The sequence below is a fragment of the Xylanibacter ruminicola genome (assembly GCF_900142525.1).
Classification (GTDB): Bacteria; Bacteroidota; Bacteroidia; order Bacteroidales; family Bacteroidaceae; genus Prevotella; species Prevotella ruminicola_A.
The window spans coordinates 1-115343 of the sequence record NZ_FRBD01000014.1; the positions used below are offsets into that span (position 1 = coordinate 1).

General features: G+C 47.5%; 84 protein-coding genes and 1 pseudogene (1 of these 85 running past the window's edge). 48 read left to right on the plus strand and 37 right to left on the minus strand.

The window, feature by feature from the left end; all coding sequences use genetic code 11:
• Both BUB86_RS09785 and BUB86_RS09790 read left to right on the plus strand, forming a co-directional pair.
• A pseudogene (locus BUB86_RS09785) lies at nt 1–254 on the plus strand (hypothetical protein); the annotation flags it as partial.
• A gap of 87 nt (nt 255–341) precedes the next feature.
• Nucleotides 342–1094: an exodeoxyribonuclease III gene (locus BUB86_RS09790; protein ID WP_073209091.1), complete on the plus strand. Its 753-nt coding sequence runs from the start codon at nt 342–344 to the stop codon at nt 1092–1094.
• Nucleotides 1095–1109: 15 nt separating this feature from the next.
• On the opposite strand, the gene BUB86_RS09795 is transcribed toward BUB86_RS09790, so the two are convergent.
• The gene (locus BUB86_RS09795) at nt 1110–1703 is read right to left on the minus strand and encodes a hypothetical protein (protein ID WP_139261545.1); all 594 of its coding nucleotides are present in this window, start codon (nt 1701–1703) and stop codon (nt 1110–1112) included.
• Between the two features lie 162 nt (nt 1704–1865).
• Between BUB86_RS09795 and BUB86_RS09800 the strand changes: the two genes are divergently transcribed.
• A complete protein-coding gene (locus BUB86_RS09800; RefSeq protein WP_073209093.1) occupies nt 1866–3563 on the plus strand; it encodes a SulP family inorganic anion transporter in 1698 nt (565 codons plus the stop codon).
• A gap of 50 nt (nt 3564–3613) precedes the next feature.
• On the opposite strand, the gene BUB86_RS09805 is transcribed toward BUB86_RS09800, so the two are convergent.
• Genes BUB86_RS09805 through BUB86_RS09815 form a run of 3 tightly spaced genes read right to left on the minus strand, consistent with a single transcriptional unit; the run spans nt 3614 to nt 5723 of the window.
• Nucleotides 3614–4261 (minus strand): MBL fold metallo-hydrolase, encoded by a 648-nt coding sequence (locus tag BUB86_RS09805; RefSeq protein ID WP_073208922.1) that lies wholly within the window; start codon nt 4259–4261, stop codon nt 3614–3616.
• Nucleotides 4261–4917, minus strand: a complete 657-nt coding sequence (gene rsmG / locus BUB86_RS09810; protein ID WP_073208925.1) for a 16S rRNA (guanine(527)-N(7))-methyltransferase RsmG — start codon at nt 4915–4917, stop codon at nt 4261–4263. The genes BUB86_RS09805 and rsmG overlap by 1 nt, the downstream gene beginning before the upstream one ends.
• On the minus strand, nt 4914–5723 hold the full coding sequence (locus BUB86_RS09815; protein WP_073208928.1) for an RsiV family protein: 810 nt from the start codon (nt 5721–5723) through the stop codon (nt 4914–4916). The genes rsmG and BUB86_RS09815 overlap by 4 nt, the downstream gene beginning before the upstream one ends.
• A gap of 112 nt (nt 5724–5835) precedes the next feature.
• On the opposite strand from BUB86_RS09815, the gene BUB86_RS09820 reads away from it, so the two are divergent.
• Both BUB86_RS09820 and BUB86_RS09825 read left to right on the plus strand, forming a co-directional pair.
• A complete protein-coding gene (locus tag BUB86_RS09820; protein ID WP_073208930.1) occupies nt 5836–7011 on the plus strand; it encodes an MFS transporter in 1176 nt (391 codons plus the stop codon).
• 6 nt (nt 7012–7017) lie between these two features.
• Entirely contained in the window at nt 7018–7800 is a 783-nt protein-coding gene (locus BUB86_RS09825; RefSeq protein ID WP_073208932.1) for an ion transporter, read from the plus strand.
• On the opposite strand, the gene BUB86_RS09830 is transcribed toward BUB86_RS09825, so the two are convergent.
• From BUB86_RS09830 to BUB86_RS09875, 10 genes are all read right to left on the minus strand, one after another.
• Nucleotides 7783–10416, minus strand: a complete 2634-nt coding sequence (locus BUB86_RS09830) for a PD-(D/E)XK nuclease family protein (RefSeq protein WP_073208934.1) — start codon at nt 10414–10416, stop codon at nt 7783–7785. The genes BUB86_RS09825 and BUB86_RS09830 overlap by 18 nt on opposite strands.
• The gene (locus BUB86_RS09835; protein WP_073208936.1) at nt 10413–13673 is read right to left on the minus strand and encodes a UvrD-helicase domain-containing protein; all 3261 of its coding nucleotides are present in this window, start codon (nt 13671–13673) and stop codon (nt 10413–10415) included. Before BUB86_RS09835 ends, BUB86_RS09830 begins: the two co-directional genes overlap by 4 nt.
• The gene (locus tag BUB86_RS09840; RefSeq protein ID WP_175549474.1) at nt 13667–15643 is read right to left on the minus strand and encodes a DUF5686 family protein; all 1977 of its coding nucleotides are present in this window, start codon (nt 15641–15643) and stop codon (nt 13667–13669) included. Before BUB86_RS09840 ends, BUB86_RS09835 begins: the two co-directional genes overlap by 7 nt.
• A 62-nt stretch (nt 15644–15705) precedes the next feature.
• Nucleotides 15706–18525 carry an excinuclease ABC subunit UvrA gene (gene uvrA, locus BUB86_RS09845; RefSeq protein WP_073208940.1) on the minus strand — a complete coding sequence of 940 codons (2820 nt, stop codon included), beginning with the start codon at nt 18523–18525 and terminating at the stop codon, nt 15706–15708.
• Nucleotides 18526–18528: 3 nt separating this feature from the next.
• A complete protein-coding gene (locus tag BUB86_RS09850) occupies nt 18529–19968 on the minus strand; it encodes a tagaturonate reductase (RefSeq protein ID WP_073208941.1) in 1440 nt (479 codons plus the stop codon).
• 122 nt (nt 19969–20090) lie between these two features.
• Nucleotides 20091–20684, minus strand: coding sequence for a response regulator transcription factor (locus BUB86_RS09855; RefSeq protein WP_073208942.1), 594 nt, complete (start codon nt 20682–20684; stop codon nt 20091–20093).
• Nucleotides 20681–21838 carry a sodium ion-translocating decarboxylase subunit beta gene (locus BUB86_RS09860; RefSeq protein WP_073208943.1) on the minus strand — a complete coding sequence of 386 codons (1158 nt, stop codon included), beginning with the start codon at nt 21836–21838 and terminating at the stop codon, nt 20681–20683. Before BUB86_RS09860 ends, BUB86_RS09855 begins: the two co-directional genes overlap by 4 nt.
• 30 nt (nt 21839–21868) lie before the next feature.
• The gene (locus BUB86_RS09865; protein WP_073208944.1) at nt 21869–22321 is read right to left on the minus strand and encodes a biotin/lipoyl-containing protein; all 453 of its coding nucleotides are present in this window, start codon (nt 22319–22321) and stop codon (nt 21869–21871) included.
• 17 nt (nt 22322–22338) lie between these two features.
• Nucleotides 22339–23364 (minus strand): OadG family protein, encoded by a 1026-nt coding sequence (locus BUB86_RS09870; RefSeq protein WP_073208945.1) that lies wholly within the window; start codon nt 23362–23364, stop codon nt 22339–22341.
• A 63-nt stretch (nt 23365–23427) separates the two neighbouring features.
• Nucleotides 23428–25119 (minus strand): putative transporter, encoded by a 1692-nt coding sequence (locus BUB86_RS09875; protein WP_073208946.1) that lies wholly within the window; start codon nt 25117–25119, stop codon nt 23428–23430.
• 228 nt (nt 25120–25347) lie between these two features.
• Here BUB86_RS09875 and mutA point away from each other — a divergent pair, with 228 nt between their 5' ends.
• Genes mutA through BUB86_RS09890 form a run of 3 tightly spaced genes read left to right on the plus strand, consistent with a single transcriptional unit; the run spans nt 25348 to nt 30429 of the window.
• Nucleotides 25348–27210 carry a methylmalonyl-CoA mutase small subunit gene (mutA, locus tag BUB86_RS09880; protein ID WP_073208947.1) on the plus strand — a complete coding sequence of 621 codons (1863 nt, stop codon included), beginning with the start codon at nt 25348–25350 and terminating at the stop codon, nt 27208–27210.
• Between the two features lie 19 nt (nt 27211–27229).
• Nucleotides 27230–29395: a methylmalonyl-CoA mutase gene (scpA, locus tag BUB86_RS09885; RefSeq protein ID WP_073208949.1), complete on the plus strand. Its 2166-nt coding sequence runs from the start codon at nt 27230–27232 to the stop codon at nt 29393–29395.
• Between the two features lie 2 nt (nt 29396–29397).
• A complete protein-coding gene (locus BUB86_RS09890) occupies nt 29398–30429 on the plus strand; it encodes an NAD(P)/FAD-dependent oxidoreductase (protein WP_073208951.1) in 1032 nt (343 codons plus the stop codon).
• A 59-nt stretch (nt 30430–30488) separates the two neighbouring features.
• Here the strand turns inward: BUB86_RS09890 and BUB86_RS09895 are convergent, their stop codons facing one another.
• From BUB86_RS09895 to BUB86_RS09920, 6 genes are all read right to left on the minus strand, one after another.
• Nucleotides 30489–30731, minus strand: coding sequence for a hypothetical protein (locus BUB86_RS09895; protein WP_139261549.1), 243 nt, complete (start codon nt 30729–30731; stop codon nt 30489–30491).
• Nucleotides 30732–30892: 161 nt separating this feature from the next.
• A complete protein-coding gene (locus BUB86_RS09900; RefSeq protein WP_073208955.1) occupies nt 30893–33379 on the minus strand; it encodes a BT4734/BF3469 family protein in 2487 nt (828 codons plus the stop codon).
• A 179-nt stretch (nt 33380–33558) separates the two neighbouring features.
• A complete protein-coding gene (locus BUB86_RS09905; RefSeq protein WP_073208957.1) occupies nt 33559–34215 on the minus strand; it encodes a hypothetical protein in 657 nt (218 codons plus the stop codon).
• Nucleotides 34216–34223: 8 nt separating this feature from the next.
• Nucleotides 34224–34868 (minus strand): hypothetical protein, encoded by a 645-nt coding sequence (locus tag BUB86_RS09910; RefSeq protein ID WP_073208959.1) that lies wholly within the window; start codon nt 34866–34868, stop codon nt 34224–34226.
• A gap of 411 nt (nt 34869–35279) precedes the next feature.
• A complete protein-coding gene (locus BUB86_RS09915) occupies nt 35280–35690 on the minus strand; it encodes a CopG family transcriptional regulator (RefSeq protein ID WP_073208961.1) in 411 nt (136 codons plus the stop codon).
• A gap of 10 nt (nt 35691–35700) precedes the next feature.
• Entirely contained in the window at nt 35701–35895 is a 195-nt protein-coding gene (locus BUB86_RS09920) for a type II toxin-antitoxin system HicA family toxin (RefSeq protein ID WP_073208963.1), read from the minus strand.
• A 367-nt stretch (nt 35896–36262) separates the two neighbouring features.
• Between BUB86_RS09920 and BUB86_RS09925 the strand changes: the two genes are divergently transcribed.
• The 5 genes from BUB86_RS09925 to BUB86_RS09945 all read left to right on the plus strand — a co-directional run bounded on the left by BUB86_RS09925 (nt 36263) and on the right by BUB86_RS09945 (nt 41453).
• Nucleotides 36263–37564, plus strand: coding sequence for a WG repeat-containing protein (locus tag BUB86_RS09925; RefSeq protein WP_081373195.1), 1302 nt, complete (start codon nt 36263–36265; stop codon nt 37562–37564).
• A gap of 17 nt (nt 37565–37581) precedes the next feature.
• Nucleotides 37582–40194, plus strand: coding sequence for a hypothetical protein (locus BUB86_RS09930; protein WP_073208967.1), 2613 nt, complete (start codon nt 37582–37584; stop codon nt 40192–40194).
• A 183-nt stretch (nt 40195–40377) separates the two neighbouring features.
• Nucleotides 40378–40680, plus strand: coding sequence for a DUF4160 domain-containing protein (locus tag BUB86_RS09935; protein WP_073208969.1), 303 nt, complete (start codon nt 40378–40380; stop codon nt 40678–40680).
• Between the two features lie 20 nt (nt 40681–40700).
• Nucleotides 40701–40952 (plus strand): DUF2442 domain-containing protein, encoded by a 252-nt coding sequence (locus BUB86_RS09940; RefSeq protein ID WP_073208971.1) that lies wholly within the window; start codon nt 40701–40703, stop codon nt 40950–40952.
• Between the two features lie 159 nt (nt 40953–41111).
• Nucleotides 41112–41453, plus strand: coding sequence for a type II toxin-antitoxin system HicB family antitoxin (locus tag BUB86_RS09945; protein WP_073208973.1), 342 nt, complete (start codon nt 41112–41114; stop codon nt 41451–41453).
• Nucleotides 41454–41559: 106 nt separating this feature from the next.
• Here the strand turns inward: BUB86_RS09945 and BUB86_RS09950 are convergent, their stop codons facing one another.
• The 3 genes from BUB86_RS09950 to BUB86_RS09960 form a co-directional block, all read right to left on the minus strand.
• The gene (locus tag BUB86_RS09950; protein ID WP_073208975.1) at nt 41560–42039 is read right to left on the minus strand and encodes a hypothetical protein; all 480 of its coding nucleotides are present in this window, start codon (nt 42037–42039) and stop codon (nt 41560–41562) included.
• 171 nt (nt 42040–42210) lie between these two features.
• On the minus strand, nt 42211–42708 hold the full coding sequence (locus tag BUB86_RS09955; protein WP_073208978.1) for a hypothetical protein: 498 nt from the start codon (nt 42706–42708) through the stop codon (nt 42211–42213).
• A gap of 30 nt (nt 42709–42738) precedes the next feature.
• Nucleotides 42739–44064, minus strand: a complete 1326-nt coding sequence (locus BUB86_RS09960) for a caspase family protein (protein ID WP_081373196.1) — start codon at nt 44062–44064, stop codon at nt 42739–42741.
• A gap of 223 nt (nt 44065–44287) precedes the next feature.
• Between BUB86_RS09960 and BUB86_RS17025 the strand changes: the two genes are divergently transcribed.
• On the plus strand, nt 44288–46342 hold the full coding sequence (locus BUB86_RS17025; protein WP_254795146.1) for a PP2C family protein-serine/threonine phosphatase: 2055 nt from the start codon (nt 44288–44290) through the stop codon (nt 46340–46342).
• Between the two features lie 51 nt (nt 46343–46393).
• Here BUB86_RS17025 and BUB86_RS09970 read toward each other — a convergent pair whose 3' ends face one another.
• Nucleotides 46394–47665, minus strand: a complete 1272-nt coding sequence (locus tag BUB86_RS09970) for a phosphoglycerate kinase (protein WP_073208982.1) — start codon at nt 47663–47665, stop codon at nt 46394–46396.
• A 159-nt stretch (nt 47666–47824) separates the two neighbouring features.
• Nucleotides 47825–49228 (minus strand): DNA repair protein RadA, encoded by a 1404-nt coding sequence (gene radA, locus BUB86_RS09975; RefSeq protein WP_073208984.1) that lies wholly within the window; start codon nt 49226–49228, stop codon nt 47825–47827.
• A 214-nt stretch (nt 49229–49442) separates the two neighbouring features.
• Between radA and BUB86_RS09980 the strand changes: the two genes are divergently transcribed.
• Nucleotides 49443–50360 carry an ABC transporter substrate-binding protein gene (locus BUB86_RS09980; protein WP_073208986.1) on the plus strand — a complete coding sequence of 306 codons (918 nt, stop codon included), beginning with the start codon at nt 49443–49445 and terminating at the stop codon, nt 50358–50360.
• Nucleotides 50361–50363: 3 nt separating this feature from the next.
• Nucleotides 50364–52514 carry a tetratricopeptide repeat protein gene (locus tag BUB86_RS09985; protein ID WP_073208988.1) on the plus strand — a complete coding sequence of 717 codons (2151 nt, stop codon included), beginning with the start codon at nt 50364–50366 and terminating at the stop codon, nt 52512–52514.
• Here the strand turns inward: BUB86_RS09985 and BUB86_RS09990 are convergent.
• The 6 genes from BUB86_RS09990 to BUB86_RS10015 all read right to left on the minus strand — a co-directional run bounded on the left by BUB86_RS09990 (nt 52483) and on the right by BUB86_RS10015 (nt 62823).
• Nucleotides 52483–53613: an acyltransferase family protein gene (locus BUB86_RS09990; protein WP_073208990.1), complete on the minus strand. Its 1131-nt coding sequence runs from the start codon at nt 53611–53613 to the stop codon at nt 52483–52485. The genes BUB86_RS09985 and BUB86_RS09990 overlap by 32 nt on opposite strands.
• Nucleotides 53614–53622: 9 nt before the next feature.
• Nucleotides 53623–54858 (minus strand): cardiolipin synthase, encoded by a 1236-nt coding sequence (gene cls / locus BUB86_RS09995; RefSeq protein ID WP_073208992.1) that lies wholly within the window; start codon nt 54856–54858, stop codon nt 53623–53625.
• Nucleotides 54855–58637, minus strand: coding sequence for a two-component regulator propeller domain-containing protein (locus BUB86_RS10000; protein WP_217653239.1), 3783 nt, complete (start codon nt 58635–58637; stop codon nt 54855–54857). Before BUB86_RS10000 ends, cls begins: the two co-directional genes overlap by 4 nt.
• Nucleotides 58637–59584, minus strand: coding sequence for an SIS domain-containing protein (locus BUB86_RS10005; protein WP_175549475.1), 948 nt, complete (start codon nt 59582–59584; stop codon nt 58637–58639). The genes BUB86_RS10000 and BUB86_RS10005 overlap by 1 nt, the downstream gene beginning before the upstream one ends.
• Nucleotides 59585–59586: 2 nt before the next feature.
• The gene (kdsA, locus tag BUB86_RS10010; protein WP_073208998.1) at nt 59587–60345 is read right to left on the minus strand and encodes a 3-deoxy-8-phosphooctulonate synthase; all 759 of its coding nucleotides are present in this window, start codon (nt 60343–60345) and stop codon (nt 59587–59589) included.
• Between the two features lie 144 nt (nt 60346–60489).
• Nucleotides 60490–62823, minus strand: a complete 2334-nt coding sequence (locus BUB86_RS10015) for a mechanosensitive ion channel family protein (RefSeq protein WP_073209000.1) — start codon at nt 62821–62823, stop codon at nt 60490–60492.
• A 142-nt stretch (nt 62824–62965) separates the two neighbouring features.
• Here BUB86_RS10015 and BUB86_RS10020 point away from each other — a divergent pair, with 142 nt between their 5' ends.
• Both BUB86_RS10020 and BUB86_RS10025 read left to right on the plus strand, forming a co-directional pair.
• Nucleotides 62966–63811 (plus strand): hypothetical protein, encoded by an 846-nt coding sequence (locus tag BUB86_RS10020; RefSeq protein ID WP_073209002.1) that lies wholly within the window; start codon nt 62966–62968, stop codon nt 63809–63811.
• Between the two features lie 106 nt (nt 63812–63917).
• Entirely contained in the window at nt 63918–64787 is an 870-nt protein-coding gene (locus BUB86_RS10025; RefSeq protein ID WP_073209004.1) for a hypothetical protein, read from the plus strand.
• Nucleotides 64788–64863: 76 nt separating this feature from the next.
• On the opposite strand, the gene BUB86_RS10030 is transcribed toward BUB86_RS10025, so the two are convergent.
• Nucleotides 64864–65337: a hypothetical protein gene (locus tag BUB86_RS10030; RefSeq protein ID WP_073209007.1), complete on the minus strand. Its 474-nt coding sequence runs from the start codon at nt 65335–65337 to the stop codon at nt 64864–64866.
• An 822-nt stretch (nt 65338–66159) separates the two neighbouring features.
• Here BUB86_RS10030 and BUB86_RS10035 point away from each other — a divergent pair.
• From BUB86_RS10035 to BUB86_RS10115, 17 genes are all read left to right on the plus strand, one after another.
• Nucleotides 66160–67464: a glycoside hydrolase 5 family protein gene (locus BUB86_RS10035; RefSeq protein ID WP_073209009.1), complete on the plus strand. Its 1305-nt coding sequence runs from the start codon at nt 66160–66162 to the stop codon at nt 67462–67464.
• An 89-nt stretch (nt 67465–67553) separates the two neighbouring features.
• On the plus strand, nt 67554–68837 hold the full coding sequence (locus tag BUB86_RS10040) for an acetylxylan esterase (protein WP_073209011.1): 1284 nt from the start codon (nt 67554–67556) through the stop codon (nt 68835–68837).
• Nucleotides 68838–68884: 47 nt separating this feature from the next.
• The gene (locus tag BUB86_RS10045) at nt 68885–70003 is read left to right on the plus strand and encodes a glycoside hydrolase family 26 protein (protein ID WP_073209013.1); all 1119 of its coding nucleotides are present in this window, start codon (nt 68885–68887) and stop codon (nt 70001–70003) included.
• Between the two features lie 65 nt (nt 70004–70068).
• Nucleotides 70069–71232 carry a glycosidase gene (locus BUB86_RS10050; protein WP_073209016.1) on the plus strand — a complete coding sequence of 388 codons (1164 nt, stop codon included), beginning with the start codon at nt 70069–70071 and terminating at the stop codon, nt 71230–71232.
• Nucleotides 71233–71257: 25 nt separating this feature from the next.
• Nucleotides 71258–72601, plus strand: coding sequence for an MFS transporter (locus BUB86_RS10055; RefSeq protein WP_073209018.1), 1344 nt, complete (start codon nt 71258–71260; stop codon nt 72599–72601).
• A complete protein-coding gene (locus BUB86_RS10060; protein WP_175549476.1) occupies nt 72598–73887 on the plus strand; it encodes an AGE family epimerase/isomerase in 1290 nt (429 codons plus the stop codon). Before BUB86_RS10055 ends, BUB86_RS10060 begins: the two co-directional genes overlap by 4 nt.
• A gap of 105 nt (nt 73888–73992) precedes the next feature.
• Nucleotides 73993–75501 (plus strand): alkaline phosphatase family protein, encoded by a 1509-nt coding sequence (locus BUB86_RS10065; protein WP_073209020.1) that lies wholly within the window; start codon nt 73993–73995, stop codon nt 75499–75501.
• A 31-nt stretch (nt 75502–75532) separates the two neighbouring features.
• Nucleotides 75533–75883: an NADH-quinone oxidoreductase subunit A gene (locus BUB86_RS10070; RefSeq protein ID WP_073209023.1), complete on the plus strand. Its 351-nt coding sequence runs from the start codon at nt 75533–75535 to the stop codon at nt 75881–75883.
• Nucleotides 75874–76608 (plus strand): NADH-quinone oxidoreductase subunit B, encoded by a 735-nt coding sequence (locus BUB86_RS10075; protein ID WP_073209025.1) that lies wholly within the window; start codon nt 75874–75876, stop codon nt 76606–76608. The genes BUB86_RS10070 and BUB86_RS10075 overlap by 10 nt, the downstream gene beginning before the upstream one ends.
• Nucleotides 76605–78218, plus strand: coding sequence for an NADH-quinone oxidoreductase subunit C (locus BUB86_RS10080; protein ID WP_073209028.1), 1614 nt, complete (start codon nt 76605–76607; stop codon nt 78216–78218). The genes BUB86_RS10075 and BUB86_RS10080 overlap by 4 nt, the downstream gene beginning before the upstream one ends.
• A 12-nt stretch (nt 78219–78230) precedes the next feature.
• Nucleotides 78231–79319, plus strand: a complete 1089-nt coding sequence (nuoH, locus tag BUB86_RS10085; protein WP_073209030.1) for an NADH-quinone oxidoreductase subunit NuoH — start codon at nt 78231–78233, stop codon at nt 79317–79319.
• Between the two features lie 9 nt (nt 79320–79328).
• On the plus strand, nt 79329–79874 hold the full coding sequence (locus tag BUB86_RS10090; RefSeq protein ID WP_073209032.1) for a 4Fe-4S dicluster domain-containing protein: 546 nt from the start codon (nt 79329–79331) through the stop codon (nt 79872–79874).
• Between the two features lie 6 nt (nt 79875–79880).
• Complete coding sequence (locus tag BUB86_RS10095) at nt 79881–80396, plus strand: NADH-quinone oxidoreductase subunit J (protein WP_073209034.1); 516 nt, start codon at nt 79881–79883, stop codon at nt 80394–80396.
• Nucleotides 80393–80701: an NADH-quinone oxidoreductase subunit NuoK gene (gene nuoK / locus BUB86_RS10100; RefSeq protein ID WP_073209036.1), complete on the plus strand. Its 309-nt coding sequence runs from the start codon at nt 80393–80395 to the stop codon at nt 80699–80701. The genes BUB86_RS10095 and nuoK overlap by 4 nt, the downstream gene beginning before the upstream one ends.
• A gap of 15 nt (nt 80702–80716) precedes the next feature.
• The gene (gene nuoL / locus BUB86_RS10105; protein WP_073209038.1) at nt 80717–82702 is read left to right on the plus strand and encodes an NADH-quinone oxidoreductase subunit L; all 1986 of its coding nucleotides are present in this window, start codon (nt 80717–80719) and stop codon (nt 82700–82702) included.
• Between the two features lie 4 nt (nt 82703–82706).
• On the plus strand, nt 82707–84227 hold the full coding sequence (locus BUB86_RS10110) for a NuoM family protein (RefSeq protein ID WP_073209040.1): 1521 nt from the start codon (nt 82707–82709) through the stop codon (nt 84225–84227).
• 18 nt (nt 84228–84245) lie between these two features.
• Complete coding sequence (locus BUB86_RS10115) at nt 84246–85670, plus strand: NADH-quinone oxidoreductase subunit N (protein ID WP_073209042.1); 1425 nt, start codon at nt 84246–84248, stop codon at nt 85668–85670.
• Nucleotides 85671–85802: 132 nt separating this feature from the next.
• Here BUB86_RS10115 and BUB86_RS10120 read toward each other — a convergent pair whose 3' ends face one another.
• The 3 genes from BUB86_RS10120 to BUB86_RS10130 are packed head-to-tail and all read right to left on the minus strand — an operon-like array spanning nt 85803 to nt 91785.
• Nucleotides 85803–88238, minus strand: coding sequence for a glycosyl hydrolase (locus tag BUB86_RS10120; protein ID WP_073209044.1), 2436 nt, complete (start codon nt 88236–88238; stop codon nt 85803–85805).
• A complete protein-coding gene (locus BUB86_RS10125) occupies nt 88238–89401 on the minus strand; it encodes a glycoside hydrolase family 105 protein (protein ID WP_073209046.1) in 1164 nt (387 codons plus the stop codon). Before BUB86_RS10125 ends, BUB86_RS10120 begins: the two co-directional genes overlap by 1 nt.
• 11 nt (nt 89402–89412) lie before the next feature.
• Nucleotides 89413–91785: a glycoside hydrolase family 2 TIM barrel-domain containing protein gene (locus BUB86_RS10130; protein WP_081373198.1), complete on the minus strand. Its 2373-nt coding sequence runs from the start codon at nt 91783–91785 to the stop codon at nt 89413–89415.
• A 174-nt stretch (nt 91786–91959) separates the two neighbouring features.
• On the opposite strand from BUB86_RS10130, the gene BUB86_RS10135 reads away from it, so the two are divergent.
• The 3 genes from BUB86_RS10135 (at nt 91960) to BUB86_RS10145 (ending at nt 98475) form a co-directional block, all read left to right on the plus strand.
• Nucleotides 91960–93138, plus strand: a complete 1179-nt coding sequence (locus BUB86_RS10135) for a rhamnogalacturonan acetylesterase (RefSeq protein WP_073209048.1) — start codon at nt 91960–91962, stop codon at nt 93136–93138.
• 126 nt (nt 93139–93264) lie between these two features.
• Nucleotides 93265–96393, plus strand: coding sequence for a SusC/RagA family TonB-linked outer membrane protein (locus BUB86_RS10140; RefSeq protein ID WP_073209051.1), 3129 nt, complete (start codon nt 93265–93267; stop codon nt 96391–96393).
• Between the two features lie 15 nt (nt 96394–96408).
• Nucleotides 96409–98475 (plus strand): RagB/SusD family nutrient uptake outer membrane protein, encoded by a 2067-nt coding sequence (locus BUB86_RS10145; protein WP_073209053.1) that lies wholly within the window; start codon nt 96409–96411, stop codon nt 98473–98475.
• A 66-nt stretch (nt 98476–98541) separates the two neighbouring features.
• On the opposite strand, the gene BUB86_RS10150 is transcribed toward BUB86_RS10145, so the two are convergent.
• Entirely contained in the window at nt 98542–102741 is a 4200-nt protein-coding gene (locus BUB86_RS10150) for a hybrid sensor histidine kinase/response regulator transcription factor (protein WP_073209055.1), read from the minus strand.
• Between the two features lie 148 nt (nt 102742–102889).
• On the opposite strand from BUB86_RS10150, the gene BUB86_RS10155 reads away from it, so the two are divergent.
• Together BUB86_RS10155 and BUB86_RS10160 are read left to right on the plus strand one after the other, a co-directional pair.
• Nucleotides 102890–104812, plus strand: a complete 1923-nt coding sequence (locus BUB86_RS10155) for a rhamnogalacturonan lyase (protein WP_073209057.1) — start codon at nt 102890–102892, stop codon at nt 104810–104812.
• 116 nt (nt 104813–104928) lie between these two features.
• Nucleotides 104929–105741, plus strand: coding sequence for a hypothetical protein (locus tag BUB86_RS10160; RefSeq protein ID WP_073209059.1), 813 nt, complete (start codon nt 104929–104931; stop codon nt 105739–105741).
• Nucleotides 105742–105892: 151 nt separating this feature from the next.
• On the opposite strand, the gene BUB86_RS17660 is transcribed toward BUB86_RS10160, so the two are convergent.
• Nucleotides 105893–105994 (minus strand): smalltalk protein, encoded by a 102-nt coding sequence (locus BUB86_RS17660; RefSeq protein ID WP_175549477.1) that lies wholly within the window; start codon nt 105992–105994, stop codon nt 105893–105895.
• Nucleotides 105995–106449: 455 nt separating this feature from the next.
• Between BUB86_RS17660 and BUB86_RS10165 the strand changes: the two genes are divergently transcribed.
• The 8 genes from BUB86_RS10165 to BUB86_RS10200 form a co-directional block, all read left to right on the plus strand.
• Nucleotides 106450–107049 carry a UpxY family transcription antiterminator gene (locus tag BUB86_RS10165; protein WP_175549478.1) on the plus strand — a complete coding sequence of 200 codons (600 nt, stop codon included), beginning with the start codon at nt 106450–106452 and terminating at the stop codon, nt 107047–107049.
• 133 nt (nt 107050–107182) lie between these two features.
• Entirely contained in the window at nt 107183–109513 is a 2331-nt protein-coding gene (locus BUB86_RS10170; RefSeq protein ID WP_081373200.1) for an SLBB domain-containing protein, read from the plus strand.
• Nucleotides 109514–109533: 20 nt separating this feature from the next.
• Nucleotides 109534–110589, plus strand: a complete 1056-nt coding sequence (locus BUB86_RS10175; RefSeq protein WP_073209064.1) for a hypothetical protein — start codon at nt 109534–109536, stop codon at nt 110587–110589.
• A gap of 11 nt (nt 110590–110600) precedes the next feature.
• The gene (locus tag BUB86_RS10180; protein WP_073209066.1) at nt 110601–111887 is read left to right on the plus strand and encodes an O-antigen polymerase; all 1287 of its coding nucleotides are present in this window, start codon (nt 110601–110603) and stop codon (nt 111885–111887) included.
• Between the two features lie 37 nt (nt 111888–111924).
• Nucleotides 111925–113403 carry an oligosaccharide flippase family protein gene (locus tag BUB86_RS10185; RefSeq protein ID WP_081373201.1) on the plus strand — a complete coding sequence of 493 codons (1479 nt, stop codon included), beginning with the start codon at nt 111925–111927 and terminating at the stop codon, nt 113401–113403.
• 1 nt (nt 113404) lies between these two features.
• A complete protein-coding gene (locus BUB86_RS10190) occupies nt 113405–113968 on the plus strand; it encodes an acyltransferase (protein WP_073209071.1) in 564 nt (187 codons plus the stop codon).
• Between the two features lie 13 nt (nt 113969–113981).
• The gene (locus tag BUB86_RS10195) at nt 113982–115127 is read left to right on the plus strand and encodes a glycoside hydrolase family 99-like domain-containing protein (protein WP_073209073.1); all 1146 of its coding nucleotides are present in this window, start codon (nt 113982–113984) and stop codon (nt 115125–115127) included.
• Between the two features lie 23 nt (nt 115128–115150).
• Nucleotides 115151–115343 carry the 5' portion of a glycosyltransferase gene (locus BUB86_RS10200; protein ID WP_073209075.1) on the plus strand. The gene runs 842 nt beyond the window's last position, so only the first 193 of its 1035 coding nucleotides appear in the window; it begins with the start codon at nt 115151–115153; its stop codon lies beyond the right edge, outside the window.

A 115343-nucleotide genomic window follows, 5' to 3' on the forward strand; every position in this document is an offset into this window, starting at 1 on the left:
GGAATGCGAATAGCAATCACATGACGGGCTGCGCGTGTGATATAAGAGTGAGTGGCATGGAACAGGCGCTGAGATATGCAGTGATCTTGCTGGATTATGCTGATGAAAGCAAGCAGGAGTTTGACGAACTGCTGATAGAGCGTCGCTCGGCTTCGCCGCTTGGCTCGTCCAAGAATCGCTACGGTGCCATCTGGCTGCACTTTGCGGTGCGTCCTTCTAATAACAGAAGGAAAATAAGCTTTATAAATGCGTGAAATAATGTTTAATCCTTGCCTGCAAAGAATAAAATTCTTATCTTTGCAGGCAATTAGATAACCACAAACATGATGATAAGACCTGTTATGAAACTGATAAGTTGGAACGTGAATGGCCTGAGGGCTTGTGAGGGAAAGGGATTTAGTGAGGTGTTTCGCGAGTTGGATGCCGACTTCTTCTGTCTGCAGGAGACAAAGATGCAGGCGGGGCAGCTGGACCTGCAGTTCGAGGGCTACGAGAGCTACTGGAACTACGCCGAGAAGAAGGGCTACAGCGGCACGGCCATCTACACCAAGCACAAGCCGCTGAGCGTGACGTACGGCATTGGCATAGACGAGCACGACCACGAGGGGCGCGTGATAACACTGGAGATGGAGGCGTTCTATCTGGTGTGCTGCTACACGCCGAACTCGCAGGACGGGCTGAAGCGACTGGACTACCGAATGACGTGGGAGGACGACTTCCGTGCCTATCTGAAGGCGCTAGACCAGAAGAAACCCGTGATACTGTGTGGCGACCTGAACGTGGCCCACGAGGAGATTGACCTGAAGAACCCGAAGACCAACCGCATGAATGCCGGATTTACCGACCAGGAGCGCGAGAAGTTCAGTACACTGCTGGCTTCAGGGTTTACCGACTCGTTCCGCTATAAGTATCCTGAGCAAGTGACGTACTCGTGGTGGAGCTACCGATTCCAGGCCCGACAGAAGAATGCAGGGTGGCGTATTGACTACTTTGTGATTAGCAACCGGCTGCGCGAGCAGATGGATGATGCCCGTATACATACAGAAATACTGGGCAGCGATCACTGCCCAGTAGAGATAACTTTAAATTTTTAATAGAAAATTTAAATGTTAGAGGCCGAGGCCTTTCTTCAGCTTGTCGGCACCAGCATCGATGGCATCGTTGGCCTTCTTCTTGGCATCGTCTTGAGCAGCCTTAGCGGCATCCTCGGCAGCCTTCTTGGTATCGTCGACCACCTTGTTGGCAGCCTTCTTGGTGCTATCGATAGCAGCCTGGCCGGCATCCTGAATACCACCTACAGCAGCGCTTACTGTGCTGACAAATGTCTCGGCAGGAGTCTCGGTGATGGCTGAAACAGCAGCCGAAACGGCAGCGTTATCGCCAGCAAAGGCCTTGATCTTGTCGGAATTCTCTTTCAGGAAATCCTGCACCTTGGTTACATACTCCTTGGCAAGCTCGGGGTTGGTGGTGAGGAACTCCTGAACCTTCTGCTGAACGGTGGCCAGAACCTCCTGGAGCTTGCTGGCATCCTTGGCCTCGATCTGCTCAGAGAGTGCGGCGGTGATAGCACCTACTGCCTCGTCGACATTCTGATCGTCGACTGATACGCTGTCGGCAACTTCGGCTGGAGCCTGAGTCTTGTTACCACAAGATGCGAAACCAATGGCTAAGCAGGCCATTACTGCGAAAAGAACTTTTTTCATAATGCTTTGATTTTTAAGTAAAACAATAAAAAATGACTTGATATGTGGCAACAAAAGTACACTAATTTAGAATATGTAAGCGCAAAGTTTGCTACTTTTTTATTTTTTTTATACTTTTGCACCCGTTTTTCAAGGTAACAACAAGGTATTTATAGAATAATGATGACAACATTAGCATTCAAGCCGAAGCTTTTGTCGACACTTCGGCACTACAACAAACAACAATTTACCACCGACCTGCTGGCCGGTATCATCGTGGGTATCGTGGCGCTGCCTCTGGCCATTGCTTTCGGTATCGCATCGGGCGTAACCCCTGAGAAGGGTATTATTACAGCTATTGTAGCAGGACTCATCGTATCGCTGCTGGGCGGTTCGAAGGTGCAGATAGGCGGTCCTACAGGTGCATTTATCATCATCATCTACGGCATTATCCAGCAGTACGGATTCGAGGGACTGACCATTGCCACGCTGATGGCGGGTGTGTTTCTGATACTGTTTGGCGTGCTGCATCTGGGCACTATCATCAAGTATATTCCTTACCCCATTGTGGTAGGTTTTACCAGTGGTATCGCCCTCACCATCTTTACCACTCAGATCAAAGATCTGTTCGGACTCACCATGGAGAGCGTGCCAAGCGACTTTATCGAGAAGTGGATAGCCTACATCAGCGACTTTGGAACCATCGACTGGTGGAGCGCCGCCGTGGGTATAGGCTCGGTAGCCGTGATTGCTACGTGGCCCATGATTGCTAAATATAATAATGTGCTGAAGAAGTTGCCCGGAAGTCTGATTGCCATTATCGTGATGACCGTGGTAGTGCTGCTGCTGAAGCAGTATGCAGGTGTGGACAGCGTGGAGACCATCGGTGACCGATTCTCAATATCGAACCAGTTGCCCGATGCCGAGATGCCTTCGCTTTCGTGGAATGTTATAAAGGGTTTGGTTTCGCCAGCTATCACTATCGCCATTCTTGGTGCTATAGAATCTTTGCTTTCGGCCACGGTGGCCGATGGTGTGATTGGCGACCGCCACGACTCTAATACCGAGCTGATAGCTCAGGGTGTGGCCAACCTGGCTAGCCCCATATTCGGCGGTATCCCCGCTACAGGTGCCATCGCACGTACTATGACTAATATCAACAACGGCGGTCGTACCCCAGTGGCTGGTATCGTGCATGCGGCTGTATTGCTGCTCATCTTCCTGTTCCTCATGCCGCTGGCCCAGTACATACCAATGGCCTGCTTGGCTGGTGTGCTGGTTATCGTGAGCTACAACATGAGCGGATGGCGCTCGTTTGCTTCGATCATGAAGAACCCCAAGAGCGATATCATCGTGCTGTGCGTGACCTTCCTGCTCACCGTGATCTTCGACCTCACCATCGCCATCGAGGTAGGATTGATTTGCGCTTGCTTGCTGTTTATGCGTCGTATGGCCGAGACTACCGACGTGAAGGTGATTAGCGACGAGATTGACCCCGAGGAGGAGCAGAGCGACTTCCAGATGGGTAACCTGGAGCACCTGACAATACCCGAGGGCGTAGAGGTGTACGAGATTAACGGTCCTTACTTCTTTGGTGCCGGTAACAAGTTTGAAGACCTGATGGCCACCATGGGGCATAAGCGTCCGAAGGTAAGAATCATCCGCATGCGTAAGGTGCCATTTGTTGACTCAACAGGTATCCACAACCTGACTAACCTCTGCCTGATGAGTCAGAAGGAGGGTATACAGGTGGTGCTGTCGGGTGTAAATGCTAAGGTGCAGGATGTGCTGCACAAGGCTGGATTCGACCAGATGCTGGGCGAGGAGAATATCTGCTCGCACATCAATATTGCCTTAGAACGAGCCAGACAGCTCGTTTAAGGGAAGTTATCGCGATCTGCGATCGCTTGGAATTTAAAAGGACCTTCCCTTTAATTCCTCATATATGGGTTATATGCCATTTCGTCGCTGATGGTGGTTTTTGGACCATGGCCGCAGTAAACGGTGGTATCAGCGGGGAGTTGAGCTAATGTTTTGTTCAGACTGTTCAGTATGTCTTCATAGCTACCGCGCTCAAAATCGGTGCGGCCAATGCTCATGCGGAATAGTGTGTCGCCAGTAAAGGCCACTTTCTCTTCCTCGCAATAAAAGGTAACGCCACCAGGCGTATGGCCTGGAGTGCGAAGTATCTGCAGCTGGTGGGTGCCAAAGCGGATGACCTCGTCGGGGGCGAAGAAATGATCGGGTTTGGGATACTGACATCGTAGCTTGATGCCTGCCATGGCGTAGAACTGACCGGGGAGGTCGGAAATGAGCCACTCATCTTCTGCTGCTATCTCCGGTTTCAATCCCCATGTATCATAGACGGTGTTCATGCCGAAGTTATGGTCGAAATGACCATGGGTACACAGCAGGTGTACAGGCTTGAGATTGTTGGTGCTGATATAGTTGACAAGTGCCTCGCGCTCGGCATCGTAATAGGCGCCGCAGTCGATGATGACACACTCGAGGGTATCATCGCTTACCACATAGGTATTCTCCTGAAGGAGATTGAAACAGAATGTCTGGATGTTAAGCATTACAATGGGAGATAGATGACGTACTTTTCTTTAAACCACTCCTCCTTGAAGAATCGCGAAATATCGGTGGTTTCTACTATCTTGTGATAGGGCTGCAGTTCGGCCTGCAGATTGCCGCCCTTGAGGCAGAGAACGCCATTGGGAAGGGCATTCTTGACAGAGCCAAGCGGCGAAGCCGAGCGTTGCGAGGTCTTCGAGATGTTCTTGCGCATCAGCTTTACAAGGTCGGGCAGGGGCATCACGGCACGGCTCACAATGAAGTCGTACTTATCCTTCTCGTCCTCGCCTCGCAGGTGGGTAGGGGCACAGTTTTTGAGTCCGATGGCATTGCACACCTCCTGAGCCACACGAATCTTCTTACCAGTGCCGTCGATGAGTTTGAACTGGCACTCGGGAAAGAGGATAGAGAGAGGCACACCAGGGAAACCGCCACCAGTACCGAAATCGAGGATGCGGGTGCCTGGACGGAAGTTGATGATCTTGGCGATGGCCAGCGAGTGGAGCACGTGGTGCTGGTAGAGCTGGTCGATATCCTTGCGCGAAATAACATTGATCTTAGTATTCCAGTCGCGATACAGCTCGCCAAGCGCGGCAAACTGCTGGAGCTGGATGTCGGTAAGATTCGGAAAATATTTGTAGACAATCTCTGCGTTCATTGTAATGATTTTAAAAATTTGGGTTTGATAATGTTTCCCATCTGAGCATAGGTGAGAACCAGCTCGATGGTACCTAATTCGAGTGAAGCAATCTCAGAGGGATTGAAAATAAACGTGATGGTACTTTCGCCCACAATATAGTTCTGGGGCACGTACATATCTACCGTCTGTAGGTAGCCCTTGGCCTTGAGCGCATTGAGGTTGTTAACCTCTTCTTTCTCCATCAGCGCTTTTAGCAGAATCGGGGTGAGTTTAATCTCGTAGCCACTTACAAAAATATCGGAAGTCTTGATGTAATTGCCCGTAGTAGAGTAGAAGTTGATGGGCTGTAGCTCGTGTACGCTGTTGGCGTAGCCCTCGCTATAGTCGATGGTTGCCAGATAAGCCAGCGTGTTGCGCGATGTCTGCTCGGTAGTAGAGTTGATGATATAGTGAAACTCGTACCACGAGCGCTTAGTAGAGTCGGCTCGGTCTTCATTATAAAGCGGCAACATGTGTGAGCGATAGGTGAGGCAGTACTGCTCTACATACTGATCCATGGCGCCCTGCATGCTAACCCCCTCCTGATTGAAAAGGCGATAAACCACCTCGGCATTTATCTTCTGTCCTACCTCGCCGCTCTCTTTGGTGGCACAAGCCATATTAAGGCTCACACTGCAAGAAGGCGACTGGGCTTCGTTGGATAATTTGACGGATTTTTCGGCCTTGATTTTATCGAACATCAGCTTGCCTTCGTTATCGTTGCGACAACCCGTGAGAATTGCCATCAGCACCATGAGAAGAGTAAATTTAAGTCTATTTGACATACTATTTGCACATATTTTTGCGCAAAATTACACTAAAATCCCGAAAATAGCAAATATCTCGCAAAAAAATACTAATTTTGCACCCGAATTAATGTCAAACTATTAAAATTGGATGAATTCTCAGAGTACGCCCGTACATATTAGATTATGGCATAAGGACTTCTGGCTGATGGCAATAGCCAACTTTCTGCTTACCATGACGGTATATATGCTGGTGCCAACGATGCCCCAATGGCTGGTAGAAAAACAGCAGTTGGGTATGGTTGATGCCGGTATAGCCATGGGTGCCTTTGGCGTGGGCCTGTTTGCATTAGGCGCATTCATATCTTATCTGGTTCAGCACTACCGCCGCAATCTGGTGTGTATCTATGCGGTGCTGGCCGAAGCACTACTGTTAGGCGCGTTGTATTATGTCGACGGCCTGAACATGCGTGTGAATGATCCTATGATTATTATCATACACCGATTGTTGCAGGGAGCTGTTTTCGGATTGGCGCAGATGGTGCTTACAAGTACGCTGATTATAGACACCAGCGAGTCGTTTCAGCGCACCGAGGCCAACCACTCGGCAGCGTGGTTCTCGAGGTTTGCCCTGTCGATGGGCCCTATGGCTGGACTGCTGATAGGACGTATAGCCGGATTCCACTATGTGCTGCTATCTACCATTGTGTGTGCCATAGCTGTAGCTGTGTTGGTGCTGACAGTGAACTTCCCCTTCCGTGCGCCTCAGGACGATATCCCGACAGTGAGTCTGGATCGCTTCTTCCTGCCTCACGGTTTCCCGTTGTTTGTTAATCTGCAGCTCATTACGCTGGCAGTAGGTATCATCCTTTCAGTGGTGCTCGACGAGCACTTCTACTCGATGATGATGATGGGATTTGCCGCAGCCATATTGGCACAGAGGTTTGTGTTTAAGGATGCCGAACTGAAAAGTGAGGTGGTGACAGGACTGATACTGATGGGTGCCGCACTACTGATGATGTTAACCCGCAACCTGCCAATAGTGATGATAGCTGCACCGCTGTTTATCGGTATGGGTACCGGACTGATTGGATCGCGATTCCTGCTGTTCTTTATCAAGCTGAGCCGCCATTGTCAGCGAGGTACATCGCAAAGCACATTCCTGCTGGGATGGGAGAGCGGTATAGCTTGGGGTGTAGGCATAGGATTGGCTGTGTTCCAAGGCGACACTACTTCGGCACTCGTTGCCGCATTGATACTTACGATAGTGGCATTGGCTATGTATCACTTTACGCACGTATGGTTTACTAATAACAAAAACAGATAAAAAACTATGGAAACAAATTGGCGCAAGTTTATTCATGATATGGTGAAAACACCAAAGGTTAGCATAGGTTCTCGCATATATGGCGGCATAATGCTGTTTGCCATTATTTTTGGCGTGTTACCGCTGATGTTCCGTCACTACAACAAATGGTTCTGGTGGATGGACCTGATATCGAGTCTGCTCTTTATCATAGACTACATATTCAGATGGTGTACCGCCGATTTCGAATCGAAATACAAGGACTGGCGTGCGTATGCGGTTTATCCGTTCACACCCATGGCTATTATCGACTTGCTGTCAATTCTGCCTGTATTCAACATGATTTCGCCAACGTTCAAGGTGGTTCGTGTGTCGCGTCTGTTGAAATTGTTGCGTATATTCAAGGTGATAAGATATTTTGAGCCGTTGATGATTATTGTGGCCGTGATACGCCGTCAGGGAAAGATACTCTGGACGGTGGCATCGCTGTCGCTATTCTATATTTTTATTACCGCCCTCATCATGTTTAATGCCGAGGAGGATATTAATCCGGTTACGGGACAATTGCTGTTCCGCGACTTCTTTGATGCATTCTATTGGGCTGCATGTACGCTTACCACTGTGGGATATGGCGATTTGTATCCCATCTCTAATACCGGGCGTGTAATCAGTATCCTTTCGTCTATCGTAGGTATCGCCATCATCGCCTTGCCGTCGGGTATTATTACGGCAGGCTATATGGACGAGTTGAAGCAACGCAAGGAGCTAAAGGAGCGCGAAGAGAAAGCTCCCTTAGCCTCGGCAGAGTGATGCAAAGGGGCACGTCTCGCAGCGTCGGCGATCATCGGTAGGCGTGAACGACAACTGAGGATTGAACATCTCGGCCAGCAGATCCTGGAACATGTTGATGAACTCACCGGAGTACGTAGCTATATCGGTTACGGGCTCTTTGCCTATGGCTAGCGTTGGGTCGTAGTCCTGTCCACCTGCATGCTGGATGAACAACAAGCATGGTGCCACTTGGTTGGTGGTTCGGGTACGCACGATGTGGGCATAGAGAAAAGTCTGTAGGAAATAATCGCTATGGTCTTTGATGGCCTCTGGCGAGAATATCGTTGCTATATCTGGCAGAGGCTTGATATTTCGCGAACCTGTTTTATAATCGAGAACACGAATCTGGTCTTCGCCCGTTTTGGGATTATGGATGCTATCCAGGCGGTCGATGATGCCGCCTACCTTCAGGTTGCCAATCTGTATGTCAACCCACTTTTCGAGTCCAAGAATCCTGAATGGCGTATGGCGACGATCAACCTCGAGCAGTTGGCGGATGTACTTAATGATAACTTCGCGATTGATGAGTTGTAATCCATCGAGCGGTGGTAACGGGCGCGAAGGGTCGTCAATCTTAAAGAACTCCTGCTTGATGGCTTCGTCGACGGCACGCTCTATCGATACTTCTTCTTTCAGCAGGTCGTCAATCATCATAGAGCTGATGGTATTCTTGCCGAATCGCTCGTAGATGAGTTGTGCAGCCTTGTGGAAGATGTTTCCAAACAAACGGTTGTCAATCATATCTTCATCGGTATTATCGGGCTCGTTGATGCCACAAATATAGCGGTAGAAGAATCGGAGTTGGCAGCGCAGATAGTTGTTGATGGCCGTAGGGCTAATGCCGCCCTCTTCCTTAGAAAAGCGCTTCTGCATCTGGGCGATGACTTCTGGCGTTTTCTCGATAGGCTTGGGGGCATGAATCTGTGGCATTTGTCCGGCTTTGAGCGTTTGGAACGTGATGGGAATCTTATTCTCTACCATCAGTTGCAGCATGAAGCGCGACATCTCGGCCGTCTTACCATCGCTGGTAGCGTTGTTGTAGAGTATCGTCACATCAGATGCACGTTGCAACAAACGATGGAAATAATGCTGATAGATGGCCACTTTATAGTCGACGGTAGTCAGCCCGTAGGCCTTACGAAGTGCATAGGGGATAAACGAAGTGTCGTTAACACCACGTGGCATATTGCCCTCGTTGCACGAAAGGAGCAACACGTGGTCGAAGTCGAGGTTACGTGTTTCGAGTACGCCCATCACCTGTATACCCTCAGCAGGTTCGCCGTGGAAGGGGATAGAGGTGGTTGTTATCAGCTGACTGATAAGGCGTTGAAGCGTGATGACGTCTACCATCAGGATGCCGCTATCAACCAATCCGCTTAATCTATTAAGTAAGGTGTACATGCGGAACAGACTCTCGGTATCGAGTGGTGAGTCGATAATGGGGCTCTTAGATACAGCGATGGTCTGGGTGATGCTGATGAGCCAATGTAGCAGGGGCTGTATCTCAGTGTATCGGGTATCGGCAAAATCCTGAGACATGATGCTGGCGTACGGATGGCGCTTGATGCTCTCAACCCATCGGCGTGTAAACTTCTGCTTGCGGAGCGAATAGCCGTGAACCTGCATATTAATCAAGGTGTTGATGAGCGAGGCTATCGACGTTTGGCTAAGCGGGTAGCCGGTGGTGATATTAATCTTCTCTACGTTTTCAGGCAGACAATGAATCACTGTTTGCAGCAATCCCTCGTTACAAAGTACGATGGCAGTACGGCGACCATCTTTGATACGGTCGGCGTTAAGCCACTCGCTGATGTAGCGTGCCTGGATGTTTTCAGTAGGGGCCGAGATGTAGTTGATGTGCTGAGGCGGAACCTCGTCGGTATCTTGATAGAAAATGGCCTTGCCTTGTTGCTCAAGTCGGCGGAAGAGTGTTTGCTCTACCTGTTGCAAGAGGTTGAAACCAATAAACACATAGGTATCGTATTCGAACTCTATGCTCTCATCTGTTGCCACCTGGCGATAGAGAGCGCCTTCGTAGGCGAGCTGCTTCTCGGCCAATTGGGCGTTGAACTGGTGATAGATTTCGCCAATATGACTCCACAATCGCAGGAATCGCTCCTTGAGTTCGGTGTTGTGCTCATCGCTGAAATTGCTGAAGAAACGCTTGATCATCTCACGTTGTTCGGGTGTGAGATACGAGGTGTCGTCGAGCTCATGGATGTCGCGCAGATTGGCAAGCACCTTATCGGCAGGAGCCATATTCTTATCTAAATCATCGAAATCGGAGAGCAGAAGTTGGCCCCATCCGTAAAAATGGTCGAGCGTCTCGTCAATACCCGTGCAAGCTGTAAATACCTGATGGAGTTCGCATACCAGCAGGATGGGGTCGGCCACTTGTAATGATGAGTGACTACGAAACAAATCGCTGATGGTGATATAGGCAGGACTCCAAATAGGTTTGCCAGCCAATCGGGCTAAGTGCTCATTGAGAAACAATGATGCACGCTTGTTGGGGAACACCACCGCTACACGTGAGAGGTTGGTGCCATATCTTGAAAGCAGGTCTTCTGCTACATGTTCTAGAAAACTCTTCATACTTCTTCAATTTTGTTACTGTAAACATACCAAAGGTAGCCCTTGATATTCTGGTGCCCCATTGACGAGAGCAAATCCATATAGCGGCGCACCTGAGTGTGGTACTCTGGATCGGGATGACCAAACTTAAAGTCGACCACTATCCATTCGTTACCATCTGTCATGACGCGGTCGGGGCGTTGCTCCTTCACTTCGCCATCCTCGACGGATAGGATGGTACACTCATTAAAAAGTGTCCATTTGGGCGAGAACCACGAGGCTACACGCGGGTCGGAGAGGCGTTTGCGGAGCATAGTGGTGATGCGGTCGGCGGTCATTTCCTCATCGTAGAGAATACCTTCGAACTGCAATCGTTGTAAGGCTTCCGGGATATCTTTTTCTGTTTGGATGGTAGAGAATATCTCGTGCAGCACGCTACCTATCTGGATATATCGGCGCTGCTGGTCGATATCCTCGCCTTCGATAAAATCGCGGCTGCGGTTACTCTGACGGAAGTTTACCTTGCTATCGTATGTGCGGATAGATACCGTGATGGCCTCTGATTTCTGCAAGAAGGGGTTAAGACTGTTTTTACTAGTATCACTAGCATCACTAGCATGGCTAGCCTGGCTAGTTATGCTAGATTGGCTAGAACAGCTAGTATCGCTAGCCCCAAACTCAAAGCAAATAGCTGCTTGGTCATCTTCCATTCCTTCTAATTGGGCCTCTGGCATAGATTTGGCTACTAATGGTAGGCACTGTTCTATTAGGGCCGAGCGGGTGGCCTTGGCGCCACGTTTACCTATAACATATAGGCTCTTAGCCGCACGGGTAAAGGCTACATAAAGCAGGTTGAGATTATCAACCGTGTTTTGTAGGTGCTCGTGCAGATAATCCTTCTCGTAAATGCTACCCATCATCTTAGGACCAAAGTCTACAGGTGCTATCGGCAGATCGTTGAATGGCGCCTCGTTGGGTTGGCACCAGATGATATTATCGCTTGTCTTCTCTAAAATCCAATCGCAGTAGGGTACGAATACGTGGTCGAACTCAAGACCCTTTGACTTGTGGATGGAGATGATGCGAATGCCATTAGTCTCATCGCTCTGGATGGTCTTCTTGCAAAGTGTCTCTTCCCATTCGGCAAGGAACGACTGGATATCAGTGGTGTTCTCGTTGACATAGTTGGCCAATTGGTCGTAGAATGCACATAGATAAGCACCTTGCCCCTCAAGGCGGTGCAGCTCAAAGATAGAGTAAATCTTCTCAGCCAGCTCGTAAAGAGGTAGGGTTAACAACTCATCGAGGTGGGCGATATATGCCTCGGGGAGATACTCGTCGAGGTTGGTGCCGGCAATCATGTAATCGTTATCAGCCAAGTCCTTACCTTGAACTGTACACAGCCATGTTTTTACGATAGCAGCTTTGGTTAGTTGGTCGTCGGGGTGGAGCAGCAACTGAAGCGCTTGAATCATGAGGCAAACAGCACTTGAAGCATCAAGGCGGAAGGCCTCGTCGCTCACAATGCTAACCTCAGGCAGGTGTTCGAGGAAGTATTGAGCGATAAGTGGAATATGGAAATTGTATCGCACAAGTATGGCGATATCTTTCTGGCTTACTCCTGTATCGATTAACCCTCTTACTCCTTCTACAACATGCGCTAAAACGGCTTCCTGATAATCGTCGTTAGGAAGTAGCTCTATAGTTACCTGACCTTCGTTTCCCTTGCTGTCGGGAACCTGCTGCTCTACGTCGGCATAGGCTTTCTCGAGCTGCTCGCGTTCGTCGCATTCAAGCTCCTCAAGGGCTTGGTATTCCAGTTTGGCGGCGTGACGGAAGAAAGTGTTGTTGAAGTTGATGACATTGCGGGTGGAGCGGTAGTTGATAGAGAGCGATTTAATATCCATGAGCATGGAGTTAAATTGATTCTCTATGCCGTTAAGCAATCGCCAATCGCCCGAACGCCAGCGATAGATGCTCTGTTTGACATCGCCCACAATAAGATTGCTACCATCCTCGTGACTCATAGTCTCGGAGAGTAGTACCTTGAAGTTCTGCCACTGGATGGTAGAGGTATCTTGAAACTCGTCGATCATGACGTGTTTCAGTTGGGTACCGATTTTCTCGAAGATGAATGGTGAGTCGCTACCATCGATAAGCGAGTGGAGCAACTGTTGGGTGTCGCTTAACAGAAAACGGTTCTCGGTCTCGTTAAGCTCGCGCACCTTTTTCTCAATGCTGCTAAGCAGTCGGAGTTGATTGAGGTGGCGGAGAGTGAGATGGGCCGATTGGTAAATCTTCCATTGCTTCTTACGCTCATCAACAGCATAGCGTAGCATCTCTAAGAGTACGCTTTCTACCAATTCTTGTATGTCTGCGCGTTGGAGGTGACTCTTGGCAAACCAGTTTTTCGAGTCCTCAAGACATTTTGCAACCGTCTGATTCTCGATCGATGGGTCGAAAACACCATTGGTAAGTTTTAGGAAGAAGCTAGCTATGCCTCGCCTTTTCTGTGCAAAATCGTCTATGGTGAAACCTTCGGCCTCTATTGTCTCAAAGAAACTCTCGCCAATAGTCTTCATGCGTTCCTCGGCAGCTTGGCGTAAGTCGCGTAGACATGTGGTATAGTTCTCAAAGAATCCCGCCTCGCCCATTTTCTGCTCAAGCGTGATACTTACCTCCTTATAATAGTCCTTGAAAATGTTCTGACCGAACTTCTTGATCTGTGCAATGACATTCCACGATTTATCGTCGGAGATATTCTCCATGATGTACTTCAGAATCCATTGGAGCATCACATCGGTAGTAGTCAGATCTTCAATAAGCTGATCAACCGCCAACTCCTCAACCTGATAGTCATTAAGTCCGATACGGAGGTTGGAGGTAAGGTCAAGCTCGCGCGCCATATTCCGAAGAACACTTTGGAAGAACGTGTCGATGGTTTCTACGCGGAAGTAATTATAATTATGCGTGAGATTGTTGAGTGCTATACCTGCACGCTCACTTATTACACTGGGCTCGAGACCTGTTTTCTCTTGAATTTTTGCCAGATAATTATCTGAATCAGGCAATTGTTTCCAGATGCCATACAACTGACTGAGAATTCGCATCTTCATCTCCTCTGTTGCCTTGTTGGTAAAGGTAACGGCAAGGATGTTGCGATAGCTCTGAGGATTCTCAACAAGCAATCTGATATACTCCGTGGCAAGTGTGAAAGTCTTTCCGCTTCCAGCACTGGCCTTATATACGGTGAGGGGTTTTATAGATTCGTTTACCATCTTCTGAAAAGTTCAAATTCAACTTCTATACCAAATCTGTCGAAATGGGTGCTCTGAAAACTTGCAAAGGCGCCAACTGAGATATATCTGTTGGTGAAACCATAGCCAAGTTCAAAGTAAGGTCGAGAGCGTTCGAGCAACACATTACTTAGGTAGAAACGCTCTTTTTCAATGTATTTCCCCAAATATGGTATCCATGTAGCCACCAGCATTGGTGACTCGTAGGAAATATTGCCTCGCAAGTAATAATCCGATTCGTTGTAAGTGCGGCTACCCAGCAATTGGAAATTGCCGCTCCAGTCGTCATCCCATCCTTCAGGAAGATTCTCATCGCGGAAATTGGCATAATCTACAAACAGATTATCTTTTTTGTTCGTATAGAATCCGCATCCAGCTCTTAGATTCAGAAGCCTCAAACCTGGAATCTTCTTTTTCCACTGTGCATCGAACTCCCAACGTTCATACTCTAGGTTCGAGTTGATGATGCCCTTGATGCCACGTTCGTAGTTGATAGAAAAGAGTGGTCCGCGATTAAACCAAGGCGATAATTTTAAACCAATAACTGGGGAAAAACTATTGTATTCTGTAGGCATACCATACTGACTCATCAAATCTTTGTTGACTGCTGAACGGTGATGGTATATAAAACCTGTTTCAATGTCGAACCAATCGAACAACATGATATTGTTTTTCAGACTAAGATGTTCGTCTTTGAATAAATCCATGTTGGTGTTCTCAAAGTTAATGGTGTCTTGGTTTTCGGCATTGATAACATCCATAACACTGGAATTGCTGATACGATTACCATTTTCAAATAGCAATTCTACATATCCATTACGTTTGGGGTTATACGTCATACGTAATGGGGCAGAGAAATAGAATTGTCGTTCTTTGAACCCATATCCGAATGTAGGATTAAGTGTTAAGTATCTATTGGGCGAGAATGTGTAGCGTGAACGGAAATTCATCTTATATCTGATACCACGGCTCTGGCTATAGCTAATGTATAGCGGATTGATGATGGGGGATAATGTGATATAAGCGTCTTCCGATTCTGCACTTAGGGGTGTTACCAGATTATCGCCTATAGTGTCCCAGAAAATCTTTTTCCACAGGCGTTGTTTCTTTGGAGTTGTATCTTGTGCAGTAGTATCTTTCTGGTGTTGCAGATCGTATGTCTCATAAATCTGTTTGTCGGTTTCTGATAGCGGTAAAGGGCGTATCTGATCCATCAGTTCGCGACTAGAAGTTTCATTAATGCTGTCGGGTAGGGCATATTTGCAGTTGTAATTAGCATCGAAGAGTGCAGATATTCTATTACCCATAAACTTGAAAGTTGCCGCAGTAGTACATCTGGATGGCATCAGCGACCATCCACCTTCCTCGCCCTGGGTTATTTCTGTGCGAAATCTTAGCATGTCAAACTCACCATTCAGCAGTGCTCGAATGATTCGCCCTGATTGAGTATCTACAATTGCATAACCGTTAAGTAATTGCGTGTTATAAATTTTTGGACGGAATTCTAATCTTGTTGTCCCATCAGCCTGTACTTTTTGTGTAAAACGATAGAATCTGCGATTTGTCTTGTTGAAAGGCGAGAGTATGTGTCCATCGTAAAGCGCTATGTCATAGATGTTGGGAGTCATATAATCCAACAGGGTTGGCATAGTTCTACGATTGCCCCTTATAGTGCCCGAAAGAACTTGGCTCGAGATGTTGTAGTTGTGGGCATTCTTAAAAAGAACCTTGCTATACGACTCACGGATGTAATCTCTTGGATCCTTAGCCATTACGTACATCGATGGGATGAGCCAAAGTACGGCATTGCGCTTGTCAACATGATATCGGAACTTGGCATACACCTGATCTTCGAGACTGTCGATAGACGAGGTGTGTGCTTGTTGATAATCGTAGATGCGACCTAATATCAGCGAGTCTCTTCTGTTGGCTGCTGATACACTGATTGTCATGCCGAGAAGCATGAAGGTCAGTAGTGATTTAATGAATAGTTGGTCGTATCTCAAGTTCTCTTTTATTCCAGTTTCTCTTTCAGGTATTTACCTGTTAGACTCTGTTTGCATGCCGCTACCTCTTCAGGTGTTCCCGCTATGACTAGTTGGCCGCCCTTGTCGCCTCCGTCTGGACCTAGGTCTATCACGTGGTCGGCACATTTTATCACCTCCATATTATGCTCGATAATAAGGATGGTGTGTCCTCGTGATATCAGCGCATCAAAGGCTTTAAGCAACCTCTGTATATCGTGGAAGTGCAGACCTGTGGTAGGCTCGTCGAAGATGAAGAGTGTGGGCTCTTGTTTCTCCTGACCGATGAAGTATGCCAATTTTACACGCTGGTTCTCACCACCAGAAAGCGATGAGGAGTTCTGGCCTAGTTTGATGTATCCCAAGCCAACGTCCTCAAGTGTCTTCAGACGTTTTACGATGGTTGTTTCGCCATGCTCTTTGAAGAATTCAACTGCCTCCGTGATGGTCATATTCAGGATGTCGTCAACATTCTTGCCGTGATAGTTTACATCCAGAATCTCTTTCTTGAATCTGTGACCATGACAAGCTTCACACTCCAAAACCAAGTCGGCCATAAACTGCATCTCAACAGTAATGACACCAGCACCTTTACACTCCTCGCATCGTCCGCCATCGGCATTAAATGAGAAGTATTGTGGAGTGAATCCCATCTGTTTAGAGAGTGGCTGTTCGGCATAGAGTTCGCGAATGGCATCGTAAGCCTTCACGTAGGTGGCAGGGTTAGAGCGAGTGCTCTTACCGATAGGATTCTGGTCGACAAACTCTATATGCTTGATGGCATCCATATCGCCTTCGAGTCCTAGGTATTCGCCTGGAGCATCGCAAGCCTCACCAATGCGGCGACGCATGGCGGGGTAGAGGATGCCCTTAATCAAACTTGATTTTCCTGAGCCTGAAACACCTGTGACTACAGTCATCACATTCAGAGGTATCTTTACATCGATACCTTTCAGGTTGTTCATACGTGCACCTTTGATATCGATGAATCTGTTCCAAGGTCTGCGTGACGTTGGTACAGGAATCTCTTCTTGATGGAGCAGATATTTTACGGTATAGCTCTTGGGCCACTTCTTCAGCGAAGCCTTGTTCACCTCCTTGGCATCGCCATCGAATACCACCTCACCACCAAGTCGTCCTGCATCAGGACCAATATCTATCAGATGGTCGGCTGCACGCATGATTTCTTCGTCGTGCTCAACCACCACCACTGTGTTTCCTAATGATTGGAGTTCCTTCAACACATGAATCAGTCTGTCTGTATCTCTTGAATGCAGACCAATGCTGGGCTCATCGAGGATATACAACGAACCAACCAATGAGCTACCTAATGAGGTACAGAGATTAATACGCTGACTCTCACCTCCTGAAAGTGTGTTAGAAAGACGGTTTAGAGTCAGATAGCCAAGACCTACATCAAGCAGGAACTGGAGGCGGCTTTTGATTTCGGTAAGCAGTCTCTTGCCTATTTCTGCATCGTGCGCGTCAAGCTCTAGTTTTTCGAACCATTCTTTAACCTTAATAATAGGCATCTGAACAAGGTCTGTGATGCTTCTGCCACCTATCTTTACATAGTCGGCTTCTGGTTTCAAGCGAGTGCCATGACACTTGGGACAATTAGTCTTACCCCTGTAGCGAGCCAGCATCACACGATATTGAATCTTGTACTGGTTCTCACGCACCATATCGAAGAAGGCATCGATACAAGGTCTTTCCTTCTTTCCCTTGTCTGAGGGGAGTCCGTGCCACAACCAATCCTTATGTTTCTGACTCAGACTCATGTAGGGTTCGAAGATGGGGAAGTCGTCTTTGGCTGCATTACGGCAGAACCAATCCTTCCACTCCTTCATTCTTTCGCCGTGCCAGCAAACCACACATCCATCGTAAACGGATAGTGTAGTGTTAGGAATTACCAACTTCTCGTCGATGCCGATAATGCGTCCGAAACCCTGGCACTCTGGACAGGCTCCTGCTGGCGAGTTGAATGAGAACATTTGGTCTGTTGGCTCCTCGAATGTCATACCATCGGCCTCGAACTTCATCGAGAAGTCGTAGAAGATGGTGGGGGGGAAGAGCAGGCGCAATTCGCCATGCCCCTCGTAGAAAGCTGTCTCGGCTGAGTCTACAAGGCGAGCAATGACATCCTTGGTGTCATCGACTGAGAGGCGGTCGATGACTAGATAGATGCTAGGAGAACTAGTATTACTAGCATTGCTAGTATCGCTAGATAGGCTAGCCAGATAATCATCAATTCTCTGGAAATCGTTATTTACGTAGATGCGGGCGTAGCCTTCGAGCTGGTAGGTTTTGAGCTGTTGCTCCATGGTGCGGCCCTCGTGCAGATGGATTGGGGCCATCACCACAAAACGGGTTCCTTTCGAGAACTCGAGCATCTTCTGCACCACATCCTCTGTGGAGTGCTTCTTTACTTCGCATCCGCTGATAGGCGAATAGGTATGACCTATGCGGGCAAAAAGCAATCGGTGATACTCGTAAATCTCCGTGCTGGTGCCAACGGTGCTTCGTGGATTGCGTGATATCACCTTCTGCTCGATGGCAATGGCAGGCGGTATGCCGCGAATGAAATCGCACTCGGGTTTGTTCATCCTACCAAGGAACTGGCGGGCGTAACTCGACAAACTCTCTACATAACGGCGTTGGCCTTCGGCATACAGAGTGTCGAAGGCCAAAGAAGATTTGCCGGAGCCACTGACTCCGGCAATTACTACGAATTGGTTACGGGGAATCTTGACATCAATGTTCTTTAGATTATTGACTCTTGCCCCTTTTATCTCTATTGAATCATTCATTCATTATAAAATACTCTTGACGGCCTCGAGCATGCCTACGCTCTTGATGAGGTCGAGATCCTGCTTCACCATAGCGTTCAGACCAGGAATCTTATTCAGGTCCTCCTGCCAGATGAACTCGGCTCCCAGTACGCCATCGGCCACCTTCTGTGTATCGCCAGTAGCCCAGAGCTCCTTCAGCAGATCCATTATCTTCTGGTCGTCGTTAGGTACAATCTCTACGCCATCCTCGCGCTTACCACCCTTATAATAGGTGATGATAGCAGCCAGACCGAATACCAAGCCCTTAGGCAACTCGCCCTTGCGCTCCAGGTAGGTCTTTACTCCAGGAAGGTCGCGAGCCTGGAACTTGGGGAATGAGTTCAGCATGATGCTGGTTACCTGGTGGTCAACGTATGGGTTGTCGAAACGCTCCAGCACGTCGCCAGCAAACTTCTCCAGCTCGTCCATTGGCAGGTCGAGTGTCTGCATCAGCTCCTCAAACTGAACCTTGTGGATATACTTGCCGATAACCTCGTGGTTGCAGGCATCGCGAACGATGTTAACACCACTCAGGAATGCTACTGGACTCAGTACGGTGTGAGGGCCATTCAGCAGGGTAACCTTACGCTTGTGGTATGGTTCCTCTGATGGTACGAAGAGTACGTGCAGACCAGCCTTGTCGGCAGGGAACTCCTGAGCCACCTCTTTTGGTGCCTCGATAACCCACAGGTGGAAGTTCTCAGCCTGTACTACCAGATTGTCGCGATAAGAAATCTTCTCCTGGATCTCAGCAATCTCCTTGCGTGGGAATCCTGGAACGATACGGTCTACGAGGGTAGCATATACGCCACAAGCCTCTTCGAACCACTTCTTGAAGTCGTCGCCAAGGTTCCACAGCTCGATATATTTGTAAATACAATCTTTCAAAACGTGACCGTTCAGGAAAATCAACTCACATGGGAAGATGATGAGTCCCTTGGTCTTGTCGCCATTAAAAGTCTGATAGCGACGATACAACAGCTGAACCAACTTGCCTGGGTAGCTGCTTGCAGGTGCATCCTCCAGTTTGCATGTAGGATCGAATGCGATACCAGCCTCAGTAGTGTTAGAGATAACGAAACGAATCTCTGGCTGATCAGCCAGTGCCATAAAGGCTGCATTCTGTGTATAAGGATTCAGCGCACGGCTGATAACATCAATACGCTCGAGGGTGTTAACGGGCTTACCGTTTTCACGGCCCTGCAGGTTTACATGGTACAGACAATCCTGAGCATTCAACCAGTCTGCCATACCTTTCTCGATAGGCTGTACAACAACTACCGAACCATTGAAGTCTGTCTTCTGGTCCATGTTCCAGATAATCCAATCAACAAATGCGCGGAGGAAGTTTCCCTCGCCAAACTGAATCACCTTCTCAGGCATAACGCTCTTAGGAGCAAATTGTTTGTTTAGAGGTTTCATTTTTAATATTGTTTTAATTGTTACTATTGATTTCTAAATTGCGATTGCAAAGATAGACCATTTTTGCGAAACATCCAAATTTATAGAAACTAAAAACGTAAAAAACCACGGAAACCTTTACGCTATATTTTGTTGATATCCACGTACCCATGCATCACGGCATAGATGGTCAGGGCCGATACACTTTTCATGCCCAATTTGTCCATGATGTTCTTGCGATGGGTAATCACTGTAGCCAGACCGATATTGAGTTTATCGGCTATTTCCTTATTAATATATCCTTGAACAATGAGCGACATCACCTCGATTTCTCTATCGGAGAGAATTTTCCTGTTCAGAATCTCTGGCATGGGGGGCAGATTTTCTCCTTTACCATGAGCATGCTGTACAAGTATGAGTAGTGATCGGACTAACTCTTTTTCTGGAACGTTTACACAGAGACTCTTAAAATCTGCAAGCTGCGACATCGTGTCGAGCGAAAGCGTTAGGACTATTGTCTTACGTTTGTGCTCTGTGAAGAATGGCATGTCTTCCAGTACAACAGCCATTGCAGTGAAATAGTGATAATAACTATTCGGATCGTTGGCTTGTAGCTCCGATAACGATCCGAAAGTGTCGACCGTCAAAATAGGCATGACGTTCTGAAGGATAGCCTTCAACCCCAATGCCGAGAGGGTATTGGGGTCGATAATGGCTATCTTGGGTCTCATGTTCATGATAGGAATCCTAATAATGCTCCTGCAGCTACAGCCGATCCGATGACACCAGCCACGTTAGGACCCATAGCGTGCATCAGCAGGAAGTTATGGCGGTCGTATTCCAGACCTAAATTATTTGATATACGTGCTGCCATAGGTACAGCGCTCACTCCGGCATTACCGATGAGTGGGTTCAGTTTCTTACCTTCAGGCAGGAAGAGGTTCATCAGCTTAACAAAGCAAACACCCGATGCAGTGGCAATCATAAATGCCATAGCGCCAAGGGCGAAAATCTTGATGGTGTTGAATGTCAGGAACTCGCTGGCCTGGGTAGAACAACCTACGGTGAGACCAAGCAGCATCACAACGATGTCATTCAGGGCGGCACCAGCGGTCTTGGCCAAGCGGGTGGTCTTACCGCTCTCCTTCAGCAGGTTACCAAAGAACAGCATACCCAGTAGGGGCAGACCAGATGGTACGATGAAGGTAGTAAGCAGCAAGCCGATGATGGGGAACAGAATGCGCTCAGTCTGCGATACCTCGCGACCTGGCTTCATCTTGATAACACGTTCCTTCTTGGTGGTGAGCAGTCGCATGATGAATGGCTGGATAACAGGTACCAGCGCCATATACGAGTAGGCACATACGGCGATAGCTCCCATCAGGTTTGGAGATAGCTTTGAGCTCAGGAAGATAGCTGTAGGACCATCGGCACCACCGATGATGGCGATACCAGCAGCCTGCGAGGGCTCAAAGCCCATAGCCAGAGCCACCATATAAGCTCCAAAGATACCAAACTGAGCCGAAGCTCCAATCAGCATCAGCTTGGGGTTAGCCAGCAGAGCAGTAAAGTCTGTCATAGCACCAATGCCCAGGAAGATGAGCGGTGGATACCAACCCTGGCGCACACCTTGATAGAAGATGTTAAGCACCGAGTTGTCTTCGTAAAGACCAATCTCTAATCCTGCATCAGCACGGAAGGGGATATTACCTAGAATGATGCCCAGTCCGATGGGGACGAGCAACAATGGTTCGAAGTCTTTCTTGATGGCGAGCCAGATAAAGAAGGCTCCCACCGCAATCATGATCAGATTTCCTACCGTAGCATTGGCAAAGGCCGTATAGGTAAGGAACTCCTGAAAGTTCTGTATGATAAACTGTCCTAAATCCATAATTGTCAATTATCAATTTTCAATTATCAATTAACCTATGGTCATGAGGACAGTGCCTTCCATCACGCTTTCGCCAGGCTTAACGGTGATAGAGGTAACGGTGCCTGCGTATTCCGACTCGATGTTGTTCTGCATCTTCATAGCCTCGAGCACCAGAACCACGTCGCCTTGCTTAACAGTGTCACCAACATTCACCTTCAGGTCGATGATGGTTCCAGGCAGAGGAGCCTTAATGGGCGAACCTGTTCCAGCAGCCATTGGCTTATTAGCAGCAGGTGCTGCAGCTGGAGCAACTGTGGGACGAGCCACAGTCTTTGGAGCCTCTACGTGAACCTTCTTCAGTGTACTTGTGGGGTTGATGGGCTGTTTCAACTCAACATCGAAACGCACACCATTAACGACAACTTTTGCTACGTTGCCTTCCACTTCTTCTATCTCTACGTCGTAATCTACGCCTTGTACTTTATATTGATACTTATTCATAGTCTATAATATTGAAATTAACGAATCTCTGGTGTTGTTGGTATCCTTGGTGCATTGTGCGAGGTTGGGATGACGGGCTTGGAGAAGTGCGTCATCTGGTTCGATTCATCTGCCCAGCCTGTATCTTTCGATTTGATGGTGATGATACCAGATTCTACATCGTGCACATCGTCTTGGTACTGCTTGAGTGCCATAGAGATAACAGCTATGTAAACCTCCTTGTCGATACCTTTAGTCTTCAGACCGTCTTGCAGGATGTTTCCTGTTGCGTGAGCCAAGTCGTGAGTCACCTCAACAGTCTTGGTGATAGGCTTGATAGGCTGGGTGTTAACCACCTTCTTAGCCGTCTCAATGTTGCGCATAATGAGTCCGAATACCCAGAAGAAAATGAATAGTACTGCCAGACAGAAGAATACGATACCCATGGCCAGCAGAGTGATGCCGAATCCGTGTGGATCCTCACGCTTCAGCTTGGCATCCTTGGTCTCATCGGTCTTGATGAAGTTCTCGATACCAGGCGTAACGTTTTCTGCTGATTTTACAACCCATTTGTTGGTGGCCTGACGTGCATAACTCTGGTCGGCTGCCAATGCAGGGATGGTTACTGAGTCGATTAATTCAGTGGCGTTACCATTGAAGAATCCCAGCCAAAGTGGCTCCGACATGGGGACGTTGAGAGACAGATGCAACTTACTCTGTGCAGGGTTAGAGTTGCAAAAGAAGATCAGGTGCTGGCGCCCGCCTATCTGTGTACGAGGGTCACCGCTGGGGATAACGCTCATACGCTTGATACGTTCAGGCACGCTCATCTTTGGATCGAGAACGGACTTGTCTGTAGTAAAATACATACCACGCACGTTATAAGTTGTGAACGAGGTGTTCTCTAACTCAATCCATGCGTGGTTCTGTCCGTAATCATCCTGAATGCTGGCGGTGTTGTTGGTCAGCACCTCGTTAATGCGAATGTTTTTGGCTCCTTGTGCCATCATCGCCGAGGTGCTAACCAGCAGCAGTCCGCTGAGCAGGATTTTGGTTCTTTTCATTTGTTGGTGTATTATTATAAATTCTAGTATTTCTAGTTCTGCTAGTTCTGCTAGTATCTCTAGTTACCCACAGAAGAACAACACAACTATCTGAGCTGTAAAGATTCTGAGGAACATAGCCAGAGGATAAACCGTTGAGTATCCCAGAGCAGGAGCCTCCTTCGAGCAGATGCTGTTAGCATAGGCCAGTGCGGGGGGATCGGTATAGGTACCAGCTATCATACCAGCCAAGGTGAAGTAGTTGAATCCGAACTTCCAGCGTGCAAGTGGACCAACAATCAGAATGGGGATGATGGTGATGAGGAAACCTGTGAGCACATAGAGCAGTCCGTCGCCCTGAACCACAGTTTCAAAGAATCCAGCTCCGGCCTTGATACCTACTGATGCCAGGAAGAGTACCAATCCTATTTCGCGGAGCATCATATTGGCTGATGTGGTGGTGTAGGTTACCAGATGAATCTTATAACCGTAACGACCAATCAGGATAGCTATAATCAGCGGACCACCAGCCAAACCAAGCTTAACTGGAACAGGCATGCCAGGAATAGCTACTGGGAACATACCGAAGATGAGTCCGATGAAGATACCAACGAAGATAGTTGCGATGTTTGGTGCATCCAGACGGCGGATAGAGTTACCCATCTTGCCAGCCACGTTGTCTACTGCATCCTCAGGACCAACCACCATGATGCGGTCGCCCACCTGCAGAGGCAGGGTAGGAGAGGCGAAGATGTCCATGCCATGACGTGTTACGCGGGTTACGTTAACACCATAAACGCTCGAGAAGTGGAGCGATGCCAGGGTCTTACCGTTAACCTTAGGATTGGTAATGACGATACGCTTTGAAACCATTGGCTGATCCTGCTGCTCGAAGTCGATGTCGAGCTTAGGTCCGATAAAGGCGGTGATAGCCTCCTGGTCGGCCTCGGCACATACTATCAGCATCTGGTCGCCCAGGTGGAAGATGGTGTCGCGGTTAGGGATAAACAGCTCGCCCTCGTGAACCAGACGCGATACAACGAAGTCGCGGTTCATGAAGTCGTGCACCTGCAGCAGGGTCTTTCCCTCCAGGTATTTGTTGGTTACCTCAAGGTGCATCTTGTAAGGCTTCTTGTTGGCGTTGGTCTCGTCGAGTGCCTCCAGCATTTTCTCTTCGTGGTCGAGCTTTACCTTACAGATATACCTTACTAATATAATAGCGCCGATGATGCCGAGCACACCAAGTGGGTAGGCACAGGCATAGGCCGATGCAATCTGTGGAGCGTTGCTGCCGAATACGGTAGAAAGTGCCTCGTTGGCAGCACCAAGTCCTGGGGTGTTAGTTACGGCACCATAGAGTGTACCAACCATCATAGGCAGATTGGCTACGTTGCTGGTGTCGAAGAAGATGTAGTAGCAAGCAAACATCACCAGAATGTTCAGCAGGATGGCGCTGGCGGCCATAGCGTTCAGCTTGATACCCTGTGTGCCAAAACTCTCAAAGAATCCAGGACCCACCTGCAGACCAATCATGAATACGAAGAGGATCAGTCCGAAGTCCTGTACGAATGTTAGAATGGGGGTGGGAGCGGTAAATCCGATGTGTCCAGCCAGAATACCTGCAAAAAGAACGAAGGTAACACCCAATGATACCCCAAAAAACTTAATTTTTCCTAAATAAACACCAATCGCTATCACAATAGCGTAGAGTAGCGTGATATGCGCTACTGAGTCAGTTGTCGTAAAAAGGTCTCTTAACCACTGAAATGATTCCATAAAATACTCTTAATAATACCTGTTCTTTATAATATCTCAAATTTCGAGTGCAAAGTTAGCTAAAAATTGCCCATTTCTGTTATTTTTGTGCATCAAATTTTGAATAAATAGTGATTTTTTATTTCTTTCACACTTCAAAACACCATTTTGACTAAAAATGTTGTATCTTTGCTCACTGTTAGTATAAACTTAAAACATAACTTATATAATATTAAACGTAACAAATCTATGGCAAACAAAGAGAAACTCTTTACCGAGTTCACAGCGCCTACCAAACAAGAATGGTTGGACAAGATTGAGGTCGACCTGAAAGGTGCCGACTTCCAGAAACGCTTGGTATGGAGAACAAACGAAGGTTTTAATGTACAGCCCTTCTATCGCCGTGAAGATCTGGCGAACCTGAAGACGCCCGATGCGCTCCCAGGTGAGTTCCCATTTGTACGTGGAAACAAGAAGGACTCTAACGAGTGGTATGTACGCCAAAACATTGTGGTCGAAGATCCTAAGGCTGCTAACGCCAAGGCTCTCGACATCCTGAACAAGGGTATCGACTCCATTGGTTTCAAGGTGCCAGGTAAGCTGGTTTCGATGGATACTATCGAGACACTGCTCGAGGGTATTTACTGCGATATCATCGAGGTGAACTTCATGACCTGTCAGCGCCATTCGCTCGAGTTGGCTGAGATTCTGAAGAGTTACTGGCAGAAGAAGGGCTACGACAAGGAGAAGATAGTAGGCTCTATCGAGTGGGACCCTATGAAGAAGATGGTGCTCAAGGGCAAGGATGTATCGCCTGTATTGGCCTTTGGACCTAAGTTGGCCGAGTCGCTCAAGGAGTATCCAAACTTCCGTGGTATCGTGGTTCATAGCGATGCGCTCAACAATGCTGGTGCTTACATCGTTCAGGAGCTGGGCTATGCGCTGGCTTGGGGTAACGAATACCTGCAGCAGTTGACAGATGCTGGTGTCGATGTGGATTTGGCTGCTAAGAGCATCAAGTTCAACATGGGTGTGAGCGAGAACTACTTCATGGAGATTGCCAAGTTCCGTGCAGCACGCCTGTTGTGGGCTCAGATTGTGAAGCAGTACGAGCCAAAGTGCGATTGCGCTTGCAAGATGATAATCAATGCTACCACCTCTACATATAATCAGACACTGTTTGATAGCTATGTGAATCTGCTGCGTTCGCAGACTGAGGCTATGAGTGCTGCTCTGGGTAGTGTTCACTCGATGGTGGTTACTCCGTTCGATGCGCCTTACGAGGAGGCTACTGATTTCTCTGAGCGTATCGCTCGCAACCAGCAGCTGCTGATTAAGGAGGAGAGTCACTTCGACCGTATCGTCGACCCATCAGCTGGTTCTTACTACATCGAGCACCTGACTGATGCTTTGGCTCAGGAGGCTTGGAAGATATTCCTGAAGGTAGAGGACGAGGGCGGATTCCTGGCTGCTATCAAGGCTGGAACCATTCAGGACGATATTAATGCCACCAACGTGAAGCGTCATGGCGATGCTGCCAAGCGCAAGGAGTTCCTGCTGGGCACCAACCAGTTCCCTAACTTCACAGAGAAGAGCGAGGGCAAGCGTGCTTACAAGCAGAACTGCGGTTGTGGTGGTGTTCATCATCAGGGCGAGGAGGCTGTGGCATTCAAGGCTATCGAGACAACCCGCTTGGCTGCCGACTTCGAGGATCTCCGCATCCATACTGAAGAGAAGAAGGTGCCTGTGGCATTCATGTTGACTATTGGTAATCTGGCTATGCGTCAGGCGCGTGCACAGTTCTCGTGCAACTTCCTGGCTTGCGCTGGCTATAAGGTGATTGATAACCTGGGATTCAAGACCGTTGAGGAGGGTGTTGATGCTGCACTCGAGGCTAAGGCCGACATCGTAGTGATCTGCTCTAGCGACGATGAGTATGCTGAGTATGCTATCCCTGCATTTAAGTACTTGGATGGTCGCGCCATGTTCGTGGTGGCTGGTGCTCCTGCTTGCATGGAGGACTTGAAGGCTGCCGGCATCGAGAACTTTGTTCACGTAAAGTGCAACGTGCTCGAGACTTTGAAAGAATATAATCAGAAACTTGGTATTTAAAGAATAGGAGACTTGAATTATGCGTAAACAATTTAAAGATATTGATATCTATGCAGGCATCAAGGCTCAAGATGGTGCCAAGTGGATTGCCGATAATAAGATTGAGGCTAACTGGAAGACCCCAGAGCACATTGAGGTACGCCCAGTTTATACAAAGGAAGACCTCGAAGGTATGGAGCACCTCGACTTTACAGCTGGTATTCCTCCTTATCTGCGTGGTCCTTACTCAATGATGTACCCCTTCAAGCCTTGGACCATCCGTCAGTATGCCGGTTTTTCAACTGCTGAAGAGTCGAACGCTTTCTATCGCCGTAACCTGGCTTCTGGTCAGAAGGGACTTTCTGTAGCCTTCGACCTGCCTACTCATCGTGGTTACGACCCTGATAACGCTCGTGTTGTGGGCGATGTGGGTAAGGCTGGTGTAAGTATCTGTAACGAGGAGAACATGAAGGTGCTCTTCTCTGGTATCCCCTTGAACAAGATGTCTGTATCAATGACCATGAACGGTGCCGTACTGCCTATCCTGGCATTCTACATCGTAGCAGGTCTGGAGCAGGGCGCTCAGCTCGAGGAGATGGCAGGTACTATCCAGAACGATATCCTGAAGGAGTTCATGGTGCGAAATACCTATATCTACCCACCTGCATTCTCCATGAAGATCATCGCCGATATCTTCGAGTACACCTCTCAGAAGATGCCTAAGTTCAACAGCATCTCTATCTCTGGTTATCACATGCAGGAGGCTGGAGCTACCGCTGATATCGAGTTGGCTTACACCTTGGCCGATGGTATGGACTACCTGCGTACTGGTGTGAATGCTGGTATCGATGTGGATGCCTTCGCTCCACGACTCTCGTTCTTCTGGGCTATCGGTATGAACCACTTCATGGAGATAGCCAAAATGCGTGCTGGAAGACTGTTGTGGGCTAAGATTGTGAAGAGCTTTGGCGCTAAGAATCCTAAGTCGTTGGCGCTGCGTACACACTCTCAGACCTCAGGTTGGAGTCTCACAGAGCAGGATCCATTCAACAACGTAGGTCGTACCTGTATCGAGGCTATGGCTGCCGTATTGGGGCACACTCAGTCGCTGCACACTAACGCGCTCGATGAGGCTATCGCCCTGCCTACCGACTTCTCGGCTCGTATCGCTCGTAACACCCAGATCTACATTCAGAATGAGACCAAGGTGTGCAAGCAGATTGACCCATGGGCTGGTTCTTACTATGTTGAGACATTGACCAACGAGCTGGTTCACAAGGCTTGGGAGCACATTCAGGAGATTGAGAAGCTGGGCGGTATGGCTAAGGCCATCGAGACTGGTCTGCCAAAGATGCGTATTGAGGAGGCAGCAGCCCGCACTCAGGCTCGTATCGACTCAGGCGTTCAGACCATCGTGGGTACCAACAAGTATCGCCTTGAGCACGAGGATCCTATCGATATCCTTGAGGTTGATAACACCGCTGTACGCAAGCAGCAGGAGGAAAGCTTGAAGGAGGTTCGTGGCAAGCGCGATGAGGCTGCATGCCAGGCCGCTCTGAAGGCCATTACCGAGTGCGTGCGCGACTTCCAGGAGGGCCGTAAGAGCGAGAACAACCTGCTGGATCTGGCTGTCAAGGCCGCTCAGCTGCGTTGTACTCTGGGTGAGATTTCAGATGCCTGCGAAGAGATCGTGGGCCGTTATAAGGCAGTAATCAGAACAATTTCAGGCGTGTATAGTTCAGAATCAAAGAACGATAGCGACTTCGAGTTGGCTTGCAAGCTGACCGATGAGTTCGCAGAGAAGGAAGGTCGCCGTCCTCGTATCTTCATCGCCAAGATGGGTCAGGATGGTCACGACCGTGGTGCAAAGGTAGTAGCAACGGGTTATGCCGATTGTGGATTCGACGTGGATATGGGACCGCTGTTCCAGACGCCTGCCGAGGCCGCTCGCGAGGCTGTAGAGAACGACGTGCATTGCGTTGGTGCCTCTTCGCTCGCAGCTGGACACAAGACGCTTATTCCACAGCTTATCGAGGAACTCAAGAAACTGGGCCGCGAGGACATTATGGTCATCGCAGGTGGTGTAATCCCCGCTCAGGACTACGACTTCCTCTACAAGGCTGGCGTGGCTGCCATCTTCGGCCCAGGTACTTCAGTAGCGAAGGCCGCCGTCGAGATGATGAAGATTCTGTTAGACAAAGAATAAAAATGAAAACAGTAGATGTAGTGATAATCGGAGCCGGTCCTGCCGGCTCCGTTTGTGGATACCTCCTTCAGAAGGCGGGCAAGGATTGTCTGCTGATTGACCATGCTTCGTTTCCGCGCGATAAGATATGTGGTGGCGGATTAACGCCAAAGGCTTGGCAACTGCTCGACCAGATATACCCTGGTCTCGAGTATGCCTACAATCCCATCACCCGTGTTCGCACGTTTATCGACGATGAGTTTCGTTGTGAGTTCTCTATCAACAGCCCTAAGCGATACATCCGCATTGTGAAGCGTCGCGATTTCGACCATTTGCTTTTGCAGCGCTACGTGGGCGAGGGTGGGGCGTTTCTGAAGGGCAGCTTTGCGCGATTCGATGAGGTGGGGGGCGATTACCCTGTGGTGGTAACGCTCCGTTCTGGGCAGCAGATAGCCTGTAAGTATCTGGTGGGCGCCGATGGTGCAACCAGTAGGGTACGCCAGCAGATAGCCCCCGATAGCCCTCACGGCATGTTGAGTTTCGAGCAGTATCAAAGCCGCAGTGAGGCTGCTGGAGATACCATCACCATCGCTATGTCGCGCGATTATGTTCACGGCTACTTCTACCATTTCCCTAATCAGAAGGAAGATGTGGTGGGCTTCTGCGATCTGGTGGCCACCAAGCAGAAAACCTCGGATGTATGTGCCACCATTGGCTATCCGCTTCACGACCATGAGCGCCTGCATGGAGCCTATATCCCTCGCAATTCGGTGGTGTCGCCTTTTAAACGGGTGATGCTGGTGGGCGATGCGGGCGGATTCCCCAATCGTGTGTCGTACGAGGGACTTTACTATGCCTTTGCCACAGGTAAGAATGCTGCTGAGGCCATCATCAGTGGTCGCGATTTCCGCCAGGTTAACAGGGTGATGTATCGCAAAAAGCGCAAGGAGGATTTCCTTGACCGCGTGGTTTATAGTGGTGGCGGACTGGCTGTGCTGAAGGCGCTGATGCACTTTCCGCGTGTGGTTCAGTATCTGTTTAATGTCTTTGTGTAGATAAAAAAAAGTAAAAGCTCCCAGCTTTTGGGAGCTTTTTACATTTCCGTTTGTAGGGTCTACATCAACGAGTCGCGCTCGTCAATCTTGTACGCCTTGTTATCCCTTTTCAAGTAGATTTGCAAATCGCTGAAGTAACCAGTTTTTTGGATTTCAGCCAGATTAATCTGTGCGTCCTCTTCTTGCAGATACTCTTGGGCGTTGGCAAGGTGGCTTGAAAATTCAAGAATCTTCTTGTCTGTGTCCAGAACCGATATCCACTCATCCTTCAAACGGTTTCCGATAACAAATTTTCTACCCATTCTTTTACCTATTATTATATCGAAACGTAGTTTGTTGTTAGCTTGATAGCTGTTTATCTGATGCAAAGATACACACTTTCTGCCAACAATGTATCACTACGCCTTGAAAAACTTATGTAAACGTTTGAGTAATTCACATTTCACACTTCACATTTCACGTTTTATATTGACGACTGATTAATCTTACGCCACGTCTTTGTGCCCTTAATCTTTTCTGCCAGCTTGTCCTTAATCAGTAGCGAAATGCGCTGTCGGGCGGCATCGTCATTATCTTTGTCGTAATGATAACAATGCTTCACGTTGTCCTTATTAAATATTTCGGGCAATTCATTATAGGCATCAACCGTCTTCTTTCGACGTACCTTCATGGCTGCATCAGTACGTAACTGGTCATCGAAGTACTTCTCGGCCATAGCACCAAAATAGTACTGCTGACAGATGAACTGCATGTTTACTATCAGCAAGGCCAGCTTCTCGTCGACCTCGTCAGTATGGAACTCGCCACACCAGTATTCGCCCTTCTGGTGTAGTTCGTCCCAATGGCGAATCATGATGAAAGGTGCCGACATATTGATGCCATGATAAGCACACCGCTTAACAAGCATCTCCTCAGCCTTTGAGTTGTTCTCCTCGGCATCGGCCATACGGCGTGCTGTCCAGTCATAAAGAACGTCTATTATCTTGTCGACATTCAACTCGCCCTTAGTCTTGTCCAGCATTTCAGCCCAATAGCGCAGGCTCTTGTCATCATCTGATTTCGTATAGCGCTCACGCTCCATCATCTGGAAGTGTGTGTTAGGCAGGGGCACAACGGTGAGTCGGGTGGCCTGACCTGAGCCGAAGTTGGCTTCGTTAATCTTCTTCTTCAGTGCCAGGGGGGTACCTGTGTAGATGTAGTTCCATGTCACTTTGAAGTTCTGCATCACAGAGTCGTTGTTGCTATAAGCCTGACCATCAATCTCGTTGTGGAAAGCCTTAAGCTCCAGGTTCTGTTTGTCAATCCAGCTTCCCCCCTTCTGTACTGATAGGGTATTATCCAACTCAGTGTCGAAGGTGAGCATGTGTAACTGCATTTCTTCGCCATCGATTATCTCAACCGAATTCACCATATCCTGTATGAACTGGGCGTTCGAGGTGCGTGCAGGGTGGTCGCGAACTATTACCTTAGGCTTCTTGGGTTTCTCTTTGTTAGCGCCCTTACTCCTCATTTCTTCGCGATAGCGATTAATAGCTTCGAGTCCAGCCTTATCGGCCTTGATGATAGGAGCTGCCAGAATCTCGTAGAGACGTGTGGCAAAACTCTTACCTGATGCAGGATCGCCTACTATAAGTGTAGAACTGTTAAGACGTCGCTTTTCCTCAGGACGATGGTAGAAGCGGTATGTGCAACGAGTCATCAGAGTCATCATCAGTGCACTTGCTACCGCTAGTGCTGCAGGATACTGATTGCGCTTAAGTCCCTTGCAGATGTCCTTTAGAATGGGGTATGCTTCGAACAACTCTTCTATTTGCGCTCCCCACTCCCAAAGCTTTCGCTCAATATCTGTTTCGCTATCGTCAGTGGTGATGGAGAAAGCTGAGGGCTGGAGCCCTATTAGCTCCTTATATTCCTTACCCGTTACTTCCTTGATAGCCTTCTGCATGGCTTTAGAAGGCATCTGATTCAGGTACTTCTTTTCTCGTTCTGTCATACGGTCGGCAGCACTCTCTACTGTCTGTGCAACGTTCTCGTTGCGCTCGTTGATAATCTCCTGAACCCATGATTGACGCTCCAAAACCATCTGAACCGTACGTTTGTCGCCATCAAGCATTATCAGCAAGTCTGACGCCAATTTGAGGCTTTCGTTGTGACGATTACTATCGGTCTTACAAGGCAGTTTTTCTTTATAGCGCTTGTCTATGAGTAGCTGTACGTCGTAATCCTTCCACAATACCACCTCCAGCTCACCTTGTTCAGTCGAATTTGCCGCTCGGCTTTGCCGCTTGGCTTGTCCGAGAATTCGACTGGAGATAACATCAGCATTTGCAATGCTGAGAGGGCTGCCATTCATTGTTGCCTGCGAGTGCCCTTCGCGATAAAGCTGGTTGTATTTCTCAGCAAACTCCTTGTTCTCATAAGTAAACAATTCCTTGTTCATATACAAAATGTCTTCCTCTTTACAAATGAAACTCATCCTGCTGGCGTCCTTGCAGCTTTCGTCTACAATTACGTCAAGGATTTCAGCCATAAAGTGCTGATTGTCAATTAGGTTGCCCTTTTTGGTGTCGGCCTTGAACACTATTTTCAGGCCTTTGCCACTGGGGGTGATATAGACCAGCAGGATACCAAGCTTTGCAAGATCCATCGATGTCCACTTCTCGAACACCGCCTTGGGATTCTCTATATGGTCTATGTCCATTACCACCAGTCCTGTCAGCTGGGTTGCACTCTGCTTGCGCCAACGGCCCGGCTTGCCCGACTTCGATATGGTTTCATCGAAGGTGGCCTGGAATATGAATGCAGGCAGCTTGCGTTTCAGTGATGCATCGCCAGTAAGACGGAACTGATCAATATACTCGTTCCACTTTGTTGCACGTACAAGTGCGTAGAACTGCTGTTCATTAATAACAGATGTAGGATAGCTAAAATTTGTCTGAATACTAAGCATAAAAATTAAAATTTGGTTACAACTCTTGTTAATTCTGCCTTCTCGAGATTGGCGGTGCAAATATTCTAAATAACAATCTTGGAAACCAAATTTTTGGAGTACCTGATAAAAAACGCGCAAATGGCTAAAAATCAACCATTTGCGCGATATTCTTGGATAACTTGAAAACTCTAGAAAAGTTATTCAGGGTTATTCTGGGTCTTGTAACGTTTCGAAACGCTTCTAAACGACTCAAAAAGTAGTTTGTCTTCGTAAGTTCCCTGTGTTTGCTTACTAAGTTTTACCTTGACGGTGCTTAGTGTATAGTATTTCTTAAATGCAAATAGTATGTCGGCCATTTGTAGATTCTGGTCATTTATGATGTGCATCCTTAATATGTGACCAATGAACTGGCATACCTTTGTAACCTGTACACATTGTACGCTGCCTTCAAGAAATTGCATGAGCATGTCGCTATGTTCACGTGCAAAGGCATCCATCGTTTTGCAGAATAACTCACTATCTACATAATATATGTATTCGCGTGCGTGCCCGCGCGCGTTAGTCTTGATGGTCTTGTTATTCTTTTCAGCGGCCTTGGTTATAATGGCTTTTACTCTGTCAATAAAGTCTTCGTCAACCTCGCGCGGCATGTTGTTCTTGCTCGCTGGGGCTTTTTTAAGCTTGGGTTGATCGTAACTCTTCATCTCCTTTAGGAATTGTACCACCTGTGGATCTTTATCTGTATAGTAATCGGCCACGCGTTTCCTTAACTGGTCGACGCCTGCCTCCCAACCACAAATTCTAAAGACCTTGTCCAGTCCGCTAAGGTCTATTCCTTGTGAATAATGTGCCACGGTCTTGCTTATATGTTTTCAACAAATCCTATGGCCAATGAAGACTCTGGGGAATATTTGATTCTTATGGTGTGGTCGAAGAAATCTTCCCAATATTCACGCTCCTCTTTCAGCGAAGCGGCCAACTGGTCCATTGTCTCTTCAGTGATATTGAAGAATATGGCACCAGGATCCATAGTCAATGCATAATATCCTTCATGACACTTGTTAACTTCTACGCATAGCTCAAATGGCTTCTCGTTGTCATCGTTCCTAAAGCCAATAGAGTAGTGTCGCAGCCCCTCTTTCAGGGAGATGGCTACATCTGAAGTACTATCTGCGAGAGTTTCAGTTTGAGTCTCTTCAGCCTCATTCGTTAGCTGATTATATCTTTGATAGCAGAGTAATCCGAAAGTATCAACATCTACACGCTTGTCGTCATCGTTGCATAGCACCTCGCAATCTCTTAGCTCTGCTTGGTTCCATACCGTGCCTTTGGGCGAGTTCCAGTACTGTACTATGGGATGGCTGTGGGTTTCAAGTTCGTACTCACCCTCTTCGTTCCAAGTAGCCTTGGTAACAATGAGTGTTCCAATATGCTTGCCCAGCTCTCCGTTGCAATAGATATAATCGAACGGTGCCGAGAGGTTCATTATCTTAGTTTCTATCATCATTCTATTTACTTTATTTAGTGTGCAAAGATAAGCAAAGTTTTCCAAAACGCCAAATCTACTATCATAGAAATTGTGAATTTGTGAAATGTGAAACGTGAATTATCTGTGCTCGCTACCTCGGCAATTATCTTTTGATTGTAATCTATCTATATATATTATATTTATATAATATATATAGATAGAGTGATTTGTAAATTTTTTCTATGCCCCGTTATCTACGCCAAAATTCACAATTCACACTTCACGTTTCACGTTTTTTTGTCCCTCCCTAAGGCCGTATACCATCTGATAAGGCACGAAACGTAATCTCGTGCCCCATGAAGTGGGTGCTCGCTGATAGTTTCTTTACGAGAAACTATGAGATTCTTAACGAGAAACTGGTAGATTGTTCCGTACTAACCATTAGGTTGTTTATTCTACTGCTATGAGCTCGCGGCCTATTTTGTGGAGGCCTTCTACTATGCGTCTGCGTTGTTCGGGGCGTGGTTTCTTTATACCGTTGGCATAGTGGCTGAGTTGATGTTGATTAATACCAGACACTCTACTGATGGCTGCAATTGATGCGTAAGGTGAACACATCTGCAGTAAAGCTGCGGCATCTAGATGGTACTCGAAATCGTAATCGCCATCACGAAGCCACTGTGGTACATCATCGCCGTCGGCAATCATACCTTCAACATGAAAGTTCAGAGTCTCGCGAACTTCATCAATCAGTTCATCATACGTTTTAGCTGTAATAACTACAGCTCCAGGAACATTCTCACTAAGTGATGCGCCAAAATTCTTATTGCACCAAGATACGTTTACAATAATTTTCTCCATAGTTCTTCCTTTATTTCCAACCTGCTTGTTTCCAAATACTATTCAAAAGAAATTGGCTTAATACCTCATTCTTATGTCCTCTGATAGTTACCTTGCCTTTCTTTGTAGGGTGTTTATATTGTCGATGGTCACCCTTAGTAGCTACAAGAATCCATCCGTCGGCTTCAAGTAGTTTAATGACTTCAATAACTTTATACGCTCTCATTATTATTCAATATATGATGGCGCAAAGGTAATAAAAATAATACTATTTTCAAAACATATCTCTTGGTTTGGTATTAGTTTTAATACTATTTAATATGTTTATCCCAAAATCATAGTTATTATAATTCACTAAGAAAAATAATTTGTAAAACATTTGGTGGTTTCGTAAAATATTCTTATTTTTGTACCCGAACTCCAATTATTTGGAGAGACATATTGACGGAAAGTGTTTTCTGACGCATTGTCTAAAAAATTAAATTAGACTAGTAAAGAATAGTTGCCCCACTTTTTAAGTCTTTATGTATAACCAATAACTTTTAAAATCGTCTTGTGATAGGGCAATAGCGAGACACAAAAACTATAAAGAGATGAGAAAAGTATTATTTGCATCTATGACATTATGTTGCATTTTATTGTTAGTGAGTTGTAACAATCGTGTTAGTTATCCTGTAGTTGAAATTTCGCAAGGCTTGAAAGATGTTGTAAATAATGGTGCTTATTATACTTATGGTGATTTCCATCATGGCATTGCTGAAGTTTCTACTCAGTCTGGATATTTTGGTTTTATAGATATGAATGGTAAAGAAGTTGTCCCATGCAAATACACGCTTTTGTATTATGAGGATGGTTTCTACAAATTTTCTACAGGAAGGAATATTCGTTATGGATCTGATAGGAAATGGGGCGTTCTTGATTCTTTGGGACGTGAAATAATACCAGAAGAATATACAGATATGGATGTATTCCTTGCTCAAAGAACTATACGAATGAAAATGAGTGACAATAGTTATATTTTTTATAATCTTGAAGGAAATAATTGTTATCCATTTGATGAGAATGATGATAATATCATTATTGGTACTAGAGGATTTATTGACAAGATAGTGAATTATAAATCAGACAAAGTTGTCTATCGTGCTATAGGCTCTTGGTCTCCTGGTGCTACTCTTGATTCTCGAAATGAGCATGTAGGTCTTGTCGATTCTGTGGGAACAGAGATTATTCCCCAGCGCTTTAGAGCTTTCTCTAATTATTCCGATGGCTTGGTTGTTACATGGAGTGGTCGCTTCGTAGGTGTTTGGGATATTATTAATCGTAAGGAGATTCTTCCTACTGAATACACATTAATTGCTACCAATAACGACTATTTCAATGAGCCTATTCTCTTTGAAGACAAATACTTTATTGCAGAAAACAATAATGGTCAGAGAGGTGTCTTTGACAGAACAGGCAAACAGATTATCCCATGCAAATACTCCTCTTTGAAATTTGTTAATGGCTTGATTTACGCCACTAGAGGGGGAGAACAAGGTGTATTGGATTATGAAGGTAATGAGGTCCTGCCATTCCGATACGATGAGGTAAAGATCTCTAAGAATTGTATTCAGGCCGCAAAAAGACAAGACGACTCTTATCGATGGGGTATATTCAGCCGCACTGGAAAAGAAATGCATCCATGTACAATTAAATATATGGAAGAAGAATGTGAGGGATTGATTGCTGCAAGTAAAGAAGGAGACCTTTGGGGGTATTATGATACTGATGGCGATTTAGTGATACCTGAAAAGTTTAAAAGTGCAGGAGACTTTAGTGGTGGTTTGGCTGCTGTTTGGTATGATGGTGAACGCGGTTACATTAACAGGAAGGGGCAATCAACTTTTGATAAATAGCTTTAAACACAACGATTATGCAAATAGACAGTTCTGTTATCTCTGAATGGAAAAATAGCACCCGGAAGATTTTCTGGAGTACTATTCTTCTGTTCTTTGCTGGTGTTATCAGCACTATTTACGATTATATATCGTATGCTGCTGCCATATTCTCAATGGTGTCAGGTATGGCGTCAAGTGCACTTGGCTCATTGGGAAGAGGTTCTTTGATAGATATGTCAGATTTCGTGGAGTGGGGACTTTCGTCTAAAGGCCTCGTTATTATTGGTTACATTTTGTACATTTGGGGACTTACTTCATTTGCTTCTATACAGCGATTGGAAGAAACTGCAACACAAGTTAGAAAGATTAGAACTGCAGGTATTGTTTTAGCTGTAGTTGTTATGATTGACATGGTGTTTGGAGTATTAGGATCAATACCTGTCTTAGGCTGGTTCTTCCGTTTATTTGTCTTTATAATGACATTGTATTGCTATTATAAGATGAAAAACGCAGCAGGACGACTGATGGTTGCTGAAGACTTTAATGATAGGGCCAAACGTGGATCGAGAAACCTGCGCTTTGCAGCTGTCTGCGAGATTAGATTAATGTGGTTGCCTTTGTGGACTGCTATCATTATGTTATTGCTTGCAGTCTTTGGAATCTGGATGTTTGGACATAGTAAAACAATAAAAGCTGCCGAGGATACAATTGGGTTCATGGGGTTTTTGTATGGCATCGTAGTTTTTATTATTAGTATTATAGCGGCTTGTTCAATATTCTGTGCTTTCTGGTGGCCAATCATGGGATGGTATAGAGTGATGACGGGTGGCCCTGCAGATCCTGATGAGCATCAGCAAGAAACACAACAAGAACCTATAGCAGAAGAACCTGTTGCAGATGAGCCTGTAGCAGAACCTTTGGTTCTTGCAAAGGCTGAAAATATCGTCGAGATTGAGGAAGGGGAAAAAATACCATGGTTTGAAAAGAACAAGAAATGGCTATTACCTGTTGGAGGAGTAGCTGCGTTGGCACTCGTTATATGGGGAGTAGTGTCGTTCTTAGGAATTGGTAGTAAGGGTAATGATCTTCTTCCTGTACAAAAGCCTGCTTGGGATAAGTTTGTGGTAGTATTAAACGATGATGTTCCTATATACAAGGAGGCCAAAACTATAAGCCCTCAATTGCAGATTATGCGTGAGGATGTGGCATCAGATGTTGTCAGCCAATACTTCAAGTGGAGTGATACTCCTGACAAACGAGGTTATGCCTCGTACAATTATACATTATATGGGAAAAATATAGTACCAGTTATTAGTGAAGAAGGAGAATGGTATAAAGTCACAATTTTGGCCGATGAAGTAGGCATGATAGATGGCTATATACAAAAGACGCATTGTAGAGAAGTTAAGCCTGAACCTATAACTCCAGAACTGCTTCAAAATTTAAATAGCTACAATTGGCATCAAAGCAGATTCGGATTGCAAACAGAAGGAAAATATAAGAATCTTTGTTTTATATCTTCTTTTAGCGAAATGGATGGTTGTTGGCTTGATGTGGCAGTACTATATGATGGAGTGTTGATTAATCCGCTCACCAAGCGTATTGTAACAGGTAAAAATTGGGAAGATGAGTCATTGTATAAGGTGATTCCTGTTGAAGAAGATGGAATGCCGGCACTTAGATTTGGCAAACAGTTACAAGGAGCTGATGAGGTTCTCGATGCACAGCTAATTGTACAGAAAGCGAAAAGCGGTGAGCTCGATTTAGGCGTTTTCTTCGAATCTATTCCTACTTCGCAATCTTCTATTCAATTGGTTTCGTATTACTTCCCTGAAATCAATAAGGAGTATCTATATACATTCTATCAAGACCTCTCTAGTAATCAATCATCAGGGGGAATTGACGGAGTAGAAGATAAGAATTTCACAGGTTTTACTTATGTGATCGATAGTGGAGAGTATGGGTATGAACTTTTTGCTGAAGCAAACGGCGAAAGAAAAACCACAGGCATCTCAGGAACACAAGTAAACATCTTAGACCAGGCCGATTATGATGGTGATGGAGAACTGGAGGCTGTTGTGTATGAGTGGGGCGGTGGAAACTCAATAGCACCTCCATTCATTGTTTACTTCGACAAAGAAACACAGGAATTCAAGAAAGCTGAAGGATTTAATGACGCAAATGCAGAACCTGAAATCAAGGTTGAGAACTGGAAAGGCAAACCTTCTTTCAGAGTAGACGTAGGTCTTCGTAAGGACAGGTATGTTTATAATGATCATAGCGTTGTTCTGGCAGAATGTATCGTGCCAAATGTGGGCGAAGTGATTTCCACCATTACCGTTGACCAACTATTTGGTAAAAGCGAAGAGCCGGAAGAGAAAACGGCACATATCGACATCGATGGAGATGGCGAGAAAGATAAAGTGTTATTCATGCACGACACTAGTCATTTCCTGGATTGGGGCAAGCGAATGATGCTGAAGGATATGTCTGGCTCATATTGGTGCTTGCCTGATGGACATGACGATATCGGAGTTACTGGTTCGAAGTTTGCTTTCATCAAACCAGAAGAGGGAGATCTTCCAAACATATTAACAGACGATGCCTGGTTCTATAAATGGATCGACGGAAAATATGTATTGCAATAAACAAATAAAAGGTGTTGAGCAATCGCTCGGCACCTTTGTTCGTTTATCCCAGTATCCCAGTTATTCTACTGCGATGAATTCAAGGCCAATTTTAATTGGGGTAGCTTTTTTTAGCAAAGAAGTTTGCAACATTCGGCAAAACTTTGTAAATTTGCACCGAATAAAGAATAAAAGGAATACATTATGCCAAAGATATTTGAATATTTCGGTTTTATCTTCTATTTCTTCTCAAATGAGCACGAGCCAATTCATGTGCACGTGATTCATGGTGGGAAAGAAAGCATCTTCGACCTCATTATGATGGATGGAGAACTAGTGGAAATACATGTTCGCGAAAAGAAAGGTGCAGAACCATTGCCTGAAAAGGATAAGCGAACAGCAGAGGAATTTATTCGTAAATATCATAAGAATATCATTGATAAGTGGGTGAAGTTCTTTGTACTGAAGCAAAGCGTAAGAAGTACTAACATCAAGAAGAAACTATAATAAAGAAAAAGGAGGACTATATGGAAACAATTTACATTACTAAGGCATTGGATGTGGGGAATCTGAGTGTTTGCCTGCACTTTAGCGACAATACAACACAGACAGTAGATATTGGTGATTTTATTCGTCGCCATCCGCATCCGCAGTATAACAAGTATCTTGACCCAAAGAAATTTTCGAAGTTTGCAATCGAGAATGGAAATATTGTATGGGGTAAAAATTGGGATATGATTTTCCCAATTGAGCAGCTACATGCAGGTGCGTTGTTATAAAGTAAAGGATATAAAAGAATAAGGTGTCGGGTACAATCGCTCGGCACCTTTGTTCGTTTATCCCAGTATCCCAGAATCACAGTTATTTTTGGAACGGTAAAAGAAAAATATTAAATAAAATTTGGAAGTGTAACTAATTTTAGTTGCCTTTGCTGCCATATGGAATACTTAAAGTACAAAGGCTACACGGGAAGTGTAGAGTATAGTGAGGAAGACAACTGTCTTTATGGAAAAGTGCAGGGTATGAGTAAACATGCCATCACCTATGAGGGAATGGACTTGAATGAATTAAAGCAGGATTTTGAAGGAGCAATCGATGACTATATAGCATCGTGTGCTGCGCGTGGCGTAGAGCCCTGTAAGCCTTATAGCGGCACGTTCAATGTTAGAGTTTCGCCAGAGATTCATAGTGCAATTGCAGCTTTGGCTCAAAAGTCAGGAATCACAATTAATGCTTATGTTCGCCAAGTTCTAGCAAGAGAGGCAGAAATGGCATATTGATTTTATCCCCCCTATCCCAGAATCACAGTTATTTTTCTGTGGGGGCTGGTGATATATATATGAAAAAGGTGTCGAGCAATCGATCGGCACCTTGGTATATAAAATGTTAATTTCTTGTTATTGGAATATTCATAAACCTTACAGGCTTATCACCATTCAGCCCCCATTTATCGCAAAGTACGATTAATTTTAGTCTTGCAATACTTTCTGCGGCTTGTGGAACACCTTCAATGCTTATGCTTAACCTCATAGGAACTCCTGTTGGTATGTTGAATGTTTCTGTAGTCCAGTTATAATTTGGTCTATTTGCCACTTTTACTTTAATATTATCGCCTTGATAAATATTCCCTTCATTATCATAAACCTCAGATTTAGATCCTTGCACTTCGATGTCTTCAATATCATTTACTCCAAGATTGTTCAAAATCAAATCTAGAATTACAGTCTTTCCACTTGCAGCGCAACGCTTAATCTTGATTTGGAAATCTGGATGGTTAGTAATAATCTTAAGTGGTGCATCTTGTGCGCTTGCATTCTGCAAACCAAAGGCGAATATCGCCATCATGATGAATAGAAACTTTTTCATAATGCTTATTGTTTTAATGTTATTATAGTTTTATTTTAGGCGTGATAGTTGGGCTTTGGCTTTGGTGTGGCCATTATCAGCAGCGTTGCGGAACCAGAACTTCGGCTTCGGTTACTTCGGCAATGCTGTTGTAATCGGCTTTGTGACGGGGCACCTTGTTGTTGGGGCTTGTTAATTTCTGGTAATAGGGATGTTCCTGATTATCAGCCATTTGTCTTTTGCTGGTATTCCCCATTCCTTGCAAAAGACGACTCCCTCAAAATACGCTATATTTTCTGCTGTAGTAGAAACGTTGTTGATGCAAAAACTAACTTTTACAGGTATGCCAGATATCAGGCGATAATCTGTTACTTTGCCAGCGTAGCTACCACTGTTTGCAACCTTGGTAGTGATGGCGCCCTTAATACCTTCATACTTATTTCCCTCGTCATCATACACCACGGTCCAATAACCATTCGCATTTGCAATAACATCAATCATAACGTCTTTATCGCTCTTGTTGGTGAACACCATATCGATGATGACTGATTTCCCACTTGCTGCGCAACGTTTTACTTTTACGTCAAAGTCGGGGTGATTGGTTATAATTTTCAGTGGTGCATCTTGTGCGCTTGCATTCTGCAAACCAAAGGCGAATATCGCCATCATGATGAATAGAAACTTTTTCATAATGCTTATTGTTTTAATGTTATTATAGTTTTATTTTAGGCGTGATAGTTGGGCTTTGGCTTGGGTGTGGCCATTATCAGCAGCCTTGTGGAACCAGAACTTGGCCGTAGAGTTGTCGGTGCCAAGATACATCATACCTGCCATATACATCGCATCAACATGTCGGTTGTTGGCGGCCTTCAGGAAGTATTCTGTAGCTGTTTCTTTGTTGTAACCATCGTAGTTGCTGTTGCTATAGAGCATGCCTAGTTGGTAAAGTGCTTCGATGCTTCCTTGGTGGGCTGCTTGGGTGAAACAAGTCCTTGCCTTGCTGTAACTCATGGCACGCATGTGTTTCTTGCCCTGTGTCACAAGGTCGGATGCAACAGAGAGTGACATTACTTGAGTCGAGATTTCTTGCTTTGGAGCGGCTGGAGCTGGAGTAGGATTTGGAGTAGGATTTGGAGTAGGATTTGGAGTAGGATTTGGAGTAGGAGTGCTGGCGGCTAGCGCTCTGTTTTCGTATTTGCCAGCCTTTTCTGAGGCAAACTGCCAATTGCGCCAATTGCGATTTCCGCTTGATGCAATAATTGTTGGAGTCTGGCTTTTACCATTATTCTCTACTACTGCCTTGCGCTTAACCTGCTGGGTAACGTAATCGCTCAGTTCGCCAAGTGTGGTGTAACCACCCGACTGCTGAATTTTCTCTAATATATAATAGGTAAACATGCCATGCTTCTGGCTTTTATAGGGATAAGCCGTTTCATCGCCTTGGGCGGCTGAGAAAACAACGGTGTTATCACCAACAGGATCGGCTTTAACCTTAATGGCAACGCCCCTCGACGATGCCAGCATCTTGCCATCGCGGTTTGCTCCACTGAAACAGGCGTCGAGGAAAACCATGATGCTTCGTGATGGCATCTCTTCTAGTTTGGCATAGAGTTTCTTGGTGCTCATGGCGCCATCGCTTGATTGGCTGAATCCGTCGATGGGCAGCAGGTAGGCCTCTTTATCACTCTCATCTGGCATGCCGTGACCTGAATAATAGACGATAGCTCTGGCTTCGCCATCATATGCCTTCAGCATATTGCCAAGCCAATAAATGGCATAGTTCATCTCGCCCAGTGTGGCATCAGGGACGAATCGGATGTGATCATCGGGTATTCCAAGTGTCTTCTGGCAGTAGATTTTAAACACCTCTCCGTCGTTTTTGGCAAAGGGCACTATCTCTTCGTTCTTGTAGTTCTCGTTAGATACAATCACTACAAAGGTCTTGTCGTCAGTTATGCTATTGACTGCAATCTTCGTGTCGACTGTTTGTGCGTTAATACCAACAGAACACATTGTAAGTGCAAATATTAGCAAATAGTGTTTCATGTTCAAAAAGTTTTAAAGACTGTTTTAGATTCTTTGGCAAATATAGTGCTTTTATTTTAGAATAGCAAGTTTTTTTTGTTTTTTTCTGCATATCAGTTGTTTTTTTATCCCAGTATCACAGAATCACAGTTTTTTTTTGGCTGGGGGATATTTTTGCAGTAATTTCTTTGCAGGTTCAGATATTCTTCTTATTTTTGCAAAGGAATTATAAATATTGATAACCATGAAACAATTACGAATCTATATCATGCTTTGGGCCACTATGGTTGTGGTGGCATCGTGCAATCATCAGCAGCAGAGTCAGGCTGATGCTGGCACACAGCCAACTTATGTAGCCAATCATGTAGACAGCCTTGTAACCATTGGTCTCGATACGCTGAATCTCGATCAGAAAATGTTACTTATCGATAGCCTCGAAAAGGCGGGCCAGCTCTCTGGCGTAAGAGCCGATAATCTGCGTGGTATCTTATACTATGAGCTGGGTAAACCGCGTTTCGAAGAGTACTATTACAAACGCGCACTCGAACACCAGGTGAAAAACGATGAAGACCGGCATTTCCGCTACGTATCAGCAGCAGCCCTTGTCAGTGTTTATATGATGAAATCTGATTACGAAGATGCGCTCCGCTTGGGGTTGAGTATCATCGACGAGATGAAAAATACAAGTCAGGGCAGCGATATGGTGATGGCTAAGATATATAATTGTATTGGTAGCGCGCAACTCAGTCTTGGACGCCAGTCGGAGGCCGAAGCCAGTTTCGAGAAGGCTTACGATTACGGTCTGAGTCAGGCTAAAACCAAACTCGACCGCTCCACTCAAGAGGCCGTGGCTAATGATGTGTGCAACATCGCCATCTATTATCTCAACGCCCACCAATACAATGAGGCACCCTTGTGGCTGAATCGCGTAGAAGAACTTACCGACAGCTACGCCAAACTGCCTGATGCCGATCCTGATTATGTAGACGACCTCCGTGGCCGAGTTTATCTCTATCGCGCTGTGGTGCTCGAGAATGGTAAACGTCATGCTGAGGCCGCAGAGGCTTACAACAAATGCTTGAAGACAAAGTTTGGCAAGAGTCTCGACGGACTCTACGATGCTACCGATTATCTGATGCCTGCGCACCGCTATACCGAGGCTGCCGATAATTTCAAACTGCTCGATCGTATGCTGGCAGAGTGGGGTATAGTACCATCGCTCGATAATATCCAGCAGTACATGTTCCCCAAGTTCAAGGCAAATGCCGAGGCCGGCCGCAAGGATTCTGCCATAGCCATGGGCTTTAAGATTCTGGATGCACTCGATACTGCCATCGTTGCCCAGAAACGCAGCGATGCAGCTGAATTGGCCACCATTTACGATACCCAGCAGAAGGAGACAGAGATAGCCCGACAGCAGGCACAGATAGCCAATAAGGACTATGAGATATCACGCCAGCGTAACATCGGGCTGATTATTGCGATTGTGCTGTTGTTGGTGTTCTTTGCTATTTATACGATGGCACGTCGCAGAGCCGCCCAGCGCTTGGCCAATATGCGCGCAGTACAGGAGCGCATAGAGAGCGAATTGCGCATTGCGCGTGATATTCAGATGTCGATGGTGCCCCATGAGTTCCCACAGCGAGAAGGCTTAGACCTCTATGCCTCGATGACTCCAGCCCGTGAGGTTGGCGGCGATCTCTACGATTGTCTGCTACTCGATGATAGCCTCTATTTCTGTGTAGGCGATGTAAGCGGTAAGGGTGTTCCTGCCTCGCTCTTCATGGCACAGGCCACACGTCTTTTCCGTGCTCTGGCCAAGCAGCACATGATGCCCGCAACCATCGCCACGCGCCTTAATGACGAGTTGGCCGAGAACAACGAGAGCGGCATGTTTGTAACCATGTTTATAGGTATGCTCCACATGCAGACGGGCCATCTCGACTTCTGCAATGCAGGTCATAACCCACCAGCTATTGGTGGCGGACAATCACATGGTGAGTTTCTGAAGATGGAGCCCAACGCGCCAATCGGCCTGTGGCAAGGATTGCAGTACGAGGGCGAGGAAATCGCAAACATCAAGCATCGTGCGCTGTTTGTATATAGCGATGGACTTACCGAGGCCGAGGACTTGCAGCAGAACCAGTTCGGCGAAAAGCGTCTGCTCGACTTGTTGCAGAACACCCGTTTCGATAGTGCCCAGCAGGTAATAGAAACCCTTAAGGCCGAAGTTGAAGTCCACCGCAACGGTGCCGAACCCAACGACGACCTAACAATGATGTGCCTGATGGTAAAATAAAAAAGGTGTCGAGCAATCGCTCGGCACCTTATAATATCGTATCGTTGGGGATTACTCGCCCTTGATAGCTGCAACACCTGGGAGAACCTTACCCTCGATGGCCTCGAGCAGAGCACCACCACCAGTAGAGATGTAAGATACCTGATCGGCCAGACCGAACTTGTTAACACAAGCTACAGAGTCGCCACCACCAATCAGAGAGAATGCACCCTCAGCAGTTGCCTTAGCGATAGCCTCGCCGATGGCACGTGAACCAGCGGTGAATGCGTCGCACTCGAATACGCCAGCAGGACCGTTCCACAGAATGGTCTTAGCGCCCTCGATAGCCTTGCGGAAGTCCTCCTGAGAAGCAGGACCTGCGTCAACACCCTCGAAACCTGCAGGAACATTGTTTGCAGGGCAAGTGATGATCTCAGCACCCTCCTTAACGGTCATAGTACCGAAGTCGAGACCGTTAGTAGCTGTGCAGTCGCTGCCAAGAACCAGCTCTACGCCGTTCTTCTTAGCCAGCTCCTCAACACCCAGAGCTACATCCAGCTTATCGAGCTCAACGATTGAATCGCCAATCTCACCATTGTGAGCCTTAGCGAAGGTGTAAGTCATACCACCGCAGAGGATGAGCTTATCAACCTTACCCAGCAGGTTCTCGATGATACCAATCTTAGAAGATACCTTAGAACCACCCATGATGGCAACGAAAGGACGCTTGATGTTAGAGAGAACGGCGTCGACAGCCTGAACCTCCTTCTCCATCAGCAGGCCGAGCATCTTGTTGTCAGCGTCGAAGTAATCGGCGATAACAGCAGTAGAAGCGTGCTTGCGGTGAGCTGTACCGAAGGCATCCATTACGTAGCAGTCAGCGTAAGAAGCGAGAGTCTTAGCAAACTCCTTCTGGCTGGCCTTCATAGCCTTCTTAGCCTCGTCGTATGCAGGATCAGCCTTGTCGATACCTACTGGCTTACCCTCTTCCTCAGGATAGAAACGCAGGTTCTCCAGAAGCAGAGCCTCACCCATCTTCAGAGCCTTAGCAGCATCAGCAGCCTTAGCGCAATCAGGAGCGAAAGCAACGGGAACACCCAGAGCCTTCTCTACAGCCTCGCGGATCTGACCGAGTGACTTCTTAGCGTCTACCTTACCTTTGGGCTTACCCATGTGGCTCATAATGATAGTAGCACCACCATCAGCCAGAATCTTCTTCAGGGTAGGCAGGGCACCACGGATACGGGTGTCGTCTGTGATCTTACCATTCTCATCGAGGGGTACGTTGAAGTCTACACGTACGATTGCCTTCTTACCGGCAAAGTTGAATTCGTTGATAGTCATAATCTTAATATTATTAATAATGTAAAAAACTTCTGTTTAAACGCTTGCAAAGATACGATATTTTTTCAACACAGAGACTCAAAGACTCAGAGTTTTTTTTGTTTTTTATTATTTTTATTATAAATCTCTGTGTCTCTGAGCCTCTGTGTTCAAAATTTGTTATCCAAAGATTGCACGTAGCGCCTCTTCTACTTTGCGAACTGGATGCAGATTTATCTTGTATTTCTTGTGGTCGAAGCCCTGCAGATTGTACTTGGGGATAATCATGTCTGTGAATCCCAGCTTCTCGGCCTCGGCGATACGCTGCTCGATGCGATTGATGGGGCGCACTTCACCACTCAGGCCCACCTCGCCAGCCATACACCAACCTGCCTCGATAGGTGTGTCGACATTCGATGAGAGCACAGCAGCAATCACACTCAGGTCCATCGCAAGGTCAGTTACCCTGAGGCCTCCAGCGATGTTGACAAATACATCCTTCTGGGCCAACTTAAAGCCCACGCGCTTTTCGAGAACGGCTAGCAGCATGTTCAATCTGCGCTGGTCGAAACCTGTGGCCGAACGTTGTGGTGTGCCATAGGCAGCAGTAGATACAAGTGCCTGAGTTTCAACTAGGAACGGACGTATGCCCTCGATGGCCGAAGTGATGGCGATGCCAGAAAGTCCGTCGCGATCTTGCGTCAAAAGCAGCTCTGAGGGGTTGCTCACTTGGCGCAAGCCATTCTGCAACATCTCGTAGATGCCCAACTCGGCCGTAGAGCCAAAGCGGTTTTTGATGCTTCGAAGTATGCGGTACATATAATGCTGGTCGCCCTCAAACTGGATGACGGTATCCACAATATGCTCCAGAATCTTGGGGCCAGCTAGGGTGCCTTCTTTGGTGATATGACCAATCAGAATAACGGGCACGCCACTGGTCTTGGCAAATCTCAACAAGGCAGAGGCACACTCGCGTACTTGGGCAATAGAACCAGCGCTCGACTCCACATCCTCAGTAGAAATAGTCTGGATAGAGTCGATAACTATCAGTTCTGGCTGCACCTCTTTGATTTGCTCGAAAATGGCTTCGAGCGAGTTTTCTGTAAGCAGCATGAAATTGTCTGTATCGCCACCACCAAGTCGCTCTGCACGCATTTTGAGCTGGTGGGCGCTCTCCTCACCTGATACATACAGAATCTTCTTTTCAGGCATATTCAGCATGGTTTGCAGCGAGAGGGTAGACTTGCCGATACCTGGTTCGCCACCAAGCAGCACGATACTACCTGGAACCAATCCACCACCCAGCACGCGATTCAACTCAGCATCGTGCATATCGATACGTGGGTCGTCGTGGCTTGAAATCTCGTGCAGACGGAGCACTCTGCCAGCATTCAATGCTGATGATTGGGCCGTACTGCCTTTGCTCAGACCACCCCTTGTAGCTGCCACCTTAGCTGGAGAGCTAGCAGCAATCTTAATCTCCTTAAACGTGTTCCATTGCCCACAAGCAGGGCATTTTCCTACCCACTTGGGCGATTCCTGTCCGCAGTTGGTACAAACGTATGCTGTTTTATCTTTTGCCATAATTGGTGCAAAGGTACGAATAAGTGAGTAAAAAACCAAATTAATTTGAGTTTTTTCGAACGTGAGTACCTTCGAGCGAAGCTCAAAATTACAAAAAGGAAAAATAATAGCCTACGGATTATACGGATTTTACGAATTTTTAAGCATCAGGAATAAAATAATCAGTATAATCCATACAATCCGTAGGAAAAAATAACTACCTTTGCAGGCGATTATGAAGAAATTAGTTATTGGATTCGTAGCTCTTTTGATGCTCGCTGCATGCGGGCAATCGTACGAAGAAACCAAGCGCCTCACTCGTCAGCAGCGCTTGAAGCTGTGGCGTGAGGATTCGGCCGCACTCAAAATAGCCGTGATGCCCACGTTGGATTGTCTGCCTGTTTTTGTGGCCAAGGATCGACAGATGTTTGATACAGCCGTCGACATCCGCCTGAAGCGCTACAGAGCCCAGATGGACATCGATACTGCGTTAATCAGAAATCGTGTAGAAGGCGCCATCACCGACCTTGTGAGGGCCGAGAAGATGATAAAAGAGGGCACACCCCTGCGATATGCGGCTGCTACCAATGCCTATTGGCTGATGCTGAGTCAGCGACAATTGCGTATCACCAACTTCAAGCATCTCGACGATAAGATGCTGGCCATGACCCGCTATTCGGTTACCGACTTGCTGGGCGATCTGGCTGTGGATAGCGCCAAATTGGCTCCAGAGCGCGTTTTCCGCATACAGATTAACGATGTGAACATCCGCCTGAAAATGCTGGAGAACAACGAGATGGATGCCATGTTGCTGACAGAACCTCAGGCATCGCAAGCACTGATGAAGAAGCACTTTGTAATGATGGACACTCGTAAGGAGGATATACAGATGGGTGCACTCGTGTTTCGTACCAAGAACATGGGCGACAAGACGCGCCTGCACCAGATGGAGGTGTTTATGAAGGGTTACAAGCAGGCTTGCGACTCGATTAACCACTTCGGAGTGGCCCACTACAAGCAGATTCTGAAGAAGTACTATGGACTGAACGACCAAGCCATCAAGGCGCTTCCCGATTCGCTGAAGTTCACCTATCAGGCACCTAGACAAAAAGACATAGACCGTGCCAAACGCTGGCTGGAAAAGAAGAAGTAACACATGAAACAAGATAAAATACTGGAGGAAGTATTAGATTTCCTGAAAAAAAAACTATTGAATGATGCCATGCAGAGTATGGAGAATTATCTGACCATGCATCCGCACCAGATAAACTCCGACCGCCTGTTTGCCATCAAAACCGATTATCAGGTAATGCGCGACTATTGGCGTAATGGTTACAAGGACCCGCAACTGCCACATCTATACGATAAGTTGGTGCGTCGTATGTACGTGCTTTATGCCAATGTGGCTAACAACGCGCGCGTGCTGCAGTCGCCATTCCTCTCGTCGCTCTTTATGCGAGCTAATCTTAGTCCAAGAGATTGGTCGGTTCAGGTGATAAGAGAGCAGTTGGAATCATTCGTCTCGGATGTGGCCATGCTGGATCTGGAGCCGCCTCACACCTCGAAAGAACGTCGCAAGGAACTCTATCGTCAGCATCACCAGCTTATTGGCGATATATTTTCCCAAATACTGACATCTGATTTGTGGACAGAAGGTCAGGGCGAGGAGATGCAGCAGTTGTTGCTATCGCCCACCGTTGATTCTATCGACCAGCAGATCATCGTTAGCGCCACCACGCTGGCTGCGATGAACTGTTTTGATATCGTCAAGTTCCGCACCTTGATGAACGTGTATCAGCAGAGTAGCGATGAATATGTGCGCCAGCGCGCGCTTGTAGGTTGGGTGCTGAGTATCGACGACCATCTGTATGTAGAGGTTTATCCAGAGATGAAACAGCTAGTAATCAAAGCCCTTGAGAACCCCAACTGCGGAAAAGAGTTGGCCGAACTTCAGAAGCAGATATACTACTGCATGAGTGCTGAGGAAGATCATAACACGATTCAGAAGGAGATTATGCCCGACCTGATTAAGAACCAGAACAACATTGTTCGCAATGGCATGCTGGAACAAGACGAGGAAAGTGTTCTGAACGATATTCTGCACCCCGACGAGGAGGAAAAGGCTGTTGAGGCGTTCGAGAATAGTTTCCGCAGGATGGTTGACATGCAGAAACAAGGTTCGGATATCTACTTTGGCGGTTTCTCGCAGATGAAGCGATTCCCATTCTTCAACGAGATTGTCAACTGGTTTACACCTTATTTTATAGAGCATCCTAGCATAGCCACAGCATGCGAGAAGTTTGGCGATATCAAATTCCTGAAGGGCATGATGGAGTATGGCCCCTTCTGCAATAGCGATAAATACTCGTTTATGCTGGCCTTCGAGAGTGTGTTGAGTCAGATTCCTGCCAACGTTCGCGAGATGCTGGATCGTGGTGAGGCGCAGATGGTGCAGAAGGTGGCGCAAGAGGAGATCAACTCTCCGCTATACATCCGCAGAATCTACCTGCAGGATTTGTACCGTTTCTTCCGTTTGTTCCCACAGCGTGGATACTTCCGCAACTTCTTTACCTACGATGATTCTGCATGTCTGTTCTTTAATTATGAAATCTTCTTGGATTCAGTACTTCAGGAGCAGTCACATGATGTTATCACCTTCCTCATAAAGCGGCATCGTAAGGATGATGCAAGATTGGTGTTGGAGTGTTATGAGTCGAAGTACTTTGATACTTACGAAAACCAGATGCTTGCTGCATATCTGTCTGATGATTCATGGAGGCATTACAAGAGGGCGCTTGAGCTGAATCCGAATAGTGAGCGTGCCATGTGGGGATTGGCTAGGGAGTGTTTCAAAAACAAAGATTACGAAAAAGCCTTACGCTTATACGAAAAGTTGCTGGAGTTGAATCCTGATAAGAAATCGTATCAGCTCAACAAGGCGGTTTGTCTAACCAATGTGCGTCGATACGACGAGGCCGAACAGATACTGTTTCGCCTGAATTACGAGGATCCTGACAATCTGAATGTAGTTCGTGTGTTAGCATGGGCGCTTACTTGCGATGGCAAATACGAGCAAGCCGGACGTTTGTACAACCAGTTGATGGCTATAGAGGATCCATTAGAAGACGATATGCTTAACTACGGATTCTACCTGTGGTTTACGGGTAAGATAGATGAGGCGGCAAGCTGCTTTCGTTCTTGCGGTAGGAATGTCTTTAGCCAAATAGAGAACGAGAACTATCTGTTGGAAAAGAACGGCATCATCGAAGAGGAAATCAAGATGATGTTCGACTTGATTGGCGCTTAAGCTTCCATTTTTCTACAAGCCAAGTGCAACCCAAAGGTATACCTACGCCAGCAATGGTGTAGAGCAGCCAGAATGCATCTTCTTGCGAGTGTTCGTGTATCACCATGTGGCAACCTATCTGCTGCATGTCGAGTCCATAGTACCATATCTTGATGAGACTAACCACCTTGTAGGCCACAATATGGAAGATAAAGATGTTCAGCGTGTGGTCGCCCGTATACACTAGGAATCGCTTGAGCCAAGTGTCCTTCTTATCCAGCAGCATACTGATGTTGTAAGTCATCAGGAATCCCAGCAGGGCTGGTACAGGAAGCGATAGGAACTGGGTGTAGCTTGAGCGCCAGTTCATGTTGGCAGTGAGATAATACGAAAAAGCGTAGACGATGGCGCCAAACAAGATGGTGGTCCAAATGATGGCGTAGTAGCGCTTAATCAAGGCGTTGTAGCTCTCAGCATACTGACGGAAGATGAAGCCGACGCCAAAGAAGAAGCAACCCATCATATCGCGATAGCCGCCCTGTACGAGGGTGATAACCTTCAATCCCTCGTAGGTTTTCCATCCACAAAGTATCAGCATGATAACGCAGATGAGGTAGGGGATAGCCTTCTTCCATTTTTCAGTACGGATGCTGCTATCCAGCACCTTATATATAATAAGGTATAGGATGCTGGCTACAAACAACCCACGGAAGAACCAGAACGCACCACACAGAAACTGGTCGTAACCACCCATGGCGGTAAAAATGTTCCATAGGTTCTGTTGTATCTGGTGCCAGCTATAGGGGTGGGTCACGCCACCCGTCTCGTTGCCGTATGCCTCGTTCAGTATACCAATCCTGAACATCAGATTGTGTAGCGCCAGGAAGATGACGCTCCACTTCACGAATGGCACATAAAGCCCTTTTACACGCTTCTTCACAAAAGTAGCCTCGTCGTGTAGATACTTCAGCGAGAAGAAGTAACCAGCCGTGATAAAGAACAAAGGCATGTGAAACTCGAAGATGAATTTGCACAACCATCCTGGAGCTTCTGCATGGGCTATCACCATCAGGATGATGGCTATGCCCTTACTGATTGATATCACGGTGTTTCTGTTCATGGGCTCTATTTATAAGAAAGGTGAAAGCAAATGGGCAAACCATCCGCGGAACTTCTGCCAACCAGTACGGAAGTTGTCCCACTCCTCCTTGGTTAACTTCACGCTCTTTTGGGTGTCGCTCATAAACATATCATTCAGTTGCTTGGTTATTTTCTTATTGACGATGAGGGCGTTCACCTCGTAGTCGAATCGCAGACTGCGTGCATCCAGGTTGGTGCTACCCACGGTGCAGAACTTGTCGTCTACCATCATAATCTTCGAATGGTGGAATCCTGGTTGATACAACCAGATGTTAGCCCCCTTCTTCATCAGCTTGTGCACATTATAATATACGGCATCAGGTGTGAGCGGAATATCGCTCTTGGCTGATACCAGAATGTCTACCTTTACGCCACGCTTGATGGCGCGATGTATGGCCTTCTTGACGGATGGCGTCAGGGTGAAGTAGGGGTTGATAATTTTGATGGAATCCTGCGCATTGTCGAGGGCCGAGATGTAGAACTGGCGCATAATCTTGTTGGTCTTGTTGGGTTCGCGATTAGCTATGCCCACCATCATGTCGCCTTTCTCTTTGCCTCTGTAGTATTTCTCGTTATTCAGCTGTTCTTTGGTTGTTTTCTGCCAGATGCGGGCGAAGATGTCTTGAAGCTCATTCACCACAGGACCTTCGATTCTGCAATGCATATCGCGCCATTCGCCCACCTGTTCTGTGCCCACGATGTAGTAGTCGGCCACATTCATACCGCCTGTATAGGCTATGTGCCCATCAATCACCACAATCTTACGATGGTCGCGTGGCCAGATGTGATTTACCCATGGAAAACGCACTGGGTCGAACTCATGGATGTCGATGCTATCCTCGCGCAGACTTTTGATGTGATGCTTCTTGAGGGGTTGGTTGTTCGAGTCGTTGCCAAAACCATCGAACAAGGCGCGCACCTCCACGCCCTCTTTTCGCTTCTCGCGCAGAATGTCGAATAGCAGCGATGCGATTGAGTCGTTGCGGAAGTTGAAGTATTCCAGGTGCACACTGCTCTTGGCATTGCGTATGTCATCGAACATCATGTCGAACTTCTGCTTGCCCGACATAATCAGCTTCACGTCATTATGCTGGTAGAAGTGTATGCCCACGTCACGTATCCCGCTCACTATCAGCGAGTCGCTTGTCTGGGCTTGTGCTATTAGAGAAATCAGCAGGAATAGCATGGTGACTATTCCTGACTGATGATGCTTTCTTATGATCATTTACGATGTTGCAATCTGTATTCGAGTGGCGTCATGCCGAATTTCTCCTTGAAGATGTTGATGAAGTTCTCGGCTGTCATAAATCCTATGTTCGATGCCAACTCACTCATGTTAATATTAGTACGTTTCAACAGGATGCATGCGTGTTTCAGTCGCATGTCTCTTACCAGCTCGGCTGGCGTCTTGTTGGTCAGGCTACGCACGCGGTGGAAGAATGGAACACGACCCATACCCATGGCGTTGGCCATCTCCTCCAGACTGATCTGTCCGCGGCTCATGTTCTGCAGTACGTATTGCTCAATGTTCTTCAGCAGCTGCCGATCCATAGCGTCGACCATCGAGAAGTCGTTGCCTCCGCCTTCCTCGTCATCATCCGATGCCTTGATGCCCTCAGGCAGATTGTTGGTCATGGTCTGACTGCGTGGGTTCTTAACCACGGCTGTATCAACCTTGCTCATTGGGTCGTCGGCACCAATCTCAGCCAGAGCGGTAGTGTCTATCTCGCCAGCATCCATGGTCTCCGAGGCAGTGGTCATGCTGCTGGTGTGTCCCTCCAGTCGTCGAGTCTCTGCACCCTCAATCAGGTCGTTGTCCATCTGTATAGCTCCAAGACCCAGCACCTTGTTGAATCGCATGGTGGCCTCCTGCATATTGAATGGCTTAGCCAGATAGTCATCAGCACTCAGCGTGATGTTCTTCGAGCGCATATCCTGTGGCGTAAGCACGGTATCAGTCATCAGTATGAACTTCATGTTCTGTGTCACGTAGTTGGTCTTCAACTGGTTACACAGGTCACTACCCGTCATACCAAACATCTCCTGTTTGCAGACAACCAGGTCGCACTTCATCTGCTCAAGGTCTTCTGCAGCCTTCTCGATGTCGTTATATACGTGGAAGTTGTATACATACTTCAGTCGTGCTGCAGCAAACTCCAGGAACTCCTCGTTGTCGTCGATCATGATAACGGTGAATCGTGCAGTAGGCGAGTCGATAGCCGCACGCGAGTGTGTGGTCTCTGTGGTCAGTACTTCGCTTGCTATCTCTGGCAACTCGATTTCGCCCTTGTTGTTCATCTGCAGGCGATCCTGAACATTGTTCTTGGCTCTCTCCTCTGGATGCTCCAGATTCATCTGCATATCAGCCACGCGGGTAATAATTTGCAGCATCTGCGAGTGGAGGGCATTCAGCTGTTCCTTCTCTTCGAGCGTTTTCTCTTTCTCCGAGAGGTTGCCTATGATAGATGTCATACGGGCCATTGGCTGTCGCAAGTCATCACTTGCAGCCTTAATCTCTTCGCGTTGCAGTCTCAGTTCCCTGATCACAGCTTCTTTTCTGTGCTTGATGGCCTTGAGCTGTTTGATTCCAATACGCCAGAAGTAGATGATTACAAAGAATACAATGATATAGGCTGTTATCATCCACCACGACAACAGGAAGTGGCGCTCTACTTTTATCTCTAACACGCGCTCCTGGTTACTTACTGCTCCTTCAGCATTGATGGCTTTTACGTGGAGAATATAGCTTCCTGCCTTCAGGTTGTTGAATGTCACACCGTGGGTCAGTGCGTCGCCATTGCGCCAATCCTCATCGCGACCCTCCATCCAGTACATAAACTGCAAGCGCTCGCTCTGGTTATAGTTTCCAGCAGCAAACTTGATGGTAAATGTATTCTGGTTATGACTTAGCTCTATCTTGCTTGTCTCGTTCAGCGACTGATTCAGTATCACCTTGCCATGATACTCATGTCCTGCCAATACCTCTTCTTCGCCAATAAACAGCTGGGTAAGCATCACGCGTGGCAACTCTTCCTTCTCAGCGCCAGCTCTATGCAGCACCCAGTTTACACCATACAGTCCGCCCAGCAATACCTCGCCATCCTGCTTGGTTAGTATGGCACCAGTGTTGAACTCGTTGCTCTGCAGTCCGTCAGCGGTGGTGTAGTTGTACAGTCCGTAGTTGTTCACGCCTTCCTCATGGTTGCGCTGTATCACAATACGGCTCACACCGCGACTGGTTGTTACCCATATGCAGTGGTTCTTATCCTCGGCTATACCACAGATGTTGTTGTTACACAATCCCTGTTTTTCTGTCAGGTAGTCAAGCTCGTCGGTCTCCAGATTCAGTATGTTCAGTCCTTCGCGCGTTCCTACCCATATCAGTCCGCGTGAATCCTCGAATATCTGTGTGATGTAGTTGTTGGTAAAGCTCTTCAGATTCGATTTGTTACCAGTCATCACCTTCTTCTCTGTGGTCGATAGGTTCAGAATGATCAATCCTTCGCTGGTACCAATCAGCAGATTGTTTTCTGTAGCATCCTGCTTGTAGAACAGACAGGTGATGCTGTTGGTGCTCAGTTTGCCGTTCTCGCGGGTATATGATGAGAACGAGTTCATGCGTGGGTTGTAAACCTGTAGTCCGCCATTGGTTGCTATCCACAGGTTACCTATCTTATCAGAAGTGAGGTCGTTAATGTGGTCGTCGATGATGGTGCGCACGCTGTCTTTGGCCACCGAGTAGATGGTCGATACACCATCCTTGATACGTGTCAGTCCGTTACGCTTTGAACCAATCCAGATGCTACCATCAGGCGTGTTACTCATGCACGAAACCTTCAGACTGGCCAATGGGCCGTTGTAGCCTATCACGCCCTTGTCGCTGGTACCATACCAGATGGAGCCGTCAGCATGCTGGGCCATCGCTGTTACATCGCCCATCAAGTCTGATCCGAATCTATAGATGTACTTACCTGTATAGGCCACACCCGATTTCTCGGTTCCCACCCACAGCAGTCCTGTGTCATCCATATATACACTCTGGATGCTCACGTTGTCTGTAATCAGCTGTTTCTCGTTGATGTTTCGTGGCTGAACCGATTCTATTTCGTGGGTCTTGGGATCCATGCACATCAGTCCCAACTGGTCGGAACCAATCCAGATGCTTCCTGCATTACCAGCCATGCCGTTGATATTACGGTCGACACCCAGACCTGTTACGCCCAGTTTTTGGCTGATGGTGTAATCCCAAGCACCTTTCTGCTTGTCATACATCACCAGTGTGCCCTGTCCGTAAAGCCAGATGTTATCGTATTCGTCAGCGTATGCTCGTAGCGATTTTGTCTTATGGTCTCTTAGTGCGGGTATACCTTCTACCACCCATAGGGTGTTCTGCTGGTGCATCACGTCGCAGCAGGCTATCTTTCCGTCGTCGTAAACTATCAGTGCGCCCTCCTTACACTCGCTGATAGAGCAAACCACACCTTGTGGCACACCACGTGTGTCGTCAGTATATCCGAATTCATAGAGCAGCTGTTGCTGCTGGTTGTAGCAAACCACACCTTTATTAGGAATGGCTCCCCACAGGTTCTTGTGCTTGTCTACATACACTACCGATGGTATAGTTTCGATACCCCATCGCGCGAAGGCTTGCTTCATGTCGCGCTCAAAGCTCTCAGTCTGTGGGTGATAGATGCAGTAGCCCGATGCTGTCTCAATGAGCAGATTGCCATCAAGTGTTTCTTGTATGGAGTTGATATAACTATCGCTCAGCGAACTACCGTTTTGCGAGTCGCTCTGGAAATTGCGGAAGGTGTAGCCGTCAAATCGGTACAGTCCTGCAGGTGTACCAAACCACATGTATCCGCGTGAGTCTTTCAGTATACAGTTTACCTGGCTGGATGTCAGTCCGTCGCGGGCTTCCAGCGTCTTAAACAGATAGTCGGCCACCACTACTACAGGTAGTGCCAGCATCAAAACGATTAATAGTTTTTTTATCTTACTCATCATATCATACAAGAATAATGGTCAACTACTCCTAACAAATGTTTATTGTCATCAGTAACCAGTACCGAGTGCACTTTATATTTGTTCATGATTCGTTGAATTTCTGTAATCTTTGTTTCAGGTTTCACCATCTTTGGTGTTCGTGTCATAATGTCGCTCACGGTGCGGTCGAAGAATTCGGCCTGCCATTTCTCCATAGCGCGACGTATGTCGCCATCGGTGATAAGACCTACTATTTCGTTGTTCACCATGGCGATACCAAGTCCCAGCTTGGCTTTGCTCACCAGTATGATAGCCTCTCCCAGATGCATCTCTGGTGGCAGTACTGGCATATCCTCTGTTCGCATCACGTCCTGAGCGGTTGTCAGCAGGCGTTTTCCAAGTTCTCCGCCTGGGTGGAACTGGGCAAAGTCGCGTGGCTGGAAGTTTCTACGCTCCATCAGTGCTATAGCCAGCGCGTCGCCTAGTACCAAGGTGGCGGTGGTAGAGCTTGTGGGGGCCAGATTCAGCGGACAGGCTTCTTTCTCAACGGCTATGTTCAGGTGGCATGTTGAGTATTTGGCCAACAGCGATTTCGGATTGCCGCTCATGCCTATGATGGGTATCTGCATGTGTAGCACCATGGGTATGAATCGCAGCAGTTCGTCTGTCTGTCCTGAATTCGATATTGCCAGCACCACGTCGTCGCTGGTCATCACGCCCAGATCGCCGTGGAACACGTCCAGAGGATTAGTAAAGAACGATGGGGTTCCTGTGCTCGAGAGTGTGGCGGCTATTTTAGCGCCTATGTGGCCGCTCTTGCCCACACCTGTTACAATTACCTTTCCTTTGCAGTTCAGTATCAGTTCTACGGCCTTGTCAAAGCTTTCGTCCAACTGGGGTATCAGTCCCAGCACTGCCTCTGCCTCGTCCTTTATAGCTTGTATCGCAATTTCTCTAACGTTCATAATTATATTAGTTTGTTTACTAGCTCCTGGAGTTTATCCAACTCCAGCATGTTGGCGGCGTCGCTGAGGCCATTGTCGGGGTCGGGGTGTACCTCGAAGAAGTAACCTGTGGCTCCGAAGGCCTTGGCGGCCAGTGCCATCTGTGGCACAAAGCGGCGATCGCCACCCGTTTTCCCGTTGCTGCCACCAGGACGCTGCACACTGTGCGTACAGTCCATGATCACCGTTGGCACTATCTCCAGCATGTCGGGTATGTTACGGAAGTCGACTACCAAGTTGTTGTAGCCCATCATGTTGCCTCGCTCTGTGAGCCAAACCTCCTTGGCGCCAGCGTCCTTGGCCTTGCCCACGGGGTAAACCATGTCCTTACCGCTAAGGAACTGGGCTTTCTTGATGTTCACCACAGCACCAGTCTTGGCGGCGGCTACTATCAGGTCAGTCTGGCGGCACAGAAATGCTGGTATCTGTATCACGTCGCATACTTCGCCTACAGGCTTGGCTTGCCAACTCTCGTGTATGTCGGTCAGTATACGCAGTCCGTACTTCTGTTTCACATCGCTCAGCATCTGTAGTCCGCGGTCAATACCTGGGCCACGGAATGATGTAATCGACGTGCGGTTAGCCTTGTCGAACGAAGCTTTGAAGATGATGTCGGTACCCAGTTGCTTGTTGATTTCCAGCAACTTCTGCGCTACGGTGTCGAGTAGTTCGGCACTCTCAATGACGCATGGTCCTGCTATGATGGTTGTCTTGTTGCTCATATTATCGGTGCAAAAATACGTATTTTATTCAAATCAGCCAAATATTTTTTTTTAAAATATTGTATTTACCTACGGATTTAACGGATTTTTTTTGATGCAGATTTAATTAATCCGTATAATCCGTATAATCCGTAGGCTTTATATTTATGAAATCATATGAATATCGCGCTGTGGGAATGGGATGCTGATGTTGTGCTCATTGAGGGTGTCGTAGATGCACTTCAGCATATCGCTGATTACCACTGCGCGCTTAGGTGCATCAACCCATACCACCAACTTGAAGTTCACGCTCGAGTCGGCCATCTCTGTCACGATGCACTTAGCCTGTTTCTCTGGGTCCAGATATTGGTGACGCATGCGGTTTACCGCCTCTTCCACCATGTTGGCCACCTCCTTCAGGTTCGAACCGTAAGCCACACCGAATGGCACCGAGGCCATCACGTAGCCGTGGTTGCGTGTCAGGTTCTTATAGTTCTTGGTGAACAGCTGTGCATTCTGGAATCCGATGACCTCGCCCTGCATCGACTCGATGATGGTCGATGTGTAGCTGATGGATACCACCTTACCCATGGTTCCGTCTACGTCAATCCAGTCGCCCACCTTGATTCGTCCTGCCATCAGCGATGCACCGTAGTAGATATTCTCGATGATATCCTTCGATGCAAAACCGATACCTGTCGACAAGCCTCCTGAGATGGCGAGCAACCAAGCCAGACTGATGTGGAATAGCGATAGCGAGAACATGAGCCATGCGCCCCATACCAGCACCTGTATCACGTTGCGCCCCATCACCTCCTTGCTGGCCGCTGTCGATGGGTCGCTAATCTCGTAGTGCATACGCAGGAATGCCAGCGTGGTCTTCGAGATATAGCGGAACAGGAACCAGGCATTGATCACCATCGTGAGTTTGATGATAGACACTTGCAGATTCTCCATATTGATGATGGGATACATGAATATCCTGATACACATGTCGGTGAGGTTGAACACCTTGGCAGCCCAATAGATACTCAGCATCACGGAGTGTACGCCCAAGATGGGTATCACGGTCTTTTCTACCAGATAGTAAGCCCACGTCTTGGTGATAGGCTTCTGCATCAGGCGCTTACGCTTAGCGTAAATCTCCAGATAGCGACTCAGACAGTTGATAGTCAGGATACACGTCAGCTGCATAATCCACCAGATGATGAGCTGTACTGCAAACAGTGTGTAGCCTATAAACGAGCATACCACCGAGCTCACAAATACGATGAGCGATATATAGGTGTAGAAGATGTCGCTTCGCGGAATGTTCTGGTTGTGGCGGCGTATCACTATCCATTGCCATATCGTGCATGCCAGCAGTATGGGGGGAAGTATCAGGTTGACCAACTCGTTGGGAATCAGAATGATACGGCATCCGATGACCACAAATCCCACGGCTATTAAGGGGGCATAGATGCGGAAGGCGCTCTTAATCTGTTCGCCCTTTACACGTAGCAGTAGCGATATCAGGATAACGCCCAGCAGCCATGAGTACTCCACCAGCAGACTTGATGCCATGATCAGGAAGTTCTGACTCGACTGGCTGATTACCAATCCCTGTATGATGGCAAAGGTAAACGTGGTGGTGGCCATGATGATGCACGAGCGCTTCTTCTTGAATTCCTCCGTTTTAAACTTGTTGGGTAGTGCAAACTTAAAGAACAGTAAGTTCAGTATGATGGCTACAATCACGTAGAACAGGATGCCTAGGAACATTCCGAATATCCACTCAGCGCTCCACTGCGAGTTGGCATTGGCGTTAAAGCTGTACTTCTTCCTTAGGTTGTCGCCCATCTGTTGCCAGCGCCTACTCAGGTTCTGGATCAGAGTGGGGTAGCTGTCGCCACCGTTTATAAAGATGTTCTGCTGTATCTCGTTGTAGCGCTTGTTGGCATATTCGTTCAGCTCTTTCAGTCGGTTCTCGGCCTTGGTATATAGGTAGATGTTGCGGCGCAGCGTGCTGGCGTTGTCTTCCAGCTTTTCGCGTATGCTCTTCGCTATCACCAGGCATGAGTCGCGGTTCTGCGCGCCATATTTAGTCATAATGCGCGTGGGTATTCCCTGCAGATGGTTTATCAAGCTGTCGTATCTTACTATCTCGCCCTCTGTCTTCTCCAGAAAACTGGTAAACGGTAGCTGGTTGCGATGGAAGTCGTGATACTGCTTGGTGGCCTCGTGGCAGGCGTAGGTCAGATCGAACACGTTGTCCTGCTGCTGTGAGTACAGCATCAGTGCGTTCTGGTCGGCACGCTTCATGGTGCTCATCAGCTGTTGTATCAGTCGCTTGGTGCGATCTTTACGTGCAGTCGATCGCCTTGTCAGTTCGCTGTTGTATTGTTTCAGTTCTGTACGCAGTATTCCCAGCGTCTGCTCCAGGTCTTTCTCTTTCAGTACCGCTCCGGCTTCTACGATTATGGCCAGTGCAAAGACGCAGAATAATAGTAATCTCTTCATATCTTTTTAGTCTGATGTTTCTTTTTCCAATGTGCAAAATTAGTTTTTTTTTTTCTATTTTCTGCATTTTCTTACCATAACTTTTGGATTTTTGCTGTTTTTTTGTTACTTTTGCACCAAAATCCACTTAAATACACGTATTATGGCGATTCTCATAGCTGATAGTGGTAGTACAAAGACCGATTGGGTGTGCCTCCAGCCTGGTGGTGCAGTTAGTCAGATCGAGGTCCACACCGTGGGGCTCAATCCTTTTCATGTGTCCGACAATGAAATCCGTTCGGTCTTCAATCACGAGCTGCTGCCTCAGTTGGGTGGCATCCGTATCGATGCTGTGTATTTCTATGGCAGTGGTGTTCGTCCTGAGGTCGAAGACCGTGTTATTGGGCTTTTGAGTGAGGCTTTTCCAGATGCGCAGACCATCGAGGCTCATAGCGATTTGCTAGGTGCCTGTCGTGCTCTTTGTGGCAGTGGTCAGGGCATTGCTTGCATCCTGGGCACAGGTGCTAACTCTTGTGTCTACGATGGTCGTGGCATCGTTCACAACACGCCAGCTTTGGGCTATATCCTTGGCGACGAGGGTAGTGGCGCTGTGCTGGGCAAGCATCTGCTTCACGATCTCTATACGGGCGTTCTGTCGCATAGTATGCGTATGTGCTTTGAACAGGAAATGGGCATGGGGTTGTCTGAAATTATCAACAAGGTTTATCGTGAACCTCAGGCCAATCGTTTCCTGGCATCCCTGTCTGAGTTTATTCATCGCCATCTCGACGACGAGGGTGTTCGTCAGCTGGTGTACTCTACCTTTAACGACTTTGTTAACTATCATATTTCGCGCTATGGTCGTAAAGACCTTTCTGTATCTTTTGTAGGCAGCATCGCCTGGTATTATCAGGAGCAGCTCAAGCTTATACTCCAGATGCATGGCTATCAGGTTGGCGCTATCATGCAGAGCCCGCTTCAGGGGCTTATTGCTTATCATCAGAATTGAGCTATTAATAAAATAATGTAATATGGAAAAAAATGCAATTATCAACTTGTGTGTAAGAATTTTAACTGCGATTCTAATTGCCGTAGGAGTGTTTGTGGCAGTACCCATGATAACACTTGCAGTCGAGATTATTTTAGGCAAGATAACCGATCCTGAACTCATCGAGCTCCCCATGTCGTTCAAGCGTCTGGGTCTTGTCGATCTTCAGGCCAATCGCCCTGGTGTGCTCACCACCTATGTTGTTTCGCTGTTCTTTACGCTGCTGGCCGCTGTCTATCTGCTGGTAGGCAAGCAGATGCATAAGATAGAGCGCATCGCTTCGTGGTGCGTTTTCGTTGTGGCCCTGTTTGTGCTGGTACCTTCTGTACGTACCATTATCAAGGAGGCCAAACATGCCCTTGAGATTAAGAAAGAGCAGAACCGCGACACCTATATGGGCATCAAGATGAACGAAGTGAGCCGTCAGTATCTCAGTAAGAACGGCTGGACGCTCACCAAGCACGAGTATTGCGACAACGGCTATGCCAACAAGGGCGAGTACCTTAATGGCGATCCTCAGGTGGCTTATCTCGATGCATGGAACCCTCACGGACAGGAGGTTTATCAGGTCGAGAAGTATCAGCCAGTAGAGCCAGGCACCTATCGCATCATCTGTAGTGCCCGTGCCGAGGGTGCAGGCTGTTATGTCTTTGCTACCACCAAGAGCGGTAAGAATGGTGTTAAGTTGGTCGAGATTCCTCACTATGGCAATACCGAGGGTGAGATCTGGGAGAATGCTCTCGATGGTTCGGCCGAGAAGGAGGCCAATATGGGCAACGGCTTCGGATGGAGCAAGGTGGTAGTCACCATTCAGGTTGGTGATAACGACACCCTTGTTTATGGTGTAAGTACCGATTCTAAGTTCACCGGTAAGCCTGTTCGCTCTAAGTGGTTCTCGGCAGCCGACTTTGAGGTAGAGCGCCTGGGCATCAATTAAGCATCCGTATCAGTAAAAATAAAGAGAGCTTGCAGTTTTTTGCAAGCTCTCTTTGTGTTCGTTCTAGAGTTTTCTTTTAGCTCATGGCGGCTATGCCTAGGGCGGCAAACAGCATGATGAATATCAGAGCCACCACGTAGATCGAAACCACGATGATGGTCAGTATGCCCGTAAACTTCAGCAGGTCTTTCAGTCCTGCAGCGGCTCTTGCCAGCTGGAACTGGTCGTTCTGCAGACATGCGGCCTTGGTGCCGTTAGCAAACTGGAATCCCTTTATCAGCGGGTAGATGTAGAGTGCGGCTATCAGTAGATAGGTAATGCCCATCACGGGTCCTAAAGGCATACCGTCTAATAACTTCGAGGCTACGGCCCCCACAAACATCATTAAGAAGGCTACGATTACCAGCAGTGCTACTCCCACGCATCCTAAGATACACAGAAACTTAGCCCACTTAGCTGCACAAAGCAGGTCGGCTTTCATGCTCTCTGTTACGATTAGTTTCGTTTCACACTGAACAGTCTCGTTCTGATTCAAAAATTCTTCACTCATAGTTGTAATTTTTTAGTTTTTTAAAATATATAATCGCCGCAAAGGTAACTATTATTTTTCGATTACCCAAGAAAAATCGAAAAATTTTTTTTTCGCTCGCTGTCGTATGTTGTAATAGGTGGGCTGTAAAGTGTTTGTCTTTTTAATGATTAATGTTTTGCTTGGCTCTCGTGATTGACGGTGCAAAGGTACGAATAAATTCTGACTTCACCAAATTTTTCAACTATTATTTCTGTAAATATGTGTTAAATAATTTGATGTTTTATTTCTTGGGTCGTAATATGTAATTTATCTGCCCGACATTCGTAATTTTGTGCCTTATGAAGTGCTGCTTTGCTCATCAACCCCATAACAACATAACAGCATAACAACATAACATGGCGTGTTTTGGCATATCCTCGCCATTCATTGCACTTAAAATTTTAATATTATATATATTATAATATATATAATATTAAATATAATAATATATATTATTTAATTATTATCTTGTCGCCATGCTCTTTTACTTCCCGCTGTCATTTCCCTGTCTCAAAATGCAGATGTTATGTTGTTATGTTGTTATGCTGTTATGCTCACGCATGTTTTTTTGTATTAACAAATATTATAAAAATATTTCGCTAAATATTTGTATATTACAAAATTTATTTGTAACTTTGCACTCGCTTGGATGAAATGGTTGTGGCAATAATACTTTCTTTGCAGGATTTAACAGATTTGTGGAAAAATGGAAAAATAACGGCGATAAGTGTCTCTCGTGACGAAAAATAATACTAACTTTGCAACCGCATAGACAGGCAACCTAAAAAAGAATAATGATAGATGAAACGTATTAAACTATTTAGAATCATAGTCCTGATGGCGTGTGTGGTAGCGTGTGCTAATAAAGCGACACAGGAGTCGGGCTTTGTGAAGGTGGTGAACGGGCACTTTGTGAAGGACGGCAAACCGTACTACTACGTGGGCACTAACTTCTGGTATGGTGCCATACTGGGCTCGGAAGGGCAGGGAGGCGACCGCGAACGTCTGTGCCGTGAGTTGGACAAGATGAAGGAGATGGGGATTGACAACCTGCGCATACTGGTGGGCAGCGATGGCGAACGCGGGGTGACCACCAAGGTGGAGCCTACACTACAGGTGAAACCGGGTGTGTATAACGACACGATACTGGCCGGACTCGACTATCTGCTGCAGGAGATGGGCAAGCGACAGATGGTGGCTGTGCTCTACCTGAACAACTCGTGGGAGTGGAGCGGCGGCTACGGATTCTATCTGGAGCATGCTGGCGAGGGCAAGCAGCCACGCCCCGACGACGTGGGCTATCCCGCCTTTATGGAGGCTATGAGTAAGTATGCTGCCAACGAGAAGGCGCACCAGCTGTTTTACGACTACGTGAAGTTTATCATCGGCCGCACCAACCGCTATACAGGCGTTGCATATAAGGACGATCCGGCCATTATGAGTTGGCAGATAGGTAATGAGCCGCGCGCCTTTAGCAAAGAGGCATTGCCCGCATTCGAGAAGTGGCTCGGTGAGGCATCGGCCCTGATTCGCAGTCTGGATCCCAATCACCTGATATCGATAGGTAGCGAGGGCGCATGGGGCTGCGAGGGCGACTTTGACTGCTGGGAGCGCATCAGCGCCGACAAGAACATAGACTATGCCAACATACACCTGTGGCCCTACAACTGGGGATGGGCTAAGCAAGACTCGCTGATAGAGAATCTGCCTCGGGCCAAAGAGAACACCAAGGCGTATATAGACCGCCATCTGGACATCTGCGCTAAAATAAAGAAGCCACTGGTGATGGAGGAGTTCGGATACCCTCGCGATGACTTTAAGTTCGGCTTGGGAACACCTACCAAAGGGCGCGACGGATTCTATGAGTATGTGTTTTCGCTGGTGGGCGACAATGCTGAACAAGGTGGCTACTTTGCAGGCTGCAACTTCTGGGGGTGGGGCGGATTTGCCCAGCCTAAGCACGAAGAGCAATGGCAGGTGGGCGACGACTATACGGGCGACCCTGCTCAGGAAGCTCAGGGGCTGAATTCAGTATTTGCTGGCGACACATCGACACTAAACGTGATAAAGGCGCAGGTGGAGCGTATGAATAGATTGGCAAAATAGTATAAGTATTGGATAATAAAAAGTATCGGTGTTTGGGAAAGTTGTTGTATCTTTGCAGCCGAATAACTAATAATTGACAATTGATAATTATGAATAGATTGCGGATGTTCCTTCTTGGAATGATGGTGGCTGTAGCGATGCAGGCACAGATACGCGGTAATAGCGTGGTGGTGACAGTGGAACCCGACCATACTGACTGGAAGTATGAAGTGGGCGAGAAAGTGAACTTTACCGTTGAGGTGCGTTGCGAGGGCACCCTGGTAAAGAACGCTAACATAGACTACCAGATGGGGCCTGAGATGTATCAGGATGTTAAGAAAAGCATAGTACTGAAAGATGGTATGCTAAAATTGACAGGCACCATGAAGAAGCCCGGATTCTATCGCCTGGATGTGACAGCGCATGTAGATGGTAAGGATTATCGTGGCGCCTGTGGTGCGGCCTTCAGTCCAGAGAAGTTGCAACCATCCACCGTGATACCAAAGGACTTTGAGGCGTTCTGGCAGAAGTCGATAGCTGAAGCCCGTAAGACAGAGCTGGACCCCACTAAGCGACTGCTGCCCGAGCGATGCACCAAGGATGTAAACGTGTATGAGGTGAGCTTCCAGAACGAGCGCTGGGGATCGCGTACCTATGGTATATTGTGTGTGCCTGTGCGCGAAGGCAAATATCCGGCCTTGCTCAGAGTGCCTGGAGCTGGTGTACGTCCCTATGGTGGTGATGTGTATTCGGCTCAGCAAGGTGTAATAACGCTGGAGATTGGTATTCATGGTATTCCTGTGACGATGGAGCAGGGCGTGTACGACAATCTGCACAACGGTGCGCTGCAAGGCTACTGGGAGTATAACATGGATAATCGCGAAAAGCATTACTATCACCATGTCATCATGGGATGCATACGTGCGCTCGACTATATTGAACAGTACACCCCATGGAACGGTAAAGGACTGGGTGTGACAGGGTCGAGCCAAGGCGGATTCCTGACATTGGCTACTGCAGGGTTGGACAAACGCATTACCTGCTATGTGCCTGTGCATGCGGCACTCTGCGACCACACCAACTCGCTGAAGGGTGAGGCATGCGGATGGCCACACTACTTCTACTGGAACAAGGGAAAGGGGCAGGAAAAGCAGATTGAGACATCGCGCTATTATGACGGCGTGAACTTTGCACGACTGATTACCAATCAGCAGAAAGGCTGGTTCTCGTTTGGATACAATGACGACGTGGTGCCTCCAACAACGGCATGGAGCACCTACAACTCCGTGACTGGTCCCAAGGAGATAAAACCCTACCAAGCTACCTGGCACTTCTGGCATCAGGAACAGTGGGATGAGTGGGAGAATTGGCTGATTAGAGAGGTGAAGAGTTAAGAGTGAATAGTTTAGAAAAAACTGTATAATCCGTAGGTGAAATAATAATGAAAAAGTTATTTGTGTTGACAGTGGGGGCAATGATGATTGCCAGCTGCGCAGGGATTAAGAATGCTGAGCCAGAAAAGACTGGCGCTCAATTGTTGAAAGAACGTCTGGATACCCTAAGAGAAAAGGGTATTATGTATGGGCATCAGGACGACCCGTTCTACGGACTGACTTGGGCGTATCAGAACGACTCGAGCGACGTGAAGAACGTGTGTGGAGACTATCCTGCCGTGATGGGCTTTGAGTTGGGAGGCATAGAGATGGGCGACGAGAAGAGCCTGGACAGCGTGCCCTTTACCCGCATTACTCAGGAAATCATCAACCACTATAACCGTGGTGGTATCATCACCATCAGCTGGCATCCCCGCAATCCTGTGACTACAATAGACGGTGGCGGACTGGCAGGACAGAAATTCCCAGAGGGAACGGCTTGGGACGTGACTGATAGCGCTGTGGTAAAGAAAGTGCTTGACGGTGGCGAATATCACGATAAGTTTGAAACATGGATGCAGAGACTGTCTGACTTCCTGGCAACACTGAAGACAAGTGATGGCAAGAAGATACCTTATATCTTCCGTCCGTGGCATGAAAATTCGGGCTCTTGGTTCTGGTGGGGCGAAAAACTCTGTACGGTAGAAGAGTATAAGGCGCTATGGAACATGCTGCAAGATAAGCTGAAGGCCGATGGGTTCGACAATATAGTATGGGCATACTCGCCAGGTTGTCAGGATAATCTGACTGCTGAGAGACTGCTTGACCGCTATCCTGGCGACGATCGCGTAGATATGCTGGGTCTTGACGGTTATCAGTGGGTGCCTGAGGAGAAAGATGCCTTCATGGCTCGTACCAAGCAGAATCTGGAAGTGCTCTGTAAAGTTTCTGAGGAACACGGACTGATACCTGCTCTGACTGAATGCGGTATGAAAAACCTGACTGAGCCTACTTGGTGGTCGTCGACACTGCTGCCAGCTGTAGAGCAATTCCCAATAAGCTATATGCTGACTTGGCGAAATGCACCACACGAGTGGTTTGGGCCATCGCCAGCCAAGCCTGATGCACCATACTTCGTAGAAATGTACAAGAAGAATAATACTTTATTCCTAAAAGATATAAAATAATAATGCATAAAAATGTCAGCTCGACTAAGCTAAGTGCATGGAAATATCAAAACAATAAATAGAATATGAGCAATTTTAAAGAAAGAGTAGCAGCCTTGAGAAAACATCATGAGGAGCTGCTGACAAAGAAAAATGAAAAACTGGAGTGGGGTAATGGGATATACGAAAAGTATAAAAACCCAGTGGTAACAGCCGAACACGTGCCATTGGAGTGGAAATACGACTTCAACGAGCAGGATAATCCCTACCTGATGCAGCGTATTATGTGTAACGCTGCGCTAAATGCAGGCGCCCTGAAGTGGCAGGGTAAATACCTGTTGGTGGTACGCGTAGAGGGAGCCGACCGCAAGAGCTATTTTGCTGTGGCCGAGAGTCCTAACGGTGTGGATAACTTCCGTTTCTGGGAGGAGCCTATCACCATGCCCGACGATGTGATTCCTGCTACCAATGTGTACGATATGCGAGTGACTCAGCATGAGGATGGCTGGATTTATGGCGTGTTCTGTGCTGAGCGCCACGACGATAATGAACCAGGCAACCTGAGTGCTGCTACAGCCACGGCTGGTATCGCTCGTACCAAGGACCTGAAGACCTGGTATCGACTGCCCGATTTGAAAACACGGAGTCAGCAGCGTAACGTCGTGCTGCACCCAGAGTTTGTAGATGGAAAATACGCCTTCTATACCCGTCCGCAGGATGGATTTATCGACACTGGTAGCGGTGGTGGTATAGGTTGGGCGCTGGTCGACGACATCACCAACGCTGAAATCAAGGAAGAAAAGATTATCTACGAGCGCAGGTATCATACGATTACCGAGGTGAAGAACGGTGAGGGTCCACACCCCATCAAGACACCCAAGGGGTGGTTGCATCTGGCTCATGGCGTGCGTGCCACTGCCGATGGATTGCGCTACGTACTCTATATGTATATGACTGCCCTCGACGACCCAACCAAGGTGATAGCACGTCCAGGCGGATACTTCTTGGTGCCTGAGGGTAATGAGTATCTGGGCGACGTGATGAACGTGGCTTTTGCTAATGGATGGATTGCTGATGAGGATGGTAAGGTGTTTATCTACTACGCCTCGGCCGATACCCGTATGCACGTGGCTACTTCGACCATCGACAAGTTGATAGACTACTGCATGAATACCCCAGAAGACGGCTACTACACTGCCGCCAGCGTTGAGACCATCAAGAAATTGGTGGAAAAGAATCGTAAATTGTAAAATTGTTAAATAGTAAAATCAAACCATGGCTAGTTTAAAAGAAAAAATCGGTTACGCCTTAGGCGATGCCGCTGCAGGAGGAATCACATGGAAAATCATGTCGATAGCCTTCCCGCTGTTCTTTACAAATGTGTTCGGATTGACGTTTGCTGATGCTGCAACACTGATGCTCATCGCACGTATGTTCGACGTAGTTACTGACCCACTGATGGGATCGCTGGCCGATCGCACGCAGAGCAGATGGGGTACCTATCGCCCTTGGCTGATATTTGGTGCTATCCCCTTCGGACTGGTGTTCGCTCTGCTGCTCTATACACCCGATTTCGGGCTGACAGGCAAGCGTATCTGGGCTTATAGCCTTTATCTGCTCATGATGGCGATGTATACCGCAGTGAATGTGCCTTACGGTTCGCTGTTGGGCGTGATGACCGACGATGATAATGAGAAAAACCAGTTCTCTAGCTTCCGTATGGTGGGTGCTTATGCAATGGGATTTATCACTCTGCTGTCGTTCCCATACTTGCAGCGGCTGGTGGGCGGTACCGAGCAGCATCAGTATGCCGTTCTGGGTGCATTCTTTGGCTTTATAGCCGCTGCTGGCACACTGGCTTGCGGATTTCTGACCAAGGAGCGCCTGAAGCCAGTACGCGCTGAGAAATTCTCGTTTAAGCAGTTTGGCGATCTGTTTAAGAATAAGCCTTGGATTATTCTGACACTGATTGGAATCTGTACAAACTTTTTTAATGGATTCCGTTACGCCGTTGCGGGCTATATGATTGAGTATTGTCTGCATGGCGATGTAACCGTTAGCGGACTGATTATTAACTACACTGTGTTTATGACCTTTGGTGAGCTGACTTGTATGATATTCGGCGGTGTGTCGCCTGCATTTACCAAGATGGTTGGCTCTAAGCGCATGGCGTTTATGATGGCCGCGCTGATTTGTGTAGTATTTTCGGTAGCTTTCTTCTTCATCCCCATGGATCCTGGTTATATCTGGGTGATGGTGGCCTTGGTAGTACTTACCTCTATCGGTATCGGACTCTACTCACCACTGTTGTGGAGTATGTATGCTGACGTGGCCGACTATGCTACTGAGAAGAACGGCACATCGTCGACAGGACTTATCTTCTCGTCGGGAACCATGGCGCAGAAGTTCGGTACAGCCATCTCTGGTTCGCTGGTAGCCCTGTTCCTGGGCTTGGCTGGCGCTAGCATGATTACCGACGATATGGGTAACACTATGGTTGACCCAGCATCGATTACCGACTCAGTACTCACGATGGTATGGTCGCTGTTCTCGCTGTTCCCAGCCGTTATCGCTGGACTGATTATTCTGCTTACATGGATTTATCCTATTAAAAAATGAACGAAGAACACGTTGACATGATGAAGCTGGAGATGCAGGATGTGCTGGAAAACAACATCCTGCCCTTCTGGCTCGAGAAAATGCAAGACAACGAGAATGGTGGCTTTTACGGCCGTATAGACGGTAGCGGAGTGTTGCACCCCGATGCCGAGAAAGGCGCCATACTCAATGCCCGCATACTGTGGACCTTCTCGGCTGCCTACAGGGTGCTGGAGAAGGAGGAGCTGCTGGAAGCTGCCACGAGGGCGAAAGACTACCTGGTAGACCACTTTATAGACCCAGAATATGGAGGCGTGTATTGGAGTGTAGACTATCAGGGTAATCCGCTTGACACCAAGAAACAATTCTATGCCATAGGCTTTGCTATTTACGGTCTGAGTGAGTATGCACGTGCCACGGGCGATAGAGAGGCCCTGGAGTATGCGCTCGACCTGTATGACTGCATAGAGGAACATGCATTTGATAAAGCGCATAATGGCTATATTGAGGCGTGTACGCGAGAGTGGGGAGAGATAGCCGACATGCGACTATCGGAGTTGGATGCCAACTATCCTAAGTCGCAGAATACGCATCTGCACATTATTGAGCCATATACCAACCTCTTGAGGTGTCTGAAAGAGATGCAGGCTCAAGCATCGTGCGACTATGTACCTGCCATTGGATCGGTGCTTCCTGTAGGCATCAGTGTGCCTATAGAGACCATCGTGAGCATAGAGTCGTCGTTGCGTAATTTGATTGACATTTTTACAGATTTCATACTGAATCCTAATACCAATCATCTGGACCTGTTCTTTGATATGGACTGGAAACGAGGTGCAGGGAATCTGGAGAGCTACGGGCACGATATAGAGTGCTCTTGGCTATTGCACGAGGCGGCATTGGTACTTGGCGATAAAAAAGTGCTCGCTAAGATTGAAGGCGTTGTGCAAAAGGTTGCAAAAGCATCGGAAAAAGGTTTACGTCAGGATGGTTCGATGATACACGAGGCCAATCTGGATACTGGTCATGTTGACGATGATTTGCATTGGTGGGTTCAGGCTGAAAATGTGGTAGGCTGGTTTAACCTGTGGCAGCATTTTGGTGATGAAGATGCCTTCGAAAAGGCTGAGAAATGCTGGAAGTATATTAAAGACCAGTTGATAGACTGGGATAATGGCGAGTGGTATTGGAGCAGGCATCCGGACGGAACCCTGAACACCACTGGCGACAAGGCCGGATTTTGGAAATGTCCGTACCATAACAGTAGAATGTGTCTCGAGATAATTGAGAGAACTGCAGAGAATTGATATATCTCAAGCCTCTTGCCTTTCACCTCATAAGTATTTTGTATTAAAAATTTTCGCCAAAGTATTTGGAGCTTTGGCGGAATTTTTGTACCTTTGCACACAATTATGAGGAAAATATTACTATTCATTGCATTAGCGGCGTGCTATATTGCTGAATGTCAGGCACAAACGCAGTTCAACGAGCGTCCTAAGCTCGTGGTTGGAATCGTAGTAGATCAGATGCGTTGGGATTACCTGGGCAGATATTACGACAAGTATCAGGAAGACGGATTGAAACGTCTGATAAACAAGGGATACTCGTGTAATAACTGCCTAATTAATTATCTGCCAACCGTTACTGCCATCGGACATACCAGCGCTTATACCGGCACCACCCCCGCTTTTCATGGTATCTGCGGTAACGCCTTTTACAAGAATGGTGTGAAGATTAGCAGTTGCGAGGATCACGACGTGAGTACCGTGGGTAGTGACAAGAAAGATGCTTCATCGCCCGTGAACCTGTTGGCCACCACCATTGGCGACCAGCTGAGACTGCATACCGACTTCAAGTCGAAGGTGATTGGCGTGAGCTACAAGGACCGTGCAGCCATTCTGCCAGCCGGACGTAGTGCAAATGCTGCCTACTGGATTGATACCAAGAACGGACAGTTTATCAGCAGCACATGGTACATGCAAGAACTGCCACAGTGGGCTAAGGACTACAACGTGCAGATGAAGAAAAACAAGGAACTGAAGAAGGTGGGCAAAGATGTAGGATTATATCCTCTCTGCGGCCACCTGATTGCTGATATGGCTATCTCGGCCCTGAAGGGCGAACAGCTTGGCAAGGGCGAAGAGACCGATATGCTGTGCATCAGTTTCTCGCAGACTGACGTTATCGGACATGAGTGGAGTACTCGAGGTGAGCGTACCGACGAGGCTTATCTGGAATTGGATAAGGACATAGCCAAACTGCTGAAGGCGTTCGACGAGCAGGTGGGCGAGGGTAACTATCTGGTGTTCCTGACTGCTGACCACGGTGCTGCACACAACTTCCAGTTTATGGAAGACCATAAGCTGAATGGTGGCGCCTTTAAGTGGGACGAGGTGTTCTCGGTAGAGGCTGCTAAGAAGTTGGCCGCAAAATTCCATCTGACAAAGAATGTCATTAAGGATTGTCTGGACTATCGCATTGTTCTGGACAAGGATGCTATACGTGAACAGGGTGTAGACGAGCAGGCACTTCGTGATGCCATCGTAGAAGAGCTGTTGAATACGCCCCACGTGGCATTTGCCTTCGACTTTAAGAAGGCTGCCACAGCCCCAGTGCCTGAGATGCTGAAAGAGCGCGCACTGAAGGGCTATCACCACGACCGTTCGGGCGACATCATCTTTATGCTGGAGCCAGGATGGTACGGGTTCGGAAAATGGTCATCGCCAGTAGGTACTACCCACGGCGAGTGGAATCCATACGACGCCCATATACCTCTGCTGTTCTACGGCTGGAAGGTAAAGCATGGCGCCACAAGTCGTGAGGTGCACATTGTGGATATAGCTCCAACGGTGTGTCAGAAACTTCATATCCAGCAGCCCAACGCGTGCATTGGTGAGGCCATCACAGAGGTGATAGAATAGTATATTAGTATAACATTATATTTAACTTTTTATGAACTTTACTTTGTTAATTACCGTCTTGGTGACGGCTTTGACATTGGTGGTAGCGGCCTACATAGTAGCCAAGCTGATAGGACCTAGGTCTTACGCTAAGGTGAAGGGTGAGCCGTATGAGAGTGGTATCCCAACTCGAGGCAGCTCATGGTTGCCTATCTCTGTAGGATTCTACCTCTTTGCCATCTTGTTCCTCATGTTCGATGTGGAAACGGTGTTTCTGTATCCATGGGCAGTAGTAGTGAAGGACTTTGGTGCTATGGCATTGCTTAGCATCGGTTTCTTCTTGGTAGTTCTGGTATTAGGCTTGGCTTATGCTTGGCGGAAAGGAGACTTGGAATGGAAGTAAGAAAGCCCAGTATCAAGAGTATCCCCTACGAGGAGTGGAATGACAACGACTCGTTGGAGAAGATTATTGACGAGCTCCATGAGGGTGGCGTCAATGTGATTACGGGCTCGCTCGACCAGTTGATTAACTGGGGACGCTCTAACTCACTCTGGTCATTGACCTTTGCTACATCTTGTTGTGGTATCGAGTTTATGGCTTGTGGTTGTGCCCGTTATGACTTTGCTCGCTTTGGTTTCGAGGTAACACGTAACTCTCCACGTCAGGCCGACCTGATTATGTGTGCTGGTACCATTACTCATAAGATGGCTCCAGCATTGAAGCGCCTGTACGACGAGATGGCCGAGCCTAAGTATGTGATTGCTGTTGGTGGTTGCGCCATCAGTGGTGGTCCATTCAAGTCGAGCTACCATGTAGTGAAGGGTATCGAGGAAATCGTGCCCGTAGATGTATTTATTCCTGGTTGTCCTCCACGTCCAGAGGCTATCATGTATGGCATGATGCAGCTGCAGCGTAAGGTGAAGATTGAAAAATTCTTCGGAGGTGCTAACCACAAGCAAACCGCTGAGGAGCGCGAGCTTGGTGTATCTAACGAGGAGTTGACATTCCGTGAGAAGCTGGGCGATCATCGTCGTGAGCCAATCGTGGTTACAAATGTTCCCCAGGAGTTTGTAGATGAAATGAAGTCTGCTCAGGCAGACGCTAAAGCAGAGGAGGAAAAGGCATGAAGTTAGAGTTCTTATCATTTGATTATGACAAGTTCGCACAGGAGATGCAGAACTTGAAGGACAAGAAGGGCTTTGACTATCTTGTCACCATCGTAGGCGAGGACTTTGGAGCTGAAGAAGGTCTCGGTTGCGTATATATCCTTGAAAACAGCAACACCCACGAGCGTTGCAGCGTGAAGATGATTGCCCGCACCAAGGAGTGTGGCGATGGTATGTCGTCGAACGGTACTGGCGAGATGGACGGACAGATGATTCCTTATCTTCCTACCGTTTCAAAGATATGGCGTGTGGCCGACCTGCTGGAGCGCGAGGTATTCGACTTCTACGGTATCGTATTCATCGGACATCCTGACATGCGTCGCTTGTTCCTGCGTTCTGACTTCAAGGGTTATCCTTTCCGCAAGGACTGGCAGTTTAACGATAAGTACACACTCGACGACGATGTGGAGCCCGACTATGGTCTGGAGTTCTATTTCGATAAGGATGGCTATCTGCAGACTAAGCAGAACAAACTGTTCGATTCTGACGAGTATGTCATCAACATCGGCCCTCAGCACCCTGCTACCCACGGTGTGCTCCGTTTGCAGACCGTGCTTGACGGTGAGACTGTAAAGCGCATCTATCCACACCTGGGATATATCCATCGTGCTATCGAGAAGATGTGGGAGGGTATGACCTATCCTCAGACTCTGGCTCTGACAGACCGTTTGAACTATCTGGGTGCTATGCAGCACCGCCACGCTTTGGTAGGTGTGATTGAGGAGGCTATGGAAGTTGAGCTGACAGACCGCATCAAGTACATCCGTACCATTATGGATGAGCTTCAGCGTCTCGACTCTCACTTGCTTTACACTTCGTGTGTGGCTCAGGACCTTGGTGCTCTCACTGGTATGCTTTATGGTATGCGCGATCGCGAGCACGTGCTGAACGTGATGGAGGAGACCACAGGTGGTCGTCTGATACAGAACTACTACCGCATCGGAGGATTGCAGGATGATATCGATCCTAACTTCGTGAAGAATTGTAAGGAACTGATTAAGTATCTGCGCCCAATGATTCAGGAGTATATGGATATCTTCGGTGATAATATCATCACTCACAACCGTCTGGTTAACTGCGGTCCGATGAATCTTGAGGATTGTATCAACTACGCTGTGACCGGTCCTGCTGGACGTGCATCAGGTTGGAAGAACGACGTTCGTAAGAACCATCCATACGACATGTACGACAAGGTACAGTGGGAGCAGTGCACACTCGACGGTTGCGACTCGATGGCTCGTTATATGGTTCACATCAATGAGATGTATCAGAGCCTGAACATCATCGAGCAGCTGATTGACAATATCCCAGAGGGCGACTTCTATGTGAAGCAGAAGCCTATCATCAAGGTTCCCGAGGGACAATGGTACTACTCTGTTGAGGGTGTGGCCGGTGAGTTTGGCGTTTATCTCGACTCTCGTGGCGATAAGAGCCCATACCGCATGAAGATGCGTCCAATGGGTCTCTCGCTGGTAGGTGCTTTCGACCCCATGCTGCGTGGTCAGAAGGTAGCCGACCTGATTGCTACCTGTGCCGCTATTGATGTAGTTATTCCTGATATTGACAGATAAAAGCGAAGGATTATGTTTGATTTTAGTATTGTTACACAATGGTTCGACGCTCTCCTTCGCGAGACACTCGGTTTGGGAGATTTCCTGTCGATATTGATTGAGTGCGTGCTGGTGGGTACTGCTATTCTGGTGGGATATGCCCTCATAGCTTGCGTACTGATATTTATGGAGCGTAAGGTTTGTGCCTACTTCCAGTGCCGTCTTGGCCCTATGCGAGTAGGTTACTGGGGATTGCTTCAGGTATTTGCCGATGTGTTGAAGATGTTGATCAAGGAGATCTTCATCGTCGACAAGGCTGATAAGATTCTCTATCTTGTAGCTCCTATCTTGGTGATTATGGGTTCTGTAGGTGCCTTCTCGTTCCTGCCTTGGAACAATGGTGCTACAATCCTTGACTTTAATGTAGGTGTCTTCCTGCTTACTGCCATCTCTTCAATCGGAGTTATCGGTATCTTCTTGGCAGGTTGGGGCTCTAACAACAAGTACTCTGTGCTTTCGGCCATGCGTGCAGCTGTACAGATGATCTCTTACGAGGTTTCGCTCTGTCTCTGCCTGATTACCGCTGTGATTCTGACTGGTACCATGCAGATGAGTGGTATCGTTGAGGCACAGACAGGTCCTTTCAAGTGGTTGATTTTCCAGGGTCATATCCCTGCCATCATCGCCTTCTTTGTATTCCTCATCGCAGGTAACGCTGAGGCTAACCGTGGCCCATTCGATATGGCTGAGGCTGAGAGTGAGTTGACTGCTGGACACCATACCGAGTATAGTGGTATGGGATTCGGTTTCTTCTACCTCGCTGAGTTCTTGAACCTCTTTATCATCGCAGGTATCGCAGCTACCGTATTCCTGGGTGGTTGGGCTCCTGTAAACATCGGTATCGATGCTTTTGATGCAGTGATGAACTACATCCCAGGTATCGTTTGGTTCATGGGTAAAACCTTCTTCCTGGTTTGGATCCTGATGTGGATTAAGTGGACTTTCCCACGTCTGCGTATCGACCAGATCCTGAAGCTGGAGTGGAAGTATTTGATGCCAATGTGTCTCATCAACCTTGTGTTAATGACAGTTGTTGTGGCCCTCGGCCTATATATTAAATAAGGTATAGCAATGGAAGATAATAAATCATATTTCGGAGAAATCGGGCAAGGCTTGAAGACGCTGGCTATCGGTATGAAGACCTCTTGGAAGGAATATTTCAAGGACTTCTTTACCAATAAGTCAACCGAGCAGTACCCCGAGAACCGCAAGACTACACTCCATGTTGCTAAGCGTCATCGTGGTCGCCTGGTATTCAAGCGCAATGAGGATGGCAGCTACAAGTGTACAGCTTGCACATTGTGCGAAAAGGCCTGTCCTAACGGAACCATCAAGATTACAGCCCACATGGCTGAGGATCCTGAGACAGGTAAGAAAAAGAAGGTGCTCGACGACTATGCGTACGACCTTGGCGACTGCATGTTCTGCCAGCTTTGTACCAACGCTTGCAACTTCGACGCCATCGAGTTTACTAATGATTTCGAGAACGCCGTATTCGACCGCTCTAAGTTGGTGCTCCACCTTAACCAGGAGGTTTATGCTGGTGGTTCACTGCCCAATCTGCTTGAAGGTGGTGCTGAGTGGCAAGTAGGTAAGTTTAATACTAAAACTAAGTAACGCATTATGGCAAATATAATTATGTTTATCATTCTCGCGGTGTTCATCATCGTTTCGGCGCTGATGTGTGTAGCCACCACGCGAATTGTGAGAGCCGCAACATTCATGTTGTTTGTGCTCCTTGGTGTAGCAGGTATCTACTTCCTGCTCGACTACACCTTCCTGGGTGCAGCTCAGATCGCCGTATATGCTGGAGGCGTTACGATGGTCTTTGTATTTGCTATCCAGCTGGTAAGCAAGCGCGCTCTTCAGGGTTTGGAGAAGCGTGTTAAGGCTGGCACTATGGCCGTTGGAGCTCTGTGTGCTCTTGCTGGTTTGGTTGTAGTAAGCCTGATTCTGCTCAAGGCCGGCTTCTTAACTCAGGAGATTGCCAACGTAGAGGTTCCGATGAAGGAAATCGGTACTGCTCTCGTAGGTTCAGGTAAGTATCAGTATGTATTACCCTTCGAGTTCATCTCAGTATTCCTGCTGGCATGTATCATCGGAGGTTTGGTTGTAGCAAGAAAGGAGGAAGAGGCATGATACCCGTAGAATGTTATTTCGCACTTAGTGCCATCTTGTTCTTTATTGGTGTCTATGGTTTCACCACTCGTCGCAATCTGATTGCCATGCTCATCTCGGTTGAGCTGATTCTGAATGCTGTCGACATCAACTTTGCCGCTATCAACCGTCTGTTGTATCCCAACGGTAACGAGGGTATGTTTATGACACTCTTTGTGATTGGTGTTGCCGCTGCTGAAAGTGCAGTTGCCATCTCTATTATCATCAATGTTTATCGCAAGTTCAAGAGCGATAGTGTTGATGCCATCAAGAATATGAAACGATAAAAAACGGTAAAGATTATGTTTAGTTACACATTGTTTATAATGCTTCTGCCGCTGCTGTCGTTCATCGTTCTTGGACTGGCTGGCATGAAGATGCAGCACAAGGTAGCCGGATTGATCGGTACCTGTTCACTGGGAATTGTTACTATACTCTCATACCTTACAGCCTTCCAGTACTTCGGTATGGAACGCGTGGATGGGGTATATCAGACTTTTGTTCCATACAACTTCACATGGTTGCCTCTTGGCAATCTGCATTTCGACCTCGGTATCCTGTTGGATCCTATCAGCGTCATGATGCTGATTGTTATTTCAACAGTTTCACTGATGGTTCATATCTACTCATTTGGCTATATGCACGGTGAGAAGGGATTCCAGCGTTACTACGCATTCCTGAGTCTCTTCACCATGTCAATGCTTGGATTGGTGCTCGCTACTAACATCTTCCAGATGTACATGTTCTGGGAGTTGGTAGGTGTTTCTTCTTACCTGCTCATTGGTTTCTACTATCCTTTGAAGCCTGCTATTGCAGCATCTAAGAAGGCATTCATCGTTACCCGCTTTGCTGATATGTTCTTCCTGGTTGGTATTCTGACCTTTGGTTACTTCGTTGATTCGTTCAGCTTCTCATTTGCTGGCGATATCGTGATGGGCCAGGGCACCACACCATTCATCGAGGGTAACATCGCTAAGGCTGTTGCCGCTGGTGGTTTCATCATCCCAACCGCTCTGGTTCTGATGTTTATTGGTGGTGCTGGTAAGAGTGCTATGTTCCCACTGCACATCTGGCTGCCCGATGCTATGGAGGGTCCAACTCCTGTTTCGGCTCTGATCCATGCTGCTACCATGGTTGTAGCTGGTGTATTCCAGATTGCACGTATGTTCCCACTTTGGATTGAGTATGCACCTCAGGCTATGAGTATTGTGGTTTGGGTGGGTGTGTTCACCGCTTTCTATGCTGCTGCTGTGGCTTGTGCCCAGAGCGATATCAAGCGTGTGCTCGCTTTCTCAACTATCTCGCAGATTGCGTTCATGATGGTTGCCCTTGGCGTATCGCTACCAGGTCACCATGGTGCCGTTCTCGACAACCATGCTCAGCTGGGTTACATGGCTGGTATGTTCCACCTGTTTACCCACGCTATGTTTAAGGCTTGTCTGTTCCTGGGTGCCGGATGTATCATCCACGCTGTTCACAGTAACGAGATGGCGCTGATGGGTGGTCTGCGTAAGTATATGCCTATTACCCACATCACCTTCCTCATCTCATGTTTGGCTATTGCTGGTATTCCATTCTTCTCGGGCTTCAGCTCAAAGGATGAGATTATCACTGCCTGCATGGAGTACAGCCCTGTAGTAGGTTGGATTATGACTGGTATCGCTGCCATGACTGCCTTCTATATGTTCCGTCTGTACTATGGTATATTCTGGGGAACAGAGAATAAGGAGGCTCACGAGCATCACACGCCACATGAGGCTCCATTGACTATGACTATTCCATTGATCGTACTCTGTGTGATCACTGTTGGTGTTGGTGTTTACACCACACTGGGTGGCTTCATGGAGTGGGGTGGTTCGTTCGGTAGCTACGTATCAGCTGCTGGTACTGACTATACCATCCACTTCAACACGCAGATTGCCCTTACCTCTACAGTTATTGCGATTCTGAGCATCTGTCTCGCCACCTATATCTATAAGGGTGAGAGTCAGCCTATTGCCGATCGTCTGTACAAGACGTTCCCAAAACTGCATCGTGCAGCTTACAAGCGTTTCTATCAGGACGAGATTTGGCAGTATGTCACTCATCGTATTATCTTCCGCTGCGTTTCTACTCCTATTGCCTGGTTCGACCGTCATGTTGTTGATGGTACCTTTAACTTCCTGGCTTGGGGTGCTAACGAGGGTGGTGAGAGTATCCGTAGCTGGCAGAGTGGCGATGTTCGCCAGTATGCCGTTTGGTTCATTACGGGTTCAGTTGCTTTGACATTAATCCTTTTATGCATCTAAAGATATGAGTATATTAAGTGTTTTCGTAATAATTCCCGCCCTGATGCTGCTGGGTCTTTGGCTTTCAAAGAGCCTGAATCAGGTGCGTGGTGTGATGGTAACGGGAGCTTCGTGTCTGCTGGCCCTCTCTATTTGGTTGACCATCTATTTCATCCAGGAGCGTGCAGCTGGTAACACCGCTGAGATGCTGCTTACTTATAGCACGCCTTGGTTCAAGCCTCTGAACATTGCTTACAGCGTAGGTGTCGATGGCATTTCTGTTGTCATGCTGCTGCTGTCAAGTATCATTGTGTTCACCGGTACTTTTGCCTCTTGGCAGCTCAAGCCACTTACCAAGGAGTACTTCCTTTGGTTCACCCTGCTTTCTACAGGTGTGTTCGGCTTCTTTATCTCTACCGACCTGTTCACCATGTTCATGTTCTACGAGGTAGCTCTGATTCCTATGTACCTGCTCATTGGTGTCTGGGGTTCTGGCCGCAAGGAGTACTCAGCCATGAAGCTTACTCTGATGCTGATGGGAGGTTCGGCCCTGCTGATTCTTGGTCTGCTGGGTATCTACTACTTCAACGGACTTTACAGTGGTGAGTACACATTTGAGCTGACTACAATCGCAGCTAACCACGTTATTCCTGGACACATCCAGAATATCTTCTTCCCATTTATCTTCATCGGATTCGGTGTACTGGGCGCTCTGTTCCCATTCCACACATGGTCTCCCGATGGTCACGCTTCAGCGCCTACAGCCGTATCAATGCTGCACGCAGGTGTGCTGATGAAGCTGGGAGGTTATGGCTGCTTCCGTGTAGCTATGTATCTGCTCCCTGAGGCTGCTCAGGATCTGTCATGGATCTTCCTCATCCTCACTACTATCTCGGTAGTTTACGGTGCGCTCTCAGCTTGTGTACAGACCGACCTGAAGTATATCAATGCTTACTCATCGGTTTCTCACTGCGGACTGGTACTGTTTGCTCTGCTCATGATGAGTCAGACAGCTGTTACAGGTGCTGTGCTGCAGATGCTTTCACACGGACTGATGACAGCCCTGTTCTTCGCCCTGATCGGTATGATCTACGGTCGTACCCACACTCGCGATATCCGTGAGTTGGCTGGACTGATGAAGATTATGCCTTTCCTGGCTGTAGGTTATGTGATTGCGGGTCTTGCTAACCTCGGACTTCCTGGTTTCTCTGGCTTCATTGCTGAGATGACCATCTTCGTTGGTTCGTTCGGTGCTCATCCTATGAGTGGCGACCCCAATGCTTCGTTCCGTATGGTAGCTACCATCATCGCATGTATGAGTATCGTTGTAACAGCAGTTTACATTCTGCGTGTTGTTGGTAAGATCCTGTATGGCGAGGTGGAGAACAAGCACTTCCTTGAGCTCACCGATGCTACATGGGACGAGCGTGTTGCTGTTATCTGTCTGATTTTCTGTGTGGCTGGTCTGGGTAGCTTCCCATTCTGGGTTAGCGATATCATCTCGCCTGCTGCTGGAACAATCCTTGAGTCAATTGGTGTTATGTAAAAATAGGAGGACTTAGATATGAATTATAGCGAATTTCTGAAAATGATTCCTGAGGCCTTCTTGGTTCTCGCACTGATATTAGTATTCATTGGCGATTTCTGCCTGAATAAGAGTGAGCGTAAGAATGCCGTGTTGAGCAAACTAGCTGCCGCCCTCTTGGTGGTTGTAGGTGTGGTTACCACGTCGGTTACACCAGAGTCTGCCTTTGGTGGAATTTATGCCTCGTCGGCTGCCATCAACGTGATGAAGGTCATCCTGGCCTTTGGTACGCTGATTGTGATGATTATGGCTCAGCCATGGGTTGAGAAGACTCATCGTCTGGCTGGCGAGTTTTATATGCTCCTCATTTCTACCCTGCTAGGTATGTTCATGATGATGTCATCAGGCTCGTTCCTGCTGTTCTTCCTCGGTCTCGAAACTGCTTCAGTGCCTCTGGCATGTATGGTGGCCTTCGACCGTCATCGTAAGGACAGCGCCGAGGGTGCTGCAAAGTATATCCTCGTGGCTACATTCTCTAGTGGTGTCATGCTGTTCGGTATCTCGTTCATCTATGCTGCTACTGGTACTCTGTACTTCGATGATGTCGCTAATGTGGTTACTGGTTCGCCTCTGTGCATCATGGGCTTGACCTTCTTCTTCAGCGGACTTGGCTTCAAGATTTCACTTGTGCCATTCCACTTCTGGACAGCCGACACCTATCAGGGTGCTCCAACTCCAGTAACTGGATACCTGAGTGTTATCTCTAAGGGTGCTGCTGCCATCACGTTGTGCACCATCCTGATGAAAGCCTTCGGTCCAATGGTTGAGTACTGGAACTACCTGCTCTATATTGTAATTGTGCTGTCGATTACCTTGGCCAACCTGTTTGCCATCCGTCAGAGTGAGCTCAAGCGCTTCATGGCGTTCAGCTCTATCTCACAGGCCGGATACATCATGCTGGCTGTGGTTGGTAACGGTCAGCTGGGCGTAGCCGCATTAACCTACTATGTACTTGTTTACATTGTAGCCAATATGGCTGTGTTCACTGTTATCAATGTGGTTGAGCATAATAATGGTGGTCGTACCGACATGGCTGCCTACAACGGATTCTATCAGACTAATCCCAAACTCAGCTTCCTCATGACGCTGGCTTTGTTCTCGTTGGCTGGTATTCCTCCGTTTGCAGGTATGTTCTCTAAGTTCTTTGTATTTATGGCAGGTGTGCAGAATGGTGATCCAATGGCCTACATTGTAGTATTCATTGCCTTGGTTAACACCGTAGTATCACTTTACTACTATCTGCTCATCGTTAAGGCTATGTACATCACAAAGACCGATACTCCACTGCCTACATTCAAGAGCGACAATGGTACTAAGATAGCTTTGGCTCTCTGTACTGCAGGTATCGCCCTGTTTGGTGTAGTAAGTTGCGTTTACGAGTGGATTGCTGCAGCAGGTCTGTAGTAATCTCCGGCATAAATCTTATATAAAAGCATAGCTTTCGCATGATGAAAGCTATGCTTTTAATATGTCAAAGCTACGGTTCTGATTTATGAAAGCTATGGTTTCGAGGGGCGAAACCATAGCTTTTGTTTATTATTGTTTATTAATCAGCGTAACCTTAGAATTTAATCCGCTTGGTACTGGAGTCCAATTGCTGTATGTTGTATTCTTGTAGTTGATGTCTACCACGTTGATTTCGTTGAACTTGCGCCACTTTACGTCGTGACGATCCAAATCTGCAATGCGGTTGGCGGGTAAGTTTGTTACCTCAATGCGTAGTGTGTTCTTGCCTTTATGCAGTGCCGAGCCGCAGTCAAGAATAAAGGGTACTGCCCAGGCACAACCTATAAACTGATCATTGATATAGACACGAGCTGACTCGCGCACATCGCCTAAGTCAATCTGCCAATGCTGCTTGGCTTGCTTGGCCGACAGCTTGAAGGTTGTGGTGTAGACACCTGTACCCATGGTAACTGCGGCTGAATCGCTAAGTGTCTCCCATGTCTTGAGTTTATCGAGCTTGAAAGTGCCTGATACGCGTGGGCATTCGTCGATAAACGACAGAGTCCAAGGACCATTGAGCGCAACGATTTCTTCTACAGCACACGTATCGGCAAGCACGGGTAGGCTCTCTTGTAGGGCTAGCGGCTGATTGAAGGTCTGCAGTATCATGGATTGCCCGCTACGCAGATTCAGTTCAATCTCATTGCCATCGATGTGAGCTTGATATCGGTTGCCCGTTAGCGGATCAAACCACATGGCATCCTTAAAAGGTACAGCCAATGTGATGTCTCCGTTCATATCGTGTGGCGTGAGATTGGCGATGAAGTAGTGCCAGCCATCAGCAGTACGGCGACGTATGGTGCGTAGTCCAAGTTTGGCTTTCATGGCCTCGGCCTTGGCATACTTGGCCATGAGTGCCGGCTTTTCGCCCTTGATGACATAGGGACTCAGGCGCTCTATCTGGGTGCTGAGCGAGGCATCGATGGTGGTGCCGCTAGGAATGATAAGTGCCTTGTAGCGGGTACCGCCTTCGGTAACCAGCATACCATCCTCTATGCGTACTTTAGCCAATTGGCGGTCGCTGATGTAGTCGCAGTCGTAGCCCAAGCTGTCAATAGTCAGAATGCTCTGGATGAACTGTGGTGCCTTCTTGGCCATCGAATGGATGTCGAACTGCATAAGCAGCATGTTACTCTTATCACGCTGATGCCACATATCGCGTACGGGCAGGTAGACCAGAAAATCGTTGTCGGGCTGACCCAATTGCAGGAAACTCTGGCATCGCTCAATATATTTCATCAGGTACGGGGCATCGCGCCAGATGGAGTTGGTGGGGCTCATGTCTACCGAGGCGTAGAACTTCCATCCTGGCCAAGCATCGTTCTTTGGGGTGTAGCACGAACCATGGAAGTAGACGTGGTTCACACCGCAGGTGAACATGAGGTCGAGATCGGGCTTCATCTGCGACAACGACGTACGGAAGTGCTCGGTGAGCCATGTAAACGTCTCGCTCGATGTGAACGGCTTGCCCATGACGTGAGCGGCCGAAGAGGCGTATTTCAGCATCGACACATCGCTATCATTCTTTCGGGTTTTGCCTGGATCGGTACGCAACCCTTTGATGCCGAACTCTGAAAGACCGAAACCTTCTATTTCAGGTATGTCGACAGCAGCATAGAGGTCGAGCAGGTTGGCGGGTGAACCATGTGCCTGATTGCGTACTTTTACGCCGTGCTGATGAGCCCATGCCACCCATTGCTGGGTGAAATTCTCGAGCAGCATGTCGCTGAGCGTCTCGCGGTAGTCGGCAAGCACCTGATTGCCGTCGTCAACCTTGCCTAGCAGTTCGGGCAGTTTTCCGCGGAGGTCGTAGCCGCGACGTTTCTTAAACTCGTCGAAGAGGGTAGGGGTCCAGTCGGCCTTATACACCTCGTAAGAGTCGTTGAAGAAGGTGTGCGGATAGGATACGCCCGAAGTGGCAAATGCCTGCTCGAAACGGTCGAGATAGTGGCGTACGGCATTGCGATCGAAGTGGTCAACTACCCATCCCTCGCCCCCAGGAGCAGCGCGCTTTACTTTTTGCTTGGTGCGGCCTACCTCAACGGTGAACTGATGAATACCATTGATGAGAGTATCATTGAAGATGGCTCTGCAAGCAGCATCGTCGAGTGAGATATGTGGGCCACCAAATGGCCAACCTGTACCACAGTTCATATCCACCTGGATACCTAGTGGGTGTGCTATGTCCTGTGTGGTCTGTAGCATCTGCATCCATTGGGGTGAAAGATACGGTATATTGTTCCTATCGTTGCCTTTTACACCATAGATGGGGGTTATCTCTACAGCACCGATGCCAGCACGTGCATATTCGCTAAGGTTCCATTCCAGGTTGGCTTTATCAACAGCTGAACCCAGCCACCACCAACGGGTGCCTGGTTTCGCCTCTGGCTTGGCTGTAGGCCATGCCTGAGCCCATGTGGCCGAGGCATAGCAAACAGCACATATAATGGTTAACAGTTTCCGCATTATCTGATGAGTTTGTAGTATTCACTGGCGCCAAGAAGGAAGCAGCCAGTACCGTAGTCTTCGAAGTCGGGAACGGTGTAGAAGGTAACTGGCTGACCAGCTGAGGGATCCTTACCCGTTCCTTGGTTCCACCCCAGGAATCCGTCGTTATGAACGCACGATGCTAATGCCTGCCAAGCTTTATCGCAAGCAGGGCGATAAATGTTGGCTTTCAGCAATCCCTGTTGGATGCCCCATGCCATACCGTAGAGAAACAGGGCTGTACCCGTCATCTCGGGGGTAGGGTAGTCGACATCGCTCACCAAACTAGCGTGCCAGAATCCGTCTTCGTGCTGACAATCCAACAGACCTTTACTCATCAGCAGGAAGTCTTTCTTAAGTTCCTTGTATTCCTTGCTCTTGGGCGAGAGTTGGTTCATGCAACGTACCAATGCTGCATATACCCAGCCGTTACCACGGCTCCAGTAGCAGTCGTTGCCGTCTTTCTCTTTATAAGGGGGCACATAGTCGGCATCGCGCCACCACAGACCAGACTTGGTGTTGAAGAGTCCACCTCCGCATTCATTGCGCGTCCAGCGATACATCTGCATGGCGTGATCGCGGTATTTCTGCTCGTCAGTAACCTTGGCTATCTGCATATAGAGGGGCATGGCCATCTGTATGGCATCAATCCAAGTCCACCAACCATAAAGCGAGTTGACGTTGGTTTTAGCCTTAGGTGTGGTAGTTTGTTTCTTGGTGTTTGGTGTGGCCATCTGGTGGTCCAGATTGGCTATTACGTTAGCAAGGAGTGCTTTCTGATTGCCCCCCTTCAAAGCAGCAAGTTCTACGTAGGTTTGTCCGCAGCATTGGTCGTCGGCATCGCAGGTGTTCACTCCGTTGCGTGGCGTCCACTTGTGGAAGTCGGCCCACGTCATAGCGTAGTTAATGTAACGCTGTTGCGGGTCGATGGCATTCAGGGCCATCAGTCCTTCGTAGTAAACGGCGCGTGTCCAAAGCGATGAAGGACGAACCTTCTTGACATTAGTGGGCAGCGTGGGGTCGCTGTACTTCGCCATGAAGTAGTTGTTGGTTCTCTGTGCTGTCTCTAACACATTGTTCTGAGCTGTAGCTGACGTCATCATGCCGATGAGAGCTACAAGTGTGATGATGGTTTTCTTCATTTCTATGTAGTTTATTCAGTTACTAATTTGGTGGTCACAGTCTTAAACTTGTCCGAAGTTGTTTTCAGCGTTATCTTTGACGGTTGTTTGCCGGCACGCAGGATAACCATAGCGGCTCCTTGCCACAAGCTGCGGTGATTGGTCACGTTGAGCTCGTTGCTCTGAATATCGCCATTGGTCACAGCTACGATGCGGGCGTCGCCTTCAACTTCGAACTTCAGTTCGTTGTCTGCATGTAGTACACGACGCCCCTTGCTATCTACAGCTACGATGCGTATGTGCTGCAAGTCCTGTCCGTCAGCCTTCCAATGATAGTTGTCGGGCGTGGCTATCAGTTTTACGGCACGTCCTGTGGTTTCTATGGCGTGACGGGCTATTATCTTACCGTTCTTATAGGCTACAGCTTCGAGTTTGCCGGCACGATAGGCTATATCTTTCCAGAATATTTGGTTGCGCAACTTGGGGTTTTCGGGGTTCTGCTGCTTGCCAAGACTTTTGCCGTTCAGCAGCAACTCTACCTCGTCGGCATTGGTAAAGGTCATCAGATTAACCGTTGTTCCTTCTGTGCGGTTCCAGTCTTCTGAGAATGTGGCGTTACCGGTCTGTATGCCGTTCCATTCTATATTCTGTTGGTCGCTCTCTATCACCGCCAGATGTACCATAGGGTCGTCTTTCAGGAAACTCTTCATGAAATAAGCCTTAGGCTTGGGGTTTAATGCGATGTCGAAAACGCCCTGTGCCCAACCCTTGGCTGGCCATCCCTGACTCTCGCCCAGATAGTCGATGGCGCCCCAATAGGCCAACCCGATTACTTTGTTCAGATCCATCTCAAACCAGTTCATTCCCATGTTGCTGATGCTGGCTTCGCTTTGGTAGAAGGTCATCCAGGGGAATCGGCGCCCGTCGCCAGGGAAATACATATACCTATAATTATAGGCCTGAATATCCGTCTCTTTTGCCAGATCGCAGGGCAGTGAGTCGGTTTCCCAGTTGCGATAGCGGGGATGCATGGCTACGGTTACTTTGCGGGTAGAGTCGTAACGATGCACCACTGGGCGCATCATGCGATAGCAGGTTACACCCCAATCGTTGAAGGGCTGGTTTGGATCCTGTTGCAGCTCGTTACCCAGACTCCACATAATGACCGATGGCGAGTTGCGATCGCGTTTAATCCACTCGGTCACGTCTTGTGCCCAATGGTTCATAAATGGCACGCGCCCGCCGGTATGCTGTCGGGTCCATTTGTCGTAGAGCTCGTCAACCACCAGTATGCCGTATTGGTCGCACAGTTTGATGAAGTCGCGGCTATATGGATTATGCGATGTGCGTATGTGGTTAATACCAAATTGCTTCATCAGCTGTATGCGCTTCTCGATGGCGCGAGGGTAGGCCGCTGCTCCAAGCGCACCCAAGGTGTGGTGATTGGCGTAACCTTTCAGCAGCACCTTCTGGCCGTTCAGCTTCAGACCGTAGTCGGGACCATATTCTATCGTGCGGATACCGAACTGCTCACTCACCTCATCGGCCACACTACCATCCTCGCGCAGCAATTGGGCTACAGCAGTGTATAGGTATGGATGCTCGGTATCCCATAACTTTGCGTCGGAGATTTCCATCTCGGGCATCTGGATGGTGAGTGTACGTGTTTGCGGATTGCTGCCTCGTGTTGCAGTCTGTTCAGTCACCAGTTGGCCATTGGGTGCGTAAATGCTTACCTTCATACTCGTTTGACGGTTCTTGGTGCGATTTGTAAAATCGGCAGCCACATTTACGTATTTATTTTGGCGAGTGGTGATATATAGCGGATGACGCTCGAAGTACAGATCGGCTGGGGTGTCGGTCAGACTTACATTTCTGAATAATCCACCTCCGGTATACCAGCGTGAGTTGCGCTCGCTCATGGTGTGGGCCTTCACCTTAATTTCGTTGGGCTGATCATAGCGCAGCAGCTTGGTCACATCTATTTCAAATCCTACGTAGCCATAATCTGTTCCTCCTATATGTTGTCCGTTCAGCCATACATCACCCACGTACATGATACCCTCGAAGTCTAGTAATACGCGTCGGCCTTTCATTGCAGCATCTGGTGTGATGGTCTTGCGATACCATCCTGCTCCCATCTCTTTAAATCCTCGGGCCGATAGTCGGCTTTTTATATTTGCAGCCACATCGGTGTTGTCGGCACGTTCGTCGGCACCGGGGGCTATCCAAGGTTGCTCTATCTGGAAGTCGTGGGGAACGTCTATGATATGTGATTCCTTAAACAATGAGTCGCGTGAGAATTCCCAACCGAAGTTCAGATTCTGTACTGCTCTTGGTTGTGCCCATGCGCCCGTTGCTATTAACAGCGGTAAGGCCATTGTGACGATTCGATTTATCTTCATTTTTTTCGTACGTTTTTAGTTTTCTGCTGCAAAAGTAGCCAAATAAGCCATGCAGATACATATCCGTTCGTTCTGAAATTAGTAATTTTGTACAACTTTGATAGTTTACGGACGATAATCGGGTGTATCGTGGTGATAAAGGTGGTACTTTTGCACCAGCTAATAAAAACTTTGATGAAAAGACTATTAATTCTAACTGTGGCTATGACAGCCATCATGTGTTGTAAAGCTCAGCGCGTCGACACCTTATTAAATATATATAGTGCCGGCCCTATCAATTTCTCGGTCCCTGTGCCCGATGGAAATTATCGTGTCACCGTTACGCTCGGTTCTAAGAAACGTGCAGCTAAGACGGTGGTTCGTGCAGAGTCGCGTCGTCATTATACTGATGTCGTCAGCACGAAGAAGGGAAAATACGAAACCGTGAGCTTCGTGGTTAATAAGCACACGCCTGAGATTGATGCCGATCGTAGTGTGAAGCTGAAACCTCGTGAGCTGGGTTATAAGAACTGGGACGACGCCTTGAATCTGCAGTTCTGTGGTCCTGCTCCTGCTGTTCAGCGTGTTACTATCGAGCCCGATACAACTGCAACTACCGTATTTCTTTGTGGCAACAGCACGGTGGTAGATCAGGAAGAAGAGCCTTGGGCCTCATGGGGGCAGATGATTACACGTTGGTTTGACGATAGTGTGGTGATTGCCAACTATGCCGAAAGCGGACTCTCGGCCACCACGTTTTTGGCTCAGCTGCGTCTTGACAAAATACTAAGTCAGTTACGTAAGGGCGACTACGTGATCTGTGAGTTTGGTCATAATGACGAGAAAGAGAAGAAAGCCGGCGATGGCGCTTGGTATAGCTATTCGCGCAATCTGAAGATATTTGCCGACCGTGTGCGCGAAAAAGGCGGTAACATCATCTTTGTTACTCCCACGGCTCGCCGATTCTTTGAGGACGACATGATGACTCTGCGCAACACCCACGGCGATTATCCCGAGGCCATGCGTATGGTAGCACGTCGCGAAAAGGTGCCCTATATCGAGCTGAACGGTATGACAACAGTTCTTTACGAGACACTCGGTTTCGAGGGCTCTAAGAAAGCATTGGTTCATTATCCCGCCAATACCTTTGCCAATCAGCCACAGCCATTGGCCGATAACACTCACTTTAATCCTTATGGTGCGTGGCAGGTGGCTAAGCTTATTGTGATGGGGCTGAAACAGATACACTCGCCGCTTGTCGGACATCTGCGTACAGATTGGAAGGATTACGATCCATCGCATCCTGACGATCCCGCTAAATTCGTATGGTATCCCTCAGGTAATAGTAACCTGTTAAAGCCCGATGGCAATTAAAAATATCATATTTGTACTATAATCATAGTAATCGAACAATTTTTATATCTGCATAAATGGTGAAACTACTACTTTTGCAGCAAAACCAATTTTAAATAAACTATAAATTAAAAAAATTAACACAGTATGAAGGACATTGGTAAATCAAGTCTGAACAACTGCTGGGGCATGCTCCAGAGGTTGATGTTTACGGTTCTGTTTGCAGTGTTGGCTATTGGTGCCTATGCACAGAACAAAGTAACCGGTACTGTCGTCGATGCTCAGGGCGAACCCATCATCGGCGCAAGTGTCGTTGTTAAAGGAACAAGTAATGGTACAATTACCGATCTTGATGGTAAGTTTACAGTTTCTAATGTTCCTGCTAAAGGTAGTCTTGAGGTATCCTACGTTGGCTACAAAACTCAGGTTTTGGCCATCGCAGGTAAGTCTCAATTCAATGTAACTCTCGAAGAAGACCGTCAATTGCTTGACGAAGTCGTTGTAGTAGGTTATGGCGTTCAGCGTAAGAGTGATGTAACAGGCGCCCTTGCACATATGGATGCCAAGGAATTGACAAACATGCCTGTAAGCAATGCATTGCAGGCTATGCAGGGTAAGGCTGCCGGTGTTGACATCACCAATAGCCAGCGTCCTGGTGAAGTTGGTTCAATTACCGTTCGTGGTCAGCGTTCTATCGATGCTAACAATGGTCCTCTTTACGTTGTCGACGGTATGACAATCCAAACCGGTGGTATTGAGAATATCAATCCAGCAGATATTGAAAGTATCGAGGTTCTGAAGGATGCTTCTTCTACAGCTATCTATGGTAGCCGTGGTGCTAATGGTGTTGTGCTTGTTACAACAAAGAAGGGTAAACAGGGTAAGGTTACTTTGAACTACTCAGGTACCGTTACTTTCTCTACGCTCAGTAATGTGGCTGAAATGATGAATGCTGCTGAGTGGTTGAAGTATTCTCGTTATGCTTATTATAATCAGGGCGCATACGGTGATGGTACACCTAACTACGATCTCGATTATAAGATTTATGGTAATGTTCCTGCCTCTTGGGCAAACATCGAGAAGGGTTGGAGTGCTGATCACACCACATTCGATTACTCAAAGGTAGGTTCATACGATTGGGAGAGCGCAGGTAAGCGTACTGGTATTGCTCATGAACACACACTTAGTGCATCGGGTGGTACTGAGAAGTTCAGTGGATATGGTTCATTTGGTTACCTGAACGAGAAGGGTGTTATGCCTGGCCAGAGCTACCAGCGTTTCACCTTGAATACCTCTTTCGAGGGTAAGGTGCTTCCTTACTTCACCATGGGTATGACCATGAATGCATCTTATGGCACTCAGGAGTATGGTTATAGCTTTACCAAGTCGACAACTGGTGCAGGTGACTACTACAACGCACTTCGTGGTATGCTCCCTTGGTCAGTTCCTTATGATGCAGATGGTAATTTCATTGAGTATCCTACTGGTGATGTTAACATCCAGAACCCCATCGATGAGTTGAACTATACTAAGAACCAGCGTAAGAACTTCCGTATCAATGGTAGTGCTTATGGTCAGATTAATTTTGGTCAGATTTGGAATCAGCTCGATGGCCTTTCATATCGCATTCAGTTTGGTCCTGAACTGCAGTATTATCGTGCAGGAACAGCCAATGCTGCAGAGGGTATCAACGGTGCAGGTAGCAACAAGATTGTTTATAATCCTTATCAGCGTGTAGCTTGGACTTTGGATAACATTGTTAACTATAACAGAACTTTCGCTGATATCCATAACGTAGGTATCACTCTGTTGCAGTCTGCTTCTGATTTCCACTATGAGGGAGCTAACATCCGCGCTAATGTGGCTACTGCCGATGAGTTGTGGTACAACGCTCATTCTAATAACGATCCTACCGATTATTCTACAGGTCTGACTGAGACTTCTATGACTTCATACATGGCTCGTCTGAACTACTCATTGATGGATCGCTATTTGCTTACTGCTTCTATGCGTTGGGATGGTGCTTCTCAGCTTTCTAAAGGCCATAAGTGGGCCAGCTTCCCCTCTATTTCTTTGGGTTGGCGCTTGGAGCAGGAGAAGTTTATGAGAAATATCACATGGATTGATCAGTTGAAGCTTCGTCTGGGTTGGGGTATATCAGGTAATGCTGCTATCTCTGCCTACGCTACAAAGGGTGCTATTCAGGATCTGACATACACTTGGGGCAAGACTACCGAGGTAGGATATGTGCCTTCTGATCCAAATGCCAAGTCTCCTAACATGATGGCTAACCAGGAACTGGGTTGGGAGAAGACTTCACAGTGGAACTACGGTATCGACTATAGTTTCCTGAATGGCCGTATTGGTGGTTCTCTGGATGTTTATACAACCTATACCAAGGATCTGTTGATGTCAACCACTATTCCTTCGCTTAATGGTTATACCACAACAATGGCTAACGTAGGTGAGACTTCTGGTTGGGGTATCGATTTGCAGATTAATGCATTGCCAATCAAGACAAAGGACTTTGAGTGGAATACTGTTCTGTCTTGGTCGCTCGATCGCAACAAGATTGAGAAACTTAACAATGGCGTTACAGAGAATATCAACCGTAATTGGTTCGTTGGTGAGGAGATTGGCGTTTACTACGATTATGTATACGATGGCATTTGGAAGACCTCAGAAGCTGCAGAGGCTGCCAAGTATGGCTGTAAGCCAGGCCAGATTCGTGTTAAGGACTTGAACGAAGACGGACAGTTGGATGCAAACAACGATCGTGCTATTGTTGGTAGGGTACGTCCTCGCTGGTCAGCAGGATGGCGCAATACATTCACTTACAAGGAATTCGAACTCTCGTTCTTCATCTTCTCTCGTTGGAAGTTTACTGTTCCAGCAGGCTCTGCAAACCTCGATGGTCGCTATGCTATGCGTAGTCTCGACTATTGGGTAGCTGGTGAGAATGAGGATGCCCTCTATTATGGCCCTGGTACCAATGGTCAGGCACAGGATCGCTATGCCACTTCTATGAACTATCAAGATGGTTCTTACATCAAGATGCGTAACATTTCTCTGGGTTACAACTTCACCAAGAAGCAGCTCAAGCCTCTGGGTATCAACACTCTTAAAGTATATGTACAGGCCATGAACCCATTCACTATCTACTCAAAGTGCAAGTGGCTTGATACGGATATGATGAACTACGATAACAATACTCGCAACTTTGGTACTACAACTACCATCCGTAGCTGGGTTGTTGGTCTTAATGTTGGATTCTAAAAATAAGATAGAGATATGAAACTCAATAAAGTATATATTGCGGCACTTCTTGTTGCCGGAACAGTTGGGATGTCGTCGTGTACGGAGGATTTCCTTGACGAAAACCAAATAACCAAGCATGATACTGAGTATTTTAAGACTCAGGAGGGTATTGATGCTCTTGTGACAGGTGCCTATCAGACACTGAAATTCCGTTATGAGTACCAGTGGGCCTATAAGATGTGGCACATGGGTATCGACGAGTTTACTGGTGGTAATAACGATATGGCCGATTACAACCACTATGGATCTGCCCTAAATTCTTCACAGGGTGATCTGGCTCAAGTCTGGAACACCTATTACGGACTGATTGAGCAGTCGAATATTATTATCCAGAATGTTCCTGAGTACTATAATAAGAGCAATGCCAACTATAACACCCGTTTAGGTGAGGGTTATTTCCTTCGTGCCTATGGTTACTTCGAGTTGGTTAAGCTCTTTGGCGGTGTGCCCATTAAGTTGGCACCATCAGTTGGTGTTGAAACTTATTTCACTCGTGCATCTGAAGAGGAATGTTACAAGCAGATTATCAGCGATTTCGAGCAGGCATACAATCTGTTGCCTACAAGCAGTAATCAGACTGGTCGTATTCTGAAGAGTGCTGCTGCCCATTTCCTGGCAAAGGCTCACCTTTTCCGTGCTTCTGAGGGTTGCGACACATGGAATAGTAGCTACAAAGCTGCTGACCTGGATGCCGTTATTAAGTATGGTAAGGAGGTTATTGCAGCTCATCCATTATGTGCAAACTTCCTCGACTTGTGGAACTACACCAAACCTAATGACGCTAACGAGAGCGTTAGCGAGGTTGTGCTGGCTGCCCAGTTCTCTGATAACTCTGATTCTTGGGGCCGCTTCGGCAACCAGATGAGCCTTTGTTATCCTTCTGTTTATCAGAATCTTGCTGGTTGTGTTCGTGACATCTCAGGTGGTCGTGAGTTCTGCTATGTCAGCGCTACTGAGTATGCTATGGAGGTCTTCGATCGTGTAAACGACTCTCGTTTCTGGAAGTCATTCATTACCTGCTACGGATGTAACAAGGGTAGTGCAGCTCCTAAGTGGGATGCTTCTGACGCAGCTTACTTCCCAGAGGGTGCTGTTGCTGGCGATACTCGTTTCAAGGGTGGTGAGATTGGTATTAAGTATATTGTTAACAATCCTGAGGATACCCGCTTTACAGATGCTGGTACTGGTCGTAGCGATTTAGCTGTGCTGAAGGATGGTAAGCTTGAGAATACTCACACATTTATTCGTTACTATGCCAATGAGTCGTTCAATTGGAATGTGAAGAAGGAAGAGCGTACTGGTAACTATTACACTCTGTATCCTCACAACCGCAGTGTAGCCCTGTCAAAGTATCGTGATGGCTCACGTAATGGTTACAACTCTCAGTTTGGTTGCCGTGATGCTATCACTGCCCGATCTGCAGAGGATGTGCTGATGGTAGCCGAAGCCTATATCCGCAAGGGTGAGAGTGAGTATGGTAATGCTATTACCTATCTGAACATGCTGCGCGACCGTGCTGGTTACGCCGCAGGTGAGGATCGCTCTAAGAGCCCTGATGGTGGTCAGGCTTATTTGAACAATCCTCTCGGAACAGGTGTTGCTAACCTCGATGGTGCCATCTATACCGATGCTAACACCTACTACGAGTCTAACAATATTGCAGTTACAACAGCTGAGACCAAGTCTGTTATGCACTTGAATAGTGTTGACGATGTTTATAATATGCCTAACGAGCAGCGTATCTATCAGGCTCTGAACTGCACAACCAATGCTCAGAAGATGATGTGCTTCCTGCTCGATGAGCGTAGCCGTGAGCTGATTGGTGAGGGTCATCGTTACGAGGATTTGGTACGTACCCGTACACTCGATGCCCGTTGGCATGCCTTTAACGATGGTGCTGGTCAGGGAATTGGAAACTTTGATCCTGCTAAGCACTACTATCGTCCTATTCCTCAGTCATTCCTCAATGATATTACTAATGAAGATGGAACCAGTCTGACAGCTGAGCAGAAGCAGGCTATGCAGAATCCAGGTTATTAATATAGTTAGTTGTTTCTTGAAGACCGCCCCAGGAGTAGCGACTCCTTGGGGCGGTTATTGTTTTTCTTATTTCTGTTTGCCGTATTTGCTGGGTGGAACACCGTATTTCTCTTTAAAGCATTTGTAGAAATACGTGGGCGATTGGAAGCCAACCTTATAGCTGATTTCGGTCACATTCAGGTCGCCTTCTATCAGCATTTCGGCTGCTTTCTTCAGGCGTTCTGTCTGTAGATAGGTGTTGGGCGACATGCCGGTAAACTCTTTCATCTTGCCATAGAACTTGGTGCGCCCCATCTTCAGCAGGGCAGCCAGCGTGTCTACGTTGAAGTCGGCATCACCCATGTGCTGGGCCACAATCGTTTCCATCTTTTCGCGGAAACGCTGGTCGGCCTCGTCGGTGATGATGGGTTGCGATGCAACCGTATCGTTGGTGGCGCCGTCTGCGCTCTTCATGCGGCTATACCATTTTATCAGCTGGGTTATGCGTAGTACCAGCAACTCAAAGTTGCAGGGCTTCACCATATAGTCGTCGGCTCCGGCCTTGTAGCCCCTCAGTAGCTGTTCGTCGCCATCCAGCGCGGTCAGCATGATGATGGGTATGTTTTTCGAAGCCTCGGCCGCACGCAGTTGGCGCACTATTTCAAAGCCGTTCACGTCGGGCAGCATCACGTCGCAGAGTATCATACTAGGCTGTTGCCCGGCTATATCGTTCAGCGCCTTCTGCCCCTCGGTATAGCTGATGGTGCGGAAGTAGCGGCCCACGCTCTCGCGAATCTGATCCAGCATGTCCGGATCGTCTTCGATAATGGCCACCGTATAGTTCTCGTTAAAGGCCACGGGTGCCAGCTCGCGTATGTTGGCTGGGGTATGCTCTGTGTGCGTAGCAGTGTTAACGGCCATTGTTCCGGCGTAGTCGTCGGCACTGTAAACATCGGCCGTAGCCGGAATGGTGATGGTGAAGCGCGAGCCACCCTCGGCCGAGATGCGCTCGTAGCTCAAATCGCCTTTGTGCAGCTTGGCCGATTGGTAGGCGGTGTATAGGCCGATGCCCATGCCGCCCTGCGATACATAGCCGTGCATAAAGGGCTGGTATAGCTGTGGCATCTGCTGCTCGCTGATGCCGGGGCCGCTGTCTTCTACTATCAGCAGTAGCTGCTGTTGCGCCTCGTCGAGTTTTGCTTTCAGGCTGATGCTGCCACCCTGTGGGGTATATTTGATGGCGTTGCTCAGCAGGTTATACAGTATAGTCTCAATCAGGTGCGGGTCGAAGGTCATGGTGTGCTGGTGGGCAAATGGGGTAAAGGTCAGTGTCTGATCCTTTCGTGCTGCCACCTCGCGGAATTCGTCGCAGGTGGTGCGGGCCAGCTTGATAATGTCGTCCTCAACCACGCCTAACCGCTGGTTACCGGTATTGATACGTCTGAACTCCATCAGCTGATTCACCAGCTTGGTTAGTCGGTGTGTACCTCGGCGCACCGTTTGTACGGCCGAACGCGACACCTGCTGCTCGTTGCCGCTCTGTGTCAGCTTGTCGGCAGCACCACTGATGATGGCCAGCGGCGTACGGAATTCGTGAGCAATATGGGTAAAGAAGTTCAGTCGGAAGGTAGTAAGCTCCTTCTCCACGCGTATCTGCTGGTCAAGCTCAAAGTTACGTCGCCAAGCCCGGTAGAAATACCAGAACAGCACGCCGATGATAAACAGATAGATAATCCATGCCCACCACGTGTTGTACCAAGGTTGACGTATCACGATGGTGAATACGCACTCCTCGCTCCACTGGTTGTTCTTGTTCAGCGAACTCAGGTGGAACTTGTATGTGCCCGGTGGCAATCCGTTGTAGCGGGCGGTGTTGTCGCTGGTCAGTTGTCGCCAATCGTTCTCGGCCCCTTCCAGATAGTAGCGGTATTGCGTAGAGGTGGTGCCGGCAAAGTCAAGGTTCGAGAATCCTAACTCTATCGAGTTCTGGTCGTGGCTTAGCACCAATCGCTTGTCCGATGTCGATATGTAGCGGTCGGCGCCGTTTATGCTCACCATGGTGATGATGGGGTTTCCTATCTTCTGGTCGCTATTCACGTTCAGCGCCTCTGGCTTCAGTATCATCATGCCGTAGGCCGTACCAAATAGCAGTCGGCCGTCGGGTAGTGTGGCGGCGCTGTTTTCCGAGTAGATGTTGCTCTCCAGTGTGCGCCCGAACTGATATGATATCACCTTCGTGTCTTTGCGTATGCAGGTTAGTCCGTTGTCGGTGCCGGCCCATATGTTGCCTTGTCGGTCGGCTATAATCGAGAATACATTGTTCGTAATCAGTCCGTCGTGGGTGGTATAGCCTTTCTCAACCGTAAATTTTCCGGCGTCGTAACGGCATCGCTGTAGTCCGCCTCCACGTCCGCCCACCCAGATGCTGCCGTCGGCAGTGGGTTGCAGGCAGGTAATCTCGTCAAAGGGAAACTCGTCGTTCTGGGTGTTGTGAATCTCGAAATCGTCATTGCTCAGTTGTTTCTTCCGCATGTCAATGTTGTACACGCCGTTGTTCGATGTTATCCAGAGTTGCTTGTTGGCATCGGCCCTGATACAGCGTATGCAGCTCTCGTTGTAGGTTCGCTTCATCAGCTGTTGGCTGTTGATGTTGCCCTCGTTGTCAAGTGTCACCACAAACAGTCCGTCGCCCCAGGTGCCTACCCATATACGCCCCAAGTCGTCCTCCAGAATGTCGTATATCTGACTGGATGGGAAGTCTATCGGTTTTCTGTCCAGATACAAGCCGCCGCCTCGCATACCCATCCACTCGTGGCCTTTGCTGTCTTTGTAGAAGGCATAGGCCGTCGAAGGCAGCGTTACCGGGGGTGCCAGCGATTTCCACGTGTTGGGTTGCAACTCATACAGATGGTTGTCCTTGGTACTCAGCAGCACTCTGTCGCCATTATAGTGCACCATCCTCACAAAGTTGCTCCAGTCGCCCTTGCGGTCGGGTTGCGGGTAGTAGTAGTCGGCGTTGGCATTGCCTTGCGGCTGTATGCAGGTAACTCCCGTCGACTCTTCGCTCAGCCAGATGCATCCGCTACGGTCTATCAGTATGTTGTTCAGATAGCTGTTGCCCACTATGGCCCAGGGGTCTGTGGCCGAATAGTGCTGCATCTTGTTCTGCTGTATGTCGTACACAAATAGTCCGTTGCCGTAGCTGGCTATATAGTAGCGTCCGTCGGTACCCTTGCGTATGTTGTAGCGTCGGCCGCGATCCACGGTCGATTGTATGCCTTTCATCAGGTCCAGCACCCGCATGTCGCCGTTGGCTGGAAACACGCACAGCACACCCGTGCTGTTGCTCACAAAGTAGTTGTCGTCGTTGGTCAGTCCTTCCATCACCGTACCTCCGGCTACGTGGTATTTCTCCGACGCTGTGGCGCTACCGTCTTCGGGCGATACGATAAAGGTGCGCCCGTAGGTCATAATTATCCACTTACCATGCCAGCAAAAGCTGGCCGTCACCGTGGGCACTTTCTGGCCGTCGTTAGCCGTAAACGGTGTTCGTCTCAGTTCCTTGCCGTTCATGTCGTAGGTCACTATCTCGTGGCTCTCCGTCAGCCCCAGCACCTTTTGTCCTATCTGTATGCCACGGCGAAAGTTGGTGCCTTGGCTTACGGTTCTCGAGTGGCCCTCCGTGTCTATGATGGTGAGTCCGCCGGTAGTAAAAGCCCATAGTCGGCCCTTGTTGTCCTCTATCGCGTCGCTCACGTGGTTCACGGGCAGTTTGTTGTTCTTCTTGTTGTAATCGGTGCATTGCAGCTGGCCCTCGGCGTTGCTCTTCACGCGTCGCACGCCGCTTTCGTCGTCAAACATCCACACCACGCCCTGCTTTCCGCGCGTATAGCGGCGATAGGTGCGGGTATAGTCTTGACGACCCGTAAAGTCGATAAAACGTCCTTCGCGCAGATCGTAGCAGCAGAACACGTAGGTCGATGTGCGCAGCCACAGGTGCCGCCCGTCAACATCCGGAAACACGTAGCCCACCACGCCCTGAATCTTGTCCTTTCCCGGACTCAGTTCGTAGATGTTGTAGAAGTGATAGCCGTCGTAGCGGCACAGTCCGTTGGCCGATGCCATCCAGATGTATCCGTCGGCATCCTGCGTCATATCAAATATCTGGTTACTGGGCAGTCCGTCAGCCGAACTGATGTGTCGGCTGTTAGTAAGCAGTCTGTCTTGTGCAGTCATCACGCTGCTCATACAGAGCAATGCTTGTATTAGGTACAATCGTAAGTTCATTATCGTTAGTTGTTATTGGGTGCAAAAATACTCAATATTTTCGAATTAGATGCATAGAAAACGTACAAATCTATTGATTTCCGAATAAAAATCGTGGTTTTGGGCTGCAAAAATGCCGTATCTTTGCCCCAAAAACTTAAAAAAGACAATGAAAAGACTAACACTAACCACTCTGCTCTTGCTGCTGGCTGCTCTCATCATCTGGGCCCAGCCGCGTTATAACATGCAGCAGCTTCATCGCGAAACCCTTAATCGTGGCGTTGTAGCCATCCGTAGCGGCCAGCAGGTCGTTGTCAGTTGGCGTTCGCTCTTGTCCGATAAGCCCCATCAGGCCTTCCATGTGTATCGCAATGGGCGCAAGCTCACGTCGAAGCCCCTCACCCATGGCGGCACCTTCTTCATCGACGAGTCGCCCTTGGCTACCAAGGCCGTCTACGAGGTGCGTGGTGGCGGGCTCAATGGTCAGTTCACCTTGCTGCCCGATGCCCCCTGCGGCTATCTGCCCGTCAAGCTGCAGCGCCCCGATGGCGGCGAAACGCCCGATGGGCGTAAGTATTTCTATTCGGCCAACGATGCCTCGGTGGCCGATGTAGATGGCGATGGTCAATACGAGATTCTGCTCAAGTGGGATCCCTCTAATGCCCACGACAACGCCCACGACGGCTATACCGGCCCCACCATCTTCGATTGCTATCGCCTCGACGGCACGTTGCTCTGGCGCATCGATATGGGCATCAATATCCGCAGCGGCGCCCACTACGTGCCTTTTATCTTCTACGATCTCGATGGCGACGGGCGTGCCGAGTTCATCGTGCGCACCTCCGACGGCACCCGCGATGGGGCAGGGCAGGTCATCGGCGATGCCACAGCCGACTACCGCCACCACCCATCACCTATCACCCAGAACCCCTCACCCGAACGCGAGTGGGGCAAATACAATCGTCCCGGCCGCCCCATGACCGGCCGCATCCTTACCGGCCGTGAGTATATCACCGTGTTCGATGGCCTTACCGGCCGTGCTCTCAACTCCAAACCCTATATCCCCGAGCGTGGCAATCTGAGCGATTGGGGCGACAACTATGCCAACCGTTCCGATCGCATGCTGGCTGCTGTGGGCTATCTCGATGGCGTTCATGCCTCGGCCGTGTTCTGTCGCGGCTATTACACCCGCACCGTCTTGGCGGCGTGGGATTGGGATGGCCGTGAGCTCCGTCAGCACTGGGTGTTCGATACCAACACCCCCGAGTGGGCCAGCTATGCCGGCCAGGGCAATCATAATCTGCGTGTGGCCGATGTAGATGGCGATGGTTGCGACGAGATTACCTATGGCTCCATGGCTGTCGACCACGATGGCCGCGGCCTCTATAACACCGGCATGGGCCATGGCGATGCCATCCACCTCATGGCTTTCTATCCCGATTCGCCCGAGCTGCAGGTGTGGGATTGCCACGAGAATCGTCGCGACGGCTCCGACTTCCGCAATGCCCGCACCGGCGAGGTCATCTTCCAGGTGCCCTCTAAGAGCGATGTAGGTCGCTGTATGGCCGCCGATATCGACCCCACCAATCCCGGTGTCGAGATGTGGAGCAGCGATAGCCACGGCATCCGCAATGTCAAGGGCCAGGTCATCTATTCCGCTCAGGATCCTGACGATCCTCAACATCAGCAGCATCTCAAGCTTGGTGGCCGCCCCCTCTCCGTCAATTTCGGCATCTGGTGGGATGGCGACCTGTTGCGCGAGCTGCTCGACCACGAAACCGTTTCCAAGTACGATTGGCTTAATCACACCATTGTCGATGTAGTAAAGTTCTCGGGTGTTGTGTTCAATAACGGCACCAAGTCCAATCCCTGCCTCTCGGCCGATATCCTGGGCGATTGGCGCGAGGAAGTCATGGCCCGCACCCCTGATAGCAGCGAGCTACGCATCTTCGTTTCGCCCATCCCCACCCAGCATCGCATCACCTGCCTCATGGAGGATATCCCTTACCGCCTCTCAACCGCCGCTCAGAATGTGGGCTACAACCAGCCCTCAGAGCCAGGCTTCTACCTCGGCGCCGAGATGTTTCGTTAATTTATAAATAGTCAAATTTAAGTAAAAAAACATTGAAATTCACGAAAATGTTTTCTTTTTTTAAAAAAAATGTGTACCTTTGTAGAGCAATTATTAACATCTAACCCAAAACAATTATGAAAAAGAATTTTTTCCATTGGATGTTTGCCGCCATCCTCATTTGCGGCGCAAGTGTGTTCACATCGTGTTCGTCGAACGACGATAACCCCACACAGCCCGACCTGAATGTGGCCGAAAAGATTATAGGTAAGTGGATGGTGGAAGAACTGGACGGTCAGACATGTCCTACCAACCTGAAAGCTGTCATCACATTCGTGTCGCCGACAAAAGCATACGGTAGTCTTTCTGATTACTATAGCGAATCATGGAACAACCATGCCTCAGCCGATGTCGTTATCAATGGCAATGATGTGACGCTCACTGCATTCGAAAATGAGCACATCAAACATGTAACGGTGGCTAACATTTCCTCAATTACAGCCAATGACATGATGTTGAAATCTGACTGGAAAGTCTTTGTTGATGGCGAGCAGGTTATCAATGAGGTATATGACAAGGAGCGTTATATCCGCATAACCGACGACTACGAAAACGACATCATTGGTACTTGGGAGGGCAAGGTAACCAGCAGCGAAGACGAACACACCGACGGCGAACTGCACCGCTGGGAGTACAAAGCCAACGGCACCTACGTATATTATAGCAAGGAGAACGACGAATGGAAGGCCGGTAACGATGTCATGGCAGACTATTTCGTTGATGGCATTCTGCTCTGCACCCGTTGGAAGAAGACCATCGACAGCAATGAACTGCGCGAATGGTGGGAGATTGAGAGCATCAAGGACGGTGTGATGAAGTGGAAGGCCCTGCGTATGCGTGAGGATGGCACCACTTATACCGCCACCTTCGAGATGACCAAGGTACAGTAATTTCCCTATCCGCCCGCAGACTGAGTGGCAGCAACTGAGAATGAAAGAAATAAAAACTCCCCTCATCCTGAGATGAGGGGAGTTTTCTCTGTTTCAGGCACTACCTGTTTCACCATTTCTCGGCTTTCTTGCCGCTTCGCTTCTCGAAGAACTACATGCCCATACATGATGTAGCACCCAGTGCAGTCAGTATCGCCGACGCCACAGATGCGATAATCTGCACGATAAATTTAATGGTTTCTTTCTTGGTCATGGTTGATTTTGAATTTTAATGGTTAATATTTCGGAGGTACCCCCGATTACTTAATCCCCCGGGGCGGTGGTGCGAGGTATGTCTGCGGTAGGAGTATTGATACGTGCCAGCATTTATTAGTGAATAGTGGATAGTGAATAGTGAAGTTTTTGCGGCCACACGTGGGAGTTTTTACGCTCACACGTGGGAGCCGATTCATTGTCAGCATTGTCATTGTCATTAAGGTCATAACGGCCTCGCCGGGGGTGGTGTCGGCTTCGCGGGGGAAGTAGATGGACATATTCTTCTTTTAGTAATCGTTTCGTTAATTTATATTAAAAAAGCGGGTAGAATAGATTCTTAATCCATAATATATATACATTATTTTGTACATTTGCGACTAAAAGATAAGCTTTGTTAATGTACGAGGCTTGCGCTGAAATCATAAAGCAACTGAAAATCAGAGTGATATGACGATGGCAGACAAAGACGGAATATCTCTGGGACACGACACAACGATGTGTGGTGACCCCAAGGTTTGGTTTCCAATGCGGGTGACTTATTCGCGTGAACTGAAGATTAAAGCCGAGTTGGATAGACTGATGATTGAGAACTTTATCCCGATGACAAATAAGCTAATGGATGCTGATACGGAGCATCCCCATCGTAAGTTGGTGCCGGCCATCAATAACCTCATTTTCGTGCACTCTACACAGGAGCGGATTAGTTATCTGAAGCAGAAGAACGAGGTGCTTGAGCCGTTGCGATACATACTTGACCAGACTACTCAAGAGGCTCACACCATTATGACAGTGAGGGATGGAGAAATGGAAAATTTTATGCGCGTGGCCTCTATGACTGATAACAGTGTGATATTCCTGGATGATGAGAGCGTTATAGGGAAGGAAGGCAAACATGTGCAGATTATTGGCGGCGTCTTCAAGGGCGTGAAAGGAGTGATACGCCGCGTGAAGCGTTGTAAGAGAGTCGTAGTAGAATTGAAAGGGATTGCTGGTGTTGCTATCGCCTTTGTCCCCGCCGTATTTCTGAGGGAAATAGAGAGAAGTGAACATTAATGTGAAATAATTATAAATAAGAAAACTAAATAAATGTATTACAATTAAAACTTAAGAACATAAAATGAAAAAAATCTTATTGTTTATATTTATTATGACTCTGACGTGCCAATATGCGAGCGCACAAACTTCAATGTCAGACGAACAAATCAAAGATTATGCAATTACGCTCAAGAACAAAGGATTGTCGAAAGAGCAGATATATATGGAACTTCTGAAAAAAGGAATTACAGAGGCTCAACTGAAGAGTCTCTATAGCAAATATGAAAATCAAAAAGAATCAGACAATTCATCGGATCATAAAAATATGTCGAAAGGCACGACATCTAGGATGCGTAGTGTCAATAGCGAACAGCGGGAAGAATTCAAGACCCATGTGGAAGATTTCTATACCAGTATGGACAAAATCAACACACATCGTAAAATATTTGGTCATGATGTCTTCAACAACAAGAACCTGACTTTCCAAAGTTCGATGAATCTGGCTACACCTCAGAATTATGTTCTGGGGCCTGGAGACGAGGTCAACGTGGACATTTGGGGTAATACCCAAGAGAGTATGACCCTGCCAATCTCACCCGACGGAACCATCGTTATTAACGATATCGGCGTCATCCATTTGGGGGGGCTTACTGTTAGTCAAGCTAAAGCCAAGCTCAAAAAGGAAATAGGGCCTCGCTTTCTGGATTCGAAAATAGAACTTACGCTAGGTCAGACGCGTACCATTACTGTCAACGTCATGGGTGAGGTAAAAGTTCCTGGAACATACACCGTATCTGCCTTCTCCACTGTATTCAACGCTTTATATATGGCAGGTGGACCTAACAACATTGGCACACTACGAAACATCAAGGTTTACCGCCGCGGACGTCTGCTATCCAATGTTGATGTTTACGAATTCCTGCTAAACGGAAAGCTTAGCGGCGATGTCCGTCTGCAAGACAATGATATTATCACAGTCAGCCCATACGAGGCATTGGTTTGTATTACTGGCAAAGTGAAACGTCCGATGTACTATGAGATGAAGAAAAACGAAAGTGCTTTGACGCTACTTAACTATGCTGGCGGATTTACTGGAGCAGCCCATACAAGAGCTATCAGTGTATTTCGCAAGACCGAGCCAAAGCTCTCCGTTTTCAGTGTTGGAGAATTTGATTACAGCAGCTTCCACCTCATGGACGAAGATAGTGTCTGCGTAGATGCTACTTTGAACCGTTATCAGAACATGGTGGAAATCAAGGGAGCTGTTTTCCGCCCAGGTAAGTATCAAGTTGGTGGTGACATTACAACAGTGAAAGCCCTTATACAAGCGGCCGATGGACTCAAGGAAGACGCGATTTCCACCCATGGTGTGTTATATCGCATGAAACCTGACCGCACATTGGAGGCTCTCAGTGTAGATCTTGGCAACATTATTAATGGCACAGTCCCCGATCCCCCTCTCCAAAATGAAGATGTACTATACGTTGCAAGCAACGAAACGCTCAATATGAAGAAAATCGTTACCATCAAAGGTGAGATAACCAACCCTGGTGAGTATCCATACGCTGAGAGCGAGACCATCGAAGACCTCATCTTGCGGGCAGGTGGTCTCACAGATGCCGCTTCACTTAGCAAAGTTGACATTTCGCGTCGTATTGCGAACCCTTACGCTAAAGAAGACGCTGACAGCATCAGCCAAATGTTCAGTTTCAATATCAATCCCGACTTTACTATAAACGAGCAGGAAAAATTCAGGCTGCTACCATATGACGAGATTTATGTGAGACGTAGCCCGGCTTTCAATACTCTGCAAAATGTTATCGTAGAAGGTGAGGTGATTTTTGAAGGTAACTATGCTCTGAAGAACAAGACCCAGCGCTTGAGTGAGATTATCAAGGCTGCAGGTGGACTTACGAAGGAGGCATACGTAGAAGGCACGAAACTTCTCCGTCAAATGACTGACGAGGAGCGTGCTGTCACGGAGACATTGTTACGTGTCGCTTCCCGAAATGCAGGTAACGGCAAGGATTCCATTGACGTCAAGAAAATTATGGCCAACAACAATTACCCCTTAGCTATCGAACTGAGCAAAGCACTTGAACACCCTGGCACCGACGACGACCCCATCCTGCGCGAAGGCGACCGCATTATTGTTCCACGAAAGACGAGCAATGTCACGATTAACGGTGAAGTTCTCTATCCTAATGCCATCCGTTTCAAGGAAGGAAAGAAAGCCAAGTACTATATAGAACAGGCAGGTGGTTATACTTCTTCGGCCAAGAAATCAAAGGCAATCATTATCTACATGAACGGAATGGTTGCTAAGGCCAACTCAAAAAACATGCCAGCACCAGGCTGTCAGATTGTTATTCCCTCCAAAAAACAAAAAAACGGCTTAGCCCTCCAACAGTGGCTCAGCGTTGGCACCACTGCCGCTTCCCTTGGAACAATGGCCGCCTCTATTGCTAACCTGCTGAAATGATGACATAAGAAAAAGATAATATGGAAGATAATAAGAATAAAATAATAGAAAGAGTGGACTGGAATGCTGTACTAAAGGAAATATGGGGTAGACGCAAGTTATTTTACAAGACATTGCCATTAGCCTTTATATTATCTAGTATATTTATATTCAGTATACCTAAATACTACCATTCTGAAGTAAAATTAGCTCCTGAACTTGAGAGTTCTTCTAAAACCGGTGGATCTTTAGGGACACTAGCATCCTCGTTTGGCATTGATCTTAGTCGCATGCAAACTAACGATGCCATTACGCCTTTATTATACCCGGACTTAATGGAAGATAATAGCTTCGTATATAGTCTGTTGAATGTCAAAGTCTACAATCAGGATAATAACATAAATACTACCTACTATGACTACCTGAAGAACTATCAAAAATTAGCTTGGTGGGAATATCCTATCGACTGGCTGTCAAGATTAATACAAGAACATGAAGATAAATTTGGCCAAGATGGTTACGACCCTAACAACATAACCAAGGAAGAGGATGATATATATGAAATGGCACGTCATGACATCAATATTTCCGTTGATAAGAAAACAAGAGTAATCACCATTAGGGCCACATCTCAAGATCCAGTGATTTGTAAGACTCTTGGAGATTCCATAAAAGACAAACTACAGGTGTTTATTACCCAATACCGTACTAACAAGGCCCGAATTGATTGTGAATATTATCAAAAGCTAACAGACAGTGCAAGAATTGATTTTGAAAAACAACGCCATAAATACGCCCATATGGCTGATGCGAGCACCCATGTTACCCTTCAAAGTGTAACACAAAGATTACAGGACATTGCCAACGACACACAGGAAAAATATAATACTTACACAAAACTCAACACCCAGTTGCAGGCAGCCAAGGCCAAGGTACAGGAATGTACTCCAGCTTTCACCATCTTGAAAGCAGCTTCTGTGCCTGTAAAGCCAACAGGTCCAAGGCGTGTAAGATTTGTTTTCATAGTAGTGTTGCTTGCCGCTATATGTACCAGTGGATATATTATGTGGGAAATCATTAAGACTGACAGGAAATAACAGATCCAGTTATGGCCACAGCTGCAGACAATATTTTGTTAGCCTTCTATACATTACTTTGGCTAATCTCATTTATATTGTACCACTACAAAAACCGACACATAGACGGTGGTAGTGCCGTTATGGCCAGTTATATTGTTTACTGTTTTTTTTCATTTATCACTTTAAACGATGATTTCTTCGATATCACATACGAACATCTTCGCCTGTTCCCTTTTATCTATCTGTATGTGATGATGATGTTAGCTCTATTACCTGCAATCAAGTTACATTGCAGTCCTGTTACAGAAATAGAAGATCCTCACTCAAAGGCGTTGCTAATCCCATGTTTTGTTGTCATCCTATGCATTTTTGCGCAGATACCCTCTGTTTTGTCAAATTTCAACAGTGGTTTTATCAGTCTACTAACTGATAGCGATGCTGGAAAAGAAGCTTATCTGGAGGCATTAGGAGATGCCGAAAGCGCGGGAAGCGAAATCAGTAACCTACCAGCTGTATTATATAACATTTTAATTGACTGCTCAGTATTTATTTTCTTTTTTTTCCTCACACGAAAAGATAAAAACGTCTTTTTTCTCGTCCTTCTGTTTCTCGCCATTATCATCGGAATGATAATACCAGTCATGGACGGACGGCGAGGGTCGGTTATCAAATGTGGCTTAACGATTATAGCGGGCTATATGCTCTTCCGCAAATTCATCTCTAAACGAATTGATCGCATCATACAAATTGCTGGCATTACGTTAACCGCCATAGTGGCTATACCCATTATAGCGATAACCATCAGCCGATTCAGCGACAGAAAAGATAGTCCCGAAACAAGCGGTTATGTATATTGGTACATAGGCCAAGCCAACATCTATTTCAATAACTATGCCCTTGATGCCGGTGGCACAAGAAATGGCGACCGCACCATCAATTTGGCGAAAAGGCTTCTGTCGTCCGACACACCGAAAAACTATACGGAAAGACGTGAAAAATACAGTAATTTAAATGTTGACGACATCGTTTTTACAACATTTGTAGGCGATTTTGCCATTGACTTCAGCCCTTTGGGTGCCTTTATTATCTTCGTTGCGTTCAACGTGTGGGCTATACTCCAAATACGACCGTGTGATGGCACCATCAAACTACATCAGCTACTTCTTGTTTATTTTGCCTTATGCGTCAGTCTTCAGGGAGGAATGACACTCTTCATGTATTCAGACACTGGCAACCTAACCATTGGCGCAATAATTATACTATATATTTGGCTTAGATACCATGAGGCCTTACTTAAAAAATTCCCCAAAGTCTAAACGCATCGCATCGAATAGCTTAATGCTGTTTGCAAGGATGATGGTTATCACAGCCATCAACCTATATGCTGTACGCCTGCTATTACGAAACCTGGGGCAAGAAGATTATGGTACTTTCAATGCCGTTGCAGGTGTCGTACTGGCCAGTACCTTCATTACAACCACACTGGCAGTCAGTATTCAGCGTTTCTACTCATATACGCTGGGAAAAGGAGAAAGCAACCAGCTTTCAACTATCTTTTCAGCTAGCATGAATATCATCTTGGTATTGTCTATAGCACTGCTTTTTATCTTTGAAACTATTGGCCTTTGGTTTGTCAACAACCAATTATCAATACCACCAGAACGTCTTGTCGCTGCCAATTGGATATTTCATTTCTCGCTAATCACATTATGGTTTGGCTTACTGCAGCTGCCCTTTACTGCAGCTATCTTTGCACAAGAGGAGATGGGAGTGTTCGCTCTCATTTCCCTGACCGAATGCGTGCTACGTCTCGGCGTGATATTTTTTATCGGCATCACCGCTACGGACGGCTTGATTTTCTATAGTATTGGGCTTAGTGCCGTAGCTGTGATTATATTCTTGCTCTATGCATTTATTGCTCGTCACCGCTACCCGGAATACAGATATTGCAGGAAAATACCCAAAGAAACCTATCGTTCACTGCTGGCCTTTTCCGGATGGACTATGTATAGTGCTTTGGCCGCTGTAGGTATAACGCAAGGCATTACTATCTTGCTCTATATGTTTTTTGGCCCGTTAGCCACGGCAGCATACGCTATTGCGCAACAAGTGTTACACGCATTCGCAGCGCTAAGTAACAGTATTGTTGTTGCCTTCCGCCCCGCGATGGTGAAATCTTTTGCAGAGAAAGACTACACTTCGCTCAACAAGATGTTCAGTGCCAACAATAAATTCATACTCTATCTACTCCTGATGGTTGCAATACCCATTATATTGGAATTGCGCACCATTCTCGATTGGTGGCTGGGCCCTGTTTCAGAAGAAGCCATCATCTATACCCGACTTATCATCATATATATGCTGTGCTTCTCCATGCATAACCCTGTAACAACTATTATCCAGTCAACTGGACAACTTAAGTATTATAGTTTTTTTGTTGACAGTATAGTCATTTTATGTCTTCCTGCCACATGGCTAGCCTTCCACCTTGGAGCATCATCCGAAATAAGCATTATACTAATGATAGTGATGTGTATGATAGCTCATCTTGTCAGACTTGTCATTCTACGACGTCAATATCCCTCATTTAGCTATGCCACTTATATTTCGGGAATCATTCTGAGGGGGCTATTCGTAGCTGTATGCACCTTCTTTGTTGTCTACCTTGTTCACCAAGCATTACATCCAGGCATTGTAAGGCTAATCGCTGTTTTTGCATCTTCATGCATTACAACACTCCTTACAGTCTATTTCTTAGCACTTTCTGCCAAAGAACAACAAACGCTAAGCCATTTCTTAAAGCAACGAATGAATAAATTTTCAGAAAGCTAATATGTCAAGAATTATCAACTACTTCTTTATCAGAATATATACACTGTTCTTACGTCCACGTTTTGCCCATTTGGGGAAGGGTACTCATATAGGATGGAAGGCTCTGAGACTGAAAGGTCTTCAGTATATATCAGTAGGCGACAAAACATTCATTGCTTCAGGTGCACAACTTACAGCCTGGGACAGCCATAACGGCAACAGGTATAACCCATCTATCACCATTGGTAACTGTTGTGCTATACGTGAAAACTGTCATATTACTGCTATTAATTGCATTGCCATTGGCAATCATCTCCTAACAGGCACCAATGTGCTTATTACCGACAATAGCCATGGACAGAGCATTCGCGAACACATGAGTATGCCTTTCACAGAGCGCCCACTGTATAGCAAAGGACCTGTTGCTATCGGCAATAATGTATGGCTGGGAAACAACGTCTGCGTCATGCCAGGAGTAACCATCGGAGACGGAGCCATTATCGGAGCCAATAGCGTTGTTACCCATAATATTCCTGCATATGCTGTAGCAGCCGGCATACCTGCGAAAGTAATCAAGCAATTATAGTATTATTAAAGAAATGAAACCAAGAATTATAGGATTGTATTTGCCTCAATACCATCCCATCCCCGAAAACGACGAGTGGTGGGGAAAGGGGTTTACAGAGTGGAATAATGTGGTGAAAGCAAAGCCACTGTTCCGCGGGCATTACCAGCCGCATTTGCCAGCCGATCTGGGCTTTTATGACCTGCGACTGCCAGAGGTGCGCGAGCAACAGGCAGAATTAGCGCGTGAGGCAGGATTAGAGGGATTTTGCTACTACCATTACTGGTTTGGCAACGGCAAACAATTACTACAACGCCCGTTCGAAGAAGTGCTGGCCAGTGGCAAGCCTGACTTCCCCTTCTGTCTCTGCTGGGCCAATCATGACTGGACTAGCAAGACCTGGGAGAAAGGCAGCAGTTTGCGCCGCGACACCATGATTATGAAAATGGAATACTCGCGTGAAGATTACGTTCGACACTTCAACTATCTGCTCCCAGCTTTCCGCAATCCGCGCTACATTAAGGTTGACGGCAAGCCACTTTTTGCCGTATGGGCCCCCAGGAATATCCCAGATGGCAAGGAGTTTATCGACCTATGGCAGAAAATGGCACAAGAGAATGGTCTTAAAGGAATACACTTCGTGGGGCAGACCGACAACACGGGTAAGGCACTCTCTGGAAAAAAAGCCAACTATTACTCTGCCGACATGGCAAAGGATTATTATAAGTCAGTGCTTGACTTGGGGTTCGATGCTGTTATGTCACAAGGTTATCGCAGGGCCGTTGCCTTGGCACAGGGTAGAGCAAAGATGACGCTGAAATTGCTGTCGTTCAATTCCTTCATGCCAACGTACTCAAAAATAGACTATGGTCGCCTGATGGAAAACTACTATGTAGAGGAAGACCGCTGGGAAAATGTCTACCCCACGCTGTTGCCTCAGTGGGACCGTACGCCAAGGGCAGGTTCAAAGACGGAGATCGTCACGAGTAGTTCTCCCGATAAATTTCAGCACTACACAGAACAGGCCATCCAGATTATTGCTAACAAGCAGCCTGAACACCAAATCCTATTCCTAAAGTCATGGAACGAATGGGGCGAAGGTAACTATGTGGAACCTGACCAGAAATTTGGACATGGCTGGCTTCAGGCCATTAGGAATGCCATGATGAAATACAAGTAATTCAAACATTTATTCAAAAAAGAATGAAGAAAGTTGCATTTCTTAGTAACTTCGGTTCTGGCAAAGAAGTAACAGGAGGCCAGATAGGCCGCGCGCTGATGGTGGGCGATATTCTTGAAAGGAATTACGGAAAACAGGAAGTGACGCTGAAGAACACATACGGAGGTTGGATCAACATCTTCAAGCTTCCTTTCGTGATAAGTAACCTGTTGCTCA

What these genes read in the sequence shown, in the direction of transcription:
- BUB86_RS10030 (WP_073209007.1), bottom strand. Translation starts at nt 65,337, where the DNA reads ATGAGTGAAGAATTTTTGAATCAGAACGAGACTGTTCAGTGTGAAACG.
- BUB86_RS10075 (WP_073209025.1), top strand. Translation starts at nt 75,874, where the DNA reads ATGGAAGTAAGAAAGCCCAGTATCAAGAGTATCCCCTACGAGGAGTGG.
- BUB86_RS09790 (WP_073209091.1), top strand. Translation starts at nt 342, where the DNA reads ATGAAACTGATAAGTTGGAACGTGAATGGCCTGAGGGCTTGTGAGGGA.
- BUB86_RS09795 (WP_139261545.1), bottom strand. Translation starts at nt 1,703, where the DNA reads ATGAAAAAAGTTCTTTTCGCAGTAATGGCCTGCTTAGCCATTGGTTTC.
- uvrA (WP_073208940.1), bottom strand. Translation starts at nt 18,525, where the DNA reads ATGAATGATTCAATAGAGATAAAAGGGGCAAGAGTCAATAATCTAAAG.
- BUB86_RS10015 (WP_073209000.1), bottom strand. Translation starts at nt 62,823, where the DNA reads ATGAAGAGATTACTATTATTCTGCGTCTTTGCACTGGCCATAATCGTA.
- BUB86_RS10120 (WP_073209044.1), bottom strand. Translation starts at nt 88,238, where the DNA reads ATGCGGAAACTGTTAACCATTATATGTGCTGTTTGCTATGCCTCGGCC.
- kdsA (WP_073208998.1), bottom strand. Translation starts at nt 60,345, where the DNA reads ATGAGCAACAAGACAACCATCATAGCAGGACCATGCGTCATTGAGAGT.
- BUB86_RS09840 (WP_175549474.1), bottom strand. Translation starts at nt 15,643, where the DNA reads ATGACAATCAGTGTATCAGCAGCCAACAGAAGAGACTCGCTGATATTA.
- BUB86_RS10190 (WP_073209071.1), top strand. Translation starts at nt 113,405, where the DNA reads ATGTCAAGAATTATCAACTACTTCTTTATCAGAATATATACACTGTTC.
- BUB86_RS10130 (WP_081373198.1), bottom strand. Translation starts at nt 91,785, where the DNA reads ATGAAGATAAATCGAATCGTCACAATGGCCTTACCGCTGTTAATAGCA.
- BUB86_RS10055 (WP_073209018.1), top strand. Translation starts at nt 71,258, where the DNA reads ATGGCTAGTTTAAAAGAAAAAATCGGTTACGCCTTAGGCGATGCCGCT.
- BUB86_RS10165 (WP_175549478.1), top strand. Translation starts at nt 106,450, where the DNA reads ATGGCAGACAAAGACGGAATATCTCTGGGACACGACACAACGATGTGT.
- radA (WP_073208984.1), bottom strand. Translation starts at nt 49,228, where the DNA reads ATGGCAAAAGATAAAACAGCATACGTTTGTACCAACTGCGGACAGGAA.
- BUB86_RS10065 (WP_073209020.1), top strand. Translation starts at nt 73,993, where the DNA reads ATGAGGAAAATATTACTATTCATTGCATTAGCGGCGTGCTATATTGCT.
- BUB86_RS09955 (WP_073208978.1), bottom strand. Translation starts at nt 42,708, where the DNA reads ATGAAAAAGTTTCTATTCATCATGATGGCGATATTCGCCTTTGGTTTG.
- BUB86_RS09890 (WP_073208951.1), top strand. Translation starts at nt 29,398, where the DNA reads ATGAAAACAGTAGATGTAGTGATAATCGGAGCCGGTCCTGCCGGCTCC.
- BUB86_RS10090 (WP_073209032.1), top strand. Translation starts at nt 79,329, where the DNA reads ATGGAAGATAATAAATCATATTTCGGAGAAATCGGGCAAGGCTTGAAG.
- BUB86_RS09945 (WP_073208973.1), top strand. Translation starts at nt 41,112, where the DNA reads ATGGAATACTTAAAGTACAAAGGCTACACGGGAAGTGTAGAGTATAGT.
- BUB86_RS17025 (WP_254795146.1), top strand. Translation starts at nt 44,288, where the DNA reads ATGAAACAATTACGAATCTATATCATGCTTTGGGCCACTATGGTTGTG.
- BUB86_RS10140 (WP_073209051.1), top strand. Translation starts at nt 93,265, where the DNA reads ATGAAGGACATTGGTAAATCAAGTCTGAACAACTGCTGGGGCATGCTC.
- BUB86_RS10160 (WP_073209059.1), top strand. Translation starts at nt 104,929, where the DNA reads ATGAAAAAGAATTTTTTCCATTGGATGTTTGCCGCCATCCTCATTTGC.
- rsmG (WP_073208925.1), bottom strand. Translation starts at nt 4,917, where the DNA reads ATGAACGCAGAGATTGTCTACAAATATTTTCCGAATCTTACCGACATC.
- BUB86_RS09930 (WP_073208967.1), top strand. Translation starts at nt 37,582, where the DNA reads ATGCAAATAGACAGTTCTGTTATCTCTGAATGGAAAAATAGCACCCGG.
- BUB86_RS10070 (WP_073209023.1), top strand. Translation starts at nt 75,533, where the DNA reads ATGAACTTTACTTTGTTAATTACCGTCTTGGTGACGGCTTTGACATTG.
- BUB86_RS09950 (WP_073208975.1), bottom strand. Translation starts at nt 42,039, where the DNA reads ATGAAAAAGTTTCTATTCATCATGATGGCGATATTCGCCTTTGGTTTG.
- BUB86_RS10110 (WP_073209040.1), top strand. Translation starts at nt 82,707, where the DNA reads ATGAGTATATTAAGTGTTTTCGTAATAATTCCCGCCCTGATGCTGCTG.
- BUB86_RS10175 (WP_073209064.1), top strand. Translation starts at nt 109,534, where the DNA reads ATGGAAGATAATAAGAATAAAATAATAGAAAGAGTGGACTGGAATGCT.
- BUB86_RS09830 (WP_073208934.1), bottom strand. Translation starts at nt 10,416, where the DNA reads ATGAAGAGTTTTCTAGAACATGTAGCAGAAGACCTGCTTTCAAGATAT.
- BUB86_RS09860 (WP_073208943.1), bottom strand. Translation starts at nt 21,838, where the DNA reads ATGGATTTAGGACAGTTTATCATACAGAACTTTCAGGAGTTCCTTACC.
- BUB86_RS09940 (WP_073208971.1), top strand. Translation starts at nt 40,701, where the DNA reads ATGGAAACAATTTACATTACTAAGGCATTGGATGTGGGGAATCTGAGT.
- scpA (WP_073208949.1), top strand. Translation starts at nt 27,230, where the DNA reads ATGCGTAAACAATTTAAAGATATTGATATCTATGCAGGCATCAAGGCT.
- BUB86_RS10040 (WP_073209011.1), top strand. Translation starts at nt 67,554, where the DNA reads ATGAATAGATTGCGGATGTTCCTTCTTGGAATGATGGTGGCTGTAGCG.
- BUB86_RS10080 (WP_073209028.1), top strand. Translation starts at nt 76,605, where the DNA reads ATGAAGTTAGAGTTCTTATCATTTGATTATGACAAGTTCGCACAGGAG.
- nuoH (WP_073209030.1), top strand. Translation starts at nt 78,231, where the DNA reads ATGTTTGATTTTAGTATTGTTACACAATGGTTCGACGCTCTCCTTCGC.
- BUB86_RS10050 (WP_073209016.1), top strand. Translation starts at nt 70,069, where the DNA reads ATGAGCAATTTTAAAGAAAGAGTAGCAGCCTTGAGAAAACATCATGAG.
- BUB86_RS10005 (WP_175549475.1), bottom strand. Translation starts at nt 59,584, where the DNA reads ATGAACGTTAGAGAAATTGCGATACAAGCTATAAAGGACGAGGCAGAG.
- BUB86_RS09870 (WP_073208945.1), bottom strand. Translation starts at nt 23,364, where the DNA reads ATGAAAAGAACCAAAATCCTGCTCAGCGGACTGCTGCTGGTTAGCACC.
- BUB86_RS10125 (WP_073209046.1), bottom strand. Translation starts at nt 89,401, where the DNA reads ATGAAGAAAACCATCATCACACTTGTAGCTCTCATCGGCATGATGACG.
- BUB86_RS10045 (WP_073209013.1), top strand. Translation starts at nt 68,885, where the DNA reads ATGAAAAAGTTATTTGTGTTGACAGTGGGGGCAATGATGATTGCCAGC.
- BUB86_RS10115 (WP_073209042.1), top strand. Translation starts at nt 84,246, where the DNA reads ATGAATTATAGCGAATTTCTGAAAATGATTCCTGAGGCCTTCTTGGTT.
- BUB86_RS09800 (WP_073209093.1), top strand. Translation starts at nt 1,866, where the DNA reads ATGACAACATTAGCATTCAAGCCGAAGCTTTTGTCGACACTTCGGCAC.
- BUB86_RS10000 (WP_217653239.1), bottom strand. Translation starts at nt 58,637, where the DNA reads ATGAGTAAGATAAAAAAACTATTAATCGTTTTGATGCTGGCACTACCT.
- BUB86_RS09990 (WP_073208990.1), bottom strand. Translation starts at nt 53,613, where the DNA reads ATGAACAGAAACACCGTGATATCAATCAGTAAGGGCATAGCCATCATC.
- BUB86_RS10195 (WP_073209073.1), top strand. Translation starts at nt 113,982, where the DNA reads ATGAAACCAAGAATTATAGGATTGTATTTGCCTCAATACCATCCCATC.
- nuoK (WP_073209036.1), top strand. Translation starts at nt 80,393, where the DNA reads ATGATACCCGTAGAATGTTATTTCGCACTTAGTGCCATCTTGTTCTTT.
- BUB86_RS10170 (WP_081373200.1), top strand. Translation starts at nt 107,183, where the DNA reads ATGTCAGACGAACAAATCAAAGATTATGCAATTACGCTCAAGAACAAA.
- BUB86_RS10095 (WP_073209034.1), top strand. Translation starts at nt 79,881, where the DNA reads ATGGCAAATATAATTATGTTTATCATTCTCGCGGTGTTCATCATCGTT.
- BUB86_RS09910 (WP_073208959.1), bottom strand. Translation starts at nt 34,868, where the DNA reads ATGATGATAGAAACTAAGATAATGAACCTCTCGGCACCGTTCGATTAT.
- BUB86_RS10185 (WP_081373201.1), top strand. Translation starts at nt 111,925, where the DNA reads ATGATGGTTATCACAGCCATCAACCTATATGCTGTACGCCTGCTATTA.
- BUB86_RS09875 (WP_073208946.1), bottom strand. Translation starts at nt 25,119, where the DNA reads ATGGAATCATTTCAGTGGTTAAGAGACCTTTTTACGACAACTGACTCA.
- BUB86_RS09920 (WP_073208963.1), bottom strand. Translation starts at nt 35,895, where the DNA reads ATGAGAGCGTATAAAGTTATTGAAGTCATTAAACTACTTGAAGCCGAC.
- BUB86_RS09805 (WP_073208922.1), bottom strand. Translation starts at nt 4,261, where the DNA reads ATGCTTAACATCCAGACATTCTGTTTCAATCTCCTTCAGGAGAATACC.
- BUB86_RS09960 (WP_081373196.1), bottom strand. Translation starts at nt 44,064, where the DNA reads ATGAAACACTATTTGCTAATATTTGCACTTACAATGTGTTCTGTTGGT.
- BUB86_RS10145 (WP_073209053.1), top strand. Translation starts at nt 96,409, where the DNA reads ATGAAACTCAATAAAGTATATATTGCGGCACTTCTTGTTGCCGGAACA.
- BUB86_RS09915 (WP_073208961.1), bottom strand. Translation starts at nt 35,690, where the DNA reads ATGGAGAAAATTATTGTAAACGTATCTTGGTGCAATAAGAATTTTGGC.
- BUB86_RS10135 (WP_073209048.1), top strand. Translation starts at nt 91,960, where the DNA reads ATGAAAAGACTATTAATTCTAACTGTGGCTATGACAGCCATCATGTGT.
- BUB86_RS10035 (WP_073209009.1), top strand. Translation starts at nt 66,160, where the DNA reads ATGAAACGTATTAAACTATTTAGAATCATAGTCCTGATGGCGTGTGTG.
- BUB86_RS09985 (WP_073208988.1), top strand. Translation starts at nt 50,364, where the DNA reads ATGAAACAAGATAAAATACTGGAGGAAGTATTAGATTTCCTGAAAAAA.
- BUB86_RS09980 (WP_073208986.1), top strand. Translation starts at nt 49,443, where the DNA reads ATGAAGAAATTAGTTATTGGATTCGTAGCTCTTTTGATGCTCGCTGCA.
- BUB86_RS10155 (WP_073209057.1), top strand. Translation starts at nt 102,890, where the DNA reads ATGAAAAGACTAACACTAACCACTCTGCTCTTGCTGCTGGCTGCTCTC.
- BUB86_RS10060 (WP_175549476.1), top strand. Translation starts at nt 72,598, where the DNA reads ATGAACGAAGAACACGTTGACATGATGAAGCTGGAGATGCAGGATGTG.
- BUB86_RS09970 (WP_073208982.1), bottom strand. Translation starts at nt 47,665, where the DNA reads ATGACTATCAACGAATTCAACTTTGCCGGTAAGAAGGCAATCGTACGT.
- BUB86_RS09825 (WP_073208932.1), top strand. Translation starts at nt 7,018, where the DNA reads ATGGAAACAAATTGGCGCAAGTTTATTCATGATATGGTGAAAACACCA.
- mutA (WP_073208947.1), top strand. Translation starts at nt 25,348, where the DNA reads ATGGCAAACAAAGAGAAACTCTTTACCGAGTTCACAGCGCCTACCAAA.
- BUB86_RS09850 (WP_073208941.1), bottom strand. Translation starts at nt 19,968, where the DNA reads ATGAAACCTCTAAACAAACAATTTGCTCCTAAGAGCGTTATGCCTGAG.
- BUB86_RS09900 (WP_073208955.1), bottom strand. Translation starts at nt 33,379, where the DNA reads ATGCTTAGTATTCAGACAAATTTTAGCTATCCTACATCTGTTATTAAT.
- BUB86_RS10025 (WP_073209004.1), top strand. Translation starts at nt 63,918, where the DNA reads ATGATAACACTTGCAGTCGAGATTATTTTAGGCAAGATAACCGATCCT.
- BUB86_RS09935 (WP_073208969.1), top strand. Translation starts at nt 40,378, where the DNA reads ATGCCAAAGATATTTGAATATTTCGGTTTTATCTTCTATTTCTTCTCA.
- BUB86_RS09835 (WP_073208936.1), bottom strand. Translation starts at nt 13,673, where the DNA reads ATGGTAAACGAATCTATAAAACCCCTCACCGTATATAAGGCCAGTGCT.
- BUB86_RS09820 (WP_073208930.1), top strand. Translation starts at nt 5,836, where the DNA reads ATGAATTCTCAGAGTACGCCCGTACATATTAGATTATGGCATAAGGAC.
- BUB86_RS09895 (WP_139261549.1), bottom strand. Translation starts at nt 30,731, where the DNA reads ATGGGTAGAAAATTTGTTATCGGAAACCGTTTGAAGGATGAGTGGATA.
- BUB86_RS09815 (WP_073208928.1), bottom strand. Translation starts at nt 5,723, where the DNA reads ATGTCAAATAGACTTAAATTTACTCTTCTCATGGTGCTGATGGCAATT.
- BUB86_RS17660 (WP_175549477.1), bottom strand. Translation starts at nt 105,994, where the DNA reads ATGACCAAGAAAGAAACCATTAAATTTATCGTGCAGATTATCGCATCT.
- BUB86_RS09865 (WP_073208944.1), bottom strand. Translation starts at nt 22,321, where the DNA reads ATGAATAAGTATCAATATAAAGTACAAGGCGTAGATTACGACGTAGAG.
- BUB86_RS10150 (WP_073209055.1), bottom strand. Translation starts at nt 102,741, where the DNA reads ATGAACTTACGATTGTACCTAATACAAGCATTGCTCTGTATGAGCAGC.
- nuoL (WP_073209038.1), top strand. Translation starts at nt 80,717, where the DNA reads ATGTTTAGTTACACATTGTTTATAATGCTTCTGCCGCTGCTGTCGTTC.
- BUB86_RS09855 (WP_073208942.1), bottom strand. Translation starts at nt 20,684, where the DNA reads ATGAACATGAGACCCAAGATAGCCATTATCGACCCCAATACCCTCTCG.
- BUB86_RS09925 (WP_081373195.1), top strand. Translation starts at nt 36,263, where the DNA reads ATGAGAAAAGTATTATTTGCATCTATGACATTATGTTGCATTTTATTG.
- BUB86_RS10180 (WP_073209066.1), top strand. Translation starts at nt 110,601, where the DNA reads ATGGCCACAGCTGCAGACAATATTTTGTTAGCCTTCTATACATTACTT.
- BUB86_RS10020 (WP_073209002.1), top strand. Translation starts at nt 62,966, where the DNA reads ATGGCGATTCTCATAGCTGATAGTGGTAGTACAAAGACCGATTGGGTG.
- cls (WP_073208992.1), bottom strand. Translation starts at nt 54,858, where the DNA reads ATGATCATAAGAAAGCATCATCAGTCAGGAATAGTCACCATGCTATTC.